This is a genomic window from Methylobacillus draconifructus, from assembly GCF_045984385.1.
GTDB classification, from domain to species: Bacteria; Pseudomonadota; Gammaproteobacteria; order Burkholderiales; family Methylophilaceae; genus Methylobacillus; species Methylobacillus flagellatus_A.
In genome coordinates, this window is the sequence record NZ_JBJQIJ010000002.1 from 459,172 (window position 1) to 548,935 (window position 89,764).

The following is an 89,764-nucleotide window of genomic DNA, read 5'->3' on the forward strand; positions in this document are numbered from 1 at the left end:
GAAAATTAACTGAAAGTATAAATGAAAAAAGGCAGCCAAATGGCTGCCTTCTCAAGCAAAACTTGCAGGTTTAGTGCGTCGTCTTGCGTAATTGCTCAATTGTCTGCAATTGGGCCAGCGCTTCTGACAACTCAGCTTGCGCACGCGCATAGTCCACGCCAGAGGCATTGTTTCTCAATGCTTCTTCGGCAACACGCTTGGCTTCAATCGCCTTGGCTTCATCCAGGTCGTGGCCACGGATCGCGGTATCCGCCAATACGGTGATCACGCCGGGCTGCACTTCCAGCAAACCGCCGGAAATATAGATGGCCTGTTCCTCACCGCTATTGGCGACCTTAACGCGTAGCACGCCTGGCTTGATGGTGGTGATCAAGGGTGCGTGGTTGGGATAAATACCTACCTCGCCCATTTTCGCAGGTGCGGCGACAAACTCCGCCTCGCCCGAGAAAATGGACTCTTCCGCACTCACCACATCCAGGTGTATTGTCGATGCCATATCGTCCTATCCTTCGCTTTGCAGAAATGAGTTGAGAAACTCTTAGTTAAGAGTCTTAGCCTTCTCAACCGCTTCTTCAATCGCGCCTACCATGTAGAACGCCTGTTCTGGCAGGTGATCGTATTCGCCAGCGACAATCGCCTTGAAGCCCTTGATGGTGTCCTTCAGTGTCACATACTTGCCAGGAGCGCCGGTAAATACTTCGGCCACGTGGAAAGGCTGGGACAGGAAGCGCTGGATCTTACGCGCACGGGCTACGGTCAGCTTGTCTTCTGGGGACAGTTCGTCCATGCCCAGAATCGCGATGATGTCACGCAATTCCTTGTAGCGTTGCAGTGTGGACTGTACGGAGCGTGCCACGCTGTAGTGCTCTTCACCGACGATTTGCGGATCCAGCTGACGCGATGTGGAATCCAACGGGTCAACCGCAGGGTAGATACCCAGGGCGGCGATGTCACGGGACAGCACGACGGTGGAATCCAAGTGCAGGAAGGTGGTCGCTGGGGACGGGTCGGTCAAGTCATCCGCAGGCACGTAAACAGCCTGGATGGAAGTAATAGAACCCACCTTGGTGGAAGTGATACGCTCTTGCAGGCGGCCCATTTCTTCAGCCAGCGTAGGCTGGTAACCCACGGCGGAAGGCATACGGCCCAGCAGCGCGGATACTTCGGTACCGGCCAGGGTGTAACGGTAGATGTTGTCGACGAAGAACAGGATGTCACGGCCTTCGTCACGGAAACGCTCCGCCATGGTCAGGCCGGTCAGCGCTACACGCAGACGGTTGCCTGGCGGCTCGTTCATCTGGCCGAACACCATGCCCACCTTGTCGAGAACGTTGGAGTCCTTCATTTCGTGGTAGAAGTCGTTACCTTCACGGGTACGCTCGCCCACGCCGGCAAACACGGACAAACCGCTGTGCTGCTTGGCGATGTTGTTGATGAGCTCCATCATGTTCACGGTCTTGCCCACACCGGCGCCACCGAACAGGCCGACCTTGCCGCCCTTGGCGAAAGGACAGACCAGGTCGATCACCTTGATGCCGGTTTCCAGCAAGTCAACGGAAGGGGAAAGCTCTTCGAAAGTGGGTGCCTTTTGGTGGATGGAGCGCTTTTCGTCAGCTTCGATAGGACCAGCCTCATCGATAGGGCGACCCAGCACGTCCATGATACGGCCCAGGGTGCCATGACCTACTGGAACCTGGATCTGGCTGCCAGTGTTCTTCACCTTCATGCCGCGGGAAAGACCATCACTGGAGCCCATGGCAATGGCGCGAACCACGCCGTCGCCCAGTTGCTGTTGCACTTCCAGTGTCAAACCTGCTTCTGCCGTGGATGTTTCTTCATCCAGGATCAGTGCGTCATATACCTTGGGCATCTGATCGCGTGGGAACTCGACGTCAACCACGGCACCAATACATTGAACAACCTTACCTTGACTCATCTTGGTATCCTCAATCTATACTTAAATTCTTTGAGCTTTAGCTAAGCTACAGTTCAGCACGACTAGACAGCCGCCGCGCCACCGACAATCTCTGAAATTTCCTTGGTAATCGCAGCCTGGCGTGCCTTGTTGTACACCAGCTTCAATTCGCCAATCACGGTCTTCGCGTTGTCCGAAGCGGCCTTCATCGCGACCATGCGGGCACTTTGTTCAGACGCCATGTTTTCAGCAACGGCGTGATAAACGATAGACTCGATATAACGTGTCATCAGTTCATCGATAACAACCTTGGCATCGGGCTCGTAAATGTAATCCCAAGGGCCTGTTGCTGTTTTGTTGGTGGTATCCAGCTTGTCATCAGACAGCGGTAGCAGCTGCTCAATGACGGCTTCCTGCTTCATGGTATTGATGAAGCGGGTATAAGAGATATACAGTTGATCAATCTCACCGGCGATATAAGCATCCAACATTACCTTGATGCTGCCAATCAGCTTTTCCAGGTTTGGCGTATCGCCAAGACCCACGACATGGGATCTCACATCGGCATTAACACGGTTCAAGTACGTCAAACCCTTATTGCCGATGGCACTCAAGGCAATCTTCTTGCCTTCGTTTTCCCATGCGCTCATCTGATTCAGCGAAAGGCGGAGAACGTTAGTGTTCAAGCCACCGCACAAGCCCTTGTCCGAACTCACGACGATCAAGCCGACGTTTGCCACCTTCTCGCGCTTAACGATAAAAGGGTGCTTGTATTCAGGATTGGCTTGCGACAGGTGAGCTGTCACATTACGAATCTTTTCCGCATAGGGGCGAGCCATACGCATGCGCTCTTGCGCCTTGCGCATCTTGGACGCCGCCACCATTTCCATCGCCTTGGTGATCTTGCGCGTATTTTCTACGCTCTTGATCTTGCTACGTATCTCTTTGCTACCAGCCATTGTCTAGTCTGCCTGTCTGTACTTAAGCTTAGTAAGCGTTGGTTGCTTTGAAGTCTTGAATCGCTGCTTCCAGAGCCTTCTCGTCGTCACCACCAAGGTCATTGGTGCTGTCGATCTTGTCCAGGATGTTCTTGTACTTGGACTTGAGGAAGGAGTGCAGGGCAGATTCAAATGCCAATACGCGTGCAACCGGCACATCGTCGAAGAAGCCCTTGTTGGCTGCCAGCAAACTTACTGCCATTTCGGAAGTAGACAATGGCTGATACTGCGCCTGCTTCATCAATTCAGTGACCAGACGGCCACGATCCAACTGCTTGCGGGTCACTTCGTCCAGGTCGGAAGCAAACTGCGCAAACGCAGCCAGTTCACGATACTGAGCCAGTGCCAGACGGATACCGCCGCCCAGTTTCTTGATGACCTTGGTCTGCGCTGCACCACCTACGCGCGATACCGAGATACCAGCGTTGATCGCAGGACGGATGCCGGAGTTGAACAGGTCGGTTTCCAGGAAGATCTGACCGTCGGTAATCGAGATCACGTTGGTCGGAACGAACGCGGAAACGTCACCCGCAGCGGTTTCAATGATAGGCAATGCGGTCAGGGAACCGGTCTGGCCTTTCACTTCGCCGTTGGTGAACTTCTCGACATACTCTTCGCTCACGCGAGCGGCACGCTCAAGCAGGCGGGAGTGGATGTAGAACACGTCACCTGGATAAGCTTCGCGGCCTGGTGGACGACGCAGCAGCAAGGAGATTTGACGATATGCCCAAGCTTGCTTGGTCAAGTCATCGTAGACGATCAGTGCATCTTGGCCGCGATCACGGAAATACTCACCCATGGTACAACCGGCATACGGCGCCAGGAATTGCAGGGCAGCAGGATCGGATGCGGAGGCAGCCACGACGATGGTGTACTCCAGCGCGCCATGCTCTTCCAGCTTGCGTACCACGTTGGCGATAGTGGAAGCCTTCTGGCCGATCGCAACGTAGATACAGGTCATGTTCTGACCCTTCTGGTTGATGATGGCATCAACAGCAACCGCAGTCTTACCGGTCTGGCGGTCGCCGATGATCAACTCACGCTGGCCACGGCCAACTGGCACCATGGAGTCAATCGCCTTGATACCAGTTTGTACTGGCTGCGAAACAGACTTACGGGCAATCACGCCTGGCGCGACCTTTTCGATCTTGTCTGTCAGCTTGGCGTTGATCGGGCCTTTGCCGTCGATAGGCTGACCCAGCGCATTCACTACGCGACCAACCAGTTCAGGACCAACTGGCACTTCCAGGATCTTGCCGGTACACTTGACGGTGTCACCTTCGGTGATGTTTTCGTAGTCACCCAGAATCACGGCACCTACGGAGTCACGCTCCAGATTCAATGCCAGACCATATACGTTGCCTGGGAACTCGATCATTTCACCGGCCATCACGTTGGAAAGGCCATGAATACGGACAATACCATCAGTCACTGAAATCACGGTACCTTGGGTACGCGCTTCAGCACTGGTGGAGAAATTCTCTAATCTGCTCTTAATCAGTTCACTGATTTCTGACGTAGATAATTGCATTACTTTTTCCTAACCTTTCAGCGTGTAGGCCAACTCTTGCAATTGGCCACGGACTGAAGCGTCAATGACCGTATCGCCGACTACAATTTTGATTCCGCCAATAATTGCCGGATCCACTTTTACGCTTGCTTCAACCTTTTTGCCGAACTTGGTTTCCAGGCGTTTCACGATGGCTGAAAACTCAGCATCGCTAGGCTGGGCTGCGGCGGTAATCTCCGCCTCCAGCACACCTTCTTCCTGGGACTTCAAGTCTTCGAATGCTGTGGCAATTTCCGGCAGGATGGATAAACGACCGTATTCCACCAGCAACTTGACCAGGTTGACGCCCGCCTCGTTGAGTTTGTCTCCCGTAACGGAGAGGAATACGCGCTCCAACTCAGCCGCATCAACCTTGGGGTTGTCAATAAACGCCCGCATTTGCTCATCTGCCGCCACTGCAGCGGCAAGAGCAAGCATTTGCGACCAATCTGCCAACGCATTCTTTTCCTTGGCCAGGCGGTAAACCGCTACCGCATAAGGTCTCGCAATGGTGATCGCTTCAGCCATATCGTGCTCCCATTCCTTAGAGCTCGTTTGCGATGCTGGTCAACAGGTCAGCATGCGCCTTGGCATCGATTTCCTTGCGCAGGATCTTCTCGGCACCAGCAATTGCCAGCGTAGATACTTGCTGACGCAGGCCTTCCTTGGCACGATTCACTTCCTGGTCGATTTCGGCCTTGGCGCCAGCGATAATACGATCGCCTTCTGCTTTGGCATTCGCCTTGGCTTCTTCCACGATATCGCTGGCACGCTTTTCAGCCTGAGCGATGATGGAAGTCGCTTTCTGCTTGGCATCGTTGACAACTTCAGCGGAACGCTGGGTTGCCACGTCAAGCTCCTGCTTACCGCGCTCAGCCGCAGCCAGACCATCCGCAATGGTTTTCTGGCGAGTCTCGATTGCATTCAGGAGATATGGCCACACGAACTTTGTGGTGAACCAGATCAGAATGGCAAATGAGATAGCCTGCGCAATGAGTGTCAGGTTGATATTCATATTTGCTCCCGAGCCGTTAAATCCAGTCAGATTTAAGTTTAATTACTTACACTTAATCCAGAACTGGCTCAGTTAAGCGACTACGCTCAGCAATGGGTTTGCAAAGGCGAACATCATGGCCAGACCAACACCGATAATGAAGGAAGCATCGATCAGACCCAGCAGCAGGAATACCTTGCCTTGCAGGGCAGGGATCAGTTCTGGTTGACGAGCAGCGCCATCCAGGAAGCTTGCACACATGATGCCGATACCAATACAGGCACCAGCTGCGCCCAAACCGATGATCAAACCGATACCAACACCGGTGTAAGCTTGAATCATGGCCAACAATTGCAAATTCTCCATTTAATTTCCTTTCGGCTTTTAGAGAGTGTTAACGATAAAAAATCAACTACAGCAAACTAATTAGTGGCTTTCATGCGCCATGGATATGTAGACAACCGTCAGCATCATGAAAATGAATGCCTGCAGGCAGACGATCAGGATATGGAAGATCGCCCAGCCAGCGCCCAGCAACGCACCGAAGAAGGTGCCAGCCAGGCCGGTTGCCGCCCACATACCGAGCAGCAGGAAAATGATCTCGCCCGCGTACATATTGCCGAACAGACGCAGGGAATGGGAAAGAGGCTTGGAAATGTATTCGATGAGGTTGAACGCAAAGTTGGCAGGCCAAACCAGCGGGTTTGAGCCGAACGGCGAACAGAACAGTTCGTGGATCCAGCCGCCCAGGCCCTTGACCTTGATGCTGAAGAAAATCATCAGCAGCCAGACAGCCAGCGCCAATGCGAAAGTCGCGTTGATATCGGAAGTCGGCACGCTGCGCCACTCATGCAGGCCCAGCCAGCCGTAAATAATCGCCATGATGTCGATGGGCAGGAAGTCCATCGCGTTCATCACCAGTACCCAGACGAATACGGTCAATGCCAATGGTGCAACGAAAGCATGGCGGTCGCCATGGAAAATGCTCTTGACTTGGTTATCGATGAACTCGATCAGCAATTCGACGAATGCCTGGCGCTTGGTCGGCACGCCGGAAGTAGCACCGCGCACCACCCACCAGAGGAGGCCGAACACGACAACACCGAGCAGTATCGACATGACCAGGGTATCCATGTGCAATACCCAAAAACCGCCGTCACCGACGCTCTTTGTATTGAAAGAGAGGTGGTGCCCGATATATTCCGAAGGAGTTAATTGACCTGTCGCCATAACCTCAAACCTTAAGCGTTGTTTTTCTCATTAATTGCAAAAATTGCTGCACCAGACATGATTGCCGCCGCCGCCAATCCTGCGATCAGCGCGATAGGAACCAGTTTTTCGTAAAACTTGAATACCAAGAGCAGGGTGATTGCGATCACTGCGATCTTGATCGCCTCAGCGATCAAAATATTGACCAGTATGGAACCTGCGCCCAACCCCGCTGTCTTATTTTGCAGCTTCATTTTGGCGGCCAAGCCGCCCAAGATGGCCGAACCACCGCCCGCCAGCGCGGAAAACGCGCCATGAAGGCCGACACCAAACTTGTTGAGGAAGACAAACGCAAGCACCGCGACTACCAACGTGGCAAAGACCTGTCTTTTGATCATTCTTGCCAGTAGTTCATCCATGCCTTGAGAATTCCCTGTTTCACAAATGACGGGCATAAAGAAAAGCCGAGCATTTTTGCCCTACCCGTAAAATCCCGAGATTTTGTTGTTAAATCAGCATTAAGTCAAGCTTAATTGCTATTTCCACCCTTAAATCTCTCAATCAGCGCATCCAGTTGATCCAAACTTCCGTAATGGATCTTGACCTCGCCCTTGCCCTTGCTTCCGGCCCGGATTTCGACCGTCGCGCCCAGCAATTCCGATAAGTCTTCCTGCAGGCGCAGCACATCCCGGTCCACCGTCTTGGGTGCCTTTTGTTGGGGTTCGGCGCTCAATTGCTTGACCAGCTTTTCTGCCTCTCTGACAGAAAGCTGTTTTTGGGCGATCTGCTCGGCTGCCATGATCTGCTTGGCTTCCGGCAGCGACAGCAGGGCGCGCGCATGCCCCATGTCCAACTGGCCTTGCATCAGCATTTCCTGCACATTTTTATTCAAATTCTGCAATCTAAGCAGATTAGTCACCACGCTACGCGAACGTCCTACCGCATCTGCCGCCGCCTGGTGCGTCATATCGAACTCATTGATCAAGCGCTGGATGCCTTGCGCCTCTTCCAGCGGATTGAGATTTTCCCGCTGGATGTTCTCGATCAAGGCCATGGCCAAGGCAGACTCATCCGGAATCTCGCGCACCAGCACCGGCACTTCCGACAGGCCCGCCAATTGGGATGCGCGCCAGCGGCGCTCGCCGGCAATGATTTCATACTTATCATCCGCCACCCTGCGCACCAGGATGGGCTGCATGATGCCCTGCGCGCGGATAGAATCCGCCAGGCTGGCCAGCGATGCCTGGTCCATATGGGTGCGAGGCTGGTATTTGCCCGGCTGCAACTGGCTTACCGGCAAGGTATTGGGCGTATCATTGGCCGATACCGTCTCCACATCTCCCGCCAACAGGGCATCCAGCCCGCGCCCCAAACCCTTCAACTTAACCATCGTGACTCCTAATTTGCTGCAACTTGCCTAGTGCTGACGATATGCCGGTTGATGATTTCCCCCGCCAGCGCGAGATACGCCTTGGCGCCCTTGGAGGCCTTGTCGTGCAGCAACACCGGGACGCCGTAGCTGGGCGCTTCCGCCAGGCGGATGTTGCGCGGTATCACCGTGCGGTACACCTTGTCGCCGAAGTGTTGCGCCAATTCATTGGAAACCTGCTGCGCCAGTGTGTTGCGGTTATCGAACAAGGTGCGCAACAGGCCCTCGATCTCGAGATGCGGATTGAGGTGCGCACGCACTTTCTTGATGGTGTTCACCAGGTCGGACAAGCCTTCGAGCGCGTAGTATTCGCACTGCATGGGAATCATGACCGCATGAGCCGCGGTCAACGCGTTGACCGTGGTGAGGTTGAGGGCAGGGGGGCAATCGATCAGCACGTAATCATATGCATCGCCCAGTTCCGCCAATGCCGATTTGAGGCGCGTCTCGCGCGCAAACTCGTTGACCAGCTCCACCTCGGCGCCTGCGAGTTCGCGGTTCGCCGGCACCACATCGAAGCGCCCGCGCTCCGAGCGCTGCATGACATCGCGCAGGCTCTTTTCGCCGATCAGCACATGGTAGATGGTGTGCTGCATCTTGGATTTGTCTATGCCGCAGCCCGTGGTGGCGTTGCCCTGCGGATCGAGGTCGATCACGAGCACCTTGCGCTTGGTCGCCGCCAGGCTGGCTGCCAGGTTCACGCATGTCGTGGTCTTGCCCACACCGCCTTTTTGATTGGTAATTGCCAGAATCCTCATGATTTAAGCCATCCCACTAGTATTGAATGCATCAAAGCTGCCGCACCGGCAGGAAAACCAGGTGACGCTGGGCATCCAGCCCTGGCACCGTCAACGACGTTATCTTCGAGGGCTTGAGCGCAACCGCCTCCAGCTCTTCCTGCGGCATCTGTCCCTTCATCGCCAGCCATAGCCCATCTTCGGCAATCAAGTGCTTCGTCAGCTTGACGAACAAGGCGATCTCGGAAAACGCCCTCGAGATTACGGTATCAAAAAGCGCTTCCGGCTTGAGTTGCTCGACCCGTCCAGCCACCACTTGCAGATTGTCGATCTGCAGCTCCGCCTTGGCCTGGCGCATGAAGCTGGCCTTCTTTTGCACCGCATCTATGGTGGTCACCTGCAAATCCGGCCGGCAGATCGCCAGGACAATCCCCGGCAGGCCGGCGCCGCTACCCACATCCAACAACCGCCCCGGCGGCACATGCGGCAATACCGATAGGCTATCCAGCAAATGCAGCGTGACCATTTCCTCCGGATCGCGCACTGCCGTCAGGTTGTGCACCTTGTTCCATTTCGCCAGCAAGGCAAGATAGGCAAGCAGTTTTTCGACCACTTCTGCAGATAGCTCAAGCCCCAGCTGCCGGATGCCGGCTTCCAGCTTTTCCTGCAAACTCATGCCACCTGGTCCGCGGTATTGCTTGTTTTGCGGCTCTTGCGCTTTAGGTGTACCAACAACAATGAAACCGCCGCCGGAGTGACGCCGGAAATACGCCCGGCCTGGCCGATAGTTTCCGGTTTTTGCTTGTTGAGCTTTTGCTGCACCTCGATCGAGAGCCCGTGCACTTCGCTGTAGTCCATATCCGGCGACAGCTTATAGTGCTCACTATCCTTGAGGCGCTCGATTTCCTCGGCTTGCCTGTCTATATAGCCTTGATACTTTGCTGCAATTTCCAGTTGCTGACGCACTTGCGGATCCGTCTCGCCTTCGCCGGCCTGGGGCAGGGTGAGCAATGCGTCGTAGCTGACCTCCGGGCGGCGCAACAATTCGAACATGGAATATTCGCGCTCCAGCACTTTGCCGAACACCTGCTGCAACTGTTCCTGCGGCACATGTTGCGGATGGATGAACGTGCGACGCAGGCGCTGCTGCTCGCGCTCGATAGCCTCCTGCTTGCGCTGGAAGGCTTCCCAGCGCACATCGTCGACCAAGCCAAGTTTGCGGCCAGCCTCGGTCAACCGCATATCGGCATTGTCCTCGCGCAGCATCAGGCGATATTCGGCACGGCTGGTGAACATGCGATAGGGCTCGCTCACCCCGCCTGTGATCAAGTCGTCGACCAACACGCCGAGATAAGCCTGATCGCGCGTGGGCCACCAGGCTTCTTTTTCCTGTGCGTAGAGGGCTGCATTCGCGCCTGCCAGCAAGCCTTGCGCGGCGGCCTCTTCATAACCAGTGGTGCCGTTGATCTGGCCGGCAAAGAACAAGCCTCGAACCGCCTTGGTTTCCAGCGAGGCTTTCAACCCGCGCGGATCATAGTAATCGTACTCGATCGCATAGCCCGGACGCAGGATATGCGCGTTCTCCAGCCCCTTGATCGAACGCACCAATTGGTACTGGATATCAAACGGCAGGCTGGTGGATATGCCGTTGGGATAGATTTCATTGGTGGTCAAGCCTTCCGGCTCAAGGAACACCTGGTGCGAATCCTTGTCGGCAAAGCGGTGTATCTTGTCTTCGACTGAAGGACAATAGCGCGGTCCCACGCCTTCAATCACACCGGTATACATAGGCGAGCGGTCAAGGCCGCTGCGGATGATGTCGTGGGTTTTTTCGTTGGTGAATGTGATCCAGCACGGCAGCTGGGCGGGATGCTGCTCGGCGCTTCCCAGGAAGGAAAACACCGGCACAGGGGTATCCCCAGGCTGCTCGGCCATGACGCTGTAATCGATGGTGCGGCCGTCAATGCGCGGCGGCGTTCCGGTCTTGAGGCGTCCGGCGGGCAGGCCGATCTCTCGCAATCGCGCTGCGAGCGACACCGCTGGCGGGTCGCCGGCCCGTCCTGCCTGGTAATTCGCCAAGCCGACATGCACCAACCCTGCCAGGAAAGTCCCTGCGGTCAGCACGACAGCCTTGGACTCGAACCTGAGGCCTAATTGCGTCACCACGCCGGCGACACGTTCGCCTTCGAGAATAATATCGTCCACCGCCTGCTGGAACAGCCACAAGTTGGGCTGGTTCTCCAAGCGGCGCCGGATGGCAGCCTTGTAAAGCACCCGGTCGGCTTGCGCACGCGTTGCCCGTACAGCAGGCCCTTTACTGGAATTCAAGATGCGGAACTGGATGCCGCCCTCGTCGGTTGCCGCCGCCATGGCGCCCCCGAGCGCATCCACTTCCTTGACCAAGTGACCCTTGCCGATGCCGCCGATGGACGGGTTACAGGACATCTGTCCAAGCGTCTCGATATTATGTGTCAGCAACAGGGTTTTCCGCCCCATGCGAGCACTCGCTAGCGCCGCTTCCGTTCCAGCATGGCCGCCGCCGACAACGATCACATCAAATTTTTCGGGATATTGCATGACAAGCACTTATATAGAATTATTCGAATGATACTGCATTAAGCCATGCTCTGTCAGTGACAATAGTCATTGTTCCACGTGAAACATGTCTAATGACGACGTTTCGCCAACAGCGATGAATGTTTCACGTGGAACAATTGACAATTGCTGAGTTTTTGTGAGTCTTTTCTACCCATTCGGACTATATAATTGTTTGGCACCGCGTGATATTTTACTGCCCATACAAATCTGTATTGCCATGCAATCAGAGGATAAGCAGGCGCTACCGGCGTCGCAATTATTTAAATAGCAGCATTCATTAAACTATCGGGGATTGTTATGTTAATTCGTGCTTTTGTGTTGCCCGCAATCGCCGCAACCGCTTTGTTCAGTGCCAGCGCCCATGCTGCGCTTGATGCCAACCAAACCTTCCAGCAATTCAATGCTGTCGTGCTTGGCAATATCGATTCCACCTCCCATCTGCATGGCCGCGCTTGGGTAGGCGGCAATGTCAACGGCGGCGAATTCGTTCATCGTCCATTGCCAACATCCGACTATGCCGGCCTCACCGTGCAAGGCAACATCAGCAACGCGAGAGTGCTTGCACAAGGCGCAGTGATCAATGGCAACCTCGCCAACACCAGCATAAACGGCGGCAGTACCGCTGTTCTCGGCAATGCAAGCAACGGACATCTGAATGGTCCCGGCTATGTCGCCGGCACAACCAGCGGCATTAGGTTCAATGGCGGCCAATTGTCGGCACCCAACTCACAACTGGAAACCAATATTGCCGCAGCAAGCTCCACGGACTTCCACAGCGTACTCAGCAACGCCTCTGACAGTCTGAAGTCATTGGACAGCAACAGCAATGTCGCCTGGACTTCGCAGAAGGCCACTTTCACCGCCACGGCAGACAGCACCGGCCTGGCGGTTTTCAACCTGAGCGACGCAGACGCATTGACTATTTTCGGCCTGGGCGAATTCGACTTCATCCTTAACGGTGCCACCACGGTAGTCATCAATTCCGGCTTGAAGGACATCGATATTTCCGCCAACTTCCTCGGCGGCTCAGCGCAACAGATTGCCGGCAATGTCATCTGGAATTTCTACAATGCCGAGACGGTTGACCTCGGACGCCAGTTCGGTGGCTCCATCCTTGCTGTTGACGCCACCCTGAACAACTGGGCGGATATCGAGGGCAACGTATACGTCAACAACCTGGTCCAACGCGGCCAGATCCATCAATATGCGTTCACTGGCGACATTCCGGTAACTGCGGTACCGGAACCTTCCAGCTACGCCATGTTCCTGCTGGGCCTGGGATTGCTGGGTTTTGCCGCACGCCGCCGCGCATAAGCAGTATTGTCTCAATAATAAAAAAGCCCGGTCATCCGGGCTTTTTTATTGGTTGATCACTTGCCGATGCAGAAGCGGCTGAATATCTCCCCAAGCAGGTCATCCGGGGTAAATTCGCCGGTAATGGTATTCAATGCGTCCTGCGCCAACCGCAACTCTTCTGCAAACAATTCCGGCTGCATGAGCAGCCCCGAGGCAGTTTCAAAATGGTCATGTACCGTATTCAAGGCCACCAGGTGCCGGCTTCTTGCCATGAACACCCCTTCGCCGCTGGGCTGCCAGCCTGCAATTTCCAGCAGGCGCTGGCGCAATAATTGCACACCAGCGCCGGTCTTGGCGGAAAGATAAATATGGGATTCGCCATCCTTGTATTCGATTTTTGGTGTGGTTGATTCAAGGTCTATTTTGTTGTGAACCCAGATTTTGGGCAAAAACTGCGGCAATCGCTCCAGGATCGATTTTTCCACATTTCCAATACCATGAGCTGCATCAATCAATAATAATGCAACACCGGCGCTTTCTAGAGCTCGCCATGTTCGGGCAATGCCATGTTGTTCGACTTCGTCCGTCGTCTCGCGCAGACCGGCAGTATCAATGATATGCAAAGGTATACCATTGATTTGTATAGAATTTTTAATCGTGTCGCGCGTGGTGCCGGCAATCGGGGTCACAATCGCCACTTCTTCGCCCGCCAGCTGGTTCATCAGGCTGGACTTGCCGACGTTGGGCTGGCCGACCAATACGACCTGCAAACCCTCGCGCAATAAATTGCCTTGCTTGGCCTCGCGAAATACGGCATCCAATCCTGCCGCCACATTTGCCAGTTTTTCAGCGACGCGCCCCTGACTGATGAAATCGATGTCTTCCTCGGGGAAATCCAGGCATGCCTCGACATAGAGCCGCAAATCGATCAACTGTTGCAGCAGGCCGTGAATTCTGGCAGAAAACTCACCGGACAAGGATTTGACGGCGCTGCGTGCCGCAGCTTCGGTTGCGGCATTGATCACGTCGGCCACGGCCTCGGCCTGGGCCAGATCCAGCTTGTCGTTCAAATAAGCGCGCCGTGTGAATTCCCCGGGCTCCGCCTGCCGCGCGCCCAGTGCAAGACAACGCTTGAGCAATATCTGCATCAGGGCCGGGCCGCCATGCGCCTGCAGCTCGAGCACATCCTCGCCGGTGTAGGAGTGCGGTCCGGGGTAGTAAATGGCAATGCCCTGGTCGATCAGGGCATGGTGTTCGTCACGGAAGGCAAGGTATGCGGCATGGCGCGGGGCAGGGCAGTGGCCTAGCACCGCCTCGGCGATGGATTGGCTGGAAGGGCCGGAGATACGCACCACGCCAATGCCCCCGGACCCGGGAGCAGTGGCAATGGCGGCAATGGTATCAACGACGCGCATTTCCCTTCTTTTTCACCGCCGCATTGTGGATGGTGCGGTTGATATGCCATTGCTGTGCAATGGAGAGGATGTTGTTGACCAGCCAGTACAGCACCAAGCCGGCGGGGAAGAAGAAGAAGAACACACTGAACACAATAGGCATGATGGTCATGACCTTGGCCTGCACGGGATCGGCAGGCTTGGGGTTCAGCCTGGTCTGGATGATCATGGTGGCGCCCATGAGGATAGGCAGCACATAGTAGGGATCGACCGCGGACAAGTCCTGTATCCAGAGCATAAACGGCGCATGGCGCATTTCCACGCTGCCGAGCAATACCCAATAGAGCGCAATGAATACCGGGATCTGCACCAGGATGGGCAGGCAGCCGCCCATCGGGTTGATCTTCTCTGTCTTGTACATCTCCATCATGGCCTGGTGCAGCTTCTGCCTGTCGTCGCCGTATTGTTCCTTCAAACGCTGCAGACGAGGAGCCAGTTCGCGCATGTTGGCCATGGAACGATAGCTGGCCGCCGACAACGGGTAGAAAGCCAGCTTGATGAGGATAGTCAGCAGGATGATCGCAACGCCCCAGTTATGCACCAGCTTCTGGATCGAAGACAGGATCCAGAACAACGGCGAGGCAATCACGGTGAGCCAGCCGTAATCCACCGTGTATTCCAGGCCTGGCGCGACGCTCTTCAGTTCACTTTGCGTCTGCGGGCCGGCATACAAGCGCGACTTTAATTCCACGGATTGGCCAGGCTCGATGTTCCCGAGGTGGCTGACGCTGCCGATCGAATAGATGTTATCTGAGAGCTTCTTGGAGTAGAACTCGCGCGCCAGGCCGTCCTTGGGAATCCAGGCGCTGACGAAATAATGCTGCACCAAGCCGACCCAGCCGTCACTCGCGTTCTTGGAAAGGTTGGTCTTGGACATGTCGGAGAAGCTCAGCTTCTTGTACTTGTCAGCCTCGGTGTAATAAGCGCCGCCGGTGAAGGTCGGCATCATGTACGAGCCCTGGTGCGACTGGTTGTCGTGCACGATCTGGTAGTACACGGAAGGATCGATCGCAGCTTCGCCGTTGTTACGGATTTCGTAGCTGACCTCAATCGCATAGCTGTCGCGGCGGAAGGTATAGATCTTGTCGACTTCCACCCCGTTATCGCCTTTCCAGGACAGGCGCACATCCAGCTTATCGGCACCCTCGGCAAGTTGGTAACTTGTAGATTCGCTGGTGAATGTCGCCTTGTGGGTAGGCAGGTCGTTGCCGATGAGGCCGGTCTGCGCTACATAAAGCATAGGAGCCGACTGGTCGTCCATGAGAACGAAGTCTTTGGTCAGGTCCTCGTCGTCTTTGTGCTCACGCAATTGCAGGCGGCGCAGGTCGCCCCCGATCGTGTCGATAGTGGCCTTGTAGAGGTCGGTCTCTACATTGATGCGCTCCGCGGACTGCAGGCGGAACCCGGTTTCGACAGGAAGGCTCGCCTGGCCTGCAGCTGGCGTAGCGGATTTGGCGGCCTGGGGAACGCTGCCATCTTCGGCATGTTGGGCTGTCTGCGTCGCAGGCACGGTAGCAGGCTTTTGATCGCGCTGCCACGAATCCCATAGCATGAGGATGGAAAATGAAAAAATAACAAACAGAATCAGGCGCTTGGTATCCATAAATCTCTTAATCTATTTAATGGGCCACAACCTCATGGCACAGGATCATGACCGCCGTCATGCCATGGGTGACACTTGGACAAACGGCGTATTGTATAAAAGGCTCCGCGCCATGCGCCATGCTTTTGTATGGCTTCGACGGCATATTGCGAGCAGGTCGGGTAAAAGCGGCACTGCTGGCCCAGCAAGGGACTCAAGGTCCATTGATATAGCCTGATCACCCCCACCATCAGCCTGGCAAGCATTCAGACCGCTTCCTGCCGGCTTACCAGCTTGCGCTGCAGCTTGGCGACCAGTTCGGCAAACTCTTGTTCGATTTCGGCAAACTGCGGTCTGCCAAACAGCACATGCGGCCTGGCGACCAGATCCAGGCCTGGTAATTGATGCTGGCTCACCCTGAACAGTTCCCGCATGACGCGTTTGATGTAATTGCGGTCCACGGCGCGGCGGGCAATTTTCTTGCCGACCACCAATCCCAGTCTTGCATAAGCCATCTCGTTATAGCGATAGTGCAGTACAAGATAACGGCCTGAAACTCGTTTGCGGAAATTAAAAACGGATGAAAATTCATCCGTTTTTAACAATTTTGCCTGGCGCTTAAACGCATAAGTTGGCAAAACCATGTATAGCTGAGATCGCCTTGACGGCGAATGGCCGATTAAACAGCCAGGCGAGCACGGCCCTTGGCACGGCGCGCAGCGATAACAGCGCGACCGCCACGGGTCTTCATACGCACCAGGAAACCGTGCGTACGGGCACGGCGGATTTTAGAAGGCTGGTAAGTGCGTTTCATGGGAATCTCCGGTTGACTTCTAGATGTTGCGAATCAAAAACGCGTAATTTAACCTGAAAACACTGCCCTATGTCAATGTTTATTTGGGAAAACCTAGCCATTGTGAAAATGATTGTGCGCTGCCTGTGGATAAGTTGTGGCAAACAGGCTAGAATCACCTATCCGGCGATGGGGTTAAACCCGCTGAAACCGGCATCTGTTCGATAATAACAAACAGGCAGGCATCCGTCCTTACCTCATCATTTCATTTTCACTGCGGAGTTTCGGGCAACCGATGGAAAATTTTTGGTCACTTTGTCTCGGTCGCTTTGAAGAAGAGTTGTCAACGCAGCAATTCAACACCTGGATCAAGCCGCTGCGCTTTGAAGCGCACGAAGGCGCATTGCGCCTGCTGGCACCCAACCGTTTCGTGCAGCAATGGGTGAAGGACCGCTTCCTGCAAAAGATCGCCGCCTTGGCCGAAGAAGCGTTCCCTACGCCCATGCAGATTGAACTGGCCCTTTACGACGCCAGCGACAAGGCGCCCGGAAGCAAAACCATCGCCAAGCCCAAGCCGGCGGCAGAGCCCGCCCCGGCAGCAAAAAAAATCGAAGCTGAAATCAGCAAGGTCACGAAAACGGTCACGCCTGCCAAATCCGCCTCTGCCGCGGTCAAGAAAACCAAGCCGGCGGCGGAGAGCAACGGCCTCAACCCGGCATTCCGCTTTGACAATTTCGTCACGGGCAAGGCCAACCAATTGGCGCGCGCCGCTGCCATCCAGGTCGCGGAAAATCCGGGCACGGCCTACAACCCCTTGTTCATTTACGGCGGAGTAGGGTTGGGCAAGACCCATGTGCTGCAAGCCATCGGCAACCACTTGAAGGCGCAGCGGCCCGACGCCAAGATCCGCTATCTGCATGCCGAACGCTATGTGTCTGACGTCGTGAAAGCATACGAGCACAAGGCTTTCGACGAGTTCAAGCGCCAATACCATTCCTTGGACCTATTGCTGATCGACGACATCCAATTCTTCGCCAAGAAAAGCCGCACCCAGGAAGAGTTTTTCTACGCCTTCAATTCGCTGATCGAGGCCAAGAAGCAAATCATCATCACCTGCGATACCTATCCCAAGGAAATCGCCGACGTCGATGAACGCCTGCGTACACGCTTCAGCTGGGGCCTGACCGTGGCAGTGGAACCGCCCGAGCTGGAAATGCGCGTCGCGATCCTACTCAAGAAAGCGGAAGCCGCCCGCGTCACGCTGGATGAAGACGTCGCGTTCTTTATCGCCAAACAGGTGCGCTCCAGCGTCCGGGAACTGGAAGGCGCGTTGAACCGCATCATCGCCATGGCCAACTTCACCGGGCATGCCATCGATGTCAACCTGGCCAAGGAAGCCTTGAAGGACCTGATCGCCGTGCGCGGCCGACAGATCACCATCGAGAACATCCAGAAAACCGTCGCGGACTATTACAAGATCAAGGTCGCCGAAATGTACAGCAAGAAACGCTCGCGCAACTTTGCGCGCCCGAGGCAGATCGCCATGACGCTGGCGCGCGAGCTCACCAACCACAGCTTCCCGGAAATCGGCGAAGCTTTCGGCGGCAGGCATCACACCACGGTCATGCATGCCTGTGATGAAATCGAGCAATTGCGCCAGAACGACCAAAACCTTGCCCGGGATATCTCGGTATTGATCCAGGTCATCCGGGACTGAGGCGATTTAAGGATGAATGTACGCTTATGGAAAAGCTGTGGGCAGAAACGCGGTTTAAGCGCGTTTTTAAGAAAACAGTCAAATGACCAACATTCTATCCACAGCAGTCTATAAAAGTTTCAAGATAGTTTATTTTCAAACAGGTAATTGAATTTAAATTGAAAATTAGAGTTATCAACAGAAGTTACTAGCTTTATTGTTATTATCAATTTATTTTTTATATATTAGGTTTTAAAGATATGAACATTAAAATCAATCGCGATACGCTGCTAAAACCTCTTTCATCCGTAAGCAGTATTGTTGAAAGACGTCATACTTTGCCTATTCTTTCCAACCTCCTGTTGGAAGCCAAACAAGACAAGATCGTCCTGACCGCAACGGATCTGGAGATGCAGATTTCGCTTTCCGTGGAAACTGCCGTAGGAGGGGAGCTCTCGACCACCATCTCAGCCAAGAAGCTGCTCGACATCTGCCGCTCGCTGCCTGAAAACGCCGAGATCACCATGGCCACCCAGGACAGCCGCATCCAGGTAAAGACCGGCAAGAGCCGCTTCAATCTGCAGACATTGCCTGCCAACGACTATCCGGTGATGACCAAGACCGCCGACTCAGGCAACACCGTGATCAAGCTCGGGCAGAAATCGCTGAAGCGCCTGTTCAAGCAGGTCGAGTTCGCCATGGCGCAACAAGACATTCGCTATTACCTCAACGGCTTGCTGTTCGAAGTCAACGGCAACCGCCTGAATGTCGTGGGTACGGACGGCCACAGGCTGAGTTTTACCTCCACCGAGCTGGCCAACAGCTACGAAAAACAGGAGATCATCCTGCCGCGCAAGACCGTCATTGAATTGATAAAACTGTTGGACGAAAGCGAAGATGAAGTCACAATAGAGGTTGCCAATGGACAGGCTAATTTCGCTTTTGGCGATATCCGGTTGATTTCAAAGGTAATTGATGGAAAATTTCCTGACTACACCCGCGTGATCCCGACAGGACACCAGAACAGTTTCACCGTGGACCGCACCATGATCCTGCTGTCCATGCAACGCGCCTCTATCCTGTCCAACGAAAAATACCGTGGTATCCGTATGGTGCTTTCGGCCAATAGCTTGAAGCTGATCAGTACCAACAGCGAACAGGAAGAAGCAGAAGAAGAGCTCGAAATCAGTTATGGCGGTAGCGGCCTTGATATCGGCTTCAATGTCACCTACATGATTGACGTATTGAACAATTCAGATAGCGAAAGCGTGACTTTCTCATTTGCAGATGCCAACAGCAGCTGCCTGGTTACCGTGGAAAACGACAGCAACTACAAGTATGTCGTGATGCCAATGCGTATTTAACTGATTGAATATTCAATAATAACCGATTGTTTCACGTGAAACCCACAGGACTATGACTGATTACAATTCCGACAGTATTAAAATCCTCGAAGGCCTAGATGCAGTCCGTAAACGCCCCGGCATGTATATTGGCGATACCTCCGATGGCAGCGGTTTGCACCACATGGTATTCGAGGTGCTGGATAACGCAATTGACGAAGCCCTGGCGGGCCACTGTGATGACATCAAGGTCATTATTCATCCGGACAACTCCATCAGCATTTCCGATAATGGCCGCGGCATTCCTACCGACGTCAAGGAGGACGACAAGCACGATCCCAAGCGCTCCGCGGCAGAAATCGTCATGACCGAGCTGCATGCTGGCGGCAAGTTCGACCAGAACTCCTACAAGGTTTCCGGTGGATTGCACGGAGTGGGCGTTTCTGTTGTAAACGCGCTCTCAGACTGGCTGCGGCTGCGTATCTGCCGCAACGGACAGGTGCACCAAATGGAATTCCGCCGCGGCGTGGCCGTGGCACCGCTGGCTGTCACGGGCACTACCGAGCGGCGCGGTACGGAAGTCCATTTCCTTGCGTCAGTCGAGACTTTTACCAATGTGGAATTCCATTTCGAAATCCTTGCAAAACGCATCCGTGAACTTTCCTTCCTTAACAACGGCGTCAAGATCGAGCTGATCGACCAGCGCAATGGAAAGTCTGAGAATTTCGCCCATTCCGGCGGGGTCAAGGGCTTCGTCGAATACATGAACCGCAGCAAGACTGTGCTGCATCCCAAGCCTTTCTACGCCTCGGGCGAAAAAGACGGCATAACCGTGGAAGTGTCCATGCAATGGAACGATTCCTACAGTGAGAGCGTGCAGTGCTTTACCAATAACATTCCGCAGCGCGACGGCGGTACCCACCTGACTGGCTTGCGTACGGCAATGACCCGTACGCTCAACAGCTATATCGAGCAGAACGAACTGGCGAAAAAGGCCAAGATCGACACCAGCGGCGATGACATGCGCGAAGGCCTGACCTGCGTGCTTTCCGTGAAGGTCCCCGAGCCGAAATTCTCCTCACAGACCAAGGACAAGCTGGTTTCCAGCGAAGTGCAGCCTGTCGTGCAAGAAGTGGTCTCTGCCAAGCTGGCTGAATTCCTGCTGGAAAACCCGAACGAAGCCAAGATCATCTGCAACAAGATCATCGAGGCTGCACGCGCACGCGATGCAGCCCGCAAGGCGCGTGAAATGACACGCCGCAAAGGCGCCATGGATACCATGGGATTGCCCGGCAAGCTTGCGGACTGCCAGGAAAAAGACCCGGCCCTGAGCGAACTCTACCTCGTCGAGGGCGATTCCGCGGGCGGTTCCGCCAAACAAGGCCGCGACCGCAAATTCCAGGCCATCCTGCCATTGAAGGGCAAAATCCTGAACGTGGAAAAAGCCCGTTTCGACAAGCTCTTGTCCTCGCAGGAAATCGCCACCCTGATCACCGCGCTGGGCACCGGCATCGGCAAGACCGATTTCAACGCGGAAAAGCTGCGCTATCACCGCATCATCATCATGACCGATGCGGATGTCGACGGCGCCCACATCCGTACCTTACTGCTAACCTTTTTCTACCGCCAGATGGGCGAATTGGTCGAGCGCGGCCATGTCTATATCGCCCAGCCGCCTCTGTACAAGGTCAAGCAAGGCCGCGACGAGCGCTACCTCAAGGACGAACAGGAAATGGACCAGTACTTGCTGCAATCCGCGCTCAAGGGAGCGGAACTGCTCAAGCAGACTGACGGCGAAACCATCAGCGGCGAAGCACTGGCAGCCATTGCCAAGCAGATGGTGCTGACCGAAGCCATTATCCGCCGCCTGAGCCCGCTCTATGACGAGAGCATCCTGCGCGCGCTACTTGACCTGGGCAAGCTGGAACTGGACAGCGAAGCCCAAGCCGAGGCCACTGCCGCCAAACTCCGCCCGTTGCTGGGCCATACCGGCAGCGAAGTGCTGGTCGCACAAAACCAGGAAAGCGGCGACTACCGCCTGGAAATCAACAAGTACGTCCACGGCAACCTGCAAGCCAGCGTGATCGACAGCGATTTCATCAGCAGCGGCGACTACCAGCAAATCCTTTCGACCTCTCTGACCTTGCAAGGCCTAGTGGGCGAGGGCGCCATCATCAAGCGCGGTGAAAAACAACAACCGGTCAGCAGCTTCAAGGCGGCCCTCGACTGGCTCATGGGCGAAGCCAAGCACGGCCTCAACATCCAGCGCTATAAAGGCCTGGGTGAAATGAACCCGGAACAGCTGTGGGAAACCACCATGGATCCCACCGTGCGCCGCCTGCTCAAGGTGCAGATCGACGACGCGATCGCCGCTGATGAAATCTTCACTACCTTGATGGGCGACCAAGTGGAGCCAAGAAGGGCCTTTATCGAAGGAAATGCATTGGGCGTCAGCAATTTGGATGTCTAGTGCGCTGTAGGATCCGATTGGAGTTTAGATTTTTCCCAAAAAATTTAGATTTCATAAGACAAAACCCAGCCGGCAGCGGTTGGGTTTTGTTTATTGCTGACGGACGGTTGACCATGTGACGACTGTCCTCTTTGCGGCGGCGCGCCAAGATGGCATCGAGATCGTAGTTCGGTCATGTCAGAGCCTCACCCCTCCAACCGGGAAAGCTGCGGATCGTTGCGCATTAACAAGCACCGTCGAGCGACTGCCGATAGTCGAATTCAGCCTCGTGGTCCAGATCCACATCGCGAAAAATGGTGATCAGCGCCTCGATCAGGTTGGATTTTCCGGTATCGTTCTGGCCAATTAACGCATGGCTACGGATGGGCTTGGGCTGTGCATCAGCAGGCGCACCCGCCGCGGCTTGCAAGTGCGTCTCGAAAGCGATGTCGAGACCACGCAGATTGCGAAAGGACGGGATACGGATACGAAGCAGTTGCATATCAGGCGCTCACCGTATCGGCCGGCTTTTCGCGCATTTCGGCGCGAGCCGGTTCCAGAATCCAGCCGTAGGCTACTTCGGTTTTCAGTTGCGCATAAAAGGCATCAATCTCGCCGCCAACACGCTGCCACAAATCCTTGGCGCTCATTTCGCCGTTGTGGCGGGCCAGAATCGTGGCCAGCGGTGCCTGGGCTTTGATGTCGGGTGCCGTGCCTAACCGCAGCGGCGCGATCAGTTCGGTTTGAGGGGCTTTCATGGGTTCCTCTTCTTGTTCGATGGCGATCCCGGTCAGAGCGGATACGGACGCAGCTGCAACTTGTTCTGCCAAATTATTTTTTCTGCGAAGACGCTCGCTGTAGCTGTCGACGACCGTCATAAATGCTTTAATTTTTGCCAGTATTCGCTGCTGCTCTTCAATTGGCGGTAGCGGGATGGTGATTGAGCGGAGCTTGTCTTGTGATATATTCATCTGGCTATCCGCCATTCCAGATTTCAATCGTTCAACAATGCGACCAGGCTCTCCCGCAGATAAACAAAGAGCAACAAATCGAGGATTGATAAGATCGTCAACAATGTGAAACCGAATTAATTTATCCGAGATCATTAATCTCGGTGGCGCCGCGTCAACCACGCAGCAAATACCTACTCGGTTCTTTGGGCCAGCTCGGGTGATCAAAATATCGCCAACCTCGATTTGATATTGTGGGCGAGGATCAAGAGATGCAGGCAGTTCTTTGTGCTCGTGAGGAAGGAAACGTAGAACTTGCACAGCCGTTGTTTTCAACACGCCCCATTTGTTGGCATCATCGCGAGCATTGGGGAGACAGGCTGGACTCCATCCCGCATCGATTGTGGAAATTGCCTCATCCAATGTGATGGTTTCCCAGTGGGCTGGTAGCGTCGTTTCCTCCAGCACTTCTGGCTTGACGTGTTTCTTTCGAGGGAAAGTACCGTCTGCAATTCCCCGCTCCTTGGCGGCCAGAATTTTTGCTTTCAAGGTGCTTGATGGCTCATCTAGCGCATCTGGGTTACTCAAATAGCCTGATACGGCCAGATCAAGCACGGTTTTACGTAAATCTTCAACATCCTCTGGCACATGAAACAGCCGCCCGAAGTTGTAGGCCAGGCGCGCCCAGGTGACTTGAAGTTCGTGCGGGCTGGTAGCGCTAGCGACGGCTTGCAGGGTGGACTGGCGCAAGGCGTTTTGCAGTTTGCGGCGGGCTTGCTGTTGCGATTCCAGCTTGTCGCACAAGGCCATCAGCTCATCGACTTTGGCGACAATGCGCGATTGTTCTTCGATTGGTGGCAGCGGAATCGGTAGCGCTCGCGCCGTGCTGGTATTCAATTCCACTTGCTGTGTGGTACCAGAAACCAGAGAATCGGGATGCGATGGCTCGATACGTGATTGCACCCACGGTGAAGCAATCACACACCATAGATAGCGCGGGGAGCAATTAGCGAGCCGAACAACCGTCACGTGAGAATCAGCTACGGCTTTGATGCCTTCATCCGCACGGTAAATTGCTACACGTCCGGCAGTGCCAGTTCCGGTCGAATTCCAAAGTAAGTCACCTTCGCAAAGAAAACGCTCTTTGCCATATGAATCCAATAAGTCATCCGACACAAAACGCGCAGATGACAAATCAAAGCCTGCCCATTGAATGCACTTTTGTGAAATGACGTGCGTTGAGCTCTTGTCAACATACTTCGGACCTTTACCCCGCTGAATGTATAGGCAGAGCTGTTCTAGGTGAGTCCACTGCCAATGATCAGGGACCGGAAATGGTCTCGAATCCATTAGCGGGTGCATCCTTGTCACTCGCAGCTCAAGCTCTTCTTCGTACGCACGACGCAACTTAGCGGCTTCCTCAATAACCTGAGAAGCAGTCGATTCTGATTCAATGCGCTCTACAAGCCGGCCAGAAATGGCTAATTGGATGATTAGTTCACGTAGCCTGCTAACACCCCCCGGCGAATTCGCGATATGCCCAAACTCCGCCACAAATTGCTGCGCATCCATCAGACGTCCTCACCTACAAAGTGATGCGCCAGTGCGGCAGCTAATTCGCTCTTGAGCTGGTTCTCGGTTTCTTCGATTTCGTCCAATAGCTTTTTTAATTTTTCCAGCAGCAGGTCAGGGTCGTGAGTTTCTTCTTCTGGTGCGTTGGGGTTTTTGATGTCAAGGTTAAAAATCGGCCAGTAGATGCGGTCGCCCGCGGCCTGCGCATCACGCGCTTGCAGGCGCAGTGGCTCGGCCTTGGTACGCAGTTCGGCAATCTGCGTTTCGATTTTTTCGCGGTAGCTGGCATCGGTGTTCCCGACTAGGCTTTTGCGTAAGTTGCTCGCTTCGCCTTCTAGCGCGGCGGCTTGGTTGTTCAACTCTTCGGCACGTTGCCAGTGTGGCTTTGCGGCGGCTTCGGCCTGTTCACGCTTGGTTTTGAAATCCACCTTCCAGGCGAATTCGTTTTCCACGCGGTCGGCAAAGTCGTTGGCCTCGCTGCCCCACCAGTCTTGCTCGGGTTTGAACTCTTCCAGTCGGATGGGTTTGGTTTTGGAATAGCTCTTGTAGCCCGGTGGGTACGGGTGTTCGTAAAACCAGATGGTGTCGGTGTGGAAGTGTTCGGTACCGTCATCGACCATGCTGCCCTTGGTGAAAAAAAGCAGGTTGGTCTTGATAGTGGTGTAAGGCGCAAATACGCCTTTGGGCAGGCGGATGATGGTGTGTAGCTTGCAGTCGCGCAGCAGCAATTTTTTCAGCGTGCCTTTGATGCCATCGCCAAACAGAAAACCATCGGGCAGCACCACGGCAGCACGGCCGTTTTCTTTCAGCAGCTTTTTGATGATGAGCGCCATGAACATGTCGGCGGTTTCGCGCGTACGCAAATCGGCCGGGTAGTCGCTGCCCACACCATCATCTTCATAACCGCCGAAGGGCGGGTTGGTGATGATGCAATCGACCTTGTCGGTGGCGCTCCATTCGTTCCAGCCTATGCCCAGCGTGTTTTTGTGTTCGATCTGGCTGGGCACGTCTATGCCGTGCAACAGCATATTGGTGGTGCACAGCAGGTGGGGCAATTGCTTTTTCTCAATGCCGTGAATCAGCTCCTCGATGGCGCGCTTGTCTTCTGGACGCGGTGACTTCATCATCGCAAGCTGATTACGGAAGTGGTCAATGGCAGCCGTCAAGAAGCCGCCAGTGCCGCAAGCCGGGTCCATCACAGTTTCGCGTTTGTCGAGAAGCGGGTTGACGCGGTCAGCCATGAAGGCGGTGATGGCGCGTGGGGTGTAGAACTCGCCAGCATTGCCCGCACCGCGCAGATCATTGAGCATCTGCTCGTAGACATCGCCTAGACTGGCGCGGGTTTTGAAGTCGTGGAAGTTAATGGCTTCTTCCAGCTTTTCTATCACGGCCAGCATCTGCGGACCGGATTTCATATAGTTGTTGGCATCGCGGAATACTTCGCGGATGACCTTATGCTGGGGGCTGCGGTCCGCGTCGATCTGGTCTTTCAGCGCCGGGAATAGTTCGTTATTGACGAAGCCGATCAATTCGCTGCCTGCGATCTGCGGCTTTTTCTTGCCGTCGGCATCGGCCTTGTAAGCCGCCCAGTTGCGCCAGCGGAAACGCTCTGGCAAGGGCGATTGGTAGGCGGGATTATCGTCTTCCCATTCTTCCTCACGCTGATCGAATACTTTAAGAAAGAGCATCCAAGTTAGCTGGCCGAGGCGCTGGGCATCGCCGTCGACGCCGTCGTCCTTGCGCATGATGTCCTGGATGGATTTGATAGTGCTGCTAAGATTCATCTTGTGGTTCTCGATTTACGGGCTCAGGCCTGTTTCAATTCATTTTGGTCGTAGAGCGCTTGTTCAAGCTCTTGCACGGCCCGGGTATATTGCTCAACGCTGCCAAAGATGCCGCGCCGGATCTGGGTTTTGCTGCCAAACTGGTCAAACGGCGGCAGTTCCAGTACCTTGGCGTCTTCGATGTCTTGCACGCCGTGGTCGGCGAACTTATCGAGTAGAGCTTCGAGCACGGCACGGGCCTGCTCGCCATATTTGCCAAACACATCCCGCTTCTTCACGTTGTTCGCACGCTCGCGACGGGTAAGCGGTTTTTGGTCGAAGGCAACATGGGCGACCAGATCAAACACATCCAGCTCTCTGCCGTTGGCCACGGCCTGTCGCAGGATTTCGATCGGCACACCTTGATCGGCGAGCTCTTCTAATACGGCCTGTTTGCGTTCAGCACTGTTCCACCGGCGCAGGAAGTCGGTCATGCTGCCGAACTCGGCCTGAAGCGCTTTCTTGATGTCGTCCTTCAAAAGAACGCGGTAATCCTCGGTGATGAGCTTGCCATCGGCATCGAGGTACTGCGAGCGCTCCACCGCCACGCGCACGTTGACATCGTCGATCACGTATTTGACGCGGCCTTCGCCGCCACCGCCTCCGCCCGTGTCGCCGCCGGGTGGCGTGTCATCACCATCATTCAGGTCAGGGTCATAGGGTGGGGGCTCGGGTTCGCTGATGCCAGGCGGGTTGATGATGTCAGGCGGCACTATGGGTTCATCGGGCTTGGGCTCGTATATCACCACCGGTTCACCGTCGAAATCTGGGTCCGCGAACAGGCGTGTCGCACCCTTGAAATCCATGATGGTGAAGTACAGCTTTTGGTAGTCCTCGCGCAAACGGGTGCCACGGCCAATGATCTGCTTGAACTCAGTCATTGAGTTGATGTTCTGGTCCAGTACGATGAGTTTGCAGGTCTTGGCATCTACACCGGTGGTCAGCAGTTTGGAGGTGGTGGCGATGACGGGGTAAGGCTCGTCGTTGTCGATGAAGTAGGAAAGCTGCGCTTTGCCTTCGTTGTCGTCGCCGGTGATGCGCATGACGTAGCGGCGGTTGCTGGCAGCGGCCGGGATGAGCTTGACCAGCTCTTGCCGCATGCGTTCGGCGTGGTCCTGGTCATCACAAAACACGATGGTCTTGGCCATTGGGTCGGTGGCCTTGAGGTATTCCCATACTTTGCTGGCCACCAGTTTGGTGCGTTTTTCCAGCACCAGGGTGCGGTCAAAATCCTTCGTGTTGTATTGGCGCTGTTCCACCGCCTGGCCGAGTTTGTCGATCTTGTTTTTTTCGGGGGTGTAACCCACGGCATCGACATCGGTGGCGATTCGGATCACTTTGTAGGGCGCGAGGAAGCCGTCTTCGATACCTTGCTTCAGCGAGTAAGTGTAGATTGGGTCGCCAAAGTAGGTGATGTTGCTGACCTCCTTGGTTTCTTTCGGCGTAGCCGTCAGGCCCAAGTGTGTGGCGCTGCTGAAGTATTCGAGCACATCGCGCCAGGCTGAATCATCAGCGGCACTGCCACGGTGGCATTCATCAACAACGACAAGATCGAAAAAATCGGCCGGAAACTGCTTGTAAATTTGCTTCCATTCTTCCTTGCCGGTAACCGCCTGATAAAGGGCAAGATAGATCTCGTAGTTTTTCTTGATCTCGCGGTTGGAGACCTTGTGCATGACCTCCCCAAAGGGGGCGAAGTCTTGCTGCATGGTTTGATCGACCAGGATGTTGCGGTCGGCCAAAAACAAGATGCGTTTTTTCGCTTTGGCTTTCCACATACGCCAGATGATCTGGAATGCGGTGTAGGTTTTGCCGGTACCGGTGGCCATTACCAGCAGCACGCGCTGCTGTCCTTTGGCGATGGCTTCGATGGCACGGTTGATAGCGACGCGCTGGTAATAGCGTGGCTCCTTGCCGCTGCCGTCGGTGTAGAACGGTTGCTCAATTAGCTTAACTGCGGCAGGCTCAACAAGGCCTTTCCATTGCTGATAAAGCGGCCAAAGATCGTCCAGTGATGGAAACTCGCTGAGTGAGAGCTCGCGCTCGCTGGGCTGCGTCAGGCCAGTGCGGTCGTGCAGCAGGAAGCCGTCGCCATTACTGCTGATGGCAAAGGGGGCATCTACCATCTCGGCATAGGCCAGTGCCTGCTGCATGCCGTGGCCGACCGAAAAGCGCGCTTGCTTGGCCTCGACTACCGCAATCGGTATGTTGGGCCGGGCATACAAAACGAAGTCCGCGCGCTTAGGGCCACCTTTAGCATCGGGATTCTTAATGCGTGCCGCAAGCTTGCCGCGCACCATGACGCGTCCGTCCGTGAGATTCACTTCCTCGCGAAACTGATGCTGCTGCCAGCCCGCCTGCACAATAGCAGGCGTGATGAACTTGGTGCAGATATCACGCTCACTAAGCTGGTACTTGTCCATTCATCCCCCTGATGTGTGGCGGTCGGTATCTAACCTGTCGTGCGCATCGTCTTCGTCAGCTCCTCCCGCCCGCACCCATGCATCAACCTCGGAGAGCTGAAACTTCCACAGCCGACCTATCTTGTGCGCTGGCAAACCCTTTCGCTCGCGCCAGCGATAAACGGTGTCTTTTACGACGCCCAGATGCTTAGCGACATCGATTGCTGTGACCCACGGTTCGGAATTCATGGCATTGGCTCTCTGGTTAAAGCCGCAAAGTCGTTCAAAATCGTTATCAGTCTACCAGAATGACTTATAGTGGACTATCCCTGACTCCGGGTTGATAGTCGATTGTTATCGTTGGTTTAACCGTCCTTGGTGAATTTCCGCGAGGATCGGTGGGTGAGATGTGGGGCGATGCTGCACCAAATTTTCTGAAGGCTTAATTAATAAGCGGATTGGGGGATACCACGTATGTCACCCCGCCGATATCCGACTTGAAAACAAACCCGTAGCTGAACACTGCGGCATCGGGAAGCCAGAATACCACCGGTTCTTGACGGTTGATGCCGTCATAGCCATAGGCGATCGCGGCATCGCGCGCAAAGCGGTACGCCGCGAGGAATGCTTCCACTGTCGGCTGGTCTGCCACCAAGCCGTCGATTTCTGCCTCAGCCCAGTTGCCGCCCAGCAGGCGCGCAGTTTCGTTCACGGTCTTGAGGTAATGCCAGCCGTGGTCGATCGGGGCGATTTTGTAGACACTCCATTGGTTTTCCATCCTGGATGCTCCTAAGCGCGGTTGTTGCTGAAAAATATCCAGCGTATTAACGGTTTTTGCCTATGTTCATTTGGTCCGATCTGCCATTGATGAAATAATACATGCTGTTGTTATCCGTTTCATACTGTATCAGACCGATGTAATCCATTGATTCAGCAATAATTTAACCGGGATTTCCACGCCCATGAGTCGTGTATGGCTGAACCATTCTGCGCATGAAGGGTGCGATTGCGCAGCAAACAGGAGCATATGATGTCGAATGCAGTATCCAGAGGGCTGAACCCTGCCCAGATCAAAACCAATGTATTGAGCGGCCTGACCGTGGCACTGGCGATGGTGCCGGAAACCATCGCGTTTGCCTTTGTGGCGCACGTCTCGCCATTAACCGGTTTGTATGCCGCGGTCATCGTCTCGTTCATTACCGCCGCCTTTGGCGGGCGTCCCGGCATGATTTCCGGCGCGGCGGGTTCGCTGGCGGTGGTGATGACGGCCCTGGTGGTGCAGCACGGGGTAGAATACCTGTTTGCGACCGTGGTGCTCATGGGGGCGCTGCAAATATTGTTCGCGGCGGCGAAGATGGGCAAGTACATCCGCATGGTGCCATACCCGGTGATGCTCGGCTTCGTGAATGGCCTGGCCATGGTGATCTTCTTCGCCCAGTTCAACCATTTCAAGGTGGCGTCGGAAGACGGCAGCATGCAATGGATGAGCGGGCCGTTGCTCTACACCATGCTGGCACTGGTAGCGCTGACGATGCTGGTGATTTACCTGCTGCCGCGACTGACCAAGATCGTGCCTTCCGCATTGGCCGCGATTGTAGTGGTGTCGGCAGCGGTTGCGGCGATGGGGCTGGAAACCAAGACTGTGGGAGACTTGGGCTCGATTGCGGGAGGGTTGCCCAGCTTGCATGTGCCGCAAGTGCCGCTCAGCCTGGAAACCCTCAAGATCGTGTTCCCTTACTCCTTGATCCTGGCCGCGATCGGCCTGATCGAGACCTTGCTCACGCTCAACCTGATCGACGAGATGACCAATACGCGCGGCCAGCCCAACCGCGAATCGATGGCGCAAGGCGCGGCCAACGTGGTGACCGGGTTCTTCGGCGGCATGGGCGGCTGCGCCATGATAGGGCAGAGCATGATCAACATGAACGCGGGCGGCCTGAAGCGCCTGTCCGGCATTGCCATGTCGGCCTTCCTGCTTTCGTTCATCTTGTTTGCCTCGCACTGGATCGAGATGATCCCGCTGGCTGCCTTGATCGGGGTGATTTTCGTCATGGCGATCAAGACCTTCGAGTGGGGCAGCTTCCGGCTGTTCGGCAGGGTGCCCAAGGCGGATATCTTCGTTGGCATCCTGGTGGCGCTCATCACGGTGGTTAGTGACCTGGCGGTGGCGGTGCTGGTCGGCGTGATCGTCTCGGCGCTGGTGTTTGCCTGGGAGCATGCCAAGGAAATCTCGGCCAGTGCCTATGTCGACGAGGCCGGGCGCAAGGTCTACATGCTCAAGGGCAGCGTGTTCTTTGCCTCGATTGCCAACTTCCAGGCCCTATTCAGCCCGCAGGATGACCCGGCGCAGGTCGTAGTGGATTTCAAGCAGGCCAAGGTGGTGGACCACTCGGCGCTGGCCGCGATCGATGCCTTGGCCGAGCGTTACGCCCAGCAGGGCAAGCAGCTATCGCTCAAGCACCTGAGCCCGGATTGCCGGGCCCTGCTCGGCCGTGCGCGCGACCTGGTCGAGGTCAACCTACTCGAAGACCCGAATTATCCGGTAGCGGACGACAAGCTGGGATAGCGTTTCCAGGTGGCTTGCGCTAATACCTTTGCAAGGCTACTTCACGCTGAAACGGTACTGGTTGCGCCCCATGGATTTGCCATCCTGCCCGGTGATCTCGGCCTTGAGCTCATATTGCCCTTTCTCCAGTACCGGCAGCGGGTAGTCGCGCAGCTTGTGGCCGGAATCAGGCAGCATTTCCAGCGGCAGTTTGAGCGTATCCAATTGCTTGCCATCCCGATACAAGGTTACCGTATAGCTGGCGTGCTCGAAGCCGCGCCAGGTGTCGTTGATCGCCCATAGGCCGACCTGGGGCGACGCGCCAGCCTCGTACTCGTCCTGCTTCCATTCCAGGCTAGGCAGCACGGGTTGGTAGGCGGTGCGCAATGCTTCGTAGCCTGCCTTGGGATCGCGCCAGTAATCGACGATGCCCCAGTTGATGGAAGGCCAGTTTTCCACGAACATGAACTGGAATACCGCAGAGACCGGGCTATAGCGCTGGCGGCGGTAGTTTTCCACCGCGAACTGAATCAAGCGCGCCTGGTAATGTTGGCTGTTGGCGATGAATTCCTCGATATTGCGGCCTTGTTTCACCCCGGCGAACTCGAACGTCTCCTTGCGCTGGAAGTTGTGATATTCCCACTCGCGCCATTTGTCCTCACTATCGGGCCAAAGCAGCTCTTCGCTGAACATGCGTTTCAGGCCCTTGAGGTTGGGCAGCGCCTGGGCGCCGAATTCCGTGCTCCAAGGCGTAGGGGCAGGGCGCGCAAAGGCGAGCCAATGGTCGAAGTACCAGCCCATCCATTCATGCTCCTTGGTGGCTGATTCCTTGCGCACCACGCGCAACGTATCCAGCTTGCGGGCATCTTCGTAGAGCAATTCGTCCAGCTTGCGGTTGAGGTCGGGTTGATAGTCCGGATATTTCTGCGCCATCCAGGGCGAATCCCACGGCGGCTCGTTGTGCATGGTCCAGGAAATGATGGACGGGTGCCGCTGCAGGGACTGCACCATGTCTTTCGCCTGGCTGCGCGCCTCTATGACAAAGGCCGGGTCGTCGCTATAGCCCCACAACAACGGGAAATCCTGCGTGACCAATATGCCCATGCGGTCGCATAGTTCGTAGAAATCCTTTCCGGTGACATGCGCGTGCACGCGCACGGCGTTGATATGGGCCGCCTGCATCATTTCCAGGTCCTGCCGGTAGCGCGTCGGCGTCATCTCGGCCAGCCATTGGCTGGCGATATAGTTGGTGCCCCTGAGGAACATGCGGCGGCCGTTGACGAACCATTGCAGGCTCTCATCCGCTTTGACTTCCCGCACGCCGAATACCTGTTGCTGCCGGTCCAGCAGCTTGCCCGAGGCGTCCTTGAGGCTGAGTTCCAGCTTGTACAGATTAGGCTTGCCATGTTCGTAGGGCCACCACAGGGCAGGATTGTCCAAGGGGAAGCTGAGGTCTAGGCGGTTGTTCCCTGTTTTCAAGATTTGCTGCTGCGAAAAATGCACTGCCGGCCCATTGAAGTTTTCCGGGCTGATGCTGGCTTCCACAGTCACGGGTGTTTCATGTGAAACATGTTGGCGGATCACGGCTTCCGTCTTGATCTCCCAATGCTGGGGTTTTGCTTGCGTTGCCTGCTTGCGGGGGGTGGCTTGCAATTGGCGCACTGCGGCCTGGTCGGCAAACTGCAATTCGACTGGCGCCCAGATGCCGCCGGTGTTCTTTTCCTGCCCGCGCTCGGACCAAGCGCCGCCGGGCCGGGTATCGTGATGGCTGAAAATGCCTTTCACCAGACGTTTGTGCAAGGACCAATCCTCGGGTTTTTCCAAGGGGCTGTTCACCAACACGCGCAACTGGTTATCTCCAGGCTTCACCAGGCCGGTGACATCGAACTCGAATGCTTGGAAGTAGCCGGTATGATGCCCCAGGTAGCGGCCGTTCAGCCATACGTCGGCGGCATAGTCCACGCCGTTGAATACCAGGTGGGCCACCCGGGAGGCATTCTGCGCGTTCAGCTTGAACTGGGTCTGGTACCAGGCAAAACCGCTGATGTTATGGCCTTGCCGATACCAATTGTCCGGGACGTTGATCTTCTTCCAGCCGAGCGCGGGCGCCTGCAGTTGAGGCGTGACATTGCCTGGATCGGCGACAGGCTGGAATTGCCAGCTGCCATTCAAGGATTGGTTGGATTCTTGCGCATGTGACGACAAGGCATTGAGCGTGAGGCACAGCATCGGCAGCGTGAGCAGGCGGGAAAGATGGCGCATGGCGGGATTTCACAAAAAAACAAGCCGGGCATGCCCGGCTTGGGGTCAGACTTCTACGGTTTTCGGCTTTTTATGATTGAGGTAATAGTGTGTCAGCTTCTTCGCGACGTAGCCTGCGATCAGGGTCTTGAGTAGTAGTTTCATGAACAACCTCCTAACGTGGATGTGAATGATGCTAATGACGGGGCGTCGTTACTCGCTGAGTGCCTTGGTCGACTTGGCCGCGCCAGGCACCGGTAGCCGCGCCGCGTGATTCGATGAATCCCTTGAAGCGCTCCAGATCGCCTGTCACGCGGTGGCTGAGCACTCCGATGGCGTCACCGGCGTTTTCCAGCAAGCCTTCCGGGTCGTAATCCATTTGCAGCATAATGCGCGAAGTCGAATCGTCGATGTGGTGGAAAGTCACGACGCCGGCATTACGCGCGCCGGAGAGACTGTGCCAAGCGATGCGCTTGCCGGGAATCTGCTCTGTGATTTCCGCATCCCATTCCTTGCGTTGCCCGGCAATTTCAGCCTTCCAGTGCAAATGGGTGTCGTCCAACTGGGTAACTTCGATAATGCCTTCCATGAATAATGGAAAATCTTCAAATTGCGTCCATTGGTCATAGGCCACTTGGTCTGGTACGTTCACTTGTATGGATTTTTCGATCACTGGCATGACGCCCTCCTATCAATATGGATGGTTTCCAGGCTAAACAGTTCCGCTGAAATCGGCTTTCCTCAGCAGATATCCTGAGGCTCAGTGTAACGATAGCGCCGATTCGCGTGCATAGTCCGGGTTCCGATAAGGCTGTCGGAGAAAGTGAATGCACACAGATTCAAGGCCGGATTGTCACCGCGACCAGCCGCATGACGATCGGTCGCACCATTAACACGCATACAAAAGCCACTGGCATGGCCAGTTCGTAGGATTTCATCACCCTTTCAAGATAGCCTGGCCCAAGGCCGCTGTTGGCGCCCACGATGACCAGGCACATCAGCATGGCCATGATGCCGGACATGAAAAACGCGAATGCGACAGGGGTATATCGCTTGGGCAGGCCGAGGTTAAAGTTGGATAAGCGACGCATAATTTGTTGTTCCAATGGATATCATTGGCGCCACTGTATCCAAGTTGTTCGTAAGCCAGTAGTAGCAAAACCCTAAATTTATTTTCAAGTTAAACTTACGAATTAATCGCAATATACAAAAAAGGCGGTCTTGTGGATAACCTGAAAGGCATAAGCAGCTTCGTCAAGGCGGTGGAAGAGGGCAGTATTGCCGCCGGGGCCAGAAGGCTGGGAATTTCAGCCGCTGCCGCCAGCCAGAACATTGCCCGGCTGGAACAGCAGCTGGGTACGCGATTGCTGGCCAGGACCACGCGCAGCCTCGCCTTGACCGAAAGCGGCCAGCTTTATTACCAGCGCGTGCAATCGGTGATCGAGGAGCTCGCGCATGCCCAGGCAGAGCTGCACGAGCTTGCCGGCGAGCCGCGCGGCAAGTTGCGTATCGCCTGTTCCGCCGCTTTCGGGCGCAACGTGCTGGCTCCCATAGTGGCAGCGTTTGCGATCCGCTATCCCAGGCTCAAGGTGGAGCTGGTGCTGGCGGACCATTACGTCGACCATATCCGCGAGGAGATCGACCTCAGCATCCGGTTCTCTCAGCAATTGGAGCCGGGCTTGGTGGCGCGGCGGATCGCACGGGTGCCGTTGCGCTTCTGCGCCTCCCCGGCATATCTCGCCCAGCACGGCGTCCCGCATGACCCGGACGAGCTGGTTCATCATCAATGCCTGGTGCTGCGCGTGCCCCTGGACGGGCGTTTGCTGGGGTGGAGGTTTGCTAGGGATGGCCTGAGCTTCGAGGCCAAGCTTAACGATACTCTGGTTTGCAACGATATCGACTCCCTGGCGGTCATGGCGGCGGCCGGTGCCGGGATTGCGCGCATTGGAGCGTTTGTTGCCGACCGCCTGATTGCGCAGGGCCGCTTGGTGCCCTTGTTCGAACCGGGCGGCGAAAAAGCGCCCGCCGTCGAGATCGAGCCCCTGGATTTCTATGCCTGCTACCGCGATCGCCAGGCCGCTGCCGGCAAGCTCAGGCTGCTGATCGACTTCCTCGTGGCCCATATTCCGGCGCAATGGCAGGCCTGAGCGTCTCAGCATCAAGCAGTTTCAGCCGAACAGGCTGGCCTGTTCCGGCGGGTCCGGTTCGATTTCGTCTGCGCGCACCAGGTTGCTGACCTTCACGCCCAGCAAACGGAAACGCTGATCCAGCGATACGCGCTTCAGGCAGGCGCCCGCAGCGCGGCGGATGGCGGCGGCGTCGTTGACGGGAGCGGGCAGGGTAAGGTCGCGGGTGGCGGTGCGGAAATCCTGGTACTTGATCTTGATGCCCACCGTGTGGCCGAGATAGCCTTTGTGTTGCAGGTCGCCGGCGACGCGCTCGCACAGCGAGGTAAAGGCCGTGCCGAGCAGGCGCTTGTCCTGTTGGGCGTGCATGTCGCGCTCGAAGGTGGTTTCACGGCTCATGGACTTGGGCGTCGAGGTGGTGACCACGGGTCTGTCGTCCTCTCCCCGGGCTACGCGCATCAGCCAGTGCGAATAGCTCTGGCCGAAGTTTTCCTGCAGCAGGGCGAGGTCGGCTGACGCGAGGTCGGCGATGGTGTGGATGCCGAGCTTTTCCAGCTTGACCGCCGCCTTGGGGCCTATGCCGTTGATCTTCTTGGCGGGCAGCGGCCAGATGCGCTCGCGGAAAGCCTGGTCGTCGATGATGGTGAGCCCGTCGGGCTTGTCGAGGTCGGAGGCGATCTTGGCCAGCAGCTTGTTGGCCGCAATGCCGATCGAGCAGGAAAGGCCGGTGGCCTCAAACACGGCGTCCTTCAAGCGTTGGGCGAGGGCGGCGGTGTCTTCCTCGTGGGCGCTGAGGTCGAGATAGATTTCATCGATGCCGCGGTTCTCGATCTGCGGCGCAATGGCGGCGACCGCGGCCTTGAACAGCCTGGAATAATGGCGGTAGGACTCGAAATCAGCGGGCAGCAGGATGGCGTCCGGCGCCAGTTGCGCGGATTTCATCAGGCCCATGGCAGAAAACACGCCGAAGGCCCTGGCCTCATAGGTCGAGGTGGTCACCACGCCGCGTCCGTTGTATTCGCGCAAGCGGAAGAATTGGATGCTGCCGTCGGCCAACTGCCTTGGCTGGTAAGCCGAACGGCCGCCTACCACCACGGCTTTGCCGCGCAGTTCCGGATAGCGCAGCAATTCCACCCCGGCAAAGAACATGTCCATGTCGAGATGGGCGATACGCCGGTCGGGGAAACGGGGGTCTTTCATCTGGGCGCTATGCTAGCAATGATTGTGCAGGTCTGCATCAAATCGTGGATTTTTGTTTAGCGTAATATTTTTTCAAAATAAGCTGGTGTTCATCAGGGTTTTTGGTTAGAATTCGCACCCTCTAGAAACATTATGTTTCATGTCCCCATCGTCTAGAGGCCTAGGACATCGCCCTTTCACGGCGGTAACCGGGGTTCGAATCCCCGTGGGGACGCCAATTCCAATAAAAGCAGACCTTGAGCGTCTGCTTTTATTTTGCCTGTTACATCGGATCAACTGATTGATTTCAATATGTTTGTTGGCGTGAAAGAATTCAGGTTGGCGGATGAAGAGCATGGGCTCTCGTTTCCCGCATTGGCGATGTATCCCACGCGGCAGGTGCCTGTCAGTCATACGTTTGGCCCTTATGTCATGGATGTCGGCCCGGATGCTCCCGTGGCCCCCGGGCAATATCCCTTGATCCTGGTCTCTCACGGCAGCGGCGGCTCCCACCTGTTGTACCGGACCATCACCGCCTATCTTGCGCAGCACGGGTATGTCGTGGCGATGATCGAGCATCCCGGCAACAACCGGGTCGACAATCAATTCATGGGCAAGGTGGAAAACCTGCAATACCGCCCGCGCCACCTCAAGCTCGCCGCCGACGCGCTCTACCGGGATGCCTTCCTCGGCTCGCACCTGCAGGCGGGCCAGCTCGGCGTCATCGGGCATTCCATGGGCGGCTATGCCGCTTTGGCGTTGGCCGGGGGGACGCCATGGTATCCGCCTGAAGCGTTCAAGCCGGGTTATCACGGGCCCGAACCCGCGATTGTCGAAGTGGAGCACGACGACAGGGTCAAGGCGCTGGTGTTGTTGGCGCCTGCCACGGTATGGTTCGCGCCAGAGCATGCGCTCGAAGGCGTCAACGTGCCTATTCTCATGCTCAGCGCCGAGCATGACCCCTACACCCCAGCGTGGCACAACGACATTGTGCTGAAGGGCGTGCGCGATCCAGCCAACATCACCAGCCGTTGCGTGAAGAACGCCGGGCATTTCTCTTTTCTCAGCCCATTTCCGCCCAAGATCAAGCAGGGAGGGGCGTTGCCGACTGTCGACCCTGAAGGGTTCGACCGGGAGCGGTTCCACGAGCAGCTCAAGCAGGAAATCCTGGCTTACCTCAATCTCAGGTTCAAGATGGCATGAACGCAAAAATGGGGCATCAGCCCCATTTTGGTTTCAATGCATTTGATTTCAACGCATCGACAGCTTAAGGAACGACGATATCGTCCTTGACGCCGGTCACGCCCTTGACGCTCTTAGCCAGCTTCACGGCATGCTCAGCTTCAGCCTTGCTCTTGGCTGTGCCGCTCAACTGCACCAGGCCGTCGCTATCGGTCTCAACCTTGATGTCCGTAGCGCTGACCAGCTTGTCCTTGGCGAAAGCAGCCTTCACCTTGGTGGTGACGACAGAGTCGCTCAGCTTGGTTTCAATGCTGTCGCCTTCAGCAGCGAAGCTGGCAACTGGCATCATCAGGGCACTGATCAGGACTAGGCTTTTCAAATTCGCTTTCATTTAAGACTCCTTTTTGGATTTAGTTATAGAGAACACGTATGCATTCTAGAAAGGTAGGCTGACAGCATTAATCGGCATGTTACTGAAAGAAATGTAGGAATGGGCTGACCGCCGTCATCAGAAGATTTTTTGTGAAGAACAGACAACAGGAAATCGGCTACAAAACGAGGATGGGGGGCGAAACGGACTGAAGATGGTGGGGGCGGTCTCAGGCCTGGGGGCAAGCAGCGCTTGCTGGCATTTGTCTGGGAGGCTTCGGCGCTCAAGACGCCTTTTATCTGTGAAGCAACCCGGATTAGTTCGATAGGGGAGGACGGACAGTCGCTAATCCTGACAAATGCCAGCGGCTTGCAAAACTTGATTGGGCTTAACCAAAAATGAAGCCCAGCGCAATCGGGCCAAACATGACGGTTACCAGCACCAGATTCAATAAGGCATGCATGATGGTTTCCTTTATGTAACTGAAATTGTGGAGCCACTATAACGTGTGCTCGAAGCCAGCGTTATCTGAAAAACTCTGATATGCGTGTAGGACAAATGGAAATGGTTGAGCTAGAGCTGTTGGGGGAGCGGATGAGGCTGGCTCTACGCCAGCTTCAGGCTCGTAAGGGTACGGCGCCGCACCGTGCGCAGCAATTCGGCGTCTTCTATGAGGGATTGCCCGTAGGACGGCAGCATCTCGCGCATGCGCTCTTGCCAGGAGGCGCTTTGCAATTGCTGGCCGAAGCAGCGCTGCAATACTTCCAGCATGGCCGGCACCGAGGTGGAGGCGCCGGGGGAGGCGCCCAGCAATGCCGCCAGGCTGCCATCGCCGGCAGATACGATCTCGGTGCCGAACTCCAGCCTGCCGCCTTTCTGGTCGCATTCCTTGATGATCTGCACGCGCTGGCCGGCGGAGATAAGTGACCATTCACTTTCTTTTGCCTGGGGATAGAAATTCCTCAATGCCGCCACGCGCTGTTTATGGGTCTGGAACACTTCCCCGACCAGGTAGCGCGTCAGATCCATATTGTGGCGGCCGGCCCCCAGCATGGATTTCAGGTTCCCTCGTTTGACCGAGCTGACCAGGTCAAGCAACGACCCTTGCTTGAGGAAGCGGGTGGTGAACCCGGCAAACGGCCCGAACAGCAAGGCCGGCTTGCCGTTGATGATGCGGGTATCCAGATGGGGCACGGACATTGGCGGCGCGCCGATGGGCGCCTTGCCATAGACCTTGGCGTGATGCCGGTTGATGACGTCCTGGTTGTGGCACACCAGCCATTGTCCGCTGACCGGGAAGCCGCCGTAGCCCTTGGCTTCCTTAACGGCGGATTTTTGCAGCAGGGGCAGGGTGGCGCCGCCGGCGCCCAGGAAGACGAATCCGGCACGGATGCCCAAAGGCTTGCCTTTGGACAAGTCGGCCGCCTTCACCTGCCAACGGCCCTGCTGTTGCTTGAGGCCGGTGACGGCATGGCGGGTGAGCAGCTTGAACCCAGGCGCTGACTGCAAATGCTGCACCAGTTGCCGGGTGAGGGAGCCGAAATCGACGTCGCTGCCATAGGCGACGCGGGTCGCCGCCACCGGAATATCCGCTTTTCGGGCCGCCATCACCAGCGGCATCCATTGCTGCAGCACGGCAGAGTCTTCGCTGTACTCCATATCGGAAAACAGGTGATGCGCGCTCAGCGCCCGGTGGCGCTTCTGCAGAAAGGCCACGTCCTTCTCGCCCCAGACGAAGCTGGCATGCGGCGTGGGATTGATGAAGCTGGCAGGCTCCCGCAGTATCCCTTGCTCCACCAGCCAGGCCCAGAATTGCAGGGACTCTTCAAAAGCCGCGTTGATCTTGAGCGCACGCGCGATGGAGACGCTGCCGTCCGCGTTCTGCGGCGTGTAGTTGAGTTCGCAATACCCGGCATGGCCGGTCCCGGCATTGTTCCAGCCGTCGCTGCTTTCGGTCGCCACTTCCGCCTGCTGTTCCACCAGCGTGATGCGCAGGTCTGGGTTGAGCTTGTGCAGCAGGGTGCCCAGGGTGGCGCTCATGATGCCGCCGCCAACCAGCAGGATATCGGTGTCTAGGGAAGTGCTCATGTCAGGCTGGAAATATTTCGCTACTGTCGTCTTGGGTCGCCATGATATGCATAAGCCGCGCTTCTGTAAAACCCTGTTTCCATGTCAATAAACGTTTTCCAGCCAGTGCATCAGCACTTGCACGACATATGCCTGTTCATCCGCGTTCAATGCGCTCCCTGCGGGGATCAAGTGCCATTTCTGCAGGCAGCCCCGGCAACAGCATGCGGTGGCGTGCTGCGCCACGAATACCGGATGGCCGCGATAAGGGGTCTGCTTGCCATCGTTGGCGATCACGGCCGGCGCCAGGCGCTTGGCGATGAAGTCGCGCGCATGGTCCTGGATCACCGGCAGCCCTTTGGCATGCAGGTAGGTGCGGTCGTGCGCGTTGAGCTTGAACGAACTGCGGAAGCGCGAGCGTCCCAGTGCGGCGAACAGTTCGTCAAGTTCACGCATAGGGTCAGCGCGGCTCGAAACGCAAGGATGCGGAATTGATACAGTAGCGCAGGCCGGTGGGCGGCGGGCCATCGGGGAACACATGCCCGAGGTGGGCGTCGCAGACATTGCAGATCACCTCGGTACGCACCATGCCGTAAGACGTATCCGACTCCTCACGGATATTGTCCGGGTCGAGCGCCTCGAAATAGCTGGGCCAGCCGCAGCCGGCGTCAAACTTGGTATCCGAGGCGAACAGCGGCGTACCGCAGCATACGCAATAATAAATGCCATGCTCGAAATGAAAGGCATATTCCCCCGTGCCGGCGCGCTCGGTGGCGGCATGGCGCGTGACTTCATATTGCATCGGGGTGAGTTGCTCGCGCCATTCGGCGTCTGTCTTCAAGACCTTGGCCATTACTTCCTCCTCATGTTTGATGAGTTATATCGTGGTTCAAAACCAGTACAATGCTGGATTTAGTCAGTAAGGAAACTGCAGTGACGCAACACGGCAAAGCCATCAGCATCCAGGGAGTGAACGCCATCCTGCTCGACATCGATTACGGCGAGTCGCGGGAGAATGACGCTGCAACCCCCTATTTTAATATCAGATTCGATATTGAGTTGCGCCAGCGGCAATATTCACTGGCCTATAGCAAGCCTGTGGGCAGCGACGACCATTTCGGCGTCTCGGGCGACGATTACGAGCCCTTGTTGCAGGCGCTGGAACCCGATCCGGCTTTGACCGCGCAACGACAATATAGTGTCATGACGGAACAGGCTTTGCACGAAGCGCTGTTGCCGATTGCAGAGTCGGTTTACGAGGATTTTGAGTACCATTCCCCGGACCAGGATGAAGAGTGAACCTCTGGGCGAGGTCGCGATCGAGGCGTGCGATTTCGCCGGCCACGATATGCGATCGCTATTGCAAGCGCTGGAACATGAGCTTTTCCAGATATATCCTGGCATGCCCAAGCCTGCAGTGCTGCAGCCATCCCTGGCGCTGATTGCGCGCGGCGAAGCCCAGCCCTTGGGTTGTGTCGCCTTGGTGCCCTCGGCGGCAGATGCGGCAGAAATCAAGCGCCTGTTCGTTACGCCATCCGCACGCGGCCATGGCTTGGCGAAGCGTTTGCTGGCCGACCTCGAGCGCCGGGCATGGCAGCAGGGAGTCAAGCGCCTGCTGGTCGAGACAGGGAATCTGCAGGCACCTGCCATCTCGCTTTACCAAGGCCTGGGCTACCGGCCCATTGCGCCTTTCGGGCCTTATATCGGCAACCCGGTCAGTTGCTGCTTCGAGAAGGCGCTACCCCGTTGACCAATAAAAAACGCCAGCATCGGCTGGCGTTTTATTGGTCCATCGAACAATGCAACCGCTTAGTTCAATGCGTCCTTCAGTGCCTTGCCAGCCTTGAAGCTAGGGGCCTTGCGGGCAGCAATCTTGATTTCCTTACCGGTTTGAGGATTGCGGCCAGTGCGGGCAGCACGCTCGGAAACGCCAAAAGTACCGAAGCCGATCAGTGTTACTGTATCGCCACCCTTCAGGGCTGCAGTTACGGATGCAGTGAATGCATCAACAGCTTTACCAGCAGCAGCCTTGGAGATTCCCGCTTCCTTGGCGATTTCTTCGATCAGTTCTGTCTTGTTCATATGTGTCCAGTCCTTGTGTTATTGGGTTATCAAGCTAGTTTTGGTAAGGCTGATACTTCGCCTCGTTACCAGGTTAAGTAGTAACAGAGGAGAAAATATCACAACCTGTGCTCAATGAAACCCCTTTTGGCGCGGAATCCAGCAAATTTTTCTATTTAAAGCCCGGTGTGACGCCGTTTGGAGACATTTTTGGACGATTTTCGGGCTTTACAGGGTATTGGTTCCCACCAAGCCGAGGATGCCGATAATGATCAAGTAGAGCGCCACGATGTAGTTGAGCAGGCGCGGAATGACGAGAATCAGGATGCCGGCAATCAGGGAAACAAGCGGGGCCAGGCTGAGATGGAAATCCATGATGATCCTTTACCAATTGACCAGACACGGCACAAGAAAAAGGGAGCCAAGACTCCCAGTGAAAATTACGCCTTGCTCAGGTAGGATTTGGCAATGCGCTTGACGACATAAGTCAGTACTGCGGCTTTGATCAGGAATTTCATGACGTTGCTCCTTCGATATTGAGCCTCCAGCATAGAGCTCAACAATAATGCACGGCATCGGCTCGAGGCTGATCTTCATGTAGGACAATGCCAGACAAACCCGGATATTGGAGATTGATGCGAGCGATGTCCGGCTGATATGATGAGAATAATTCTCAATTTTCATCATCATGACCATTTCCGACCCCTCCCAGGCAGGCTTGCACCAGCTCTATACCCGCCACCACGGCTGGCTGTTCCAGTTTCTCCGCCGCAAGCTGGGGGATGCCGAGCAGGCGGCAGACCTGGCGCAGGATACCTTCATCCGCCTACTCAATACCGGCCAGCGTGCCGAGATACGCGAGCCCAGGGCCTATCTGAGCACCATTGCGCGCGGGCTGGTGGCGGATATGTTCCGCCGCCGTGCGCTGGAGCAGGCTTATCTCGACGCCCTCGAAGCACGGCCGGAACCGTTGGCGGTTTCTCCCGAACAGCGCCTGCTGGTGCTGGAAACCCTGATCGCAGTCGACCGGATGCTGGATGGCCTGGGGCCGCGCACCCGCGCCATCTTCCTCATGGCGCAGCTGGAAGGCGCGAGCTATGTCGCCATTGCCGAACGCCAGCAAGTCTCCGTCACCACCATCAAGAAGCACATGGTGCGCGCCATGACGCACTGCCTGGCGTTACTGTAGTATCGCTGAATTCGTAAATCAGCCGGTAACCGATGCAATCTGGCACACCGGATAAGGCGGCAGAAGGCACTTGGCTGCTCAAGCCGCTCTTGGAGCTTTTTTTCAATGGTTTCCGAATGGTGGCGTTCAGCTTATCCCCATTCCTTTTTTGCACTCAATTTGAAGGCGAGTTTATAGCTCATCAATCGAGACTTCGATACCCTGTTCTTTCCGGCGTTCCAACACCAATTTGGCATCTGCCTGCTCTTCGAGCATTTCCACCATGCGCTGATACAGCGCTGCCGGTACGAGATAAGCCTCAGGCCGGTTGTGATTGAGTACGGCTACTGCATGGCCTTCTGCCTGCCGCAGGGCTTTTCTTTAGTTCGGTTACGCTTACCGAGCGACTGGACATTAAGACATGCATGTTTTTGGATTGTGTTCTTCTTCAAGCCTAGCCAATGCGTTTTTCTGAACCTATCGCATATCCTGTGTACTAACAGGCTGTTCCCAACCTCATCCATTGGTCGCCGATCCTTGCTGCGTAAGGCTGTTGGCGCTTTTGCATTGGTGGGGAGGAATATGTCGAAGTGGCCGGCCAAGTCCCGGCCGCACGTGTTTTACAAGCAGGAAGGAAAGTAATGAGAGAAGATTGGAGCAATTTGGTGGCTTGGCTACAAGGTCATCAGGAAATATTCAGTGTGGTATGCGTTGCATTGCTGTTGACGGGCGCATGGGTTGCCAACTGGATTGTCAAGCATATCCTGGTGCGGGGATTGCATAAGATATTGCGCTCTGCCTCCGTGGGGCAGGCGATTGCCAGAAGTCGCGTGGTGGCGCGACTGTCGAATATTGTGCCGGCATTGATCATTTCGGTGGGCATTGCCTGGATTCCTGGTTTGCCCGAGGCGCTGGTGACGGTGGTACGTAACGTCGCGCATGGTTTTATCGTGCTGACTATCGGTCTGGCGATTGCCGGGGCGCTGGATGTGGTCAACGATGTCTGGCAACAGCGCCCTGATGCACACCGCAAGCCGATCAAGGGCTATGTGCAGGTAGTGAAGCTGGTCATTTATATTCTGGCGGCGATTCTGGTGGTAGCGACCTTGATGGATCGTTCTCCCGTGATTCTGTTGTCTGGTATTGGTGCCATGGCGGCGGTGCTGATGTTGATTTTTCAGGATACTTTGCTGTCGCTGGTGGCGAGTGTGCAGATCAGTTCCAACGACATCATCCGTGTCGGCGACTGGGTGGAGATGCCGCAACTCAATGCCGATGGTGATGTGATCGACATTGCCCTGCACACCGTCAAGGTGCAGAACTGGGACAAGACGATCACGACGATCCCGACCAAGCGTTTCATCACGGATTCGTTCAAGAACTGGCGCGGCATGTTCGAGTCTGGTGGACGCCGCATCAAGCGCAGTATTTTCATCGACCAGAACAGCATTCATTTCCTGACGAACGAAGAGCTGGCGCATTTGCAGCAATTCAGCTTGCTGGACGATTACCTGAAGAAGAAGCAGGATGAGCTGGATGAGTGGAACAAGGCATTGGGTGAGAAGGGAAAGCAACCGATCAATACCCGCCGCGTGACCAACATCGGGACTTTCCGTGCATATGTGGAGCAATATCTCAAGCATAATCCCAGGGTGCACCAAGGCATGACGATGGTGGTACGCCAGCAGAACCTTTCTGCGGAGGGCATTCCTCTGGAAATCTGGTGCTTTACCAATACGACCGCCTGGGTGCAGTACGAAGCGATCCAGTCGGATATTTTCGACCATTTATTGGCAATCCTGCCCGAGTTCGGCTTGCGTGTATTCCAGAACCCGAGCGGGGCGGATTTCCAGGCGCTGCGCCAGACGAGTGTGCAGTAAATCGTGTCATCGATGATGTAAGTAATGAGCGCCTGATGTTTCAGGCGCTTTTTTCTTCCAGCCTTCCGCGGTAGACGGCGGCAATCAAATCGGTCTGGGTCACGATGCCGGCCAGCCGGCGTTCGTGATCCAGGACTGGTACATGGTGAATGCCAGACTCTGATAGCAGCGGTACAAGCTGCACGATGTGCGTTTCCATATCGGCCGTCAGCACCTTGCTGGTCATGATCTGGCCAACCACTTCGGGCTGGTCGGTTTCCACCAGGAAAGTGCGGCGCACGAATTTCCTGAGCTTCTCCTCGAAGTCGGGATAGGCGTCGAGGTTGGCATGCTTGAGGAAGTCGAAGCGCGTGACGATGCCGATCACGCGGCGGGCGCGATCCACCACGGGCAGGGCCTTGATGTGGTGGTCGAGCAATAGCGGCCAGGCTTCTTCCAGCAAGGTGCCGTATTCCACGCTGATCACATCGCGCGACATGATGTCGCCGCAGGTGATTTCCCCGAAGCGGCGTTTATACGCCTGCATTTCGGTCTGCAGGAACAGGTTTTCCAAGTCGTCCCTGGCGATATCCAGCACCTGGTTGTATTCCTCGAGTACGGCATCGAGGTCGGCGCTCGAGAACCCTACCCTGTGTGCCGGGCTCAAGTCCTGGGTTTTATGGAGGTTGGGCTCGGTTCTGGCCTGGTGCGGATAGCGCCGCTTCGTGGCATTGTTGTAGGCCAGCGCCACCAACAGCAGCAGGCCTGAATTGATGGCGACGAGCAGCAGGAAATAAGTGCTGTGCTCCAACGCCAGCGGGCCCGACAACACGGCGGTCAATGCCACGGCGCCGCCCGGCGGGTGCAGGCATCTCAATGCGAACATCAGGCCGATGGCAAGCGCCACGGCGACGGCGGCCGCGACGGGAATGCTGGCAATCCAGTGCAGGCTGGCGATGCCCACCAGTGCGGAAGCCAGGTTGCCACCCATGATGGACCATGGCTGGGCCAGCGGGCTGGCTGGCACCGCATACAGCAACACCGCTGACGCGCCCAGCGGTGCAATCAGGAACGGCAGGCTTTCTGCCCCTAGCAGCCAGGCGCTCAGGAAACCGCTCACCAGGATGCCGAGCAGGGCACCCAGGCAGGCACGCAATTTTTCTTGGTGGTTTACCGGGCTTTGTTGCGGTTTCAAGCCCTTGAGCCAGTTTAATACGGCGGACACAAGCAGGTTCTTAAGGTAAAACCACGCAATCTATCATCAATGGAATGGTTTAGGGATGCTAGAGATGATGGTTTTTTTTGATAAGATATATCATCTGCTTATTAATTAATTACATTCGATTGATATTAATTATTATTTCCACATGACGTTAAGTGAACTCAAGTTTATTGTTGCCGTGGCGAAAGAACGCAATTTCAGGCGCGCCGCGGAGAAATGCTTTGTGAGCCAGCCGGCCCTGAGCCTGGCTGTGAAGAAGCTGGAGGAGGAGCTGGGCGTCACCATTTTCGAGCGCAGCCACAAGGACGTGGCCACGACGCCGATCGGCGAGCAGATCATTGCCCAGGCCAACCGCACGCTGGAAGAATCCAACCGCATCAAGGAAATTGCGCGCCTGGGCAATAACCAGCTGGCGGGGCCGTTCAAGCTGGGCGTGATCTATTCCACCGGCCCTTACCTGTTGCCCGAAATCATTCCAGCCTTGCGCCACCTTGCGCCGGAAATGCCATTGGAGGTGGAGGAAAACCTGACGGCCAACCTGGAGACACAATTGCGCAATCGCGTGATTGACGCCGCCATCATTGCCTTGCCGTTCGATGTGCCCGGCGTGCGCTGCGAGCCTTTGTACGACGAGAGTTTCGTTGTGGCGGTGCCGGACATCCATCCCTGGGCGGGCCGCAAGGAAATCCAAGCGGAGGAACTGGCTGACGAGAAGGTGCTGTTGCTTAACAGCGGCCATTGCTTCAGCAACCAGGTGGTGTTGGCGTGCCCGGAACTGTCGCGCCATGGCGAGGTGCTGCAGGGCAACTCCCTGGAGACCATACGCAATATGGTCGCTTCCAACCTGGGCATTACCGTGCTGCCGTGCAGCGCGGCGGTGGAACGCTACCAGAACCCGCTGATCAGGATGATCCCGTTTGCAGATCCAGTGCCGACCCGCCGCATGGCCTTGGCCTGGCGCAAGGGCTACACCAGGGAGAAAGCCATCGATTGCCTGTTGCAGGCGGTCAGGGCATTGAAATCGCCTTGTTTGCAATCCATAGCGGAATAATCCATTCTTAATTCATTACGAGATTAGATGCGACAACCAGTGCGATTGCAGTGTCATGAAGAGAAGTAGCTTATAGGGTTGTATTGGTAATAGGAAAAGCAAAGGGGCCTGGCGGCCCCTTTTGTACGGAGATGAGCAACAACTTAGCGGTTACAAACGTACATGGTTACTTCAAAACCAAAACGCATTTCGGTCACTTCTGGCTTGGTCCACATAATGTATCTCCTTTAAGTTTGGGGTAGGGGCCACACGGTCATCAACCTTACCGCGCAATCCATGGTTCCTATCATATAGCGTGCGCCTTTTAATGCCATGCGCAGCATCATGATCTGAGCCTCATGATTTTCATTAGTATGCGGACGCTGAAAGCGACCTTAAAGGGAAAACCGGATTAGTAAGTGACGAACACCCGGTAGCCGGATACTGTTTCCCCGCTGGTGGAGAATGCTAGGTTGACCTGGATTTCTCCATTGGCGGCCAAGCCCGCCTGGATATCCAGGCCTGATGGCAGGTATTCCTCCGGCTTGAAAATACGGCGCAGCTTGGGCTGGTCGTCGTCATCGGTCAGCGTCAGCTCCAGCATGGGATAGGCCTGGGTATAAGCTGCGTTGTTGATCAGCTTGGTCGACAGCTGGATGACCTCGGGATGCTCGAAATCCTCCTGTAAGTCGGAATCGTCCAGCGCCAGCAGTTCCGCATTGCGTGGCAACGGCACCGTGCAACCCAGCCATTGGCAGGCGGACTCCAGGGTCGGCCTGCTGGCCGGCCAGTATCCCGCCAGCTGGGTGCGGAAGAAATAGATCGATTGACCGAGCAGCGCCAATAGCAGCAGCAGGCTGAGCGGCACTGCCAGCCAGAGGGGAAAGCGCCGTTGACGCACGGGTTTGTCCGGGGCGAGGAAGCTGGCGGCAACGGGTTGCTCATCCGCTTCGGGAATTTCTGCTGCCTGCTCGTCTGCATACTGTTCGCTGAATACACCTGCACTGAGGGGTTCCGTTTCAGTATCTACCGATTCCCCGCGGTCGATCTCAACAGTATCCGCCGATTCCGGCTCAGGGGCGGTGATTAATTCCTCGGTAGGGAGAATGTCTTCCGGCCCTGGCGATTCCGCTGTTCCACTGTCCGCTTCGCCGGAGGTGAAGTTCGTTTCGTGAGGCAGGGCATGGCTTGCCTCTTCCGCCTCAGCGGTAATCTGATCGGGGACGGGCTCCTCGCTTGCAGGAGCGGGTGGCAATGGTGCCAGGGTTTGCGGCTCCAGGATTTCATAGAGCCGCGAGCCGGCATTGAAGAGATGCCGGCATTGACCGCAGCGCAAGTCGCCGCCATGGGCCGCCAGTTGTTCCGGCTTGACGTGGAATCGGGTATCGCACGCTGGGCAGGAGGTCACTAGCCGCATATCAGGTGGTCACCTTCTGCTTCCTGTGAGCAACACCCAGCTATCCATGAAAACAGGCGGGTTCATGTCGAACCACTCCTGGTAGATGGCGCCGACTTGGTCGGCTTGTTCACGCAGGATGCCGGATAGCGCAATTTTGCCACCAGGTTTTGCTGTGCGTGCAAGGGCAGGCGCAAGCACCGAGAGCGCGCTGGAAAGGATGTTCGCCACGACGATGTCGAATTGCCCGCCGGGCAGGTCGCTGGCCAGGTAGAAGCTGGCATCGGTCTCATTCTGCCCTGCGTTGTACACGCTGGACTGAATGGCCTGGGCGTCGATATCCACGCCAACCACATTGCCGGCTCCCAGCTTGCGCGCCGCGATGGCGAGAATTCCGGAACCGCAGCCGTAATCCAGCACGCTGGCCTGCGGTGTCACCGTATCGGCAAGCCAGCTCAGGCACAAATGGGTGGTCGGGTGGCTGCCGGTGCCGAACGCCAAGCCGGGGTCCAGCACGATGTTGAGGCCGTCTGGGTTGGGCGCATCATGCCATGAAGGCACGATCCACAAGTCATCGCGGATACGGATGGGCTCGAACTGCGATTGTGTCGTGCGCACCCAGTCCTGCTCGGCGATGGTCTCCGTGCTATAGCGGAAATCCGCGATGCCTGTCGCCGCACTGAGTTCCTTTAACAAGGCATCCAGGTCTGCGTCCTCATCCAGCAATGCGCTGACGACATTTTGCTGCCAGATGCCGGGAGGCGGGTCGCCAGGCTCGCCGAAGATGGGTTGCTCGTCCGGTGTTTCGGCATTGGCATCCTCAATACTCGCAGAGAGGGCGCCAAGCTCCATCAGGGTGTCGCTCAGGAGTTCGGCGTTGTCGTCCTGGGCCTCGATTTTGAGTGAGATCCAAGCCATTACTTGCTTGCAATACCCAGTTTGTGTTCCAGGTAGTGGATGCTGGTGCCGCCCTGGTGGAATGCCGCGTCTGCGAGCAATTCCTTGTGCAGGGCCACATTGGTCTTGATGCCTTCGATCACCATTTCCGACAGGGCGATCTGCATGCGGGCAATCGCTTGCTCGCGCGTATCGCCGTAGGCGATCAGCTTGCCGATCATGGAATCATAGTTCGGCGGCACCATGTAGCCTTGATAGGCATGGGTGTCGACGCGGATGCCCGGGCCGCCAGGCATGTGGAAGGTCGTGATGCGGCCTGGAGACGGCACGAAGTTGAAAGGGTCTTCCGCATTGATGCGGCACTCGATCGAATGGCCAGCCAGCTTGATGTCTTTTTGCTTGAAGCTGAGCTTTTCGTTGGCTGCGATCAGGATCTGTTGCTTGACGATGTCGATGCCGGTGACCATTTCGGTGACGGGATGCTCCACCTGCACGCGCGTGTTCATCTCGATAAAGTAGAACTCGCCGTTTTCATACAGGAACTCGAACGTGCCTGCGCCGCGATAGTTGATGCGCTTGCAGGCCTCGGCACAGGCGGTGCCGATCTTGTCACGCAATTGCGGCGTAATGCCGAAGGCCGGTGCTTCTTCCAGCACCTTCTGATGGCGGCGCTGCATGGAGCAATCGCGTTCGCCTAGGTAAACGGCATTGCCGTGCTGGTCGGCCAATACCTGGATCTCGATATGGCGCGGCTGCTCGAGGAATTTCTCCATGTAGACCATGGGGTTGCCGAAGGCGGCCTGCGCTTCCGCCTTGGTCATGCTGACCGCATTGAGCAGCGCTGCCTCGGTGTGCACGACGCGCATGCCGCGACCGCCGCCGCCGCCGGCAGCCTTGATGATGACCGGATAGCCGATATCCCTGGCGATGCGTAAGATTTCATCGCTGTCGTCGGTCAACGCGCCGTCGGAACCGGGGACGCAAGGCACGCCAGCAGCCTTCATGGTGTCCTTGGCGCTGACCTTGTCGCCCATGAGGCGGATGGTTTCCGCGCGCGGGCCGATGAAGGTGAAGCCGCTTTGCTCGACGCGCTCTGCGAAGTCGGCATTCTCGGACAGGAAGCCATAGCCGGGATGGATGGCTTCCGCATCGGTGACTTCGGCCGCGCTGATGACGGCGGGGATGTTCAGGTAGCTTTGGCCGGAAGGGGCCGGGCCGATACATACGGATTCATCGGCAAGCTTGACGTACTTGGCTTCGCGGTCGGCCTCGGAATGGACGGCGACCGTCTTGATGCCCAGCTCGCGGCATGCCCGCTGGATGCGCAAGGCAATCTCGCCGCGGTTGGCAATAAGGACTTTATCAAACATGGGTTGATTCCTAGCCAATGATGAACAGCGGTTCGCCGTATTCCACGGGTTGGCCGTTCTCGACCAGGATCGCCTTGATCACGCCGGTCTTGTCGGCCTCGATCTCGTTCAGGAGCTTCATTGCCTCGATGATGCAGAGCGTATCGCCTGCGCTGACATTGCTGCCGACATCGACAAACGACTTGGCGTCAGGGGAAGGCGCGCGGTAGAAAGTGCCCACCATGGGAGACTTGACGACATGGCCCTCGATGGCCGGCGCAGTGCTGGCCTCCGCGACGGGCGCTGCTGGTGCTGCCTGCGGTGCGGCAGGGGCTGCGATATAAGGCTGGGCAAATTGGACCGGCGCCTGGCTGCTGGGCAGGTGGCGCGAAATGCGTACCTTTTCCTCGCCTTCGGTGAGTTCCAGCTCGGAGATGCCGGACTCTTCGACCAGGTCGATCAGTTTCTTCAGTTTGCGTAAATCCATGGTTAACCTCTAGATGTATATGGGGTGCCGATCAGGCACGAGTAATGTGGTTGATGGCGTAGTCCAGCGCCAGTGAATATCCATGCGCGCCCAGGCCGCTGATCACGCCGACCGCCAGGTCGGAGAAATACGAGTGGTGCCGGAAGGATTCGCGCGCGTAGATATTGGAAAGATGGACTTCAATAAACGGGATTTTCACCGCGGACAATGCATCGCGCAAAGCCACGGAAGTGTGGGTGAAAGCTGCGGGGTTGATGATGATGAAATCCGCCGGCGCATGCGCCAGTGCATGGATTTTTTCTATCAATGCCGCTTCATGGTTGCTCTGGAAGGTGTCAATGGCAATGCCCGCATTGTTTGCATGCTGCTCGAGCTGGCGATTGATGCTTTCCAATGTGTCCGAGCCGTAATGGTTGGGTTCACGCAATCCCAGCAGGTTCAGATTGGGTCCGTGCAATACCAGTACGGTTTTGGAGGATGGTTGGGCCATGAATGGGGGCGGTTTGACCGCCAATGCAACTTTGATGGCTGCAAGTTTGCCGTAATTTGGGGTATTTTGTCTAGAGAATTGACGAAATTTAGCGAAATTGCTCGATATTGCTCAGTTAGGGAGAAAGGCTCAAGAATTGAACGCTGGCTGCAATGTCTCCAGCAAAAGCGCCTTGGTCACCCGGCCGAAATAACTTTTGAGGATTTTACCATCGGAACCGATGATCACGGTATGTGGAACCACACTATTCAGGTTGCCGAGGGATGCGCTGAGCTTCATGCCTTCTTCCTCGGCTGACAATAAAGGATAGGGCGTGGGCTTGCCTTGGGCGAACGCCTGCATTTTCTCTACATTATCCAGGGAGATGCCGAGCACAACCAGCTTGCCAGCGTATTCCCGAGCCAGTTCTGCGAGCTCTGGCATTTCCTCGCGGCAGGGCGCGCACCAGGTCGCCCAGAAATTCACCACCAGCAATTGCCCTTGCCATTGCGACAGTGCCTGTTCGGTATCCTGAAGGTCGGATGCCTGGGCCGCAAAGAATGGCGCGGTGGAGGCAAACGTCTCGACAGGATGCGCGGTGCGGGGCTTGCCGGCGTATTGCTGGATCAGCAGGATGGCGGCTGCCAGCGCCAACGCCAGCACGAAAAAGCCGCGCTTGCTCAAGCCTTTGTTATTGGATGGTGTCATGGACTGATTTTACCGCATTCAACGTGTCGAGGAATGTATTGCTGTTTTGATAGCCGATAACCCTATGATGCCGTATTTCCTGCCCTGCGCTATCAAAGAAGATGATGCCGGGCGGGCCGAACAGGCCGAAATGCTTGAGCAATGCCTGGTCTTCGACATCGTTGGCAGTGACATCGGCCTGCAGCAGGACGAATTCCTGCAAGTTGGCGCGTACTGCGGCATCGCGGAAGGTGAACTGATCCATTTCCTTGCAGGCTGCGCACCAGTCAGCATAAAAATCCAGCATCGCCGGCTTTCCAGGGTTTTGTCGTAGCACCTGTTCCAGGTCGGCGATGCGCTTGATGCGCTGGAACGGCAGGCCGGAACTGGAGCCTGCTTGGCCCAGGGTCAGGCCTTCCAGCGGCCGCAATGGCGACTTGGCGCCCGAGGCGGCGCCGACCACCAAGGCGGTGCCCGCCAGCAGCATGAGCACGGCAACGCCTTTCCAGAAGCGGTGCCAGGCGGTGGCGCTATCGGGCAAGCGGTCCAGCGCCCGCATGAATACGGCTGGCACGATGAGCAGGCTTGCCCAGAGCAATAGTTGCAGGCTGGTTGGCAGCAACGGCGACACAATCCAGACGGCGACAGCCAGCATGAATACGCCAAATGCCTGGCGGATGGCCACCATCCACGGCCCAGCCTTGGGCAAGAAGGTCCCGGCTGAAGCGCCTACCAGCAGCAGCGGAATGCCCATGCCCATGGATAAGGCGAACAGGGCGGTGGCGCCGAGCGCTACGTCCTGGGTTTGCCCGATGTAAATCAAGGCGCCCGCCAGCGGCGCAGCGATGCAGGGGCTGACGATCAGCGCGGAAAGGACGCCCATCGCGAATACGCCGAGCAGATGTCCGCCCGGCAGGCGGTTGCTGGTATTCACCAGCCGGCTTTCTAGAGAGGCGGGCAGTTTCAGCTCATAGAAGCCAAACATGGAAAGCGCCAGCAAAACGAAGACCAGTCCACTTGCGCCCAGCACCCAGGCGTTCTGCAAGGCAGCGCTCAGCAACTGGCCGGAAAGCCCGGCGGCCACGCCTGCTGCGGTGTAGCTCAATGCCATCCCCAATGTATACGCCAGGGAGAGCCAGAAGGCGTGCAAGCGATGCTTGCGCTGGCTGCCGACGATGATGCCGGAAAGGATGGGGATCATGGGCAGCACGCAGGGCGTGAGCGAGAGCAGCAGGCCGAAGCCGAAGAACCCTGCGACGATCAGCCAGAGCTTGCCGCTTGCGAGCAGGCTGGCAGCCCGGTCGTGCTCGGCTTGCGCGGGGACGATGGAACCTGGGCTATCCCTCGTGGTCGCATGCAGGGAGCCTAGCGCTATGGTTTGATGCGTAGGCGGGTAGCACAGCCCTTTCTCGCTGCAGCCTTGATAGGTGGCTTTGAGCCTGAGGTTTCCGTCAGGAGCGGTAGCCGGCGCCAGGCGCATGTCCGCGGTAAAGTCGTGGTGGAACACCTCGGTACGGCCGAAAGTGGGGTCCTGTTTCCAGTCGCCTTGCGGCAGGTCGAGGTCGCTGACGGCATGCCCGGCAGGCTCCAGTTCGAACTTGATCCTGTCCTTGTAGAGGTAGTGTCCGGGAGCGATCTTGAATGCCGCCTGCAGGCGGTCTGCGTCAATTAATTCGACCTGGAGCTTGAAAGCTTGCTCGGGCGGCAGAATATTATCGGTATCGTTGCCGAGGAACGCGCTGCGACCCTGGTTCAGCCACTCGCCCAATTGGCTGCTGGGCGCGGCCTGTACGGCGCCGGCAAGCAACGCGGCGCAAAGCAGCAGAACCGATGCCAGTGTGGACGCTAGGCGTTGCTGTAATGCAGAGTTCAATCCCGGGTTTCCTGGTGTAGCCATGTAAGATAGGCGGGCAGTCCGCCCGTGACTGGGACATGGATGATCTCGGGAAGTTCGTAAGGGTGCAGTTCGCGGATGGCTTGCTCGAGCTCGGGATAGCGCAGGCTGGTGGTCTTGATCAGCAAAGGGATTTCCGTTGCGGTTTCCAGCTTGCCATGCCATTGGTAGAACGACTGGCATGGGGCCAGCAGGTTGACGCAGGTAGCCAGTTTTTTAGCGACTAGCTCGCGCGCGATATTTTCGGCACTGCCCTGGTCCGGCATATTGGTCAGGACCAGGACGGCGCTGCTGTTTTCTAATGATGGAGATTGAAGTTTCATGCGTTTTCTTTTCCTCTTGCTGATTTTACTCGCTTTCCCTATCGCTGAGGTATGGGTGCTGGTGGAGTTGGCTGCAAGATACGGCTGGCTGGTGCTGGCTTATTTGATCGTAGTGGGCATCCTCGGTTGGCGCCTGATCCAGGATGAAAAGCTCACGATGATGGGCCGCATGGCGCAAACCCTGCAGGCCGGCGGCACCCCGTTGCGCGCCGTATTCGGCAGCGCCAAGAACGTGCTTGCAGGGATGCTGCTTATCGTGCCAGGCGTGATCAGCGACGCGATTGCCGTCGTCCTGCTTCTGCTGCCCGGCGGTGCCAAATTGCAGCAAGCCGCCAACGACGATGACGTCGTTTCACGTGAAACCAGCTATCAGGAGCCTCGCCAGGAAGCTGGCAGGCAACGGCAATCCAATGGCGACGTGATCGAAGGGGAGTACCGGCGGGAGGAATAGCCTATGCTAGACTTGCAAACTTTTTCCGGCCTATTGTGAGGCCGGTGCATAAGGTCGGGATTTCTCCATGTCTTTCCAAGTCATTATCAAGCCCAGTGATCGCATATTCAATGTAGAAGATGGCGATACGGTGCTGGATGCCGCGATCGACGCGGGCGTCAACCTGCCTTACGGCTGCCGCAATGGCACTTGCGGCGCCTGCAAGGGGCAGGTGCTGGCAGGCGATGTCAATTACGGCGAATATTTCGACAGCGCGTTGAGCGAGGATGAAAAGAAAAACGGCAAGGCGCTGTTCTGCTGCGCCCAGCCCTTGGCCGACCTGGTGATCGAATGCCGCGAGGTGGCCGGGGAAGGCATTCCGCCTCGCATCATGCCCGTTCGCGTGGAGAAGCTCGAAAAGCTCTCCCACGATGTCATGGGCATGACGCTCAAATTGCCGAGCAATGAGCGCATGCAATTCATGGCGGGCCAGTATATCGAATTCCTGCTCAAGGACGGCAGGCGCCGCGCGTTCTCGCTTGCCAATGCGCCCCATAGCGACCGTTTCCTCGAACTGCATATGCGCCTGGTGCCCGGCGGGCAGTTCACCCAGTATGTATTCAATGAAATGCAGGAAAAAACCATCCTGCGAATCGAGGGGCCGTTCGGGACGTTCTTCCTGCGCGAGGATAGCACGCGTCCGGTCATCCTGGTGGCGGGCGGTACAGGGTTCGCGCCGGTAAAGGGCATCGTCGAGCACGCCTTGCAGCTGGGCATGAAGCGCCCGATGACCCTCTACTGGGGCGCCAGGACCCGGGAAGACCTTTACCTCGATGCCTTGCCGCGGCGCTGGCAGGAAGACAACCCCTTGTTCCGCTATATCCCGGTGCTGTCCGACCCGGCGCCAGAAGATGCCTGGCAAGGCCGCACGGGGTTGGTACACCAGGCGGTGCTGGAGGACCATCCTGACATGCGGGCTTACCAGGTATATTGCTGTGGCGCCCCGCAAATGGTGGAGGTGGCTCACCGGGATTTCCAGGGCCATGGCTTGCCTGAGCAGGAATTTTTCTCTGACGCCTTCACCTTTGCCAACCCTGCGGCAAAGGCTGCTATCTAGACCAATAGTAAGAAACGGCTGCTTCAGGAAAGTTGGATTTTCCCTTAGCAGCTTTTGTCGGTTTTATTTTTCCTCGCGGCAGAACTGTACGCTCAGGCGGTAGTGGTAGTTGGCCGCATCGCTTTCGCCGCGGCTTTCCAGCAAGCGCGCCAAGGCGAGGTGCGCTTCGGCGGAGGGCTGCACGCTGATACTGGCCTCGAGGTAGCTTTGCGCCTTGCCCCACAGGCTCAGGCGTATGCACATCTTGCCCAGTGAAAGCAGCAGCCTTGCATCCTGCTCGTGGCTGAGCAGCCAGTGCTCCGCCTGTTGCAGCTGCTTATGCGGATTGGTGCTGGCACAGTCGCCGAGCTTGCCGGCAAGCTCGCTGTCCCAGCTTTTGGTCAGGCTCATTTCGATGATTTCCTGCGCCTGGTTGCCTGCGTTCAGCGCGATCAAGGCTTCGGCCGCCATTGTGGCGATACGCGTATTGAGCTTGTCGTCCTCTGGCACTTTTTTCCAGTAGGCCATGAGGGCATTCAAGTCCTTGCCGTGACGTTCGATCAGGTGCTGATGCGCCTGGTGGCGGATCTCCCTGGCCTGCCAGCTTTCCATGCCATCGTGCTTTTCCAGCTGGTGCAGCAGGGTCAACACTTGTTCCCAATTGTTGAGGCGCAGCTGCACCTTCAATTCAAGCCGCATGGCGGGAACAAATTTAGCCTCTATCTTTTCGATTTTATGCAGTACGTCCAGCGCCTGGCTATAGAGGCGGTCATCGAGCAGAAGCTCGGCTTGCAATAGTAGTCTGGCCACCGCGGCATCGGGAGCCAGGCGTTCGGCTTCGGCCAGGTAGTAGTCGCGCTGGCCTTTCTGCTTGAGCTTGTGCGAGGCGCGGGCAGCCAGCAGCGCTGTCAGGCTAGGGTCTTCACCGTAATCGAGCGCCTTGGAGGCCGCTTTCTGGGCAAGCTGGTAGCGGCCCTGGCTCATGGCGTGCAAGGCCTCGAGCAAGGCGGCATGGCCAAGCCGGACGCGGCGGTTTTCCTTGTAGGCGCGGACGTTGGCTGGCAGGTCGCGTGCGTAATGAATGAAGCGCAGCAGCAGGTGCAGCGAGGCGAACGCCATCACGACCAGGATGAGCAGCAGGTTGAGCGACAACTCCAGCCGGTAGGGCGGGCGCACGATGAGCACATAGCCTGCGTTATTGCCCGCCAGCAGCGACACGCCGATGGCGAGGGCGAGTATCAGCAGAATCCAGATCAGTACGCGCACTTATTGACCCCGTTCCATATTGGCGCGCTCCAGCGTCAGTTTGTACTTGCTGGCCAGGCCCAGCGTTTCGGAGATGTCCGGCAACTGGATGACGATGCTGCTGGCCGACAGCTGCTTCAGCGTATCCAATGCTGCAATGGTGCTTTGCTCGCGCAGGTCGAAATAATTCTGGATCCAGTGCTCTGCCTGATGCAGGTCGGCGCGGTAAGCGCTTTCGTCATGCTGCAGCAGGGCTGTCCTCGCGGTCAGCAGGTGCAGCTTGAGGTTCTCGCGAAGGAAGAAGGTCTGGTCGGGTGCCAGCAACGGCGGCTCCGGCCGGTCAACGCGCTCCAGGCGGATCATGTGCTTGAGGTCGTCCCAGATCTCGCGCAATAGCCTGCGGAACTGGTTTTCTTCGGCCAGGGTGACCTCAGGGGTAGCGGTTTTCGGGTGGCGCTCGCTCACCAGCGGGAGATTGCCTATGCTCTCCATGAGGTTTTCCAGCTTGAGGCTGATGCCGATGGTGTCGATCTGCGGCAATTCCTGCAATCGCTGGATATCCTTGGCGATGGCCTTGCGCAACTGGACGGCAGGCACGCTATCCATCTGCTGCAGGCGCGAATCCGCAGTCTGAAGTGCCAGCAACGCAGGCTTGATGTTGCCTGCAAGCTGCAATTGCTGGTTGGCGATCACCAATAATTGCTCGACTTCGGCAATCACGCGTTCGTCGTGATTATTGACCAGTTCCAGGTAGAGCGTTTGCAGGGCTTCCTGCTGGTCGCGCGATTCTGCGAGCTGCTGTTCCAGGCGGATGAGGCGGCTGTTGGCCTCGGAGCTGCGTTCGTCGGCGTTCTTGGCCAATGCCAGGCTCTGCTGGTTGGTGGCATTGAACTGCTCGAGGCGCTGGGTCAGCGTCTGTTCAAGCGAATTGAAGCGATGGCGCGTGTTCAGCCACTGCCAAGAAATGAAGGCAATGGCGGCTACAGCCAGTATCAGGGCGAGCCAGGCTGTGAACGAAGGCTTGCCGGCCGTGTTGGCCGGTGCTGGAGATGTCTGGGTTTCAGGTGGTTGTTGTTCAGTCATGGTTTGCTTCACTTAAACATTGCAGCATGGCGTCATCCCCCGGCGCCGTAGCGATCCTGACATGCAGGCCCAGGCTGGATGGCTGTTCGGCGATGCGGGCATGGTTGACGCAGATCGTGATGTCGCGCAGCCATGCCGCGTCGCCATTGTCGGTCATGGCGAGCAAGTGGCGCATCGCCTCGCTGCTGGTGACCACAATAGTATCCAATTGCCCATTGTGCCATAGCGCCTGCAATTTTCCTGCATCTGTTTGCGGATTGATGCGGCGGTAGCATTCGGCGAACCTGACCTGGGCGCCTCGGTCGCGCAAGGTGTCAGCCATCAGCTCGCGGCCACCGACGCCGCGCACGATCATGATGCGCCGGCCTTTGACCGCCTGCATCTCGGGCAAGCCCAGCAAGGATTCGCTATCAAACCGATGCTCGGGTTGCAATACGCTGGTGATGCCGTACTGCATGAGCTCTGCCGCGGTGACCGGGCCGATCGCGGCAAACCGCGGCTTGGCGGGCCATTGAGGGAACCTTGCCTGCAGCCTTGGCATGGCATGCTGCACGGCGTTGGAGCTGATGAAGATCAGCCAGTCCTGCATGGCCGCGTCATCCAGGGTTTGCTCGAAACCGCTGTAATCCTGCAGCGGGGCAATGGCGATGAGCGGAAAGCCGATGGCATGTCCGCCAGCGGCTTCGATCATGCCGGTCAGGCGGGTTGCCTGGTCGAGCGGCCGCGTGATCGCAATATGGCGGCCTGCTAAATTAACCATGTGCCAGACTGACCAATGAGCAATCAGCCATGTGGGAGCTCACTCATGCGCAAGCGCGGCAAGAATGCGGTCAGCACCCCGGGCCACCAATTTGGCAGCCAGCGCCTGGCCCAAGGCTTCGGGCTGGTTGGCGGGGCCCTGGGCCGATTCGCGCAATAGGTCCTTGCCGTCGATGCTGGCAACAAAACCGGTCATCTGGAGCGTATCGCCATGTTGCTGTGCAAAAGCGCCCAGCGGCACCTGGCAGCTTCCAGCCAGGGCGCGGCTCATGCCGCGTTCCGCTTCCACGCAGGCGGCAGTTGCGGCATGGTTGAGCGGCGCCAGCACCTCCAGCAGGTCAAGGCGTTCGGCGTTGATCTCGATGCCCAGCGCGCCCTGCCCGACGGCGGGGATGCTGTTGTCGGGATCGATGGATTCGCGGATGCGGGATTCCAGCCCCAGGCGCTTGAGGCCGGCAGCGGCGAGAATGATGGCGGCGTACTGGCCTTCGTCCAGCTTGCGCAAGCGGGTCTGCAGGTTGCCGCGCAGCGATTCCACCTTGAGATCGGGAAAGCGCGCCTGCAATTGGCTCTGGCGGCGCAGGCTGGAGGTGCCGACTATGCTGCCTGCGGGCAACGATTCCAGATTGGGGTAATCGTTGGAGACGAACGCATCGCGCGGGTCTTCGCGCTCGCCGATCGCGGCCAGGGCGAAGCCGGGCGGCAAATGCATGGGCACGTCCTTCATGGAGTGCACGGCGAGGTCGGCGCGGCCGTCTGCCAGCGCTTGTTCAAGCTCTTTCACGAACAGGCCCTTGCCGCCGATGCGGGCTAGGGGCGAATCCAGGATCTGGTCGCCGGTGGTGGTCATGCCGAGGATGCTGACCTCGGTTTCCGGATACAAGGCTTGCAGTCGGCCTTGGATATGTCGCGCCTGCCACATGGCCAATGCGCTTTCGCGCGAGGCGATCACCAGTTTCTTGGGAGCGTTCATCGAATTAGGCCAGCGGGCGTTGTGCCGAGCGGCCAGTTGTTATTGAAAGCACTATTTTAGCATACGGCGTACCGTGCTCAGGACTACTAGGACCTAGTGCGAGGCCAGCTTGCGCAGCAGGTGGTATTGCCGCCGGCTCACGGCAATCGTCTCCGGTATGTCCTTGAGGATAGCGTGCCAGCCGCTTTCGCCATCGGTGTCGCGTTTCTCATAGCCCCTGATGCTGGATTGCGCCACCAAGCAATTGCGGTGCAGGCGCAGGAAAAGGTGCCCGAGCTCCTGTTCCAGGCTGGTGAGCGACTCTTCGATCAGGTATTCCTGGTATTGCGTGCGCAAAGTGACGTATTTGAGCTCGGCACGCAGGTAGATGACCTCATGCACCGGGATGAGCAGGATGCGGCCGTGGTCGCTGACGCTGAAATGGGTGCGCGCGCGCTGCAGGGGCCTGAGCGCCTCGACCTGGGCCGGCAGCAATACGCGCGCCTTGTGCAACGCAGCCTCAAGGCGTTCCTGGCGGATAGGCTTGAGCAGGTAGTCGACGGCATTCATTTCGAATGCCTGGATCGCATAGCCGTCGAACGCGGTGGTGAAAATGATGGCCGGGGGGCGGGGCAGTTTTTGCGCATGTCCCGCCGCCTCTATGCCATCCATGTTGGGCATGCGGATGTCGAGCAGCAATACGTGGGGCTTGAGCTGTTGCGCCAGCTCAAGCGCCTCGTTGCCTTGCCTGGCCTCGCCCACCAGCGTCACGCCGGGAATATCGGCCAGCAGTTCGCGCAAGCGGTTGCGGGCCGGCGGCTCGTCGTCGGCGATCACGACATCAAGCAGGGCATGGCTCACGATGCGGTCCTCTTGCGGTAGGGAATGACGATGTGAACGGCATATTCGTTGCCGTCCTGGCTGATGTTGAGGCTGGCCTCGGCATCGAAATGCAATTGCAGGCGTTCCCGGATGTTGCCGATCGCCATACGGTTGCCCTGGTGATGGCCGGAGCCGGGCTGGTATGGGTTGCGCAGGCGGATGTGCAGTTCATCGCGCGTGCTGCTGAGCTGGATGCTGACGTTGCCGCCCTCGTCCAGGGGTTCAATGCCGTGGTAAACCGCGTTTTCCAGCAGCGGTTGCAGGATAAGCGGGGGAATCAGGGCATCAGGCGGCATCTCGTCGACCTGCCAATCGATGCTGAGACGATTTTCCAGGCGTAGTTTCTCCAGCGCCAGGTATTGCCTGCACAAGGCCAGCTCCTGGGCCAGCGGCACCAGCTCGCGGTTGTCAGCCATCAATACGCGGAACAGGTCGGCCATGTCCATCAATGCGGTTTCCGCCCGCTTGCTGTCGCTGCGCACGATGGAAAGCACGGCGTTGATGCTGTTGAAGAGGAAATGCGGGCGTATCCTGGCTTGCAAAGCCTGCAAGCGCGCCTCCGTCACCGCTGGGCTCAAGGCGCGTTGGCGCAATTGCAGGTAGGCCAAGATAATGGACGCGATGCCTGCAGCAAGCATAATGCTGCGCATGGGACCGCCCGGCAGGTCGAAATCGAGCGCGCGGACAGCCACCATGTGCGCCAGCAGGCTGAAGGCCGCCGGCAGCAACAATGCAATGGCGTAGCCGCCGACGGCACCGAGCCGGGCCAGCCATGGCTGCAACGCGTACAAGGCCAGCAGGCTTGCCAGGAGCACGGGCTGCATGAAGGCGCACCAGCGCGTGAAGCCTGGCAGCCAGTCTGCCAGTGTGGATGTGGCCGCCAATGAGGCGAACAGGCCCATCAGGTTGGCGACGACGAGGATGCGCAGGCAGATGCCGAGATTGCGGAAGTCGGGAGACTTCGCGGAATGAATGGCGTTTTGCTTTATAATAGCCATGGTTTAGCGCACTATTTCCACACTTATCGGTATCGTGAGTTCATCACGTAACATCATGACAGAAAAGTCCAATCACTTGAATCAAACCCCTTCCAAAACCTGGTCCGGCCGCTTCAACGAGCCTGTGGCCGAGCTGGTCAAACAATATACCGCTTCCGTGGGCTTCGACTACCGGCTGGCCGAATACGACATCCAAGGATCGCTGGCGCATTCGCGCATGCTCGGCGCCCAGGGCATCATCAGCCAGGATGACGTGACCAAGATAGAACAGGGCCTGGGCGAGATTCTGGAAGAGATCCGCAATGGCGAGTTCACTTGGTTGCTGGACCTTGAAGATGTACACCTCAATATCGAGAAACGCCTGACGGACAAGATCGGCGATGCGGGTAAGCGCTTGCATACCGGGCGCTCCCGCAACGACCAGGTGGCGACCGATATCCGCCTCTGGCTGCGTGCGATGGTGGACGATGCGCTGGGCCGCGTGCGCAAATTGCAGGCCTCACTGGTGGAGCTGGCGGAACAGCATGCCGATACCGTGATGCCCGGCTTCACGCATTTGCAGGTGGCGCAGCCCGTGACGTTCGGCCATCACCTGCTGGCCTATTTCGAGATGCTGCAGCGCGATGCGGAACGCCTGGCGGATGCCCGCAAGCGCATCAACCGCCTGCCGCTGGGCGCGGCGGCGCTCGCAGGCACCAGCTATCCCATAGACCGCGAGCGCGTCGCGCATGAGCTCGGTTTCGAGGCTGTATGCGAGAATTCGCTGGACGCGGTATCCGACCGCGATTTCGCGATCGAATTCACCGCGGCGGCGGCATTGATCATGACGCATTTATCGCGTCTCTCGGAAGAGTTGATTCTCTGGTCCAGCCCGCGCTTCGGCTTCGTCGACATCGCCGACCGCTTCTGCACCGGCTCATCCATCATGCCGCAGAAGAAGAACCCGGACGTGCCGGAGCTGGTGCGCGGCAAGACCGGGCGGGTCAACGGGCATCTGGTCGCATTGCTGACCCTGATGAAGAGCCAGCCGCTGGCCTACAACAAGGACAACCAGGAAGACAAGGAGCCGTTGTTCGACACTGTCGATACCTTGCTGGTGACGCTGGAAATCTATGCGGACATGCTGCGCGGCATCAAGGTCAACAAGGAGGCGATGCGCCTGGCGGCGGCAGAGGGGTTTGCCACGGCGACCGACCTGGCCGACTACCTGGTGAAGAAGGGCATGCCGTTCCGCGATGCGCACGAAGTGGTGGCGCTGGCGGTGCGCCATGCGGTGGAACAGGGCTGCGACCTGGCCGACCTCTCCTTGCCGCAATTGCAGAAATTCAGTTCCCAGATTGGCGAAGACGTATACGGGGTATTGACGCTGGAAGGCTCGCTGGCAAGCCGCAACCATCGCGGCGGCACGGCGCCCGCCCAGGTGCGCGAGGCATTGAGGCGCGCCCGGAGCTTGCTCGGCTAAGAGCTGCTAACAAAACTCTCCTGCCGTCGTTGCTCTGCCTTGCCGTACTAGTTGTACTGTCAGCGGCAGAGCTGCCTAGCCAGGATCGCTGCGCTGAGTTTTGTTAGCAGCTCCAAATGCCTGGCGATTGGCGAAAAGCCCCGCAACGCGGGGCTTTTTCATGTCTTGTTTGTTGCCTACTGCCCAGCCGGCTGGTCCAGCGTGCTTGCGCCAACCACCCGGTTGCGTCCGCTGTTCTTCGCCCGGTACAAGGCCTGGTCGGTACGCCCGATAATGGCGTCGGCCGGCTCGCTTTCCCGGCGTTCGGCCACACCGGCGCTGAAGGTAATGAGGATGTGGCTGTCATTGTGCAGGAAGATATTGCGCGTCAGCTCCCGCTGCGCGCGCGTGATGACGCTGATCGCGTCCTTTTCCACGGTGCCCGGCAGCAGGATGATGAATTCCTCGCCGCCGTAACGCGCGATCACGTCCGTCGTGCGTAGCGATTCCTTGATGACGGAGGCGAGGTGCGCCAACGCCTGGTCGCCGGTGGCATGGCCAAGGTTGTCATTGATCTGCTTGAAATGGTCGATATCCATCATGGCGATACTGAGCGGCATGCCAAACCGGTCTGCCCGGTTGAACTCCCTGACCAACGCCTCATCCATCCCGCGGCGGTTCAGGGTGCCGGTCAGGTAATCTTCATGCGCGATTTCATTGATGTGGTCGAGCTGCAAGGTCAGTTCGTAGATTTGCTTTTCCGCCTCCCGCACCTTGTTTTCCGCCTCCATGATCTCGTTGCGCGAATGCTGCGTGATGCTGCTGAGGATCTGTGTATCCTCGAGCAGGCGGCTTAACACCTGGTTAAGGTCCTCTATCTCGTCGCTATGGCTGATTTCCTCGCGGTAATGTTTCAGCTTGGTTTGGTAGTCATCGGTCGCCAGGGTGATTTCCGCCAACTGCGCCACGAATATCTCCGCCATTTTCTTCAGGGTCTTCTTCGCCTCGATCAGCCCGGGCCGCAGTTGGCCCTGCATGAAAATGAGGTCCTTGAGCGTGTCTTCCGCCTTGGACAAGGAGTCCATGTTCAACGGCTGGGTCAGGATATCGCGCACTGCTGCCGTCGGGCCCTGCAGCCATTGCTCTTCCAGCACCAGGGCCTCCATGCTCACGACCAGCAGGCGCAACAGTTGCAGCAGGCGCAGTTGCAGTTGGCTCTGGGTGTCCAGGTGCATTTCCAGGCTGAACAGGATATTTTTCAGCGCCGTTTCCAGCGCCAGAATCTCTTCCCGGCTCTGCGCCTGCTGCGCTTCTTGCAGCAAGGCATTTGCACGCGCCTGGGCATCCGGCACTTCTTGCAGTTGCGGCACCACCACCAAGTCCAGCGTCTTGACCAGCATATTGCGCCAGAGCGTGACGACGTCGGCCTGGTCATGGTTGGTGCCGCCTGGATTTGGAGGAGCGGGGTGTTTGTTGTCGGGCGTGGACAGGTTCGCCAGCAGCTCACGCAACGCATTTTCCAGCCCTGCCCAGTTCTGCGCTTCAAGCTGCTTGAGAATATGGTCGATGCCGGGGCTGTGGCGAGGCTGTTGCGCGCCGACTTCCTTCAGCACGTTGCTCAACAGTTGGCCGATGGTCAATGAGTTGTCCGTTGCGGCTTGGCCGTCAATGGCGGTATAGACTTTGCGGTAGTTGTCCGGTGTTGGCGCTATCCGGTTTTTGGCAAGCTGGATAAGGGTTTGTCGTGCAGTTTCGACGGATTTTTTATGTTGATCCATAGCTGACCCAAATTGTGTCGGTTTCCCTGAGATTCCGGGTGAGCTTGGCAACTTTCATCGCAACTTCATCCCCATGCTGATTGCTCTGCGCTTCCAGAATCGCTGTATTGTAATACAGAGAATGTCTTACAAAGTAAAACTTAGCGTATGGGAGTCAGTCCAGGAACAGCTGCAGCAACTCATTCAGGAAGCGCTGCCCGAGCAATGTCGGGGCAATGCGCTCCGGGCTTACGTCCAATAAGCCTTTTTGTACGGCATGCTGCAGGGTATGGGCAATGCTTTCCAGCGGCAAGCCGGTGCGCAATTCAAAGAGTGCGGGTTCGAAACCTTCGGTGAGCCGCAAGGCGTTCATCATGAACTCGAAAGCCAGCTCATCCTTGGCAATCTGCCATTGGTGTTCCATGGCATTGCCTTGGCCCGTATGTTCCAGGTAGCGTTTGGGATGCTTGTGGCGGCTTTCGCGCGTGATGCGGTCATGGAAGCTCAGTTTGCTGTGCGCGCCTGCCCCGATGCCCAGGTAGTCGCCGAACAGCCAGTAGTTACGGTTGTGGCGGCATTGCTTGCCATGCTGCGCAAACGCCGAGGTTTCGTAGTGACCGTAGCCATGCCGGCCCAGCAGGTCTTCGATCGCTTCCTGCATGGCGGCGCTGGTGTCGTCGTCCGGCAATGCAGGCGGGGTGCGGTGAAACGGCGTGTTGGGCTCCAGCGTCAGGTGGTAGAACGACAGGTGCGCGGGTCCGAGGTCGCAGGCGCGTTGCGCGTCGGCCAGCGCATGTTCCAGGCTTTGCCCGGGCAGGGCGTACATGACGTCCAGGTTGACGGAGTCAAAGGTCTGCAGCGCCAGCTCGGCGGCCGCCACGGCCTGGGTTTCATCATGGATGCGCCCGAGTTTCTGCAGGTAGGCGCTGTCGAAGCTCTGGATGCCGAGCGAGAGCCGGTTGACGCCAGCAGCGCGGTATCCGCGGAAATGAGCGGCGTCCACGGTGCCGGGGTTGGCCTCCAACGTGATCTCGCAATCCACGCTCAATGGCACGAGGGCGCGCACATTGCTCAGGATGCGGTCGATCGCCTCGGGGGAGAACAGGCTGGGCGTGCCGCCGCCGAAGAAAATGCTGTGCACGCGCCGTCCCCAGACGCGTGGCACCGATTGCTCCAGGTCGGCGATCAATGCATCGACATAGGCAGCCTCGGGAATCTCGCTGCGCGACTCGTGCGAATTGAAGTCGCAGTAAGGGCACTTGCGGACACACCAAGGGATATGGATGTAAAGCGAGAGCGGCGGGGGCTGGGTGGGAGCGGATGCGGTCGTTTCCCCTGGCTCCGCTAGCCCGGGAGTATCGCTAATCGCCTTGATTTCGATGGGTGTGCTGATAGGGGTTCACCAGTTCGTCAATCAGGCGGTGCAATGCTTCGCGCATCTGTGCTTCGGACACTTCCATCAACAGGCCGTCCTCCAGCGCATCCTGGGCAATCTGCTTGAGTTCGTCGAAGTTCTCGGTCATGACCTTGACCTTTTCCGTGCAGGAGACGACGCTGCCGTCGTCACGCAACCATTTGGGCCAGTTTCCGCTCATAATGCCAGCCTTTCCAGCTGTTGCACGAGTTTGATCAAGGCATGGCCGCGATGGCTGATGCGGTTCTTGATTTCGGCCGGCAGTTCCGCCGCGGTTTGTCCGGTCTTGGCATCGAGAAATAACGGGTCGTAGCCAAAACCGCCGCTGCCGCGCTGTTCAGTCAGGATTTCTCCTTGCCAGATGCCTTCCGCAATCAGTGGTTGCGGGTCGTCGGCGTGGCGCACCAGTACCATGATGCAATAGTAATAAGCATGCCTGTCGTGCTGGCCATCCAGGCTTTGCAGCAGCTTCTGGTTGTTGCGCTCATCGGATTTGGGCTCGCCGGCATAGCGTGCGGAATAGACGCCAGGCGCGCCTTGCAGCGCGTTGACGCAGATGCCCGAGTCGTCGGCCAACGCCGGCAGGCCGGTATGGCGGCTGGCATGGCGCGCCTTGGCCAAGGCATTCTCGATGAAGGTCACGAATGGTTCTTCCGCTTCCGGCACATTGAACGCGGATTGCGGCAACACCTCGATAGAAAGCGGCGCGAGCAAGGCCTGGATTTCCCTCAGCTTGCCCTGGTTGCCGCTGGCGATCACCAGTTTCTGGAAAGGCATGCCCATGCTTACAGCCCCAGCGCCTCTTTCTGTTTGAGCAAGAGGGTGCGGATGCCGCTTTCGGCCAGTTCCAGCATGCGGTTCATGGCCTCGCGCTGGAACGGCTCGCCTTCCGCGGTGCCCTGGATTTCGACAAAGCCGCCGCTGCCGGTCATGACCACGTTCATGTCGGTATCGCAGGCGGAATCCTCGATGTAATCCAGGTCCAGCACCGGAGTACCCTGATAGACGCCAACGGAAATGGCGGCCACCGCGTCGCGCAACGGCGATGCCTGGATGAGGCCTTTGTTCAATAGGAAACCGACAGCGTCATGTAGCGCCACGTAGGCGCCGGTGATGCTGGCAGTGCGCGTGCCGCCGTCGGCCTGGATCACGTCGCAATCGATATGGATGGTGCGCTCTCCCAGCTTCTCGAGGTCGATGACGGCGCGCAGGCTGCGGCCGATCAGACGCTGGATTTCCTGCGTGCGGCCCGACTGCTTGCCCCGCGCTGCCTCGCGGTCCATGCGGCTGCCGGTGGAGCGGGGCAGCATGCCGTATTCCGCGGTGGTCCAGCCCTGGTTCTTGCCGCGCAGGAAGGGCGGTACTTTATCTTCGACGCTAGCGGTACACAGCACGTGGGTGTCGCCGAACTTGACCAGCACAGACCCTTCCGCATGCTTGGTGTAACGGCGGATGATCTCGACTTCGCGTAGCTGGTCTGGGGCGCGATTGCTGGGACGCATGATGTTTCCTGAATTTGCAAAGTGCATATTATATGCGATGACCATGACAAGCGTGATGATTACCGCGGCCCGGCGTAGTTTTGTCCCGTGGAATCAATGCCTGCTGCGCTTGATGGCGGCGTTGATCTCCGCGATGGCGCGCTCGATGTCTTCTTCATCCAGGTCGGCGGCCGTTGCCGCGGTACTATTTTCCGCAGGTTCCGCCGGCCCGAGGATGGTATGGGACTGGGCCAATGACATCTCCAGCGTGGAGATCGTCAGCGGCTGTTTGGCCTGGCTTTCCCATTGCACGCCGATGGCGCTCAGGTTGTCCATGTTCTTGCCTCCCAGCCGCTCGGCGGCGTCCAGCAGGCTGGGTACGCTGTGGGCGATGCCGAGGCCACTGTTGAGGATGTCCTGCATGCGTTCGTCGCTGAGCTGGGCCCATAAGCCGTCGCTGCACAGCAGGATCTGGTCCCCCGCCTCCAGGGGGTAAGGCGGGCTGATTTCTATGCTCGGGGTCAACTCGCTGCCCAGGCAGTTGTATATCTTGTTGCGGTCGGGGTGTTGCAGCATGGATTTTGCATCCAGCTTGCCCTGTTTCAACATCAGCTGGACGATGGAGTGGTCCTCGGTACGGAACAGCCGCTTGCCGTTGCGGAAATGATAGAGGCGCGAGTCGCCCACATGGGCGCAGTAGAGCGTGTTGTGCTGCAGGATGCCCACTACCAGCGTGGTCTTGGGCGTTTCCGGCAATCCGCGGTTTTCTGCCAGCTGGTGGATGGCCTCATGCAGTTTCATGATTTCAGCCTGCAGGAATCCCACTACGTCCGGCAGGTCCGGCTGGGCCGCCTGCTGGAATGCGCCGGTGAGCATCTTGACCGCGAGCTGTGCCGCAACTTCACCATGATGGTGTCCGCCCATGCCGTCGGCAAGCACCAGTAATACGGCGTTTTTGCTGTAGGAGTAGGCAACCCGGTCCTGGTTGACCGGGCGTCCTCCGCTGCGGCTACTCTGGTGTATGGTGAATTTCATCCTGGTTTAGTGACTGCTCAATATCTTTCAATCCTGGGTGAATAGCGAAGTAATCTTGTTCAGCCAGCCGTGGCGCGCGGGCAGCGGCACCGCTTCCAGCAACGATTTCTGCAAGGCAAACACGCTGGGCGGGCGGTCCATGTGGTCCAAGGCCATGCAGTTGTCGATGATCTGCAGCAGGTTACGCGAGTACCTTCCCTTGCCCAGCCTGACTGCAGGCACCAGCTGGTCCTTCCTCACGCGCTGGTCCGCCGCTTGCGGCGCGGCCTGAAGCAGGCAGGCGTACATGCTGGCGCCTATGCTGTAGACATCGCTCCATGGGCCGAGTTGCTTGCGGTCGCCATATTGCTCGGGCGAGGCGAATCCGGGGGTATAGCTTGGCGGCAGCGCGTTGGAGGCTTCGTTGAGCGCCATGCGGGCGGAGCCGAAATCCAGCAATACCGGGGAGCCGTCCAGGCGGATATAGATGTTGGCTGGCTTGATGTCGAGGTGCAGCAGCTTTTGCGCATGCACCTCGCGCAGGCCGTTGAGCAGCTGGCTGAACACGCTGCGCAGCATGGTTTCCGGCAAGGCTGTGTCGCGCGCCAGCACGTATTCCTGCAGGGATTTGCCGCGTTCGTAGCGCATCACCATGTAGACGGTGTCATTGGCGCGGAAGAAGTTCTGCACGCGTACGATGTTCTTGTGCTCGATATTGGCCAGCGCCCGGCCTTCCTCGAAAAAGCATTTCAATCCGAAACGGAATCCTGCGGCGGCTTCATTGGTCGGAATGCGTACCTGGTCGCCTTCCTTACGCAGCGCGAGCATGTTGGGAAGGTATTCCTTGATGGCGACGGTGGTGTCGTTTTCCAGGTCGCGCGCGATATAGACGAAGCTGAATCCACCGGCACTGAGAAGCTTTTTGATTTCATAGCCCTGCAATTGGTAGCCTGGCGGCAGGGCAAGATTCTGGTTGGCGTGCATGTGCTGGTGAATGATGGGCGGCAAGGGTAAAACCTATAATTTGCAGGCTATTCTGTCATGAAACGCTCCGGATTTGATACCATGGGCCAAATTTAATCGGGAATTTCCATCAACATGATTTTCAGCATGACGGGTTATGCCTCGCTGGAGCAGGAGGTGAGCCATGGCGTTCTGGTGCTCGAACTGCGCTCGGTCAATCATCGCTACCTCGAGTTGCAGCTCAAGCTGGATGACAATGTGCGCATGTTCGAACCGCAGGTGCGCGAACTGATCAACCAGCGCCTCAAGCGCGGCAAGGTGGAGTGCCGCATCAGCCTGGCACATCGCGCCTCCGAACAGCGGCAGGTGCAGCTGGACGACATGGTGTTGCAGCAGCTGGCTCAGATGACCGTCAGCGTGCAACGCCACTTCCCGGAAAGCCGCCCCTTGAGCGTGGCGGACATCCTGCGCTGGCCAGGGGTGATATCGGGGGAAGGCGCGGATCACGAGGCCTTGGCAGCCGCCATTCGCGACAGCCTGCTGAAGCTGGTGCAGCAGATGACGGAAGCACGGGCGCGCGAAGGCATCAAACTCAAGGCCATCATCCTCGACCGCCTGGCGGAAATGGAAGGCCTGGTCGCCAGGGTGCGTCCCTTGCTGCCCGAGCAGGTGAAGATTTATCAGGAGCGCCTGTACGGCAAACTGCAGGAAGCGCTGGGTTCGGTGGATGACGAGCGTATCCGCCAGGAACTCACCATCTTCGCCCAGCGGATTGATGTGGATGAGGAGTTGAGCCGTCTGGGCGCGCATATCGAGGAAGTGAAGCGCATTCTCGAAGCAGGCAGCCCGGCAGGCAAGCAGCTGGATTTCCTCATGCAGGAACTGAACCGCGAAGCCAATACCCTGGCTTCCAAGTCTGTTTCCACTGAAGTGTCGCAAGTCGCCATGGCGCTCAAGCTGCTGATCGAGCAAATGCGCGAGCAAGTGCAGAACATAGAGTAGCCGTCCGATTGTCCTGGCGCAGGCTGCTGCCTGGCCGCGAACCTCATTGATCCGGAACTTAAGCAATGCGCGATTTCAGATATTCCTTTTTCGTCACTTTCCTCTGCCTCGGGCTGGCCGCGCTCTGGGGCTACGAAATCAAGGGCGGGGTGTCCGGCATCTGGCCTGCGCTGAGCGTGGCGCTGATCCTCGGCATCATGGAAATCAGCCTGTCTTTCGACAATGCCGTGGTGAACGCCTCCATCCTCAAGGAGATGGACGAAAAATGGCGGCATATCTTCCTCACCGTGGGCATCCTGATTGCCGTGTTCGGCGTACGCCTGCTGTTCCCTTTGTTGCTGGTGGCGGCGGCCACCGACCAGGGGCTGCTCGAGGTGGCCGATATGGCGATCAATAATCCGGTGCTGTATGCCGACTACCTCGACGATGGCCATAACGCGATTGCGGCATTCGGCGGCTCCTTCCTGTTCCTGGTGTTCCTGAGCTTCCTGCTGGACCCGGAGAAGGAGCTGCACTGGCTGGGCCGCCTGGAAGCGGCATTCGGCAGGCTGGGCAGCCTGGAGTCCATCAAGATCATCGTCATCCTGCTGATCCTGCTGGGCTTGCAGAACTTCCTGCCCATTTCGCAGGCAGAGCGCCTGACCATCCTGCTGGCAGGGTTGAGCGGGGTGGTGCTGTATGTGGTGATCGACAGCCTGAGCGGGTTTTTCTCCTCGCAGGCCGAGGGCGACGCCTTCGCCAAGACCGCGAAGCGCAACGGGGCGATGGGTTTTCTTTACCTGGAAATTCTCGACGCCTCGTTCTCGTTCGACGGCGTGATTGGCGCGTTTGCGATTACGCGCGACGTGGTGATCATCATGCTGGGCCTGACCATAGGTGCGATGTTCGTGCGTTCCATGACCGTGCGCCTGGTGTACAAGGGCACGCTCGACAACTATGTTTACCTGGAGCACGGCGCCCACTATGCGATCGGGGTGCTCGGACTGATCATGTTCTATACCATCTACCGGCCCGTGCCTGAGGTGGTGACCGGCCTCATCGGCGTGGTATTCATCATGGCGGCCTTGTTGTCATCCATCTTCTACAGGCGCAGACTGGCGCATCGGGTCTGATTTTTTTAAGTTTGCACGACGGAATTCCATGCTATGAAAGGCAACCTATTCATTATCACCGCCCCATCGGGCGCCGGAAAAACCTCGCTGGTGCGCGCGCTGCTGGACGGCGACGAGCATATCAAGCTCTCTGTCTCCCATACCACGCGCCAGCCGCGGCCGGGCGAGGAGGACGGCGTGCATTACCATTTCGTCGAGGAAGCCAGGTTCGTGGAACTGCTCAACCACGGCGACTTCCTCGAAAGCGCGCAGGTGCACGGCGCTTATTACGGCACATCGCAGTCGACGGTGAATTCCGTATTGGCGGAAGGATACGACCTGATCCTGGAAATCGACTGGCAGGGCGCGCAGCAGGTGCGCAGCCAGTATGCCGAAGCCATCAGCATCTTCATCCTGCCGCCTTCGATGGAGGCCCTGGAGCAGCGCCTGAACAACCGCGCGCAGGATAGCGCGGAGGTGATTGTGCGCAGGCTTGCTGCGGCGCGGGACGAGATGCGCCACGTGGCGGAATTCGACTATGTTACAATCAACGACAGATTCGAACATGCGCTGGAAGACCTGCGGGCCATTATCCGCAGCCAGAGATTGCGGCGCGAAAAGCAATTGCTGCGCTACCAGGATGTGGTGCAAAAACTGCTCTAGCCGTCTTCCGGCCCATGTAAATGTACATGACAAAATTCAGGAGATATTCGTAACATGGCACGTATTACCGTTGATGATTGTCTGGAAAAGATACCCAACCGTTTCCAGTTGACCCTTGTCGCCGCCTACCGCGCACGCCAGCTCGCCAATGGCTCGGAGCCGCTCGTGAACGCGCACGGCAGCAAGGATAAGCCCACCGTGCTGGCGCTGCGTGAAATCGCGGCTGCCAAGGTAGGCCTGGAAGTGCTTAATCGCGGACACGCCTGATCGCACAACCTTGCAGTGAATGCTAGCTGGTGATGCAGCCGGGATCATGCCAATGCACGGTCCCGGGTTGGCGACTATGTAGAATTGAGTAATTACTGGAATTTATGCCCAAGACCGCAGCCAAAAGACCAGCCGAACCAGTTTCACCCTTACCTTTGCTGCCAGCGGACAGCGAAGACTCCCAACTCACCCTGCGCCTGCGGGAATACCTCAAGCAAGACGACATAGACCATATCTGGGATGCCTACCGTTTCAGCGCTGCTGCGCATGAAGGGCAGGTGCGCCGCAGCGGCGAGCCCTATGTGATTCACCCGGTCAGCGTGGCCGGCATCCTGGCCGAACTGCATCTCGATCCTCCGACCTTGATCGCGGCCTTGCTGCACGATGTGGTGGAGGATACCGGCGTCACCAAGCAGCAAATCGGCGAGAAATTCGGCAAACAGGTGGCCGAGCTGGTGGACGGATTGTCCAAGCTCGACAAGATCGAATTCCAGAGCGCGACCCAAGCGCAGGCGGAGAATTTCCGCAAAATGCTGCTGGCGATGTCGCAGGACGTGCGCGTGATCCTGGTTAAGCTTGCCGACCGCTTGCACAACATGAGCACGCTCGATGTCATGAAACCGGAGAAGCAGCGGCGCATCGCGCGTGAAACGCTGGATATCTATGCGCCGATCGCCAACCGGCTCGGGCTCAACGAGATTTACCAGACGCTGGAAGACCTGAGCTTCAAGTACCTTTACCCGATGCGCCACCGCGTGATTTCCAAGGCGGTCATGGCGGCGCGCGGCAACCGCAAGGAAGTGGTCGGCAAGATCCTCGACGCCATCAACCAGCGCCTGAAAGACCAGCATATCGATGCCGAGGTGACTGGGCGCGAAAAGCACCTCTACAGCATCTACAAGAAAATGACGGGCAAGACCGTCACCTTCTCGCAGATCTACGATATCTACGGCTTTCGCGTCATCGTGCGCGACCTGCCGACCTGTTACGCCGCCCTAGGCGTGCTGCACGGGCTATACAAGCCGATTCCCGGCAAGTTCAAGGACTATATCGCCATCCCCAAGGCCAACGGCTACCAGTCGTTGCATACGACGTTGTTCGGCCCGTTCGGCACGCCGATCGAGATCCAGATCCGCAGCCGCGAAATGCACAACATTGCCGATGCGGGGGTTGCCGCGCACTGGCTCTACAAGACCACGGATGCCCACCTGACGGCCTTGCAGCAGCAAACGCACCAATGGCTGCAGCGCCTGCTGGACATCCAGAGCGAGAGCACCGACTCGCTCGAGTTTCTCGAACATTTCAAGGTCGACCTGTTCCCGGACGAGGTCTACGTCTTCACGCCCAAGGGCACCATCATGGCATTGCCCAAGGGGGCCACTGCCGTCGATTTCGCCTATGCGGTGCATACCGACATCGGCAACCGCTGCGTGGCGGTGAAGATCAACCAGGAACTCGCTCCCTTGCGGACCGAGCTGCACAACGGCGACCATGTCGAGATCATCACCGCCGCTCATGCGCACCCCAACCCCGCATGGCTCAATTACGTGCTGACCGGCAAGGCGCGCGCCCATATCCGGCACTACCTCAAATCCATGCAGTCCACCGAGTCGGCATTGCTGGGCGAGCGCATGCTCAACCAGGCGCTGCGCGCCCTACATGCCAACCCCATCACGATTGATGATCCTGCCTGGCAGCGCCTGGTGCGGGATTATGGCGCGAAGAGCAAGGACGAAATCCTCGCGGACATCGGCATGGGCAAGCGCCTGAACGTCATGGTGGCACACCAGTTGATGGCGCAGGCCGGGCAGCAGGAAGCCGTGGCGGAGCAGCAGAAGGTGCCTGCCAAGGTGCTGGACACCATCACCATCCGCGGCTCCGAGGGCATGGCGGTGCAGTTCGCGCAATGCTGCCGCCCCATTCCCGGCGATCCCATCCTGGGCTTCATCAACAAGGACAAGGGATTGGTTATCCATACGCACGACTGCCCGGCAATACGTAAGTTCCGCCTCGATCCCGACAAGTGGCTGGACGTGGAATGGGACCCGCAGGGGCACAGGCTGTACAAGGTCAGCCTCAAGCTGGTGGTGGCGAACCGCCGCGGCATGCTGGCGAAGATCGCCTCCGGCATTGCCGAGGCTGGCTCGAATATCGACAATGTCAGCATGGAAGAGGCGGACAACAGCACCTACACCAACATGAACTTCACCGTGCAGGTGGAGAACCGCGTGCACCTGGCCGAGCTGATGCGGCGCCTGCGCAAGATTCCGGATGTGGTGCGCATCAATCGCGTCAAGGGTTCCGGAGCCGAGCAGCGGATTCAGTAGCGTCACTTTTCAACCAATAATACTTCAACCAATCGAGTTTTCAGGAGAGATACATGGCCAAGCAAATCATCCATACCGATGGCGCCCCCCAGGCGATCGGCACCTATTCCCAGGCAGTCAAGGTCAACGGCAGCACCGTCTACCTATCCGGCCAGATCGGCCTTGACCCTGCGACCATGGAAATGGTGGATGGCATCGAGGCGCAAGTCCACCGCGTATTCAAGAATCTCAAGGCCGTGGCGGAAGCCGCCGGCGGCTCGCTCGCGGACGTGGTCAAGCTCAATATCTTCCTGACCGACCTTTCTCACTTTGCGCTGGTGAACACCATCATGGCGGAATACTTCACCCAGCCTTATCCTGCCCGCGCAGCGGTCGGCGTGGCGCAGCTGCCGCGCAACGCGCTGGTGGAAGCCGATGGCGTGCTGGAGATTGGCGCCTAGCACGACTACTTTCCTGGCGTGTTGCATTGCTTGCGCTTGTATCGAGTGCCCAGCAATGCCGCCAGGGTCGCTTGACCGATTTTCCTGCCTGCTCATGACATATTGAGCGACTCAGCCAGGATCAATAACTTCCCAGGATCATGGCGTCAAAACTACCTGCCAACAGCAAGCTCGACGGCATTAAAGGCATGACCCCTGCGTTGCAGGGGCGGCTTGCCAAGCTTGGCATCCTCAATTGCCAGGGCCTGCTGCTGCACATGCCCCTGCGCTACCTCGACGAAACCCGCATCACGGCGATTCGTGACCTGCATACCGGCGAGCAGGCCCAGGTGCAGGGCGAGATCGTGCATGCCGAGGTGCAATACCGTCCGCGAAAAGCACTGATTTGCCGGTTGCGCGACGACACGGGGCAGCTGGTGCTGCGTTTCCTGAATTTCTACCCCAGCCAGGTCGCCAGCCTGAAGGAAGGGCGGCATATCCGCGCCTTCGGCGAAGTGCGCGGCGGCTTCTTCGGCTGGGAAATGGTGCATCCGCAGTGCAAACAGGTGGAAGAGGATGCGCCGGTTGCCGAGGCATTGACGCCGTTTTACCCCACCACGGCAGGCTTGAGCCAGGCCGCGTTGCGCAAATGGATATCCTGGGCATTGGAGCAGGTGGATACCGCGGAAATCCTGCCGCAGGAGATATACCGCGGACTTTCCTTGCCGGGATTCGCGGAAAGCCTGCACCTCCTGCACCATCCGGCGCCAGAGGCGGCGCTGCGCAGCCTGGAATCCCGCGACCATCCCGCATGGCGGCGGCTGGCCTTTGATGAATTGCTCGCGCAGCAACTTTCCATGCGCAAGCATCATGCGCGCCGCAGGCACCAGGGCGCGCCTGCACTGCCGCCGTCCCACACCTTGGTCACTGCCTTGCTGCGCAGCCTGCCGTTCGCCCTGACCCAGGCCCAGCAGCGCGTTGCCGTGGAGATTGGCCGCGACCTGGAACAGCCGCACCCCATGCAGCGCCTGTTGCAGGGCGATGTCGGCAGCGGCAAGACTATAGTCGCCGCGATGGCGGCGTTGCAGGCGATTGAAAACGGCTACCAGGCAGCCATCATGGCGCCGACGGAAATCCTCGCCGAGCAGCATTACCAGAAGATGCAGGCTTGGCTGGCGCCCTTGGGCATACAGGTGGCCTGGCTGTCCGGCAGCCAGGGCAAGAAGGAGCGGCGCGAGATGATGGCTGCTGTGGAGAACGGCGAAGCGCAACTCGTGATCGGTACCCATGCCTTGTTCCAGGACCAGGTCGTGTTCCAACGGCTGGCGCTTGCCGTTGTCGACGAGCAGCACCGCTTTGGCGTACAGCAGCGCCTGTCATTGCGGCAGAAGGGCGTGCAGCCGCATCAACTCATGATGAGCGCCACGCCGATTCCGCGCACCTTGTCCATGAGCTACTTTGCCGACCTCGATGTATCGGTGATCGACGAGCTTCCGCCTGGGCGTACGCCCATCGTGACCCGGCTGGTATCCGATGCCAGGCGGGACGAAGTGCTGGAGCGCGTGCAGCATGCCTGCATGGAGGGGCGGCAGGCTTATTGGGTCTGCCCCTTGATAGAGGAATCCGAGGCATTGCAATTGCAGACCGTGACCGAAACATACGAGAACCTGCGCGAGACTTTCCCGCAGTTGCGGGTGGGGTTGGTGCATGGCCGCATGAAGCCTGCCGAGAAACAGGCGGTGATGGCCGCGTTCAGCGCAGGCGAAACCCAGCTGCTGGTGGCGACGACTGTGATCGAAGTGGGCGTGGATGTACCCAATGCCAGTCTGATGGTGATCGAGCATGCCGAGCGCATGGGCCTGGCACAATTGCACCAATTGCGCGGCCGTGTCGGGCGCGGCGCAGCCAAGAGCAGCTGCATCCTGCTCTACCAGGACGGCAAGCTCTCGGAAACCGCGCGCGCGCGCCTCAAGATCATCTACGAGTCCAGCGATGGCTTCGCCATCGCCCAGGCTGACCTCGCATTGCGCGGGCCGGGAGAGTTCATGGGCGTACGACAGAGCGGGGTGCCCATGCTGAGGATCGCCGACCTGGAGCGGGACCAGGACTTGCTGGAAGCTGCGCGCGAGATCGCGGCAGGTTTACTTGAGAAAGCGCCGCAGGCGGCAGACGCCCACTTGGCACGCTGGCTCGGCCATGCGGAAGAATTGGTCAAAGTCTGAGATAATCGGCCGGTGAAAGTCTTTGCCCATTTTCCGCAGATGCGAGACCGCTGGCTCAAGCAGGCCGTAGGTTCTCGGCATTACCGTCCCTGGCTCGCTGAGCGCGGTTCGCTGACTCGGCGCTTGCAGCAGCATAGCAGGCAGTTTGCGGTGCAACCCTTGCGCCTGGCCAGGAAAAAGCCGCCTTTTGCCGAGGCGCAATTATTGCAGGCGCTGCCTCGACGGCATACCTTGCTGCGTGACGTCATATTGCGTTGCGACGGCGAAGCAGTGGTGTTTGCGCATAGCCTATTGCCCCAACAAGCTATGCGGGGCGCCTGGCGCGGCCTGGGCCGCCTGGGGGCGCACTCGCTCGGCAGCGCCTTGTTCGCGGATCCGCGCATGTGCCGAGGCGCCTTGCAGTACAAGAAACTTTCACCCCGGCATTTTCTCTACCGCCTGGCAGCCGCGCACATTCCCTCGATTCGCGGCCCGGTATGGGCGAGGCGCTCGGTCTTCAGGCTGGAGAAGAAGGCGGTGCTGGTTACAGAGTTGTTCCTGCCCGCCGTGCTGAAATTGCGTGTGGTAACTGAATAGGGCCGTCTGTTTAAAATGAAAAACCTGCCCATTAAGCAAAAGCTCGAAGCCTATTACCGCCTGACCCGGCTGGATAAGCCCATCGGCATCCTGTTGCTGCTCTGGCCCACCTTGTGGGGCATATGGCTGGCAAGCCCGGGCTGGCCTGACGGCCTGGTATTGTTCGTATTCATTGCCGGTACTGTGTTGATGCGTTCGGCGGGCTGCGTCATGAACGACCTGGCCGACCGCAATTTCGACGGCCATGTGGAGCGCACCCGCCAGCGCCCGCTGGTGACCGGCGACGTAAGCGCGAAGGAAGCAGTTTTGCTGGCGATGGCATTGAGCCTGGCCGCATTTGTCCTCGTGCTGCAGCTCAACGCCCTGGTGGTGGCCTTGTCGTTCCCGGCTTTGTTCCTGGCCGCCAGCTACCCTCTGACCAAGCGCTTCCTCTCCATCCCGCAGGCTTATCTTGGCATTGCTTTCGGCTTCGGCATCCCGATGGCGTTTGCGGCCGTCACTGGCCAGTTGCCGCTGGAAGCCTGGATATTGCTGCTTGCCAACGTGTTCTGGGCGGTGGCATATGACACCGAATATGCCATGGTGGACCGCAACGACGACCTCAAGATCGGCATCAGATCCTCGGCCATTTTCTTCGGCAGGCTGGACATCTTCGCCGTCATGACATGCTACGGCGTTTTCCTGGTGTTGATGGCCTGGACGGGAGTGCGCCTTCAGCAATCCTGGCCGTATTTTGCCGGGCTGGCGGCCGCGGCGCTCATCGCCCTGTATCATTATGGGTTGATCCGCGGGCGTGATCGCACGTCTTGTTTCAAGGCGTTCCTGCACAACAATTGGCTTGGCGCTGCCATCTTCGCCGGGGTGCTGGCAAGCGATTATCTTTAAGCATGCATTTTAAGTATCTATGAAGATTGAAAAATCTAGCTCGGAAATGTTTGACAAAGCGTAAGGCCTTGACATACAATCCGCCTCTTAATTTTTTCAGCGAATATTGGTTTGTCCGATGAAGACCTTTTCTGCAAAAGCGCATGAAGTAAAGCGCGACTGGTTCGTAGTTGATGCTACGGATTTGGTGCTGGGCCGTTTGGCGAGTGAAATTGCGCACCGCCTGCGTGGCAAGCATAAGACTATTTACACACCGCACGTGGATACGGGCGATTATATCGTTGTGATCAATGCCGACAAGATCAAGGTAACCGGCAACAAGGCGCTGGACAAGAAGTACCACCGCCACAGTGGTTACCCAGGCGGTATCTCCACAACAACTTTTGGCAAGATGCAAGAGCGTTTCCCAGGCCGCGCCCTGGAAAAGGCTGTCAAGGGTATGCTGCCTAAGGGCCCGCTGGGTTATGCGATGTTCCGCAAGCTCAAGGTCTACGCTGGCGAAAAGCATGACCATGTTGCACAACAGCCGCAACCATTGGTAATCCAAAGTCAAGCGTAAGGATAAGCAGCGATGATTGGTAAATATAACTACGGTACTGGCCGCCGCAAGAGTTCGGTAGCTCGTGTCTTCTTGAAGTCCGGTAGCGGTAACATCGTTGTTAACGACAAGCCTGCTGACGAATATTTCTCCCGCGTGACTTCACGCATGATTCTGCGCCAGCCATTGGCTCTGACCGAAAACGAAGCCAGCTTCGACATTCTGGTCAATGTGACTGGCGGCGGCGAGTCCGGCCAAGCCGGTGCAGTGCGCCACGGTATCACCCGTGCGCTGATCGATTACGATGCTGCTCTGAAGAGCGCCCTGTCCAAGGCAGGTTTCGTGACTCGTGATGCACGTGAAGTTGAGCGTAAGAAGGTCGGCCTCCGCAAGGCGCGCCGCCGTAAGCAATTCTCCAAGCGCTAAGCTTTACTGTTGTCGTATTATCAAAAAAGCCGCACTTGTTGCGGCTTTTTGTTTTGGCGGTTTTCAAAATGCTTTGGGGTTTTGTTACTATAGATTTTCTGTGGATATGCCCTGCGGCATACGGAAGGTAAGTTCAGGTGATGCAAAGCAAAAAGATAAAAGTTGGCATTGTCGGTGGTACAGGGTATACCGGCGTTGAGTTGTTGCGCTTGTTGGCCTTGCATCCGCATGTGGAATTGAACGTTATTACTTCGCGCGGCGAAGCCGGGCTGCCGGTTGCGGATATGTTTCCCAGCCTGCGCGGGCGCGTAGGCCTTGTCTTCACCGATCCTGCCCAGGCTGACCTGTCACAGTGCGACGTGGTGTTCTTTGCTACGCCGCATGGCGTGGCCATGAGCCAGGCGCAAGCGCTGGTGGCGGCAGGAGTGAAGGTGATCGATCTCGCAGCGGACTTCCGGCTGCAGGATACGGCGGTATTCGAGAAATGGTACAAGCTGCCGCACGGCTGTCCGGATATCCTGGCTGATGCCGTATATGGCATTCCTGAGCTGTATCGTGAAAAAGTGCGTTCCGCCCAGGTGATCGGCAATCCCGGATGCTATCCGACGACCGTATTGCTGGGACTGGCGCCGCTGCTGGAGCAAGGGTTGATTGATTTATCCGTCCCCATCGTCTCGGACTCCAAATCGGGCGTTTCCGGCGCCGGCAGAAAAGCGGAGGTCGCCACTTTGTTTGCGGAAGCCAGCGACAACATGAAAGCCTATGGCGTCGCCGGCCACAGGCACCATCCTGAGATTCTTGCGCAATTGCAGCAGTTGGCCGACACCTCGCTGCAATTTATTTTTGTGCCCCACCTGGTTCCGCTGATTCGTGGCATGCTGTCCACCATCTACGTCAAGCTGTCAGACCAGGGGCTGAAGACTGACATTCAGGCCTTGTATGAGGCGCGATACCAGCACGAGCCGTTCGTGGATGTCCTGCCTCCAGGCAGTTTGCCGGAAACGCGTACGGTTCGCGGTGGCAACCAGTTGCGCCTGGCATTGCACCCGCAGCCGGAAAGCGGCTACCTGACGGTGATCGCGGTGCAGGATAACCTGGTCAAAGGGGCGGCGGGACAAGCGGTGCAAAATATGAACATCATGTTCGGGCTTGATGAACGGGCAGGGCTGGAAATCGTGCCTTTGCTGCCTTGATTGACCGATGAAACGCATCTCGCGCCGCGTCAAGCGTCACTTCCATAAGCCGACCAAGCCGGTGACGGTTAAATCCCATCGTGCTTGGTATTGGCAATTACTGGGAATCATAGTTCTGGTCGTGATTGGCTATGCGCTTGCTTACTGGCGGCTGAGCGCGACAGGCACGCTGGCGTTGACGCTCGAGTCCGAACCCACCAGGAAGGAGCTCATGAGCCGGACTGTCCTGGCAGAGCGGCAGCTACAAGTGCAGCGGGCGGCGCAAGAAAAGCTCGCGCATGATTTCGAACAGGTGCAGGACGAGCTGATGAAGCTGAAAGAGGACTTGGCTTTCTATAAAAGCATGCAGAGCGGCGATTCCGCCGCCAAGAATGTGAAACTCACGCGCTTGTTTGTGGAAAAAGCCAAGGAGCCCGGCCATTATCAATACCACCTGGTGCTCTCTCAACAAGGCAACGCCAGCAAGCCGGTACAAGGCAATCTGAGCTTTATCCTGCAAGGCAGGAACCAGCAAGGCCAGCCGGTCAAGCTTCCGCTGCTCCTGCAGCCTGCCAACAGCAACCAGGCAAAAGTGAATTTCCGCTATTATCAGCGCCTAGACGGCAGTTTCGCGCTGCCGGAAGACGTCACGGCTGAGGAATTGGAACTCAGCTTCCTTGAAACGGGGGCTAAACAGCCCAATATCAGTCAAAAGGTGGAGTTGCCTGGATAACGCTGGCCACCCCTCCTGAATAAAGGTATACGCATGTTCTTGAAGAGCAAGAATAAACCCCAAAGCCGTATTGATACCTTGGTCAGTACCGATACGCGCATTGAAGGCAACATTACATTCAGCGGCGGTTTGCGCGTGGATGGCCAGATCAAGGGCGATGTAAGCGAGCTGCCCGGCACCCCCAGTACGCTGGTATTGAGCGAACAGGGCCGCATTGAAGGGGCAGTGACCGTGGCGCGGATAGTATTGAATGGCGAGGTGCGCGGCCCGGTGCGCTCAAGCCACTATCTTGAACTGCTCGCCAAATCCAGGATTACCGGTGACGTGCATTACAAATCATTGGAAATCCATACCGGCGCCATTATTGAGGGTCAGCTGGTGTATATCGGTGATGCTGCCAAGAAAGAAACTTCTCTCGTTCCAGAGGTCAAAGATTGACCGTGGGAGTTTCGAGCAGGATAATGAATTCAATTAGTTTAAGGAGTTACTAACCATGAACGCAGTGACGGAAGAAATCCCAAGCCCATTAATCTTTACCGATAATGCGGCGCGCAAGGTAAAGGAGTTAATCGATGAGGAAGGCTCGCCGGATCTCAAGCTGCGCGTGTTCGTGAGCGGTGGCGGTTGTTCTGGGTTCCAGTACGGCTTCACCTTTGAGGAAATCATCAATGAGGATGATACGACCGTCGACAAGGACGGGGTCACATTGCTGATTGATCCGATGAGCCTGCAATACCTGGTGGGTGCCGAGATCGACTATCAGGACAGCCTGCAAGGCTCCCAGTTCGTCATCCGCAATCCCAATGCCACAACGACTTGTGGTTGCGGATCGTCTTTTTCCGCTTAAGCAGGGCGTATAAAATAAAAAAAAGGGGCCATTGGCCCCTTTTTATTTTGCCTATGCGGTTTTAACGCTGGCCTAGCGGGATAAAGTCGCGGCGCTCTGAGCCGGTATAAAGCTGGCGCGGACGGCCGATCTTGGAACCGGGATCGGACATCATCTCATTCCATTGGGCAACCCAGCCGACGGTACGCGCCAAGGCGAAGATGGCCGTGAACATGGAGTTCGGGATGCCCATCGCGCGCATGACAATACCGGAATAGAAATCCACATTCGGATAAAGCTGCCGGCTGACAAAATACTCGTCTTCCAGCGCAATCTTTTCCAGTTCCAGCGCAAGCTTGAACATGGGGTCGTCGTGCAGCCCAAGCTCATCGAGAACCTGGTGGCAGGTCTGGCGCATGATGGCGGCGCGCGGATCCATGTTGCGGTAGACGCGGTGGCCGAAACCCATCAGACGGAACGAATCGGTCTTATCCTTGGCGCGCTTGATGTATTCCCCGATGCGGCTCACGTCGCCGATCTCTTCCAACATCTTCAGCGTGGCTTCATTGGCGCCGCCGTGAGCAGGCCCCCATAGCGAGGCAATGCCTGCGGCGACGCAGGCGAACGGGTTGGCACCGCTGGAGCCGGCCAAGCGCACCGTGGAGGTCGAGGCATTCTGCTCATGGTCTGCATGCAGGATCAGGATGCGCTCGAATGCTTTTGCCAGCACAGGGTTGGGCTCGTAGTCTTCGCAGGGCGTGGCGAACATCATGTGCATGAAGTTTTCCGCATAGTTGAAACGGTTCTTCGGGTACATGAAAGGCTGGCCGATGTTGTACTTATAGCTCCAGGCGGCAATCGTGGGCACCTTGGCCAGCAGGCGGTGCGCCGCGAATTCGCGGTTCTTCGGGTCGCTGACATCGATCGCTTCATGATAGAAGGCGGACATGGAGCCGACCACGCCGACCATGACTGCCATCGGGTGAGCATCGCGGCGGAAGCCGCGGAAGATGTGCGTGAGCTGGTCGTGCACCATGCTATGGCGCGTAATGGTGTTGGTGAACTTGGCTTTCTGCTCGGCATCGGGCAATTCGCCATGCATCAACAGGTAGCAAACTTCCATGAAATCGGAGTGTTCGGCCAACTGCTCGATGGGATAGCCGCGGTAAAACAGTAAGCCTTTTTCACCGTCGATGTAAGTGATATTGGAATCACACGAAGCCGTCGACAGGAAGCCGGGGTCGTAGGTGAAATAGCCATGCTTGCCCAAGGAGCGGATGTCGATGACGCTGGGTCCCAGCTTGCCCGGCAGAATAGGCAGTTCGATTGGCGCGGAACCATCATCGAAAGTAAGGGTGACTTTGCTTGGTTTCATAATTCTGGAGTCAAGATGGTTGATTGGTTACAAATTAAGCAGCATAAACTGCGCCAAGTATTCGCGGGCCGCGTGCGCCGGTCACGGCAGGCAGGTTGCCAGGCAGCCCATGTAATGTCTGTTGCGCCAGCCAGGCAAAAGCGGCCGCCTCTACGGCATTGGCCGCTAGGCCAAGCGAATTGCTCAGTTCAATGACCACAGGTGGCAGCAGTTGCCGCAATCGCTGCATCAAAGCGCTATTATAAGCGCCGCCGCCGCATACATACAGCTCATCGACACTACCACAATACTGTGTTACTGCCATGGCAATTGACATGGCGGTCAGCTCCAAAAGCGTGCGTTGCACATCTTGTGGTGAATATTTGTCCTTTATCTGGTGCAATAGTTGCTCGAGCCAGGCTAGGTTGAACGTGTCGCGCCCCGTACTCTTGGGCGGCTGCATGGCGAAAAAAGGATCGGCCAGCATGGATTTCAGCAAGCCTGGAATGATGGAGCCGCTGGCTGCCCAGGCCCCATCCGCATCGTAATCCTTGCCCTGATGCTTGTTGATCCAGGCATCCATGAGCATATTGCCGGGCCCGGTATCAAAACCGGTGATGGCATTTCTTGACGCAGGCAGGTCGGTGAGATTGGCAATGCCGCCGATATTGAGCACCACCCGGTGTTTTCCAGGAGAGGAAAACATCGCGGCATGGAAGGCGGGTACCAGCGGGGCGCCATGTCCGCCTGCTGCAATGTCGCGGCTGCGGAAATCGGCGACGACGTTGATCCCGGTCAGCTCGGCCAGCAATGCCGGGTTGCCTATCTGCAAGGTAAAGCCCAATTCAGGGCGGTGACGTATGGTTTGCCCGTGGCAGCCGATCGCGCGTACTGCGCTCGGCTCAATAGAAGCCTGCTGCAAGAGTGCTGCTATATTCTTGGCGTATAACTCGGAAAGCTGGTTGCCGACCAGCGCTGTTGATTCGAGCTCATTGTGGCCCGGATCATGCAATGCCAACAATTGCTGTTTCAGCGCTGCGGGATAAGGTGTGAATTGCTGTTGTATGACCTGGCAATGCCGCTGCTCCAGCCTAACGATCACACTGTCGGCACCATCCAGGCTGGTGCCCGACATCAAGCCAATGAAAAGCTCGGACTGCACTAGTCAAGCGAAGCGACGGTGCTTGCACTCAGCAGTTGCAATTGGGCGCTCAGGTTGGCACTGTGCGCGAGAAAATCTGTACGGTATTGAGGGGAAAGTGGCTGTGCAGCAGGCAGGGCTACCTTGAGCGGATCCCTATGCACGCCGTTGAGCAGGAATTCGTAATGCAGGTGAGGGCCGGTCGCCATGCCGGTCATGCCCACATGGCCGATGATGTCGCCCTGGGATACCTTCATGCCGTTACGCAAGCCTGGCGCGAAGCGGGAAAGGTGGCCGTATACCGTGGTCACGCCGCCGCTGTGCTGCAAGTAGATGACGTTGCCGTAACCGCCCTTGACGCCGACAAACTGCACCACGCCGTCAGCAGGTGCCTTGATGCGGGTGCCGATCGGTGCGGCAAGGTCTACGCCCTTGTGAGCGCGCATTTTCTGCAGGATAGGATGGAAACGGCCCAAGGTGAAACCGGAACTGATGCGGGTGAATTCCAGCGGGGAGCGCAGGAATGATTTATGCAGGCTCTTGCCTTCAGGGGTGTAGTAGGCCACTTTGCCTTCAGGGTTGCGGTACATGACTGCCTTGTATGTCTTGCCCTGGTTGGTGAATTCAGCTGCCAGTACCTGACCGGTGTTGACCAAGTTGCCGTTGTTGTACTTGGCCTCGTAGATCACGACGAAACGGTCGCCTTTGCGCAGGTCGCTGTGGAAATCGATGTCAGAGGAGAAAATTTCCGCCATCTGGATGGCGACGGAATCCGGGATGTCGGCCGCATCGGTTGCGGCGAAAAGCGAGCTTCTGATTTCAGCGGTTTTCAATACGTTGTGGACTTCTAGTACAGGCTCGCCGGTTTTGGCCTGGTAGCCCGAGTCGGTGCGTTCTACGGTCAGGGTGGAAGTGGGGCTGAGCTGATATTGCAGCTTGAGCAATTCACCATTGGCATTGACTTGCGCCTGGATGGCGCGCCCAGGCCGGAGCTGGGATGCCAGTGCGCTGGCGTCGGGACTTCTGCGCAAGAATTCCAGCGCTTCGCTGTTTTGCACATTCAACCTGGACATCAGGCTGGCAAGCGTGTCATCGCGGCGCACCTGGTCGGCTTGCCAGTAGTTTTCGCTTTCGAGGTTCTCTGAAACAAACGGCGTGGAAATCTCAGGCAATGCGATATCCTCCACGATAGTGGAGATCGCAACATCTTGCGTAGAGGTTTGTGGCGCGATACCGAAAGCGGTAATGATGCCGAACAGCGGCAGGCTTGAAATGGCGAGCAACCAACGCAGGCGTAGCTTACGTTCTTTTAATGCTGGGTTTTGCGTTAAAATAACTTCCTTTTGGCTCTGCTCAGTTTGCTGCACTGGTCGCTACCTCATTACTGTGACAAATCAACGATGAGGCATGCTAACAGAAAAATTCTGCATGGTGAAGGCAAAAAAGCATTCTAAATCACGGTTATTTCTAAAGATATGGCAAATTTAAATGACAGTTTGGCGTTGATCAAGCGCGGTATTGATGACCTGATCGGCGAGCAGGAATTAATCGACAAGCTCAAAACCAGGCAGCCGTTAAAGGTAAAGGCGGGTTTTGACCCGACTGCGCCCGATTTGCACTTGGGGCATGCGGTATTGATCAACAAGCTGCGCCAATTCCAGGACCTGGGCCACAAAGTGCTGTTCCTGATCGGCGATTTCACCGGCATGATCGGCGACCCAACCGGCAAGAGCGCAACCCGCCCGCCGTTGAGCGTCGAGCAGGTACAGATCAATGCGCAAACTTACCAGGAGCAAGTATTCAAGATACTCAAGCCCGAGCAAACGGAAGTGGTCTTCAATTCAAGCTGGATCAATGAGCTTGGCGCCGCAGGCATGCTCAAGCTCGCGGCAACGCATACCGTGGCGCGCATGCTGGAGCGGGATGACTTCGAAAAGCGCTACAAGAGCAATCAGCCGATTGCCATTCACGAGTTCCTTTATCCCTTGTTGCAGGGTTACGACTCGGTAGCCTTGAAAGCGGATATCGAACTTGGCGGCACCGACCAGCGCTTCAACTTATTAATGGGGCGCGAACTGCAAAAGCATTTTGGCCAGGCGCCGCAGTCCGTCTTGACGGTTCCGCTGCTGGAAGGCCTGGACGGCGTCAACAAGATGTCCAAGTCCCTGGGCAACTATATAGGTATTGCCGAACCCGCCAATACTATATTTAGTAAGTTGATGTCGGTTTCGGATGAGCTGATGTGGCGGTATATCACTTTATTGTCATTTGAATCGATAGCGACCATCGAGCAATGGCGCGCTTCCGTGGCGGCTGGCGAGAACCCGCGAAACATCAAGGTGCGTTTCGCGCAGGAAATCGTCGCGCGATTCCATAGCAAGCAGGCCGCAGTCGATGCGCTTGCAGATTTCGAGTTGCGCTCGAAAGGTGGCATTCCCGAAGATGTGCCGGAAGTGAACGTGGTGATCCAGGAACCATCGATCGCGATAGGTCCTTTATTAAAGCAGGCCAGACTGGTTGCCAGCACGTCAGAGGCTTTCCGCATGATAGAGCAGGGCGGCGTGAAGCTGGATAGCGAGAAGGTGACGGACCGCGCATTGCAAATCAGCGTGGGTTCGGTAGTGGTGGCGCAAGTGGGCAAGCGTAAGTTTGCGCGTATCATGATTAGCAAGTAAGTCGCGCCTAGATAGTCCCAAATGTAATTATTTTGTAACAGTGGCAAAAAGGGCTTGACCAAAATCCTGGGCTACGTAAAATGCGCACCTCGCTTGAACGGCGGGGCTCGCAGGAGAGTTTGAAGGAATGAAGATTCTCCTTGACCGATTAAAAAAGGTCTGTAAAATGCGCAGCTCGCTTGAGAAAGCGAAGCGCAGTTAAGCAGTTTGAAATTAGTTTCAAAAATAGCTTGACCGGTTCGAAAGAAGCTGTAAAATGCGCGGCTCGCTGAGGGGTGTGGTGCAGTGTGAGGTGGTAGCGAAATTGATTGAGTAAATAAATTTCGAAACTAGCTTGACCTGGTTTAAAAGGTCTGTATAATGCGCCCTCTCGCTGAATTCGAAACGAATCGGCGGCGAGTAAAAAGAAGTAACCTGCTCTTTAACAAAACGAACAACCGATAAGTGTGGGTGCTTGTAGGTGGGTGCAAAAGATACATAGTTAATGTGTATCCAAAACTCAACAAACAAGTGCTTAACACTTAAATGAAATCTGTAACTTTTTAAGTTACACCTAAGATTCATTTGAGATTAAGCCAAGCGATATACCGA

At 57.3% G+C, this 89,764-nt stretch carries 91 protein-coding genes and 1 tRNA gene; 32 read left to right on the forward strand and 60 right to left on the reverse strand.

Translation table 11 applies throughout. The annotated features are described in order from the left end of the window. Positions 1-70: 70 nt before the first annotated feature. The 13 genes from ACKF11_RS05960 to mnmG all read right to left on the reverse strand — a co-directional run bounded on the left by ACKF11_RS05960 (position 71) and on the right by mnmG (position 11,408). On the reverse strand, positions 71-496 hold the full coding sequence (locus ACKF11_RS05960; RefSeq protein ID WP_309565970.1) for a F0F1 ATP synthase subunit epsilon: 426 nt from the start codon (positions 494-496) through the stop codon (positions 71-73). 42 nt (positions 497-538) lie between these two features. Next, complete coding sequence (gene atpD / locus ACKF11_RS05965; protein ID WP_407996334.1) at positions 539-1,936, reverse strand: F0F1 ATP synthase subunit beta; 1,398 nt, start codon at positions 1,934-1,936, stop codon at positions 539-541. Between the two features lie 62 nt (positions 1,937-1,998). Next, a complete protein-coding gene (gene atpG, locus ACKF11_RS05970) occupies positions 1,999-2,874 on the reverse strand; it encodes a F0F1 ATP synthase subunit gamma (protein WP_309565972.1) in 876 nt (291 codons plus the stop codon). Positions 2,875-2,902: 28 nt separating this feature from the next. Next, positions 2,903-4,444: a F0F1 ATP synthase subunit alpha gene (atpA, locus tag ACKF11_RS05975; protein WP_309565973.1), complete on the reverse strand. Its 1,542-nt coding sequence runs from the start codon at positions 4,442-4,444 to the stop codon at positions 2,903-2,905. A gap of 9 nt (positions 4,445-4,453) precedes the next feature. Beyond that, positions 4,454-4,990 (reverse strand): F0F1 ATP synthase subunit delta, encoded by a 537-nt coding sequence (locus ACKF11_RS05980; RefSeq protein WP_407993478.1) that lies wholly within the window; start codon positions 4,988-4,990, stop codon positions 4,454-4,456. A gap of 16 nt (positions 4,991-5,006) precedes the next feature. Then, positions 5,007-5,477, reverse strand: a complete 471-nt coding sequence (locus ACKF11_RS05985) for a F0F1 ATP synthase subunit B (protein ID WP_309565975.1) — start codon at positions 5,475-5,477, stop codon at positions 5,007-5,009. A gap of 72 nt (positions 5,478-5,549) precedes the next feature. Then, positions 5,550-5,822 carry a F0F1 ATP synthase subunit C gene (gene atpE, locus ACKF11_RS05990; RefSeq protein WP_011480965.1) on the reverse strand — a complete coding sequence of 91 codons (273 nt, stop codon included), beginning with the start codon at positions 5,820-5,822 and terminating at the stop codon, positions 5,550-5,552. Positions 5,823-5,882: 60 nt separating this feature from the next. Beyond that, the gene (gene atpB, locus ACKF11_RS05995; protein WP_407996335.1) at positions 5,883-6,686 is read right to left on the reverse strand and encodes a F0F1 ATP synthase subunit A; all 804 of its coding nucleotides are present in this window, start codon (positions 6,684-6,686) and stop codon (positions 5,883-5,885) included. Between the two features lie 11 nt (positions 6,687-6,697). After that, the gene (locus tag ACKF11_RS06000; protein WP_407996336.1) at positions 6,698-7,084 is read right to left on the reverse strand and encodes an ATP synthase subunit I; all 387 of its coding nucleotides are present in this window, start codon (positions 7,082-7,084) and stop codon (positions 6,698-6,700) included. A 110-nt stretch (positions 7,085-7,194) separates the two neighbouring features. Then, positions 7,195-8,055 carry a ParB/RepB/Spo0J family partition protein gene (locus ACKF11_RS06005; RefSeq protein ID WP_407993481.1) on the reverse strand — a complete coding sequence of 287 codons (861 nt, stop codon included), beginning with the start codon at positions 8,053-8,055 and terminating at the stop codon, positions 7,195-7,197. An 8-nt stretch (positions 8,056-8,063) separates the two neighbouring features. Next, complete coding sequence (locus ACKF11_RS06010) at positions 8,064-8,852, reverse strand: ParA family protein (protein ID WP_407996337.1); 789 nt, start codon at positions 8,850-8,852, stop codon at positions 8,064-8,066. A 31-nt stretch (positions 8,853-8,883) separates the two neighbouring features. Next, the gene (gene rsmG, locus ACKF11_RS06015; protein WP_309565980.1) at positions 8,884-9,507 is read right to left on the reverse strand and encodes a 16S rRNA (guanine(527)-N(7))-methyltransferase RsmG; all 624 of its coding nucleotides are present in this window, start codon (positions 9,505-9,507) and stop codon (positions 8,884-8,886) included. Further along, positions 9,504-11,408 carry a tRNA uridine-5-carboxymethylaminomethyl(34) synthesis enzyme MnmG gene (gene mnmG / locus ACKF11_RS06020; protein WP_407996338.1) on the reverse strand — a complete coding sequence of 635 codons (1,905 nt, stop codon included), beginning with the start codon at positions 11,406-11,408 and terminating at the stop codon, positions 9,504-9,506. The genes rsmG and mnmG overlap by 4 nt, the downstream gene beginning before the upstream one ends. Before the next feature lie 318 nt (positions 11,409-11,726). Between mnmG and ACKF11_RS06025 the strand changes: the two genes are divergently transcribed. Beyond that, on the forward strand, positions 11,727-12,743 hold the full coding sequence (locus ACKF11_RS06025) for a choice-of-anchor A family protein (RefSeq protein WP_407996339.1): 1,017 nt from the start codon (positions 11,727-11,729) through the stop codon (positions 12,741-12,743). A gap of 56 nt (positions 12,744-12,799) precedes the next feature. Here ACKF11_RS06025 and mnmE read toward each other — a convergent pair whose 3' ends face one another. The 5 genes from mnmE to rpmH are packed head-to-tail and all read right to left on the reverse strand — an operon-like array spanning position 12,800 to position 16,575. Next, positions 12,800-14,140, reverse strand: coding sequence for a tRNA uridine-5-carboxymethylaminomethyl(34) synthesis GTPase MnmE (mnmE, locus tag ACKF11_RS06030; RefSeq protein ID WP_407996340.1), 1,341 nt, complete (start codon positions 14,138-14,140; stop codon positions 12,800-12,802). Continuing rightward, complete coding sequence (yidC, locus tag ACKF11_RS06035; protein ID WP_407996341.1) at positions 14,127-15,782, reverse strand: membrane protein insertase YidC; 1,656 nt, start codon at positions 15,780-15,782, stop codon at positions 14,127-14,129. Before yidC ends, mnmE begins: the two co-directional genes overlap by 14 nt. Positions 15,783-15,814: 32 nt before the next feature. Continuing rightward, positions 15,815-16,027, reverse strand: a complete 213-nt coding sequence (yidD, locus tag ACKF11_RS06040) for a membrane protein insertion efficiency factor YidD (RefSeq protein ID WP_407996342.1) — start codon at positions 16,025-16,027, stop codon at positions 15,815-15,817. Next, on the reverse strand, positions 16,028-16,405 hold the full coding sequence (gene rnpA, locus ACKF11_RS06045) for a ribonuclease P protein component (RefSeq protein WP_407996343.1): 378 nt from the start codon (positions 16,403-16,405) through the stop codon (positions 16,028-16,030). A gap of 35 nt (positions 16,406-16,440) precedes the next feature. Then, entirely contained in the window at positions 16,441-16,575 is a 135-nt protein-coding gene (gene rpmH / locus ACKF11_RS06050) for a 50S ribosomal protein L34 (protein ID WP_230348357.1), read from the reverse strand. A gap of 274 nt (positions 16,576-16,849) precedes the next feature. Here rpmH and dnaA point away from each other — a divergent pair, with 274 nt between their 5' ends. The 3 genes from dnaA to gyrB all read left to right on the forward strand — a co-directional run bounded on the left by dnaA (position 16,850) and on the right by gyrB (position 22,063). After that, positions 16,850-18,271 carry a chromosomal replication initiator protein DnaA gene (gene dnaA / locus ACKF11_RS06055; RefSeq protein ID WP_407993488.1) on the forward strand — a complete coding sequence of 474 codons (1,422 nt, stop codon included), beginning with the start codon at positions 16,850-16,852 and terminating at the stop codon, positions 18,269-18,271. Positions 18,272-18,510: 239 nt separating this feature from the next. Further along, positions 18,511-19,614, forward strand: coding sequence for a DNA polymerase III subunit beta (dnaN, locus tag ACKF11_RS06060; protein WP_407996344.1), 1,104 nt, complete (start codon positions 18,511-18,513; stop codon positions 19,612-19,614). Between the two features lie 52 nt (positions 19,615-19,666). Beyond that, positions 19,667-22,063 (forward strand): DNA topoisomerase (ATP-hydrolyzing) subunit B, encoded by a 2,397-nt coding sequence (gene gyrB / locus ACKF11_RS06065; RefSeq protein WP_407996345.1) that lies wholly within the window; start codon positions 19,667-19,669, stop codon positions 22,061-22,063. Between the two features lie 223 nt (positions 22,064-22,286). Here the strand turns inward: gyrB and ACKF11_RS06070 are convergent, their stop codons facing one another. The 6 genes from ACKF11_RS06070 to ACKF11_RS06095 form a co-directional block, all read right to left on the reverse strand. Then, positions 22,287-22,544: a hypothetical protein gene (locus ACKF11_RS06070; protein ID WP_407996346.1), complete on the reverse strand. Its 258-nt coding sequence runs from the start codon at positions 22,542-22,544 to the stop codon at positions 22,287-22,289. Between the two features lies 1 nt (position 22,545). Continuing rightward, entirely contained in the window at positions 22,546-24,564 is a 2,019-nt protein-coding gene (locus tag ACKF11_RS06075; protein WP_407996347.1) for a restriction endonuclease subunit S, read from the reverse strand. After that, the gene (locus ACKF11_RS06080) at positions 24,564-26,348 is read right to left on the reverse strand and encodes an N-6 DNA methylase (RefSeq protein WP_407996348.1); all 1,785 of its coding nucleotides are present in this window, start codon (positions 26,346-26,348) and stop codon (positions 24,564-24,566) included. Before ACKF11_RS06080 ends, ACKF11_RS06075 begins: the two co-directional genes overlap by 1 nt. Before the next feature lie 23 nt (positions 26,349-26,371). Beyond that, the gene (gene hsdR, locus ACKF11_RS06085; RefSeq protein ID WP_407996349.1) at positions 26,372-28,810 is read right to left on the reverse strand and encodes an EcoAI/FtnUII family type I restriction enzme subunit R; all 2,439 of its coding nucleotides are present in this window, start codon (positions 28,808-28,810) and stop codon (positions 26,372-26,374) included. Next, positions 28,811-29,038 (reverse strand): helix-turn-helix domain-containing protein, encoded by a 228-nt coding sequence (locus ACKF11_RS06090; protein ID WP_407996350.1) that lies wholly within the window; start codon positions 29,036-29,038, stop codon positions 28,811-28,813. It lies immediately after the preceding gene. 193 nt (positions 29,039-29,231) lie between these two features. Then, positions 29,232-29,567, reverse strand: coding sequence for a glycosyltransferase family protein (locus ACKF11_RS06095; protein ID WP_407996351.1), 336 nt, complete (start codon positions 29,565-29,567; stop codon positions 29,232-29,234). 249 nt (positions 29,568-29,816) lie between these two features. On the opposite strand from ACKF11_RS06095, the gene ACKF11_RS06100 reads away from it, so the two are divergent. Then, entirely contained in the window at positions 29,817-31,355 is a 1,539-nt protein-coding gene (locus ACKF11_RS06100) for a SulP family inorganic anion transporter (RefSeq protein ID WP_510338912.1), read from the forward strand. A gap of 36 nt (positions 31,356-31,391) precedes the next feature. Here ACKF11_RS06100 and ACKF11_RS06105 read toward each other — a convergent pair whose 3' ends face one another. From ACKF11_RS06105 to ACKF11_RS06115, 3 genes are all read right to left on the reverse strand, one after another. Beyond that, positions 31,392-33,596 carry a glycoside hydrolase family 2 protein gene (locus tag ACKF11_RS06105; RefSeq protein WP_407996352.1) on the reverse strand — a complete coding sequence of 735 codons (2,205 nt, stop codon included), beginning with the start codon at positions 33,594-33,596 and terminating at the stop codon, positions 31,392-31,394. 175 nt (positions 33,597-33,771) lie between these two features. Beyond that, the gene (locus tag ACKF11_RS06110; protein ID WP_309565994.1) at positions 33,772-34,254 is read right to left on the reverse strand and encodes an SRPBCC family protein; all 483 of its coding nucleotides are present in this window, start codon (positions 34,252-34,254) and stop codon (positions 33,772-33,774) included. Between the two features lie 160 nt (positions 34,255-34,414). Further along, positions 34,415-34,666 (reverse strand): DUF2798 domain-containing protein, encoded by a 252-nt coding sequence (locus ACKF11_RS06115; protein WP_407996353.1) that lies wholly within the window; start codon positions 34,664-34,666, stop codon positions 34,415-34,417. A 132-nt stretch (positions 34,667-34,798) separates the two neighbouring features. Between ACKF11_RS06115 and ACKF11_RS06120 the strand changes: the two genes are divergently transcribed. Beyond that, a complete protein-coding gene (locus ACKF11_RS06120; protein WP_309565996.1) occupies positions 34,799-35,722 on the forward strand; it encodes a LysR family transcriptional regulator in 924 nt (307 codons plus the stop codon). 21 nt (positions 35,723-35,743) lie between these two features. On the opposite strand, the gene dinB is transcribed toward ACKF11_RS06120, so the two are convergent. After that, a complete protein-coding gene (dinB, locus tag ACKF11_RS06125) occupies positions 35,744-36,901 on the reverse strand; it encodes a DNA polymerase IV (protein WP_407996354.1) in 1,158 nt (385 codons plus the stop codon). 141 nt (positions 36,902-37,042) lie between these two features. Here dinB and ACKF11_RS06130 point away from each other — a divergent pair. Beyond that, positions 37,043-37,118: transfer RNA gene (locus tag ACKF11_RS06130), tRNA-Glu, on the forward strand. 86 nt (positions 37,119-37,204) lie between these two features. Next, positions 37,205-38,083 carry an alpha/beta hydrolase family protein gene (locus ACKF11_RS06135; RefSeq protein WP_407996355.1) on the forward strand — a complete coding sequence of 293 codons (879 nt, stop codon included), beginning with the start codon at positions 37,205-37,207 and terminating at the stop codon, positions 38,081-38,083. Between the two features lie 64 nt (positions 38,084-38,147). On the opposite strand, the gene ACKF11_RS06140 is transcribed toward ACKF11_RS06135, so the two are convergent. The 4 genes from ACKF11_RS06140 to msrB all read right to left on the reverse strand — a co-directional run bounded on the left by ACKF11_RS06140 (position 38,148) and on the right by msrB (position 41,352). Beyond that, positions 38,148-38,453, reverse strand: coding sequence for a BON domain-containing protein (locus ACKF11_RS06140; protein ID WP_309565999.1), 306 nt, complete (start codon positions 38,451-38,453; stop codon positions 38,148-38,150). A gap of 585 nt (positions 38,454-39,038) precedes the next feature. After that, positions 39,039-40,520 (reverse strand): malate dehydrogenase (quinone), encoded by a 1,482-nt coding sequence (gene mqo / locus ACKF11_RS06145; protein ID WP_407996356.1) that lies wholly within the window; start codon positions 40,518-40,520, stop codon positions 39,039-39,041. A gap of 84 nt (positions 40,521-40,604) precedes the next feature. Beyond that, positions 40,605-40,955, reverse strand: a complete 351-nt coding sequence (locus ACKF11_RS06150; protein ID WP_407996357.1) for a DUF4186 domain-containing protein — start codon at positions 40,953-40,955, stop codon at positions 40,605-40,607. A 4-nt stretch (positions 40,956-40,959) separates the two neighbouring features. Beyond that, positions 40,960-41,352: a peptide-methionine (R)-S-oxide reductase MsrB gene (msrB, locus tag ACKF11_RS06155; RefSeq protein ID WP_309566002.1), complete on the reverse strand. Its 393-nt coding sequence runs from the start codon at positions 41,350-41,352 to the stop codon at positions 40,960-40,962. Positions 41,353-41,432: 80 nt separating this feature from the next. Here msrB and ACKF11_RS06160 point away from each other — a divergent pair, with 80 nt between their 5' ends. Beyond that, positions 41,433-41,798 carry a hypothetical protein gene (locus ACKF11_RS06160; protein ID WP_309566003.1) on the forward strand — a complete coding sequence of 122 codons (366 nt, stop codon included), beginning with the start codon at positions 41,433-41,435 and terminating at the stop codon, positions 41,796-41,798. Then, positions 41,788-42,249 (forward strand): GNAT family N-acetyltransferase, encoded by a 462-nt coding sequence (locus ACKF11_RS06165; protein ID WP_407996358.1) that lies wholly within the window; start codon positions 41,788-41,790, stop codon positions 42,247-42,249. Before ACKF11_RS06160 ends, ACKF11_RS06165 begins: the two co-directional genes overlap by 11 nt. Positions 42,250-42,308: 59 nt before the next feature. Here the strand turns inward: ACKF11_RS06165 and ACKF11_RS06170 are convergent, their stop codons facing one another. Together ACKF11_RS06170 and ACKF11_RS06175 are read right to left on the reverse strand one after the other, a co-directional pair. Beyond that, positions 42,309-42,581, reverse strand: coding sequence for an HU family DNA-binding protein (locus ACKF11_RS06170; protein ID WP_230342959.1), 273 nt, complete (start codon positions 42,579-42,581; stop codon positions 42,309-42,311). Positions 42,582-42,788: 207 nt separating this feature from the next. Continuing rightward, positions 42,789-42,935 (reverse strand): DUF3096 domain-containing protein, encoded by a 147-nt coding sequence (locus ACKF11_RS06175; protein ID WP_309566005.1) that lies wholly within the window; start codon positions 42,933-42,935, stop codon positions 42,789-42,791. A 313-nt stretch (positions 42,936-43,248) separates the two neighbouring features. On the opposite strand from ACKF11_RS06175, the gene ACKF11_RS06180 reads away from it, so the two are divergent. Further along, positions 43,249-43,749, forward strand: coding sequence for a sigma-70 family RNA polymerase sigma factor (locus tag ACKF11_RS06180; RefSeq protein ID WP_407996359.1), 501 nt, complete (start codon positions 43,249-43,251; stop codon positions 43,747-43,749). 644 nt (positions 43,750-44,393) lie between these two features. Then, positions 44,394-45,608 carry a mechanosensitive ion channel family protein gene (locus tag ACKF11_RS06185; protein WP_309566009.1) on the forward strand — a complete coding sequence of 405 codons (1,215 nt, stop codon included), beginning with the start codon at positions 44,394-44,396 and terminating at the stop codon, positions 45,606-45,608. Between the two features lie 40 nt (positions 45,609-45,648). Here ACKF11_RS06185 and ACKF11_RS06190 read toward each other — a convergent pair whose 3' ends face one another. After that, positions 45,649-46,812, reverse strand: coding sequence for an HPP family protein (locus ACKF11_RS06190; RefSeq protein ID WP_407993508.1), 1,164 nt, complete (start codon positions 46,810-46,812; stop codon positions 45,649-45,651). Between the two features lie 142 nt (positions 46,813-46,954). Here ACKF11_RS06190 and ACKF11_RS06195 point away from each other — a divergent pair, with 142 nt between their 5' ends. Then, complete coding sequence (locus ACKF11_RS06195; RefSeq protein WP_407996360.1) at positions 46,955-47,860, forward strand: hydrogen peroxide-inducible genes activator; 906 nt, start codon at positions 46,955-46,957, stop codon at positions 47,858-47,860. A 143-nt stretch (positions 47,861-48,003) separates the two neighbouring features. Here ACKF11_RS06195 and pqqA read toward each other — a convergent pair whose 3' ends face one another. The 9 genes from pqqA to cutA all read right to left on the reverse strand — a co-directional run bounded on the left by pqqA (position 48,004) and on the right by cutA (position 55,341). Next, positions 48,004-48,075 (reverse strand): pyrroloquinoline quinone precursor peptide PqqA, encoded by a 72-nt coding sequence (gene pqqA / locus ACKF11_RS06200; RefSeq protein WP_081774944.1) that lies wholly within the window; start codon positions 48,073-48,075, stop codon positions 48,004-48,006. Positions 48,076-48,251: 176 nt separating this feature from the next. Continuing rightward, positions 48,252-49,256: a zinc-ribbon and DUF3426 domain-containing protein gene (locus ACKF11_RS06205; protein ID WP_407996361.1), complete on the reverse strand. Its 1,005-nt coding sequence runs from the start codon at positions 49,254-49,256 to the stop codon at positions 48,252-48,254. Between the two features lie 9 nt (positions 49,257-49,265). Next, positions 49,266-50,153 carry a 50S ribosomal protein L11 methyltransferase gene (gene prmA, locus ACKF11_RS06210; protein ID WP_407996362.1) on the reverse strand — a complete coding sequence of 296 codons (888 nt, stop codon included), beginning with the start codon at positions 50,151-50,153 and terminating at the stop codon, positions 49,266-49,268. After that, positions 50,153-51,502: an acetyl-CoA carboxylase biotin carboxylase subunit gene (gene accC, locus ACKF11_RS06215; RefSeq protein ID WP_407996363.1), complete on the reverse strand. Its 1,350-nt coding sequence runs from the start codon at positions 51,500-51,502 to the stop codon at positions 50,153-50,155. The genes prmA and accC overlap by 1 nt, the downstream gene beginning before the upstream one ends. Positions 51,503-51,512: 10 nt before the next feature. Beyond that, positions 51,513-51,968 (reverse strand): acetyl-CoA carboxylase biotin carboxyl carrier protein, encoded by a 456-nt coding sequence (gene accB, locus ACKF11_RS06220; RefSeq protein WP_407993511.1) that lies wholly within the window; start codon positions 51,966-51,968, stop codon positions 51,513-51,515. A 31-nt stretch (positions 51,969-51,999) separates the two neighbouring features. Next, on the reverse strand, positions 52,000-52,458 hold the full coding sequence (gene aroQ / locus ACKF11_RS06225; protein ID WP_309566016.1) for a type II 3-dehydroquinate dehydratase: 459 nt from the start codon (positions 52,456-52,458) through the stop codon (positions 52,000-52,002). A gap of 129 nt (positions 52,459-52,587) precedes the next feature. Beyond that, positions 52,588-53,145 (reverse strand): TlpA family protein disulfide reductase, encoded by a 558-nt coding sequence (locus tag ACKF11_RS06230; RefSeq protein WP_407996364.1) that lies wholly within the window; start codon positions 53,143-53,145, stop codon positions 52,588-52,590. Beyond that, positions 53,129-54,997, reverse strand: coding sequence for a protein-disulfide reductase DsbD (dsbD, locus tag ACKF11_RS06235; protein ID WP_407996365.1), 1,869 nt, complete (start codon positions 54,995-54,997; stop codon positions 53,129-53,131). The genes ACKF11_RS06230 and dsbD overlap by 17 nt, the downstream gene beginning before the upstream one ends. Continuing rightward, positions 54,994-55,341, reverse strand: coding sequence for a divalent-cation tolerance protein CutA (gene cutA / locus ACKF11_RS06240; RefSeq protein ID WP_407996366.1), 348 nt, complete (start codon positions 55,339-55,341; stop codon positions 54,994-54,996). Before cutA ends, dsbD begins: the two co-directional genes overlap by 4 nt. On the opposite strand from cutA, the gene ACKF11_RS06245 reads away from it, so the two are divergent. Both ACKF11_RS06245 and ACKF11_RS06250 read left to right on the forward strand, forming a co-directional pair. Next, the gene (locus ACKF11_RS06245; protein WP_309566020.1) at positions 55,340-55,792 is read left to right on the forward strand and encodes an FxsA family protein; all 453 of its coding nucleotides are present in this window, start codon (positions 55,340-55,342) and stop codon (positions 55,790-55,792) included. The two genes, cutA and ACKF11_RS06245, sit on opposite strands and share 2 nt — an antisense overlap. 67 nt (positions 55,793-55,859) lie before the next feature. Next, the gene (locus tag ACKF11_RS06250) at positions 55,860-56,888 is read left to right on the forward strand and encodes a CDP-6-deoxy-delta-3,4-glucoseen reductase (protein ID WP_407993515.1); all 1,029 of its coding nucleotides are present in this window, start codon (positions 55,860-55,862) and stop codon (positions 56,886-56,888) included. 63 nt (positions 56,889-56,951) lie between these two features. Here the strand turns inward: ACKF11_RS06250 and ACKF11_RS06255 are convergent, their stop codons facing one another. The 6 genes from ACKF11_RS06255 to ACKF11_RS06280 form a co-directional block, all read right to left on the reverse strand. Beyond that, positions 56,952-58,133 (reverse strand): heme biosynthesis HemY N-terminal domain-containing protein, encoded by a 1,182-nt coding sequence (locus tag ACKF11_RS06255; RefSeq protein WP_407993516.1) that lies wholly within the window; start codon positions 58,131-58,133, stop codon positions 56,952-56,954. Further along, the gene (locus ACKF11_RS06260) at positions 58,134-59,195 is read right to left on the reverse strand and encodes a uroporphyrinogen-III C-methyltransferase (protein ID WP_407996367.1); all 1,062 of its coding nucleotides are present in this window, start codon (positions 59,193-59,195) and stop codon (positions 58,134-58,136) included. After that, positions 59,188-59,955, reverse strand: a complete 768-nt coding sequence (locus ACKF11_RS06265; RefSeq protein ID WP_407996368.1) for a uroporphyrinogen-III synthase — start codon at positions 59,953-59,955, stop codon at positions 59,188-59,190. Before ACKF11_RS06265 ends, ACKF11_RS06260 begins: the two co-directional genes overlap by 8 nt. 39 nt (positions 59,956-59,994) lie before the next feature. Continuing rightward, positions 59,995-60,927 (reverse strand): hydroxymethylbilane synthase, encoded by a 933-nt coding sequence (hemC, locus tag ACKF11_RS06270; RefSeq protein ID WP_407996369.1) that lies wholly within the window; start codon positions 60,925-60,927, stop codon positions 59,995-59,997. Between the two features lie 93 nt (positions 60,928-61,020). Beyond that, entirely contained in the window at positions 61,021-61,767 is a 747-nt protein-coding gene (locus tag ACKF11_RS06275) for a LytR/AlgR family response regulator transcription factor (RefSeq protein ID WP_407993519.1), read from the reverse strand. Next, positions 61,764-62,786 carry a sensor histidine kinase gene (locus tag ACKF11_RS06280; RefSeq protein WP_407996370.1) on the reverse strand — a complete coding sequence of 341 codons (1,023 nt, stop codon included), beginning with the start codon at positions 62,784-62,786 and terminating at the stop codon, positions 61,764-61,766. Before ACKF11_RS06280 ends, ACKF11_RS06275 begins: the two co-directional genes overlap by 4 nt. A gap of 55 nt (positions 62,787-62,841) precedes the next feature. Between ACKF11_RS06280 and argH the strand changes: the two genes are divergently transcribed. After that, positions 62,842-64,248 (forward strand): argininosuccinate lyase, encoded by a 1,407-nt coding sequence (argH, locus tag ACKF11_RS06285; RefSeq protein WP_407996371.1) that lies wholly within the window; start codon positions 62,842-62,844, stop codon positions 64,246-64,248. Between the two features lie 176 nt (positions 64,249-64,424). Here the strand turns inward: argH and ACKF11_RS06290 are convergent, their stop codons facing one another. From ACKF11_RS06290 to ACKF11_RS06320, 7 genes are all read right to left on the reverse strand, one after another. Continuing rightward, a complete protein-coding gene (locus ACKF11_RS06290) occupies positions 64,425-66,005 on the reverse strand; it encodes a GGDEF domain-containing protein (RefSeq protein WP_407996372.1) in 1,581 nt (526 codons plus the stop codon). Between the two features lie 154 nt (positions 66,006-66,159). After that, positions 66,160-67,350, reverse strand: coding sequence for a radical SAM family heme chaperone HemW (gene hemW, locus ACKF11_RS06295; protein ID WP_407996398.1), 1,191 nt, complete (start codon positions 67,348-67,350; stop codon positions 66,160-66,162). After that, positions 67,346-67,579 carry a hypothetical protein gene (locus ACKF11_RS06300; protein WP_400882005.1) on the reverse strand — a complete coding sequence of 78 codons (234 nt, stop codon included), beginning with the start codon at positions 67,577-67,579 and terminating at the stop codon, positions 67,346-67,348. The genes hemW and ACKF11_RS06300 overlap by 5 nt, the downstream gene beginning before the upstream one ends. Next, positions 67,576-68,181 (reverse strand): RdgB/HAM1 family non-canonical purine NTP pyrophosphatase, encoded by a 606-nt coding sequence (gene rdgB / locus ACKF11_RS06305; protein ID WP_407996373.1) that lies wholly within the window; start codon positions 68,179-68,181, stop codon positions 67,576-67,578. Before rdgB ends, ACKF11_RS06300 begins: the two co-directional genes overlap by 4 nt. Positions 68,182-68,183: 2 nt before the next feature. Continuing rightward, positions 68,184-68,900, reverse strand: coding sequence for a ribonuclease PH (gene rph / locus ACKF11_RS06310; RefSeq protein ID WP_407996374.1), 717 nt, complete (start codon positions 68,898-68,900; stop codon positions 68,184-68,186). Between the two features lie 93 nt (positions 68,901-68,993). Beyond that, positions 68,994-69,914 (reverse strand): PP2C family protein-serine/threonine phosphatase, encoded by a 921-nt coding sequence (locus ACKF11_RS06315; protein ID WP_407996375.1) that lies wholly within the window; start codon positions 69,912-69,914, stop codon positions 68,994-68,996. A gap of 27 nt (positions 69,915-69,941) precedes the next feature. Next, on the reverse strand, positions 69,942-70,877 hold the full coding sequence (locus tag ACKF11_RS06320; protein ID WP_309566064.1) for a serine/threonine protein kinase: 936 nt from the start codon (positions 70,875-70,877) through the stop codon (positions 69,942-69,944). Positions 70,878-70,991: 114 nt separating this feature from the next. On the opposite strand from ACKF11_RS06320, the gene ACKF11_RS06325 reads away from it, so the two are divergent. The 15 genes from ACKF11_RS06325 to erpA all read left to right on the forward strand — a co-directional run bounded on the left by ACKF11_RS06325 (position 70,992) and on the right by erpA (position 84,024). Further along, positions 70,992-71,858 (forward strand): YicC/YloC family endoribonuclease, encoded by an 867-nt coding sequence (locus tag ACKF11_RS06325; RefSeq protein WP_407996376.1) that lies wholly within the window; start codon positions 70,992-70,994, stop codon positions 71,856-71,858. Positions 71,859-71,923: 65 nt separating this feature from the next. Then, complete coding sequence (locus tag ACKF11_RS06330) at positions 71,924-72,970, forward strand: DUF475 domain-containing protein (RefSeq protein WP_309566034.1); 1,047 nt, start codon at positions 71,924-71,926, stop codon at positions 72,968-72,970. A 33-nt stretch (positions 72,971-73,003) separates the two neighbouring features. Beyond that, positions 73,004-73,612: a guanylate kinase gene (gene gmk, locus ACKF11_RS06335; protein ID WP_309566035.1), complete on the forward strand. Its 609-nt coding sequence runs from the start codon at positions 73,004-73,006 to the stop codon at positions 73,610-73,612. Positions 73,613-73,666: 54 nt separating this feature from the next. Next, complete coding sequence (rpoZ, locus tag ACKF11_RS06340; RefSeq protein ID WP_309566036.1) at positions 73,667-73,879, forward strand: DNA-directed RNA polymerase subunit omega; 213 nt, start codon at positions 73,667-73,669, stop codon at positions 73,877-73,879. 104 nt (positions 73,880-73,983) lie between these two features. Then, complete coding sequence (locus tag ACKF11_RS06345) at positions 73,984-76,206, forward strand: RelA/SpoT family protein (protein ID WP_407993530.1); 2,223 nt, start codon at positions 73,984-73,986, stop codon at positions 76,204-76,206. Positions 76,207-76,259: 53 nt separating this feature from the next. Further along, complete coding sequence (ridA, locus tag ACKF11_RS06350; RefSeq protein ID WP_407996377.1) at positions 76,260-76,646, forward strand: deaminase RidA; 387 nt, start codon at positions 76,260-76,262, stop codon at positions 76,644-76,646. A 140-nt stretch (positions 76,647-76,786) separates the two neighbouring features. Then, on the forward strand, positions 76,787-78,847 hold the full coding sequence (gene recG, locus ACKF11_RS06355) for an ATP-dependent DNA helicase RecG (protein ID WP_407996378.1): 2,061 nt from the start codon (positions 76,787-76,789) through the stop codon (positions 78,845-78,847). A gap of 12 nt (positions 78,848-78,859) precedes the next feature. Beyond that, positions 78,860-79,423: a chorismate--pyruvate lyase family protein gene (locus tag ACKF11_RS06360; protein ID WP_407996379.1), complete on the forward strand. Its 564-nt coding sequence runs from the start codon at positions 78,860-78,862 to the stop codon at positions 79,421-79,423. A 15-nt stretch (positions 79,424-79,438) separates the two neighbouring features. Next, positions 79,439-80,308 (forward strand): 4-hydroxybenzoate octaprenyltransferase, encoded by an 870-nt coding sequence (gene ubiA / locus ACKF11_RS06365; RefSeq protein WP_407996380.1) that lies wholly within the window; start codon positions 79,439-79,441, stop codon positions 80,306-80,308. Between the two features lie 118 nt (positions 80,309-80,426). Beyond that, complete coding sequence (gene rplM, locus ACKF11_RS06370) at positions 80,427-80,867, forward strand: 50S ribosomal protein L13 (RefSeq protein ID WP_025872981.1); 441 nt, start codon at positions 80,427-80,429, stop codon at positions 80,865-80,867. Positions 80,868-80,879: 12 nt separating this feature from the next. Continuing rightward, positions 80,880-81,272, forward strand: coding sequence for a 30S ribosomal protein S9 (gene rpsI, locus ACKF11_RS06375; protein ID WP_230348300.1), 393 nt, complete (start codon positions 80,880-80,882; stop codon positions 81,270-81,272). A 140-nt stretch (positions 81,273-81,412) separates the two neighbouring features. Further along, positions 81,413-82,465, forward strand: a complete 1,053-nt coding sequence (argC, locus tag ACKF11_RS06380) for an N-acetyl-gamma-glutamyl-phosphate reductase (RefSeq protein WP_407996381.1) — start codon at positions 81,413-81,415, stop codon at positions 82,463-82,465. Between the two features lie 7 nt (positions 82,466-82,472). Continuing rightward, positions 82,473-83,177 (forward strand): DUF6776 family protein, encoded by a 705-nt coding sequence (locus ACKF11_RS06385; protein WP_407996382.1) that lies wholly within the window; start codon positions 82,473-82,475, stop codon positions 83,175-83,177. A 33-nt stretch (positions 83,178-83,210) separates the two neighbouring features. Next, positions 83,211-83,615 (forward strand): bactofilin family protein, encoded by a 405-nt coding sequence (locus ACKF11_RS06390; protein ID WP_309566044.1) that lies wholly within the window; start codon positions 83,211-83,213, stop codon positions 83,613-83,615. Between the two features lie 55 nt (positions 83,616-83,670). Beyond that, positions 83,671-84,024, forward strand: coding sequence for an iron-sulfur cluster insertion protein ErpA (gene erpA / locus ACKF11_RS06395; RefSeq protein WP_309566045.1), 354 nt, complete (start codon positions 83,671-83,673; stop codon positions 84,022-84,024). 61 nt (positions 84,025-84,085) lie between these two features. Here erpA and gltA read toward each other — a convergent pair whose 3' ends face one another. Genes gltA through ACKF11_RS06410 form a run of 3 tightly spaced genes read right to left on the reverse strand, consistent with a single transcriptional unit; the run spans position 84,086 to position 87,865 of the window. Continuing rightward, a complete protein-coding gene (gltA, locus tag ACKF11_RS06400; RefSeq protein ID WP_407993536.1) occupies positions 84,086-85,378 on the reverse strand; it encodes a citrate synthase in 1,293 nt (430 codons plus the stop codon). A 34-nt stretch (positions 85,379-85,412) separates the two neighbouring features. Further along, positions 85,413-86,519, reverse strand: a complete 1,107-nt coding sequence (locus ACKF11_RS06405) for an anhydro-N-acetylmuramic acid kinase (protein ID WP_407996383.1) — start codon at positions 86,517-86,519, stop codon at positions 85,413-85,415. After that, entirely contained in the window at positions 86,519-87,865 is a 1,347-nt protein-coding gene (locus tag ACKF11_RS06410; RefSeq protein ID WP_405029513.1) for a peptidoglycan DD-metalloendopeptidase family protein, read from the reverse strand. The genes ACKF11_RS06405 and ACKF11_RS06410 overlap by 1 nt, the downstream gene beginning before the upstream one ends. A 108-nt stretch (positions 87,866-87,973) precedes the next feature. Here ACKF11_RS06410 and tyrS point away from each other — a divergent pair, with 108 nt between their 5' ends. Continuing rightward, complete coding sequence (gene tyrS, locus ACKF11_RS06415) at positions 87,974-89,173, forward strand: tyrosine--tRNA ligase (protein ID WP_407996384.1); 1,200 nt, start codon at positions 87,974-87,976, stop codon at positions 89,171-89,173. The last annotated feature ends 591 nt before the right edge of the window (positions 89,174-89,764 follow it).

What these genes read in the sequence shown, in the direction of transcription:
- ACKF11_RS05960 (WP_309565970.1), bottom strand. Translation starts at nt 496, where the DNA reads ATGGCATCGACAATACACCTGGATGTGGTGAGTGCGGAAGAGTCCATT.
- atpD (WP_407996334.1), bottom strand. Translation starts at nt 1,936, where the DNA reads ATGAGTCAAGGTAAGGTTGTTCAATGTATTGGTGCCGTGGTTGACGTC.
- atpG (WP_309565972.1), bottom strand. Translation starts at nt 2,874, where the DNA reads ATGGCTGGTAGCAAAGAGATACGTAGCAAGATCAAGAGCGTAGAAAAT.
- atpA (WP_309565973.1), bottom strand. Translation starts at nt 4,444, where the DNA reads ATGCAATTATCTACGTCAGAAATCAGTGAACTGATTAAGAGCAGATTA.
- ACKF11_RS05980 (WP_407993478.1), bottom strand. Translation starts at nt 4,990, where the DNA reads ATGGCTGAAGCGATCACCATTGCGAGACCTTATGCGGTAGCGGTTTAC.
- ACKF11_RS05985 (WP_309565975.1), bottom strand. Translation starts at nt 5,477, where the DNA reads ATGAATATCAACCTGACACTCATTGCGCAGGCTATCTCATTTGCCATT.
- atpE (WP_011480965.1), bottom strand. Translation starts at nt 5,822, where the DNA reads ATGGAGAATTTGCAATTGTTGGCCATGATTCAAGCTTACACCGGTGTT.
- atpB (WP_407996335.1), bottom strand. Translation starts at nt 6,686, where the DNA reads ATGGCGACAGGTCAATTAACTCCTTCGGAATATATCGGGCACCACCTC.
- ACKF11_RS06000 (WP_407996336.1), bottom strand. Translation starts at nt 7,084, where the DNA reads ATGGATGAACTACTGGCAAGAATGATCAAAAGACAGGTCTTTGCCACG.
- ACKF11_RS06005 (WP_407993481.1), bottom strand. Translation starts at nt 8,055, where the DNA reads ATGGTTAAGTTGAAGGGTTTGGGGCGCGGGCTGGATGCCCTGTTGGCG.
- ACKF11_RS06010 (WP_407996337.1), bottom strand. Translation starts at nt 8,852, where the DNA reads ATGAGGATTCTGGCAATTACCAATCAAAAAGGCGGTGTGGGCAAGACC.
- rsmG (WP_309565980.1), bottom strand. Translation starts at nt 9,507, where the DNA reads ATGAGTTTGCAGGAAAAGCTGGAAGCCGGCATCCGGCAGCTGGGGCTT.
- mnmG (WP_407996338.1), bottom strand. Translation starts at nt 11,408, where the DNA reads ATGCAATATCCCGAAAAATTTGATGTGATCGTTGTCGGCGGCGGCCAT.
- ACKF11_RS06025 (WP_407996339.1), top strand. Translation starts at nt 11,727, where the DNA reads ATGTTAATTCGTGCTTTTGTGTTGCCCGCAATCGCCGCAACCGCTTTG.
- mnmE (WP_407996340.1), bottom strand. Translation starts at nt 14,140, where the DNA reads ATGCGCGTCGTTGATACCATTGCCGCCATTGCCACTGCTCCCGGGTCC.
- yidC (WP_407996341.1), bottom strand. Translation starts at nt 15,782, where the DNA reads ATGGATACCAAGCGCCTGATTCTGTTTGTTATTTTTTCATTTTCCATC.
- yidD (WP_407996342.1), bottom strand. Translation starts at nt 16,027, where the DNA reads ATGCTTGCCAGGCTGATGGTGGGGGTGATCAGGCTATATCAATGGACC.
- rnpA (WP_407996343.1), bottom strand. Translation starts at nt 16,405, where the DNA reads ATGGTTTTGCCAACTTATGCGTTTAAGCGCCAGGCAAAATTGTTAAAA.
- rpmH (WP_230348357.1), bottom strand. Translation starts at nt 16,575, where the DNA reads ATGAAACGCACTTACCAGCCTTCTAAAATCCGCCGTGCCCGTACGCAC.
- dnaA (WP_407993488.1), top strand. Translation starts at nt 16,850, where the DNA reads ATGGAAAATTTTTGGTCACTTTGTCTCGGTCGCTTTGAAGAAGAGTTG.
- dnaN (WP_407996344.1), top strand. Translation starts at nt 18,511, where the DNA reads ATGAACATTAAAATCAATCGCGATACGCTGCTAAAACCTCTTTCATCC.
- gyrB (WP_407996345.1), top strand. Translation starts at nt 19,667, where the DNA reads ATGACTGATTACAATTCCGACAGTATTAAAATCCTCGAAGGCCTAGAT.
- ACKF11_RS06070 (WP_407996346.1), bottom strand. Translation starts at nt 22,544, where the DNA reads ATGCAACTGCTTCGTATCCGTATCCCGTCCTTTCGCAATCTGCGTGGT.
- ACKF11_RS06075 (WP_407996347.1), bottom strand. Translation starts at nt 24,564, where the DNA reads ATGGATGCGCAGCAATTTGTGGCGGAGTTTGGGCATATCGCGAATTCG.
- ACKF11_RS06080 (WP_407996348.1), bottom strand. Translation starts at nt 26,348, where the DNA reads ATGAATCTTAGCAGCACTATCAAATCCATCCAGGACATCATGCGCAAG.
- hsdR (WP_407996349.1), bottom strand. Translation starts at nt 28,810, where the DNA reads ATGGACAAGTACCAGCTTAGTGAGCGTGATATCTGCACCAAGTTCATC.
- ACKF11_RS06090 (WP_407996350.1), bottom strand. Translation starts at nt 29,038, where the DNA reads ATGAATTCCGAACCGTGGGTCACAGCAATCGATGTCGCTAAGCATCTG.
- ACKF11_RS06095 (WP_407996351.1), bottom strand. Translation starts at nt 29,567, where the DNA reads ATGGAAAACCAATGGAGTGTCTACAAAATCGCCCCGATCGACCACGGC.
- ACKF11_RS06100 (WP_510338912.1), top strand. Translation starts at nt 29,817, where the DNA reads ATGATGTCGAATGCAGTATCCAGAGGGCTGAACCCTGCCCAGATCAAA.
- ACKF11_RS06105 (WP_407996352.1), bottom strand. Translation starts at nt 33,596, where the DNA reads ATGCGCCATCTTTCCCGCCTGCTCACGCTGCCGATGCTGTGCCTCACG.
- ACKF11_RS06110 (WP_309565994.1), bottom strand. Translation starts at nt 34,254, where the DNA reads ATGCCAGTGATCGAAAAATCCATACAAGTGAACGTACCAGACCAAGTG.
- ACKF11_RS06115 (WP_407996353.1), bottom strand. Translation starts at nt 34,666, where the DNA reads ATGCGTCGCTTATCCAACTTTAACCTCGGCCTGCCCAAGCGATATACC.
- dinB (WP_407996354.1), bottom strand. Translation starts at nt 36,901, where the DNA reads ATGAAAGACCCCCGTTTCCCCGACCGGCGTATCGCCCATCTCGACATG.
- ACKF11_RS06140 (WP_309565999.1), bottom strand. Translation starts at nt 38,453, where the DNA reads ATGAAAGCGAATTTGAAAAGCCTAGTCCTGATCAGTGCCCTGATGATG.
- mqo (WP_407996356.1), bottom strand. Translation starts at nt 40,520, where the DNA reads ATGAGCACTTCCCTAGACACCGATATCCTGCTGGTTGGCGGCGGCATC.
- ACKF11_RS06150 (WP_407996357.1), bottom strand. Translation starts at nt 40,955, where the DNA reads ATGCGTGAACTTGACGAACTGTTCGCCGCACTGGGACGCTCGCGCTTC.
- msrB (WP_309566002.1), bottom strand. Translation starts at nt 41,352, where the DNA reads ATGGCCAAGGTCTTGAAGACAGACGCCGAATGGCGCGAGCAACTCACC.
- ACKF11_RS06165 (WP_407996358.1), top strand. Translation starts at nt 41,788, where the DNA reads ATGAAGAGTGAACCTCTGGGCGAGGTCGCGATCGAGGCGTGCGATTTC.
- ACKF11_RS06170 (WP_230342959.1), bottom strand. Translation starts at nt 42,581, where the DNA reads ATGAACAAGACAGAACTGATCGAAGAAATCGCCAAGGAAGCGGGAATC.
- ACKF11_RS06175 (WP_309566005.1), bottom strand. Translation starts at nt 42,935, where the DNA reads ATGGATTTCCATCTCAGCCTGGCCCCGCTTGTTTCCCTGATTGCCGGC.
- ACKF11_RS06180 (WP_407996359.1), top strand. Translation starts at nt 43,249, where the DNA reads ATGACCATTTCCGACCCCTCCCAGGCAGGCTTGCACCAGCTCTATACC.
- ACKF11_RS06195 (WP_407996360.1), top strand. Translation starts at nt 46,955, where the DNA reads ATGACGTTAAGTGAACTCAAGTTTATTGTTGCCGTGGCGAAAGAACGC.
- ACKF11_RS06205 (WP_407996361.1), bottom strand. Translation starts at nt 49,256, where the DNA reads ATGCGGCTAGTGACCTCCTGCCCAGCGTGCGATACCCGATTCCACGTC.
- prmA (WP_407996362.1), bottom strand. Translation starts at nt 50,153, where the DNA reads ATGGCTTGGATCTCACTCAAAATCGAGGCCCAGGACGACAACGCCGAA.
- accC (WP_407996363.1), bottom strand. Translation starts at nt 51,502, where the DNA reads ATGTTTGATAAAGTCCTTATTGCCAACCGCGGCGAGATTGCCTTGCGC.
- accB (WP_407993511.1), bottom strand. Translation starts at nt 51,968, where the DNA reads ATGGATTTACGCAAACTGAAGAAACTGATCGACCTGGTCGAAGAGTCC.
- aroQ (WP_309566016.1), bottom strand. Translation starts at nt 52,458, where the DNA reads ATGGCCCAACCATCCTCCAAAACCGTACTGGTATTGCACGGACCCAAT.
- ACKF11_RS06230 (WP_407996364.1), bottom strand. Translation starts at nt 53,145, where the DNA reads ATGACACCATCCAATAACAAAGGCTTGAGCAAGCGCGGCTTTTTCGTG.
- ACKF11_RS06245 (WP_309566020.1), top strand. Translation starts at nt 55,340, where the DNA reads ATGCGTTTTCTTTTCCTCTTGCTGATTTTACTCGCTTTCCCTATCGCT.
- cutA (WP_407996366.1), bottom strand. Translation starts at nt 55,341, where the DNA reads ATGAAACTTCAATCTCCATCATTAGAAAACAGCAGCGCCGTCCTGGTC.
- ACKF11_RS06250 (WP_407993515.1), top strand. Translation starts at nt 55,860, where the DNA reads ATGTCTTTCCAAGTCATTATCAAGCCCAGTGATCGCATATTCAATGTA.
- ACKF11_RS06260 (WP_407996367.1), bottom strand. Translation starts at nt 59,195, where the DNA reads ATGACTGAACAACAACCACCTGAAACCCAGACATCTCCAGCACCGGCC.
- ACKF11_RS06265 (WP_407996368.1), bottom strand. Translation starts at nt 59,955, where the DNA reads ATGGTTAATTTAGCAGGCCGCCATATTGCGATCACGCGGCCGCTCGAC.
- hemC (WP_407996369.1), bottom strand. Translation starts at nt 60,927, where the DNA reads ATGAACGCTCCCAAGAAACTGGTGATCGCCTCGCGCGAAAGCGCATTG.
- ACKF11_RS06280 (WP_407996370.1), bottom strand. Translation starts at nt 62,786, where the DNA reads ATGGCTATTATAAAGCAAAACGCCATTCATTCCGCGAAGTCTCCCGAC.
- argH (WP_407996371.1), top strand. Translation starts at nt 62,842, where the DNA reads ATGACAGAAAAGTCCAATCACTTGAATCAAACCCCTTCCAAAACCTGG.
- ACKF11_RS06290 (WP_407996372.1), bottom strand. Translation starts at nt 66,005, where the DNA reads ATGGATCAACATAAAAAATCCGTCGAAACTGCACGACAAACCCTTATC.
- ACKF11_RS06300 (WP_400882005.1), bottom strand. Translation starts at nt 67,579, where the DNA reads ATGAGCGGAAACTGGCCCAAATGGTTGCGTGACGACGGCAGCGTCGTC.
- rdgB (WP_407996373.1), bottom strand. Translation starts at nt 68,181, where the DNA reads ATGGGCATGCCTTTCCAGAAACTGGTGATCGCCAGCGGCAACCAGGGC.
- rph (WP_407996374.1), bottom strand. Translation starts at nt 68,900, where the DNA reads ATGCGTCCCAGCAATCGCGCCCCAGACCAGCTACGCGAAGTCGAGATC.
- ACKF11_RS06315 (WP_407996375.1), bottom strand. Translation starts at nt 69,914, where the DNA reads ATGAAATTCACCATACACCAGAGTAGCCGCAGCGGAGGACGCCCGGTC.
- ACKF11_RS06320 (WP_309566064.1), bottom strand. Translation starts at nt 70,877, where the DNA reads ATGCACGCCAACCAGAATCTTGCCCTGCCGCCAGGCTACCAATTGCAG.
- ACKF11_RS06325 (WP_407996376.1), top strand. Translation starts at nt 70,992, where the DNA reads ATGATTTTCAGCATGACGGGTTATGCCTCGCTGGAGCAGGAGGTGAGC.
- ACKF11_RS06330 (WP_309566034.1), top strand. Translation starts at nt 71,924, where the DNA reads ATGCGCGATTTCAGATATTCCTTTTTCGTCACTTTCCTCTGCCTCGGG.
- gmk (WP_309566035.1), top strand. Translation starts at nt 73,004, where the DNA reads ATGAAAGGCAACCTATTCATTATCACCGCCCCATCGGGCGCCGGAAAA.
- rpoZ (WP_309566036.1), top strand. Translation starts at nt 73,667, where the DNA reads ATGGCACGTATTACCGTTGATGATTGTCTGGAAAAGATACCCAACCGT.
- ACKF11_RS06345 (WP_407993530.1), top strand. Translation starts at nt 73,984, where the DNA reads ATGCCCAAGACCGCAGCCAAAAGACCAGCCGAACCAGTTTCACCCTTA.
- ridA (WP_407996377.1), top strand. Translation starts at nt 76,260, where the DNA reads ATGGCCAAGCAAATCATCCATACCGATGGCGCCCCCCAGGCGATCGGC.
- recG (WP_407996378.1), top strand. Translation starts at nt 76,787, where the DNA reads ATGGCGTCAAAACTACCTGCCAACAGCAAGCTCGACGGCATTAAAGGC.
- ubiA (WP_407996380.1), top strand. Translation starts at nt 79,439, where the DNA reads ATGAAAAACCTGCCCATTAAGCAAAAGCTCGAAGCCTATTACCGCCTG.
- rplM (WP_025872981.1), top strand. Translation starts at nt 80,427, where the DNA reads ATGAAGACCTTTTCTGCAAAAGCGCATGAAGTAAAGCGCGACTGGTTC.
- rpsI (WP_230348300.1), top strand. Translation starts at nt 80,880, where the DNA reads ATGATTGGTAAATATAACTACGGTACTGGCCGCCGCAAGAGTTCGGTA.
- argC (WP_407996381.1), top strand. Translation starts at nt 81,413, where the DNA reads ATGCAAAGCAAAAAGATAAAAGTTGGCATTGTCGGTGGTACAGGGTAT.
- ACKF11_RS06385 (WP_407996382.1), top strand. Translation starts at nt 82,473, where the DNA reads ATGAAACGCATCTCGCGCCGCGTCAAGCGTCACTTCCATAAGCCGACC.
- ACKF11_RS06390 (WP_309566044.1), top strand. Translation starts at nt 83,211, where the DNA reads ATGTTCTTGAAGAGCAAGAATAAACCCCAAAGCCGTATTGATACCTTG.
- erpA (WP_309566045.1), top strand. Translation starts at nt 83,671, where the DNA reads ATGAACGCAGTGACGGAAGAAATCCCAAGCCCATTAATCTTTACCGAT.
- gltA (WP_407993536.1), bottom strand. Translation starts at nt 85,378, where the DNA reads ATGAAACCAAGCAAAGTCACCCTTACTTTCGATGATGGTTCCGCGCCA.
- tyrS (WP_407996384.1), top strand. Translation starts at nt 87,974, where the DNA reads ATGGCAAATTTAAATGACAGTTTGGCGTTGATCAAGCGCGGTATTGAT.